The organism is Sinorhizobium terangae (assembly GCF_029714365.1).
Classification (GTDB): domain Bacteria; phylum Pseudomonadota; class Alphaproteobacteria; order Rhizobiales; family Rhizobiaceae; genus Sinorhizobium; species Sinorhizobium terangae.
In genome coordinates this window covers 458,804-574,146 of record NZ_CP121660.1, presented here as the reverse complement: position 1 = coordinate 574,146, position 115,343 = coordinate 458,804, and the positions used below count along the sequence as shown (strand labels likewise).

The 115,343-nt window shown below is 61.4% G+C and carries 94 protein-coding genes and 11 pseudogenes (2 of these 105 running past the window's edge); 49 read left to right on the top strand and 56 right to left on the bottom strand.

The features are described from left to right. The 5 genes from QA637_RS21365 to QA637_RS21345 form a co-directional block, all read left to right on the top strand. Window positions 1-593 carry the 3' end of an arylsulfatase gene (locus QA637_RS21365; protein ID WP_283066750.1) on the top strand. The gene continues 1,024 nt to the left of window position 1, outside the view, so only the last 593 of its 1,617 coding nucleotides appear in the window; its start codon lies beyond the left edge, outside the window; the stop codon is at window positions 591-593. Between the two features lie 82 nt (window positions 594-675). Beyond that, window positions 676-1,680 (top strand): HAD family hydrolase, encoded by a 1,005-nt coding sequence (locus tag QA637_RS21360; RefSeq protein ID WP_283067293.1) that lies wholly within the window; start codon window positions 676-678, stop codon window positions 1,678-1,680. Between the two features lie 101 nt (window positions 1,681-1,781). Beyond that, the gene (locus tag QA637_RS21355; protein ID WP_283066748.1) at window positions 1,782-4,064 is read left to right on the top strand and encodes a tetratricopeptide repeat protein; all 2,283 of its coding nucleotides are present in this window, start codon (window positions 1,782-1,784) and stop codon (window positions 4,062-4,064) included. Between the two features lie 247 nt (window positions 4,065-4,311). Beyond that, entirely contained in the window at window positions 4,312-5,103 is a 792-nt protein-coding gene (locus QA637_RS21350) for a hypothetical protein (protein WP_283066747.1), read from the top strand. A 499-nt stretch (window positions 5,104-5,602) separates the two neighbouring features. Further along, a complete protein-coding gene (locus QA637_RS21345; protein ID WP_283066745.1) occupies window positions 5,603-6,199 on the top strand; it encodes a tyrosine-type recombinase/integrase in 597 nt (198 codons plus the stop codon). A 121-nt stretch (window positions 6,200-6,320) separates the two neighbouring features. Here QA637_RS21345 and QA637_RS21340 read toward each other — a convergent pair whose 3' ends face one another. From QA637_RS21340 to QA637_RS21330, 3 genes are all read right to left on the bottom strand, one after another. Continuing rightward, on the bottom strand, window positions 6,321-6,938 hold the full coding sequence (locus QA637_RS21340; RefSeq protein ID WP_283066744.1) for a hypothetical protein: 618 nt from the start codon (window positions 6,936-6,938) through the stop codon (window positions 6,321-6,323). 205 nt (window positions 6,939-7,143) lie between these two features. Further along, entirely contained in the window at window positions 7,144-7,530 is a 387-nt protein-coding gene (locus QA637_RS21335; RefSeq protein WP_283066743.1) for a response regulator, read from the bottom strand. Continuing rightward, window positions 7,514-11,005, bottom strand: a complete 3,492-nt coding sequence (locus tag QA637_RS21330; RefSeq protein WP_283066741.1) for a chemotaxis protein CheB — start codon at window positions 11,003-11,005, stop codon at window positions 7,514-7,516. Before QA637_RS21330 ends, QA637_RS21335 begins: the two co-directional genes overlap by 17 nt. 247 nt (window positions 11,006-11,252) lie before the next feature. Between QA637_RS21330 and QA637_RS21325 the strand changes: the two genes are divergently transcribed. From QA637_RS21325 to QA637_RS21315, 3 genes are all read left to right on the top strand, one after another. Further along, on the top strand, window positions 11,253-12,266 hold the full coding sequence (locus tag QA637_RS21325) for a chemotaxis protein CheB (protein ID WP_283066739.1): 1,014 nt from the start codon (window positions 11,253-11,255) through the stop codon (window positions 12,264-12,266). Window positions 12,267-13,364: 1,098 nt separating this feature from the next. Beyond that, a complete protein-coding gene (locus QA637_RS21320; RefSeq protein ID WP_136509942.1) occupies window positions 13,365-13,994 on the top strand; it encodes a LysE family translocator in 630 nt (209 codons plus the stop codon). Between the two features lie 328 nt (window positions 13,995-14,322). Further along, window positions 14,323-14,475 carry a hypothetical protein gene (locus QA637_RS21315; protein ID WP_283066306.1) on the top strand — a complete coding sequence of 51 codons (153 nt, stop codon included), beginning with the start codon at window positions 14,323-14,325 and terminating at the stop codon, window positions 14,473-14,475. A gap of 244 nt (window positions 14,476-14,719) precedes the next feature. Here QA637_RS21315 and QA637_RS21310 read toward each other — a convergent pair whose 3' ends face one another. Then, the gene (locus QA637_RS21310) at window positions 14,720-15,838 is read right to left on the bottom strand and encodes an IS110 family RNA-guided transposase (protein ID WP_283066304.1); all 1,119 of its coding nucleotides are present in this window, start codon (window positions 15,836-15,838) and stop codon (window positions 14,720-14,722) included. A gap of 107 nt (window positions 15,839-15,945) precedes the next feature. Here QA637_RS21310 and QA637_RS21305 point away from each other — a divergent pair. Further along, window positions 15,946-17,021, top strand: a pseudogene (locus tag QA637_RS21305) (IS110 family RNA-guided transposase); the annotation flags it as partial. 583 nt (window positions 17,022-17,604) lie between these two features. Here QA637_RS21305 and QA637_RS21300 read toward each other — a convergent pair. The 3 genes and pseudogenes from QA637_RS21300 to QA637_RS21290 form a co-directional block, all read right to left on the bottom strand. Beyond that, window positions 17,605-19,866: pseudogene (locus QA637_RS21300) on the bottom strand (error-prone DNA polymerase); the annotation flags it as partial. After that, window positions 19,866-21,380: a Y-family DNA polymerase gene (locus QA637_RS21295; protein ID WP_283066738.1), complete on the bottom strand. Its 1,515-nt coding sequence runs from the start codon at window positions 21,378-21,380 to the stop codon at window positions 19,866-19,868. The pseudogene QA637_RS21300 and the gene QA637_RS21295, both read right to left, overlap by 1 nt. Then, window positions 21,301-22,060: pseudogene (locus QA637_RS21290) on the bottom strand (ImuA family protein). Before QA637_RS21290 ends, QA637_RS21295 begins: the two are co-directional and overlap by 80 nt. A gap of 161 nt (window positions 22,061-22,221) precedes the next feature. On the opposite strand from QA637_RS21290, the gene QA637_RS21285 reads away from it, so the two are divergent. Together QA637_RS21285 and dinB are read left to right on the top strand one after the other, a co-directional pair. Beyond that, window positions 22,222-22,488, top strand: coding sequence for a hypothetical protein (locus tag QA637_RS21285; protein ID WP_283066737.1), 267 nt, complete (start codon window positions 22,222-22,224; stop codon window positions 22,486-22,488). A 4-nt stretch (window positions 22,489-22,492) separates the two neighbouring features. After that, the gene (dinB, locus tag QA637_RS21280; RefSeq protein WP_283066735.1) at window positions 22,493-23,584 is read left to right on the top strand and encodes a DNA polymerase IV; all 1,092 of its coding nucleotides are present in this window, start codon (window positions 22,493-22,495) and stop codon (window positions 23,582-23,584) included. Here dinB and QA637_RS21275 read toward each other — a convergent pair. Next, window positions 23,581-24,078 carry an SOS response-associated peptidase family protein gene (locus QA637_RS21275; protein WP_283066733.1) on the bottom strand — a complete coding sequence of 166 codons (498 nt, stop codon included), beginning with the start codon at window positions 24,076-24,078 and terminating at the stop codon, window positions 23,581-23,583. The genes dinB and QA637_RS21275 overlap by 4 nt on opposite strands. A gap of 57 nt (window positions 24,079-24,135) precedes the next feature. On the opposite strand from QA637_RS21275, the gene QA637_RS21270 reads away from it, so the two are divergent. Next, on the top strand, window positions 24,136-24,726 hold the full coding sequence (locus tag QA637_RS21270; RefSeq protein WP_283066731.1) for an SOS response-associated peptidase: 591 nt from the start codon (window positions 24,136-24,138) through the stop codon (window positions 24,724-24,726). Between the two features lie 63 nt (window positions 24,727-24,789). Here the strand turns inward: QA637_RS21270 and QA637_RS21265 are convergent, their stop codons facing one another. Further along, window positions 24,790-25,098, bottom strand: a complete 309-nt coding sequence (locus QA637_RS21265) for a VOC family protein (protein ID WP_283066729.1) — start codon at window positions 25,096-25,098, stop codon at window positions 24,790-24,792. 725 nt (window positions 25,099-25,823) lie between these two features. Between QA637_RS21265 and QA637_RS21260 the strand changes: the two genes are divergently transcribed. Continuing rightward, the gene (locus QA637_RS21260) at window positions 25,824-27,719 is read left to right on the top strand and encodes a potassium transporter Kup (protein WP_283066728.1); all 1,896 of its coding nucleotides are present in this window, start codon (window positions 25,824-25,826) and stop codon (window positions 27,717-27,719) included. 129 nt (window positions 27,720-27,848) lie between these two features. On the opposite strand, the gene QA637_RS21255 is transcribed toward QA637_RS21260, so the two are convergent. The 15 genes and pseudogenes from QA637_RS21255 to QA637_RS21185 form a co-directional block, all read right to left on the bottom strand. Then, window positions 27,849-28,598, bottom strand: coding sequence for a DUF4118 domain-containing protein (locus tag QA637_RS21255; protein ID WP_283066726.1), 750 nt, complete (start codon window positions 28,596-28,598; stop codon window positions 27,849-27,851). Between the two features lie 354 nt (window positions 28,599-28,952). Beyond that, complete coding sequence (locus tag QA637_RS21250) at window positions 28,953-29,405, bottom strand: PTS sugar transporter subunit IIA (protein WP_283066724.1); 453 nt, start codon at window positions 29,403-29,405, stop codon at window positions 28,953-28,955. A gap of 38 nt (window positions 29,406-29,443) precedes the next feature. Further along, window positions 29,444-30,142, bottom strand: a complete 699-nt coding sequence (locus QA637_RS21245; protein WP_153439788.1) for a response regulator transcription factor — start codon at window positions 30,140-30,142, stop codon at window positions 29,444-29,446. After that, a complete protein-coding gene (locus QA637_RS21240; RefSeq protein WP_283066722.1) occupies window positions 30,139-32,844 on the bottom strand; it encodes a sensor histidine kinase in 2,706 nt (901 codons plus the stop codon). The genes QA637_RS21245 and QA637_RS21240 overlap by 4 nt, the downstream gene beginning before the upstream one ends. Window positions 32,845-32,895: 51 nt before the next feature. Further along, complete coding sequence (gene kdpC / locus QA637_RS21235) at window positions 32,896-33,465, bottom strand: potassium-transporting ATPase subunit KdpC (RefSeq protein WP_283066720.1); 570 nt, start codon at window positions 33,463-33,465, stop codon at window positions 32,896-32,898. Between the two features lie 11 nt (window positions 33,466-33,476). After that, window positions 33,477-35,564 carry a potassium-transporting ATPase subunit KdpB gene (gene kdpB, locus QA637_RS21230; protein ID WP_283066718.1) on the bottom strand — a complete coding sequence of 696 codons (2,088 nt, stop codon included), beginning with the start codon at window positions 35,562-35,564 and terminating at the stop codon, window positions 33,477-33,479. A 40-nt stretch (window positions 35,565-35,604) separates the two neighbouring features. Then, on the bottom strand, window positions 35,605-35,772 hold the full coding sequence (locus QA637_RS21225) for a hypothetical protein (protein ID WP_153439792.1): 168 nt from the start codon (window positions 35,770-35,772) through the stop codon (window positions 35,605-35,607). A gap of 9 nt (window positions 35,773-35,781) precedes the next feature. Then, on the bottom strand, window positions 35,782-37,485 hold the full coding sequence (gene kdpA / locus QA637_RS21220) for a potassium-transporting ATPase subunit KdpA (RefSeq protein WP_283066716.1): 1,704 nt from the start codon (window positions 37,483-37,485) through the stop codon (window positions 35,782-35,784). A 32-nt stretch (window positions 37,486-37,517) separates the two neighbouring features. Next, window positions 37,518-37,607 (bottom strand): potassium-transporting ATPase subunit F, encoded by a 90-nt coding sequence (locus QA637_RS21215; protein WP_283066715.1) that lies wholly within the window; start codon window positions 37,605-37,607, stop codon window positions 37,518-37,520. 15 nt (window positions 37,608-37,622) lie between these two features. Continuing rightward, on the bottom strand, window positions 37,623-37,793 hold the full coding sequence (locus tag QA637_RS21210) for a hypothetical protein (protein ID WP_283066714.1): 171 nt from the start codon (window positions 37,791-37,793) through the stop codon (window positions 37,623-37,625). Window positions 37,794-38,034: 241 nt separating this feature from the next. Continuing rightward, a complete protein-coding gene (locus tag QA637_RS21205) occupies window positions 38,035-38,199 on the bottom strand; it encodes a hypothetical protein (protein WP_283066712.1) in 165 nt (54 codons plus the stop codon). A 1,338-nt stretch (window positions 38,200-39,537) separates the two neighbouring features. After that, a pseudogene (locus QA637_RS21200) lies at window positions 39,538-39,666 on the bottom strand (DedA family protein); the annotation flags it as partial. A 19-nt stretch (window positions 39,667-39,685) separates the two neighbouring features. Beyond that, window positions 39,686-40,102 carry an MDR/zinc-dependent alcohol dehydrogenase-like family protein gene (locus QA637_RS21195; RefSeq protein ID WP_153439796.1) on the bottom strand — a complete coding sequence of 139 codons (417 nt, stop codon included), beginning with the start codon at window positions 40,100-40,102 and terminating at the stop codon, window positions 39,686-39,688. A 249-nt stretch (window positions 40,103-40,351) separates the two neighbouring features. Continuing rightward, window positions 40,352-41,133, bottom strand: a pseudogene (locus QA637_RS21190) (SDR family oxidoreductase). Next, window positions 41,133-41,456: a nuclear transport factor 2 family protein gene (locus QA637_RS21185; RefSeq protein WP_153439798.1), complete on the bottom strand. Its 324-nt coding sequence runs from the start codon at window positions 41,454-41,456 to the stop codon at window positions 41,133-41,135. Before QA637_RS21185 ends, QA637_RS21190 begins: the two are co-directional and overlap by 1 nt. Before the next feature lie 97 nt (window positions 41,457-41,553). Between QA637_RS21185 and QA637_RS21180 the strand changes: the two genes are divergently transcribed. After that, window positions 41,554-41,967, top strand: coding sequence for a winged helix-turn-helix transcriptional regulator (locus QA637_RS21180; RefSeq protein ID WP_234886897.1), 414 nt, complete (start codon window positions 41,554-41,556; stop codon window positions 41,965-41,967). 46 nt (window positions 41,968-42,013) lie between these two features. Here the strand turns inward: QA637_RS21180 and QA637_RS21175 are convergent. Beyond that, window positions 42,014-42,924 (bottom strand): annotated as a pseudogene (locus QA637_RS21175) (transposase); the annotation flags it as partial. Window positions 42,925-43,147: 223 nt separating this feature from the next. On the opposite strand from QA637_RS21175, the pseudogene QA637_RS31030 reads away from it, so the two are divergent. Continuing rightward, window positions 43,148-43,307: pseudogene (locus QA637_RS31030) on the top strand (IS66 family transposase); the annotation flags it as partial. Here the strand turns inward: QA637_RS31030 and QA637_RS21170 are convergent. The 8 genes and pseudogenes from QA637_RS21170 to QA637_RS21135 all read right to left on the bottom strand — a co-directional run. After that, window positions 43,283-44,401: an ABC transporter ATP-binding protein gene (locus tag QA637_RS21170; protein ID WP_153439799.1), complete on the bottom strand. Its 1,119-nt coding sequence runs from the start codon at window positions 44,399-44,401 to the stop codon at window positions 43,283-43,285. The pseudogene QA637_RS31030 and the gene QA637_RS21170 overlap by 25 nt on opposite strands. A 1-nt stretch (window position 44,402) precedes the next feature. After that, window positions 44,403-45,449, bottom strand: a complete 1,047-nt coding sequence (locus QA637_RS21165; RefSeq protein ID WP_153439800.1) for an NAD(P)-dependent alcohol dehydrogenase — start codon at window positions 45,447-45,449, stop codon at window positions 44,403-44,405. Window positions 45,450-45,463: 14 nt separating this feature from the next. After that, a complete protein-coding gene (locus QA637_RS21160) occupies window positions 45,464-46,285 on the bottom strand; it encodes a carbohydrate ABC transporter permease (RefSeq protein WP_153439801.1) in 822 nt (273 codons plus the stop codon). After that, a complete protein-coding gene (locus QA637_RS21155; protein WP_283066708.1) occupies window positions 46,282-47,145 on the bottom strand; it encodes a carbohydrate ABC transporter permease in 864 nt (287 codons plus the stop codon). The genes QA637_RS21160 and QA637_RS21155 overlap by 4 nt, the downstream gene beginning before the upstream one ends. 97 nt (window positions 47,146-47,242) lie before the next feature. After that, window positions 47,243-48,520, bottom strand: a complete 1,278-nt coding sequence (locus tag QA637_RS21150; protein ID WP_283066706.1) for an ABC transporter substrate-binding protein — start codon at window positions 48,518-48,520, stop codon at window positions 47,243-47,245. A gap of 149 nt (window positions 48,521-48,669) precedes the next feature. Beyond that, window positions 48,670-49,641, bottom strand: coding sequence for an AraC family transcriptional regulator (locus QA637_RS21145; RefSeq protein WP_283066704.1), 972 nt, complete (start codon window positions 49,639-49,641; stop codon window positions 48,670-48,672). A gap of 298 nt (window positions 49,642-49,939) precedes the next feature. After that, window positions 49,940-51,199, bottom strand: coding sequence for a DUF763 domain-containing protein (locus QA637_RS21140; protein WP_283066703.1), 1,260 nt, complete (start codon window positions 51,197-51,199; stop codon window positions 49,940-49,942). A gap of 147 nt (window positions 51,200-51,346) precedes the next feature. After that, window positions 51,347-51,535 (bottom strand): annotated as a pseudogene (locus tag QA637_RS21135) (hypothetical protein); the annotation flags it as partial. Window positions 51,536-51,919: 384 nt separating this feature from the next. On the opposite strand from QA637_RS21135, the gene QA637_RS21130 reads away from it, so the two are divergent. From QA637_RS21130 to QA637_RS21095, 8 genes and pseudogenes are all read left to right on the top strand, one after another. Next, window positions 51,920-53,872 (top strand): AI-2E family transporter, encoded by a 1,953-nt coding sequence (locus tag QA637_RS21130; protein WP_283066702.1) that lies wholly within the window; start codon window positions 51,920-51,922, stop codon window positions 53,870-53,872. A 304-nt stretch (window positions 53,873-54,176) separates the two neighbouring features. Beyond that, window positions 54,177-55,599 (top strand): annotated as a pseudogene (locus QA637_RS21125) (basic amino acid/polyamine antiporter). A 293-nt stretch (window positions 55,600-55,892) separates the two neighbouring features. Beyond that, window positions 55,893-57,326, top strand: coding sequence for a basic amino acid/polyamine antiporter (locus tag QA637_RS21120; RefSeq protein WP_283066701.1), 1,434 nt, complete (start codon window positions 55,893-55,895; stop codon window positions 57,324-57,326). Between the two features lie 15 nt (window positions 57,327-57,341). Beyond that, complete coding sequence (gene arcA / locus QA637_RS21115) at window positions 57,342-58,601, top strand: arginine deiminase (protein ID WP_283066699.1); 1,260 nt, start codon at window positions 57,342-57,344, stop codon at window positions 58,599-58,601. 70 nt (window positions 58,602-58,671) lie between these two features. Then, window positions 58,672-59,244: an HdeD family acid-resistance protein gene (locus tag QA637_RS21110; protein ID WP_234886899.1), complete on the top strand. Its 573-nt coding sequence runs from the start codon at window positions 58,672-58,674 to the stop codon at window positions 59,242-59,244. Window positions 59,245-59,395: 151 nt separating this feature from the next. Then, complete coding sequence (locus tag QA637_RS21105; RefSeq protein ID WP_283066696.1) at window positions 59,396-60,442, top strand: efflux RND transporter periplasmic adaptor subunit; 1,047 nt, start codon at window positions 59,396-59,398, stop codon at window positions 60,440-60,442. Further along, window positions 60,439-63,582 carry an efflux RND transporter permease subunit gene (locus QA637_RS21100; RefSeq protein WP_283066695.1) on the top strand — a complete coding sequence of 1,048 codons (3,144 nt, stop codon included), beginning with the start codon at window positions 60,439-60,441 and terminating at the stop codon, window positions 63,580-63,582. Before QA637_RS21105 ends, QA637_RS21100 begins: the two co-directional genes overlap by 4 nt. A 68-nt stretch (window positions 63,583-63,650) precedes the next feature. Continuing rightward, window positions 63,651-64,205, top strand: coding sequence for an HdeD family acid-resistance protein (locus tag QA637_RS21095; RefSeq protein ID WP_283066694.1), 555 nt, complete (start codon window positions 63,651-63,653; stop codon window positions 64,203-64,205). 34 nt (window positions 64,206-64,239) lie between these two features. On the opposite strand, the gene gltS is transcribed toward QA637_RS21095, so the two are convergent. After that, complete coding sequence (gltS, locus tag QA637_RS21090; protein WP_153439811.1) at window positions 64,240-65,445, bottom strand: sodium/glutamate symporter; 1,206 nt, start codon at window positions 65,443-65,445, stop codon at window positions 64,240-64,242. 455 nt (window positions 65,446-65,900) lie between these two features. Here gltS and QA637_RS21085 point away from each other — a divergent pair, with 455 nt between their 5' ends. Then, the gene (locus QA637_RS21085) at window positions 65,901-66,191 is read left to right on the top strand and encodes a YMGG-like glycine zipper-containing protein (protein WP_153439812.1); all 291 of its coding nucleotides are present in this window, start codon (window positions 65,901-65,903) and stop codon (window positions 66,189-66,191) included. A 274-nt stretch (window positions 66,192-66,465) separates the two neighbouring features. Then, the gene (locus tag QA637_RS21080) at window positions 66,466-67,104 is read left to right on the top strand and encodes an HdeD family acid-resistance protein (RefSeq protein ID WP_283066693.1); all 639 of its coding nucleotides are present in this window, start codon (window positions 66,466-66,468) and stop codon (window positions 67,102-67,104) included. Window positions 67,105-67,155: 51 nt separating this feature from the next. Here QA637_RS21080 and QA637_RS31025 read toward each other — a convergent pair whose 3' ends face one another. Further along, entirely contained in the window at window positions 67,156-67,659 is a 504-nt protein-coding gene (locus QA637_RS31025; protein ID WP_428843158.1) for a GSU2403 family nucleotidyltransferase fold protein, read from the bottom strand. Between QA637_RS31025 and QA637_RS31020 the strand changes: the two genes are divergently transcribed. The 4 genes and pseudogenes from QA637_RS31020 (at window position 67,558) to QA637_RS21060 (ending at window position 70,031) form a co-directional block, all read left to right on the top strand. Further along, window positions 67,558-67,812: a hypothetical protein gene (locus QA637_RS31020; protein ID WP_428843184.1), complete on the top strand. Its 255-nt coding sequence runs from the start codon at window positions 67,558-67,560 to the stop codon at window positions 67,810-67,812. The genes QA637_RS31025 and QA637_RS31020 overlap by 102 nt on opposite strands. A 96-nt stretch (window positions 67,813-67,908) precedes the next feature. Then, on the top strand, window positions 67,909-68,157 hold the full coding sequence (locus QA637_RS21070) for a FitA-like ribbon-helix-helix domain-containing protein (RefSeq protein ID WP_081161415.1): 249 nt from the start codon (window positions 67,909-67,911) through the stop codon (window positions 68,155-68,157). Beyond that, a complete protein-coding gene (locus QA637_RS21065; RefSeq protein ID WP_283066690.1) occupies window positions 68,154-68,582 on the top strand; it encodes a type II toxin-antitoxin system VapC family toxin in 429 nt (142 codons plus the stop codon). Before QA637_RS21070 ends, QA637_RS21065 begins: the two co-directional genes overlap by 4 nt. Window positions 68,583-68,862: 280 nt before the next feature. Then, window positions 68,863-70,031: pseudogene (locus tag QA637_RS21060) on the top strand (tyrosine-type recombinase/integrase). A gap of 480 nt (window positions 70,032-70,511) precedes the next feature. Here QA637_RS21060 and QA637_RS21055 read toward each other — a convergent pair. From QA637_RS21055 to QA637_RS21040, 4 genes and pseudogenes are all read right to left on the bottom strand, one after another. Continuing rightward, window positions 70,512-71,030 (bottom strand): RES family NAD+ phosphorylase, encoded by a 519-nt coding sequence (locus QA637_RS21055; RefSeq protein WP_283066688.1) that lies wholly within the window; start codon window positions 71,028-71,030, stop codon window positions 70,512-70,514. Beyond that, window positions 71,027-71,416, bottom strand: coding sequence for an antitoxin Xre/MbcA/ParS toxin-binding domain-containing protein (locus QA637_RS21050; protein WP_283066686.1), 390 nt, complete (start codon window positions 71,414-71,416; stop codon window positions 71,027-71,029). The genes QA637_RS21055 and QA637_RS21050 overlap by 4 nt, the downstream gene beginning before the upstream one ends. A 168-nt stretch (window positions 71,417-71,584) precedes the next feature. Continuing rightward, window positions 71,585-72,221 (bottom strand): annotated as a pseudogene (locus QA637_RS21045) (hypothetical protein); the annotation flags it as partial. 341 nt (window positions 72,222-72,562) lie between these two features. Then, on the bottom strand, window positions 72,563-73,456 hold the full coding sequence (locus QA637_RS21040) for a GNAT family N-acetyltransferase (protein ID WP_283066684.1): 894 nt from the start codon (window positions 73,454-73,456) through the stop codon (window positions 72,563-72,565). A gap of 329 nt (window positions 73,457-73,785) precedes the next feature. On the opposite strand from QA637_RS21040, the gene argE reads away from it, so the two are divergent. The 5 genes from argE to QA637_RS21010 all read left to right on the top strand — a co-directional run bounded on the left by argE (window position 73,786) and on the right by QA637_RS21010 (window position 78,201). Beyond that, window positions 73,786-74,910, top strand: coding sequence for an acetylornithine deacetylase (argE, locus tag QA637_RS21035; protein ID WP_283066683.1), 1,125 nt, complete (start codon window positions 73,786-73,788; stop codon window positions 74,908-74,910). 22 nt (window positions 74,911-74,932) lie between these two features. After that, on the top strand, window positions 74,933-75,856 hold the full coding sequence (locus tag QA637_RS21030) for a 2-hydroxyacid dehydrogenase (RefSeq protein ID WP_283066681.1): 924 nt from the start codon (window positions 74,933-74,935) through the stop codon (window positions 75,854-75,856). 122 nt (window positions 75,857-75,978) lie between these two features. Beyond that, window positions 75,979-76,332: a cupin domain-containing protein gene (locus QA637_RS21025; RefSeq protein ID WP_283066679.1), complete on the top strand. Its 354-nt coding sequence runs from the start codon at window positions 75,979-75,981 to the stop codon at window positions 76,330-76,332. A gap of 199 nt (window positions 76,333-76,531) precedes the next feature. Continuing rightward, a complete protein-coding gene (locus QA637_RS21015) occupies window positions 76,532-77,908 on the top strand; it encodes a complex I NDUFA9 subunit family protein (protein ID WP_283067292.1) in 1,377 nt (458 codons plus the stop codon). Window positions 77,909-77,964: 56 nt separating this feature from the next. After that, the gene (locus QA637_RS21010; protein ID WP_153439819.1) at window positions 77,965-78,201 is read left to right on the top strand and encodes a hypothetical protein; all 237 of its coding nucleotides are present in this window, start codon (window positions 77,965-77,967) and stop codon (window positions 78,199-78,201) included. Between the two features lie 11 nt (window positions 78,202-78,212). On the opposite strand, the gene QA637_RS21005 is transcribed toward QA637_RS21010, so the two are convergent. Further along, a complete protein-coding gene (locus QA637_RS21005; RefSeq protein WP_283066676.1) occupies window positions 78,213-79,232 on the bottom strand; it encodes a Gfo/Idh/MocA family protein in 1,020 nt (339 codons plus the stop codon). 417 nt (window positions 79,233-79,649) lie between these two features. On the opposite strand from QA637_RS21005, the gene QA637_RS21000 reads away from it, so the two are divergent. The 10 genes from QA637_RS21000 (at window position 79,650) to cueR (ending at window position 88,947) form a co-directional block, all read left to right on the top strand. Continuing rightward, entirely contained in the window at window positions 79,650-80,627 is a 978-nt protein-coding gene (locus tag QA637_RS21000) for a TRAP transporter substrate-binding protein (RefSeq protein WP_153439821.1), read from the top strand. A 105-nt stretch (window positions 80,628-80,732) separates the two neighbouring features. Beyond that, entirely contained in the window at window positions 80,733-81,293 is a 561-nt protein-coding gene (locus tag QA637_RS20995; RefSeq protein ID WP_283066674.1) for a TRAP transporter small permease, read from the top strand. A 4-nt stretch (window positions 81,294-81,297) separates the two neighbouring features. Continuing rightward, window positions 81,298-82,581, top strand: a complete 1,284-nt coding sequence (locus QA637_RS20990; protein WP_283066673.1) for a TRAP transporter large permease — start codon at window positions 81,298-81,300, stop codon at window positions 82,579-82,581. A gap of 7 nt (window positions 82,582-82,588) precedes the next feature. Beyond that, window positions 82,589-83,350: a FadR/GntR family transcriptional regulator gene (locus QA637_RS20985; RefSeq protein WP_167528249.1), complete on the top strand. Its 762-nt coding sequence runs from the start codon at window positions 82,589-82,591 to the stop codon at window positions 83,348-83,350. Between the two features lie 32 nt (window positions 83,351-83,382). Continuing rightward, window positions 83,383-84,231 carry a 5-dehydro-4-deoxy-D-glucuronate isomerase gene (gene kduI / locus QA637_RS20980; RefSeq protein ID WP_283066671.1) on the top strand — a complete coding sequence of 283 codons (849 nt, stop codon included), beginning with the start codon at window positions 83,383-83,385 and terminating at the stop codon, window positions 84,229-84,231. Then, the gene (kduD, locus tag QA637_RS20975) at window positions 84,228-84,992 is read left to right on the top strand and encodes a 2-dehydro-3-deoxy-D-gluconate 5-dehydrogenase KduD (RefSeq protein ID WP_283066669.1); all 765 of its coding nucleotides are present in this window, start codon (window positions 84,228-84,230) and stop codon (window positions 84,990-84,992) included. Before kduI ends, kduD begins: the two co-directional genes overlap by 4 nt. A gap of 10 nt (window positions 84,993-85,002) precedes the next feature. Further along, window positions 85,003-85,338 (top strand): cupin domain-containing protein, encoded by a 336-nt coding sequence (locus QA637_RS20970; protein WP_283066667.1) that lies wholly within the window; start codon window positions 85,003-85,005, stop codon window positions 85,336-85,338. Window positions 85,339-85,569: 231 nt separating this feature from the next. Beyond that, window positions 85,570-85,767 (top strand): heavy-metal-associated domain-containing protein, encoded by a 198-nt coding sequence (locus QA637_RS20965; protein WP_153439827.1) that lies wholly within the window; start codon window positions 85,570-85,572, stop codon window positions 85,765-85,767. A 196-nt stretch (window positions 85,768-85,963) separates the two neighbouring features. After that, on the top strand, window positions 85,964-88,402 hold the full coding sequence (locus tag QA637_RS20960) for a heavy metal translocating P-type ATPase (protein WP_428843164.1): 2,439 nt from the start codon (window positions 85,964-85,966) through the stop codon (window positions 88,400-88,402). A 77-nt stretch (window positions 88,403-88,479) separates the two neighbouring features. Continuing rightward, entirely contained in the window at window positions 88,480-88,947 is a 468-nt protein-coding gene (cueR, locus tag QA637_RS20955) for a Cu(I)-responsive transcriptional regulator (RefSeq protein ID WP_283066663.1), read from the top strand. A gap of 17 nt (window positions 88,948-88,964) precedes the next feature. Here the strand turns inward: cueR and QA637_RS20950 are convergent, their stop codons facing one another. The 3 genes from QA637_RS20950 to QA637_RS20940 form a co-directional block, all read right to left on the bottom strand. Beyond that, on the bottom strand, window positions 88,965-89,714 hold the full coding sequence (locus QA637_RS20950; RefSeq protein WP_283066661.1) for an FkbM family methyltransferase: 750 nt from the start codon (window positions 89,712-89,714) through the stop codon (window positions 88,965-88,967). Window positions 89,715-89,831: 117 nt separating this feature from the next. After that, complete coding sequence (locus tag QA637_RS20945) at window positions 89,832-90,296, bottom strand: cyclic nucleotide-binding domain-containing protein (RefSeq protein ID WP_283066659.1); 465 nt, start codon at window positions 90,294-90,296, stop codon at window positions 89,832-89,834. Window positions 90,297-90,388: 92 nt separating this feature from the next. Next, window positions 90,389-93,100 carry an ABC transporter transmembrane domain-containing protein gene (locus tag QA637_RS20940; protein ID WP_283066657.1) on the bottom strand — a complete coding sequence of 904 codons (2,712 nt, stop codon included), beginning with the start codon at window positions 93,098-93,100 and terminating at the stop codon, window positions 90,389-90,391. A 312-nt stretch (window positions 93,101-93,412) separates the two neighbouring features. Here QA637_RS20940 and QA637_RS20935 point away from each other — a divergent pair, with 312 nt between their 5' ends. Continuing rightward, window positions 93,413-94,081: a class I SAM-dependent methyltransferase gene (locus QA637_RS20935; RefSeq protein WP_283066656.1), complete on the top strand. Its 669-nt coding sequence runs from the start codon at window positions 93,413-93,415 to the stop codon at window positions 94,079-94,081. Here the strand turns inward: QA637_RS20935 and QA637_RS20930 are convergent. From QA637_RS20930 to QA637_RS20890, 9 genes are all read right to left on the bottom strand, one after another. Next, window positions 94,059-95,222 carry a glycosyltransferase family protein gene (locus QA637_RS20930; protein WP_283066654.1) on the bottom strand — a complete coding sequence of 388 codons (1,164 nt, stop codon included), beginning with the start codon at window positions 95,220-95,222 and terminating at the stop codon, window positions 94,059-94,061. The genes QA637_RS20935 and QA637_RS20930 overlap by 23 nt on opposite strands. Next, complete coding sequence (locus tag QA637_RS20925) at window positions 95,219-96,466, bottom strand: glycosyltransferase family 4 protein (RefSeq protein WP_283066652.1); 1,248 nt, start codon at window positions 96,464-96,466, stop codon at window positions 95,219-95,221. The genes QA637_RS20930 and QA637_RS20925 overlap by 4 nt, the downstream gene beginning before the upstream one ends. 4 nt (window positions 96,467-96,470) lie before the next feature. Then, on the bottom strand, window positions 96,471-97,685 hold the full coding sequence (locus tag QA637_RS20920) for a glycosyltransferase family protein (protein WP_153439835.1): 1,215 nt from the start codon (window positions 97,683-97,685) through the stop codon (window positions 96,471-96,473). A 78-nt stretch (window positions 97,686-97,763) separates the two neighbouring features. Beyond that, window positions 97,764-98,939 carry an ABC transporter permease gene (locus QA637_RS20915; protein ID WP_283066650.1) on the bottom strand — a complete coding sequence of 392 codons (1,176 nt, stop codon included), beginning with the start codon at window positions 98,937-98,939 and terminating at the stop codon, window positions 97,764-97,766. Beyond that, window positions 98,936-99,934: an ABC transporter permease gene (locus QA637_RS20910; RefSeq protein WP_153439836.1), complete on the bottom strand. Its 999-nt coding sequence runs from the start codon at window positions 99,932-99,934 to the stop codon at window positions 98,936-98,938. The genes QA637_RS20915 and QA637_RS20910 overlap by 4 nt, the downstream gene beginning before the upstream one ends. Window position 99,935: 1 nt before the next feature. Further along, window positions 99,936-101,837, bottom strand: a complete 1,902-nt coding sequence (locus tag QA637_RS20905; protein ID WP_283066648.1) for an ABC transporter substrate-binding protein — start codon at window positions 101,835-101,837, stop codon at window positions 99,936-99,938. After that, window positions 101,834-103,726: an ABC transporter ATP-binding protein gene (locus QA637_RS20900; protein WP_153439838.1), complete on the bottom strand. Its 1,893-nt coding sequence runs from the start codon at window positions 103,724-103,726 to the stop codon at window positions 101,834-101,836. Before QA637_RS20900 ends, QA637_RS20905 begins: the two co-directional genes overlap by 4 nt. A gap of 224 nt (window positions 103,727-103,950) precedes the next feature. Continuing rightward, window positions 103,951-104,919, bottom strand: a complete 969-nt coding sequence (locus QA637_RS20895; RefSeq protein WP_283066645.1) for a polysaccharide lyase family 20 protein — start codon at window positions 104,917-104,919, stop codon at window positions 103,951-103,953. A 27-nt stretch (window positions 104,920-104,946) separates the two neighbouring features. Then, the gene (locus tag QA637_RS20890) at window positions 104,947-106,299 is read right to left on the bottom strand and encodes an adenylate/guanylate cyclase domain-containing protein (protein ID WP_153439840.1); all 1,353 of its coding nucleotides are present in this window, start codon (window positions 106,297-106,299) and stop codon (window positions 104,947-104,949) included. Between QA637_RS20890 and QA637_RS20885 the strand changes: the two genes are divergently transcribed. Beyond that, window positions 106,298-106,507 (top strand): hypothetical protein, encoded by a 210-nt coding sequence (locus QA637_RS20885; protein ID WP_283066643.1) that lies wholly within the window; start codon window positions 106,298-106,300, stop codon window positions 106,505-106,507. The genes QA637_RS20890 and QA637_RS20885 overlap by 2 nt on opposite strands. A gap of 182 nt (window positions 106,508-106,689) precedes the next feature. After that, entirely contained in the window at window positions 106,690-108,027 is a 1,338-nt protein-coding gene (locus QA637_RS20880) for a nucleotide sugar dehydrogenase (RefSeq protein ID WP_283066642.1), read from the top strand. 70 nt (window positions 108,028-108,097) lie between these two features. Here the strand turns inward: QA637_RS20880 and QA637_RS20875 are convergent, their stop codons facing one another. After that, on the bottom strand, window positions 108,098-109,261 hold the full coding sequence (locus QA637_RS20875; RefSeq protein WP_153439843.1) for a DUF3095 domain-containing protein: 1,164 nt from the start codon (window positions 109,259-109,261) through the stop codon (window positions 108,098-108,100). Window positions 109,262-109,516: 255 nt separating this feature from the next. Here QA637_RS20875 and QA637_RS20870 point away from each other — a divergent pair, with 255 nt between their 5' ends. Next, the gene (locus QA637_RS20870; RefSeq protein WP_153439844.1) at window positions 109,517-110,347 is read left to right on the top strand and encodes an MBL fold metallo-hydrolase; all 831 of its coding nucleotides are present in this window, start codon (window positions 109,517-109,519) and stop codon (window positions 110,345-110,347) included. On the opposite strand, the gene QA637_RS20865 is transcribed toward QA637_RS20870, so the two are convergent. The 3 genes from QA637_RS20865 to QA637_RS20855 all read right to left on the bottom strand — a co-directional run bounded on the left by QA637_RS20865 (window position 110,334) and on the right by QA637_RS20855 (window position 114,491). After that, window positions 110,334-111,146 carry a polysaccharide deacetylase family protein gene (locus tag QA637_RS20865; protein WP_153439845.1) on the bottom strand — a complete coding sequence of 271 codons (813 nt, stop codon included), beginning with the start codon at window positions 111,144-111,146 and terminating at the stop codon, window positions 110,334-110,336. The two genes, QA637_RS20870 and QA637_RS20865, sit on opposite strands and share 14 nt — an antisense overlap. After that, complete coding sequence (locus QA637_RS20860) at window positions 111,143-112,240, bottom strand: glycosyltransferase family 4 protein (RefSeq protein WP_153439846.1); 1,098 nt, start codon at window positions 112,238-112,240, stop codon at window positions 111,143-111,145. Before QA637_RS20860 ends, QA637_RS20865 begins: the two co-directional genes overlap by 4 nt. Window positions 112,241-112,373: 133 nt before the next feature. Further along, a complete protein-coding gene (locus QA637_RS20855) occupies window positions 112,374-114,491 on the bottom strand; it encodes a mechanosensitive ion channel family protein (RefSeq protein ID WP_153439847.1) in 2,118 nt (705 codons plus the stop codon). A gap of 397 nt (window positions 114,492-114,888) precedes the next feature. On the opposite strand from QA637_RS20855, the gene QA637_RS20850 reads away from it, so the two are divergent. After that, a protein-coding gene (locus QA637_RS20850) for a hypothetical protein (RefSeq protein ID WP_153439848.1) crosses the window boundary here: on the top strand, window positions 114,889-115,343 show its 5' portion. The gene runs 238 nt beyond the window's last position; only the first 455 of its 693 coding nucleotides appear in the window; the start codon lies at window positions 114,889-114,891; its stop codon lies beyond the right edge, outside the window.

Genomic DNA, 115,343 nt, shown 5'->3' with positions numbered 1-115,343 from the left:
CCGCCATGATTCGCTGGCCCGGCAAAGTTCCCGCCGGCAAGGTGGAGAACGGCATCGTCTCCGGGCTCGACTGGCTCCCGACCTTCATCGCCGCCGCGGGCAATCCGAACATCAAGGCCGAACTGCTGAAGGGAAAGCAAGTCAACGACCGCACCTACAAGAACTATCTCGACGGCTACAACCAGATGGATCTGATAACCGGCAAAGGACCTTCGGCGCGCCGCGAGATATTCTATTTCGGTGAAAGCACTCTTGGCGCGGTGCGCCTTGACGACTTCAAGTATCGCTTCATCGAGCAGCTCGACGGCTGGATCGGCGGTAAGGCGCATGTCGATGCGCCGACCCTGATCAACCTGCGCCTCGACCCCTTCGAGCGCATGACCTGGCCGGAAAACGGGACGCTTGATGGGGCGCAGGAATACTTCGACTGGTTCCAGTACGAGTTCTGGCGTTTCGTGTTCGTCCAGCAGGAAGTGGCAAAACTCGCTAGTACTGCGATCGAGTACCCGCCGATGCAGAAGGGCGCAAGCTTCAACCTCGAAGCAGTCAAGGCGCAGATTGAAGAGGCCGTCAAGCGGCGCGCGGGGCAGTAACCCGACTCTCGATCGGCGGGTGGTGCGCAGGCGCCACCCGCGGATCGGCCAAGTCTATCGACAGGGGGTCAATGTGTTTACCATCCATGATCTTCGCAGATTGGCCTGTGGCGCGGCGTTTGGCGTGGTGGCCGTCCTGCTGGCCGCTACCGCGGCGTCGGGCCAAACGCCCGATCCGCTCCCGTCGTGGAACGATACCGCCCCGAAAGCGGCCATCGTCGCCTTCGTCGAGAAGGTGACGAAGGAAGGCTCGGCCGACTTCGTGGCGGAATCGGAACGCATCGCGGTCTTCGACAATGACGGCACATTGTGGGTCGAGCATCCGATGTACACCCAGCTCGCCTTCGCGCTCGACCGCGTGAAGACGATGGCGCCATCTCATCCCGAGTGGACGGACACGCAGCCATTCAAGGCCGCGCTCGACGGCGACATGAAGGCCCTTGCCGCTGCCGGCGAACAGGGGCTCCTTGAACTGATCATGACGACGCACGCCGGCATGACCAATGAGGAGTTCCAGAAGATCGTCTCCGATTGGCTCGCCGCTGCGCGGGACCCACGCTTCAAGCGGTCTTACACGGAACTCGTCTATCAGCCGATGCTGGAGCTGCTCTCCTTTCTCCGCGCCAACGGGTTCAAGACCTTCATCGTTTCGGGCGGCGGCATCGAGTTCGTGCGGCCCTGGAGCGAGAAGATCTACGGCATCCCGCCCGAACAGGTCGTCGGCTCGTCGATCAAGACCGAGTTCCAGATGCGCGACGGCGTGCCGACCTTGTTCCGCACACCTGAGGTCAATTTCATCGACGACAAGGTCGGCAAGCCGGTCGGCATCAATGAACATATCGGCCGCCGTCCGATTGCGGCCTTCGGCAATTCCGACGGCGACCTGGAAATGCTGCAATGGACGACCATGGCTCCGGGTATCCGCTTCGGCATGATCGTCCGCCACACGGACGCAGAGCGGGAATACGCCTACGACAAGGACACGCCATTCGGCCGCCTGGACAAGGCGCTGGAGGCGGCGGCCGTCAATCAGTGGACCGTGGTCGACATGAAGGCCGACTGGAAGCAGATTTTCCCGGAGAAGTAGGGATCGAGAAACAACCGGGCCGAAAGACCCGAGACCGGGCCTGACGGCGTGGGCATCCGGGTCGCGGTTACCTTGCTGTTCCCGAAGAAATAGGAGTCGCGGTGAAGGTTGTGCGCAAAGTCGATCATCGAAGCATCAGGCTGATCGGCTTCTTCCTGCTTGGGCTTTTCGCGCTGCTGGCTCCGCCCGGCATTGCCGCCGACGCACCGAAGTTCGTCGGATCGCAAGCCTGCGCGACATGCCACGCAGCGCAAACCGAGGCTTGGGCCGGCTCGCATCACTCTTGGGCGCTGCGGGAGCCGACGGCTGGAAGCGTGCTCGGTGATTTCGACAATGCCGCCTTCGAGCACAAGGGCATCACCTCACGCTTCTTCAGGAAGAACGACCGTTACTTCGTGGAAACGGACGGCGCGGCCGGCAAGCCGACGACCCTTGAGATCCGCTATGTCGTCGGGGTCGAGCCTCTGCAGCAATATCTCGTCGAGCTCGAGGGCGGCCGGCTGCAAGCTCTTGACATTGCCTGGGATACCGCTGCCAAGCGTTGGTATCATCTCTATCCGGACCAGGATGCCTCCGCAGGGAACGGCCTGCATTGGACGGGTTTCTACAAGAACTGGCAGGCGCGCTGCGCCGTCTGTCACCAGACGGATTTCCGCAAGAATTACGATGCGAGGACGCATAGCTATCAAAGCAGTTGGAGCGAACTGGCGGTCGGATGCGAGGCTTGCCACGGTCCCGGCGAGGCGCATGTCGCCTGGGCCAGCAAGCCTGCCGGCTATGATGCCGGCCGCGGCGACGGGCTCGCACCGCACGGGCTGCTTAGCCCCAAGGGCGATCGGCAGACGGCCGAGAAGAACATGTGTGGCCCCTGTCATGCGAGGCGCGAGGCGCTTGACCCTGACAGCACCTTGCCCACTACCCAGTTTGCCGAACACTATGCGCTCTCCACGCTCGACCACGGGCTCTACTTCGCCGACGGCCAGCAGGACGCGGAGGTCTATATTCTCGGCTCCTTCCTGCAGTCGAAAATGCACGAGAAGGGCGTGAGATGCAGCAACTGCCACGACGCGCATTCGGGCAAGCTTGTCGCCGAGGGCAATGCTGTCTGCACCCAGTGTCACAATGCGACTGGGCGCAGCGATTTTCCTTCACTGGTGCTGAAGGATTTCGACTCGCCGGATCACCACCATCACGCCGAAGGCAGCGCCGGCGCGCAATGCGTCAACTGTCACATGCCGGAGCGCGACTATATGATCGTCGATGGGCGGCGCGATCATTTCTTCCGTGTGCCCGATCCGCTGCTCTCGGAAAAGGCCGGTTCGCCCGATGCCTGCCTTTCGTGCCATACGGGGGAGGCGGCGTCGTGGGCGGCCGCCGCCATCGATAAATGGGGATCGCAGCGCCCGGTAGCCGGCCCCGCCTACGCGGAGCTCTTTTCGGCGACCCGAAGGGAGGGGCTTGATCAGCCAAGACTGGCGGACCTCGCCAAACTGGCCCGAGACGCCTCCCAACCCGCTGTGGTCCGCGCCAGCGCCTTGCGTGAGATCGGAGACCAGGCCGATCCGGCGACCGTGCAATCGCTTGCCGGTCTCCTTGCCGACAAGAGCGACATGATCCGTGCGACGGCGATCAGGCTCTGGCGATCGGCATCGGCGGCAGACCGCATTGCACAGCTTTCGCCGCTTCTTTCCGATCCGGTGCGGTCGGTGCGCATCGCCGCAGCGCTCGAGCTTGCCAGCATTCCACCCGAGCACGTTGCCACGGATCGCCGCGCCGCGCTTCAGGCGGCGCTTGACGAACTGAAGCTATCTCTGGCCGCGAAAGCCGATTTCCCGGAGGGGCAGATGGCGATCGGCGGACTGGCGATGGCGGTGCGGAACTGGGAGGCCGCACAGGCGGCGTTCGCCGAGGCGGTCTTCATGGATCCGCAATTGGTCCAGGCCTGGATTGCGCGCGCCCGGATCGCCGAGGCGCTCGGTGATCCGGTCGAAGCGGCCGCGATCCTCTCGGCTGGTCGCGGCAAGAATCCCGACGACCTGGAGATCGCCTCCCGGCTCGCCCCGTTGTTGGTGCAGCAAGGGCGGCAGGCCGAAGCCGTTCCCGTGCTTCGAGATGTCGTGAAGGCCGATACCGGCAACCAGGACATGCGGATACTGCTGACTTTGGCACTGCTTCAGTCCGGCGACCTGACAGCGACCGCAGCGGAATTGGGTGTCCTCCGTGCGGCCACACCCGAGCGGGCTGAAGTGCTGGTGCTGCAAGCATTGTGGGAGCTTGCCTCGGGCGATGCCGTCGGCGCGCGTGAAACTGTAGGAGAGATCCGACGACGCCATCCAGAGCTTGGCCTGCCACCTCCGTTGGAAGCTTTATCGCTTGTGCCGTAGTTGCGGGAATGGGGCAAAAGGCAAACAATGCCTACAATGTCGAGCACTGGTCGGGCCTGCGGGTCAGGCAACGGGGATCACAACCGACGCCGCCTGCAACGGCAGAAATGAGGCCAAGGCCGCAGGTTGCAGTCGGTAATTGCTTCTAACGGTGCGTGTCAAAAAGTGTCTGGTCAAACGACGGCTCTCGGTCATGATGAATTCAAGGTGATTCACTGACATTGCAGCAGATCTATCGGGGGAAAAGATGACGTCTCGCCTTATTCGAGCCCTGACATTCGTCGGAAGCCTTCTTGCCGCCGGCGGTGCGATGGCCGCGGATATCCGTTCACCGCTGACGCCGGAGGTTCAAGAGGCGACGACCGAGAGCGGCTGGACGTTTTCGTTCGCGCCTTATTTCTGGGCGGCGGGATTGTCCGGGGACGTTGCGCAGTTCGGGCTGCCGGAAGCCCATGTCAACGCCAGCTTCGGCGACATCTTCGACCATCTCGATTTCGGGGCAATGGCGACCGGCGAAGCCCGCTATGGTCCCTACAGCATCTTCGGCGATGTGATGTATACCAAGATTTCCGGTCAGGCCGGCACGCCGAGGGGCATTCTTGCAACCGATGTCGAACTCACCTCCGAGACCTTCGCCGGCCTGCTCGGCGTCGGTTATGCGGTCTTCGAGGACAGTTCCGCGCGGCTCGATATCGTCGGCGGACTGCGCGTCTGGTCCGTCGAAAGCGAACTCTCCTTCAGCGGCGGCATTCTCGATGGAGTTTCCAGAACCGATGACGCGACCTGGGTCGACGGCTTGACCGGCTTTAAGGGAACCTACTTGATCACGCCGGAAATCTACCTGACGGGCTGGGGCCTTGTCGGTGCCGGTGGTGCCGACCTCGACTGGGATGTCGCCGCGGCGATCGGCTATCGGTTCAGCGATGCGGTCTCGGCTATTGCCGGCTACCGCGCCCTCGGGGTGGACTACAGCGACGACGGTTTTGTCTTCGACGTCGTGCAGCAGGGGCCGATCCTGGGACTCGTGGTGCGGTTCTAGCCTGGCAAAAGGGCCGATGGTTTTGCCACCCAAGAAGCGCAAAGGTTCACAAAGCACTTGGATACCGACAACTTGATGGATTGGGCAGTAACGTCCGGGAGGTGAGGCACTCGCGTCATTAGCCCAGGCGTGGGGAATGACGCATTCCGACCCACCTGTGCCACTGACGGCGACACCTGGAAGGACCGGATTGGGCTCAATTGAGCCATTCACGGCGTCCGGTTTCGAGGACCGCTTCGGGCCGATCTCAAACCTTTGCACCGACGCGTCGGATGTCTGCTCTTCGCAATGACCGCCTTAGCAGCGGAAGGTCCGCTTCCGCCCCCAAACACGTCATTCGGCAATCGGCTTGGCGATGACCACTTAGTCCGCATCTCGGCCATTCGGGCTAACCACAGCAGACGACTGGTCACCACCCGAAAAATCCTTCTCGAAGTACGATCCGCCCGCTTGAAGGTTGAGCGCTGCGGTGTGGGGGGTGGCTTTTGGGAGGAAGGCTATGTCTAGCTGGAACTCGGGCCGTATCATCGGTCAGAAGCCCCCATTGAAGCCGAAGGAGGTCTGGGCCATCCGAACCCGCCTCCAGATGTTGGGTGCAGTGCGCGACCTGGCGCTGTTCAATCTCGCGATCGACAGCAAATTGCGCGCTTGTGATCTGGTCGCGATCTCAGTTGCTGATGTCGCGATTTGCGGACGGGTTCGCGACCGGGCAATCATCATCCAGAAGAAGACCGGCCGACCCGTGCAATTCGAACTCACCGATCAAACGCGCGAGGCTGTCGCTGCGTGGATCGAAAGTCGCAGGCGCGTGGAAAGGGATTACCTGTTTCCGAGCCGCGTGCACGCAAAGCCGCATCTGTCGACGCGGCAATACAGCAGGATCGTCGAAAGATGGGTGTCGAGCATCGGGCTTGATCCCAAGCGCTACGGCACGCATTCGATGAGGCGGACGAAGGCGGCGCACATTTACAAGAAGACCGGCAACCTGCGCGCCGTCCAGCTCTTGCTCGGCCACAAAAAGCTGGAGAGCACCGTGCGGTACCTCGGGATCGAGGTCGACGACGCCCTGGCCATCTCTGAGCAGGTTGAGCTGTAGTACTCAATAGCGGCGCTTCGAACAGAAGCGCCGCTAGCTCGCCGCGCGGAAGGCCAAATTCGACCCGTGGCGGACTTCGCCAGCATTTAATCAGAACGGCCGGATCCCGAGTCGGAAGCGGCTATTGGCGCGACCAGCGCATTTGCCGAATTCGCTTATTAGCCTTGGCGGCTGCATTGATTTTTTCTCCAATGAGCCGATCGCGGTCGACGATATGCCACGCCAGCGCTTCCTCAAACGTTGAGAGCAACTGACGCGCCGTCGCAGTGTCACTGCCATTCCCCTCCAATTTGGCGACGATCTCGCGCTGAAGCGTTACATGGCGCTCGCCGTCTTCGACGTGCCTTTCCGCCGCTGCCAGGTGTTCCTCAATGAGGGCAAGGTGATCCATCCCCCAATATAGCACAAGCGCTCGCACTTCACGTTCCAGAACGCCCGAAGCAGACTGAACCTCGCGCGGAAAATCGCAACGTTGCACTGATTGGTGTGTATAAATCGGGAGATACCGAATGTCGGCCAGTGCACGCGATCCTGTTTCGGATAGCACCTTGTCCTCGGACCCGCGATCGGTGCGGCAGGGGTTGAACGTCAGTCGCTGCAAAGCCGGAGCAGCCTCGATACCGTCGGCTCTCGCCACCGGGACGATCGCAAGCCTAGTGACGACGACAGTGGCAGTAGTGCTGCTGGCTGGGGGACGGAGCATTTTCCAGCAACCAATGCCGTGAGCCATATGCTTCATGGCCAGAATCCTGGGCACGTCAGGGTGCGGAGATGAAGCACACGTTGCTCGGCTACTGCACTCATCATCTGTCGGCGATCTTCTGGGCTCTACCATTCGAAGCATGGCTGGCGGGCCGACCGCTCCAAGAAACTGACCGAGATCGGTCGGAAAGACCTACGCCGCGCTGGCGCTTGGTCTGGCGGTGGGGGGAAACTTGACGTTCTTAAGCGGCCAGCACTTTGGCGGCAGCACCTACCAGATGCTGCTGGGTGGCCGGTTTTTCGACAAGGACTGCGTCGTTACACTTCCGTTGCATCTCCACGGGCAACCTTTGTCCGCTGTAGAAGAAAAAAGGGATGCCTCGTTCGGCGAGGAGGTCGCTGACCTCCTCGGTCGTGGCCTCACCAAGGCGAATATCGAGCACGGCGAGCGAGAGTGCTTCTTCCCTGACCGCGTCTAACGCTGACGCGAGTGTCGCACACGGGCCGACGACATCGGCGCCGGCATCTCGAAATGCCGCCTCCATGTCGAGTGCGATCAGGATCTCGTCCTCAGCGATCAGAATTCTTGCGCCGCAAAGCGGTTGGTTCTCGTCAGCCGTCCGCACCATTTTGCGCGATCTCCGGAAGCTCGATGTCGATCGTGCAGACCACCCCGTCCGGGTGGAAATCACGATGAACCGTAGCTCCGGGCAAACTCTTTTCGATCAACACGCCGCCGAAACCTTGCTCTCCTGGCGGCTCGACCGGCGGGCCACCGCGTTCCTTCCAGGTAACGATCAGTTGGCGGTCATTGTTCCCGCGCTTCCAACTGAGCTGGACCCGTCCGTTTGCCGTGGCGAAAGCTCCGTATTTCGCGGCATTGGTGGCAAGCTCGTGGAGAACGAGGCCGAAGGGCGTCGCAGTATCCGCCGGAAGGGTCACAGGCTCGCCCTCAAGCTGCAGTCTGTGCCGATCACCGCTCGCATAGGCCTCAAGCTGGCTGCGCGCCAGTGCGCCAAGCTCCGCGCCGCTCCATTCCGATTCGACGAGCAGCTTGTGCGCGCTTGAGAGTGCTGTGAGGCGCCCTTCGAAACGCTCGACGAAGTCCTCCTGCGAATCCGAGGTGCGCATCGTCTGGCGCGCCAGCGATTGGACGACGGCCAGCGTGTTCTTGACGCGATGGCTCAGCTCGTTCACAAGGAGCTGCCGGCGCCGTTCCCATCGCCTGTGGTCGGTCACGTCGCGGGTGCTTTCGAGAACGAGGCGCCGCTCTCCCATCGACAGGAGCTCGATGTGGCTCTCCACCGTCAAGACCTGCCCGTCCTTTGTCGTGTGGCGCAGTTCGCCGCTCCAGCGGCCGTTTTCCAGAAGGGCCTGCCGCAGTTTCTCGAAGGAGGAGCCGGGCACCTCGGTCTTGAGCAGCTTTTGCTTTGGCTTTCCGATGGCCTCTTCCCGCGAGTAGCCGTAGAGCTCCTCGCTGCCTCGGTTCCACTGCTTGATGCCGTCGTCGAAGTCCCAGACGAATATCGGTGACCGCGACAGCTCCACGAGTCGCGCTTCCTGCTCGAGACGCTGCTTGCTCGCGCGGGCGGTCTCTTCGGCCTGACGCCGATGAGTGATGTCGACGAAGGTCGCCACGACGCCGTCGATCTTGTCGTCTATCGTGCGGTAGGGGCGCATCCGCACCAGATACCAGCGACCGTTGCGGCCCTTGACCTCGTGTTCTGTGGGCGCGAGGTGCTCCAACACCGCGCGCGCGTCATCGGCCAGGGCGTCATATTCGAGCTGATGGGTGAAGTCGGTGATCGGTCGCCCTTCATCACTGGCGGTGACGTTGAAGATCTCCATCAGACGTGGGGTGAAACGGTTGATGCGCAGCGATGGATTGAGAAAGAGCGTCGCGACGTCGGTCGCCGCCATAAGATTCTGCAAGTCGCTATGGGCGCGCGAGACACTTTCCAGTTTCAGTTTCAGCTCGTTGTTGACCGTCTGCAGTTCTTCGTTGATCGACTGGAGTTCCTCCTTGCTCGTCTCGAGTTCCTCCCCGGTCGAACGGTATTCCTCGTTCATCGACTGGAGTTCTTCGTTTGCGGCGCGCAGCTCTTCGTTGGCCGCTTCGGATTCCTCCCGCACCACCCGCAGCCGGTTCTGCGCAAGCTGGAGTTCCTCCTGCAACTGCCGGATCGTCTGGCTGGTAGCCGGGTGCCCGTCAATTGTCTCGGAAACGGCGCCGTCGCTCTTGTCGATCGCCTCGCCTTCTATGAAAAGCACCAGGGCATGCCGCGTCCGGTCGCTTCCCTGAATAACCGGCTTCACCTGAAGGTAGATGCGATGCGCCTGTCCGTTAACCTGGGCCAGGATCGGCATGCTCAAGGTAGCTTCGTTTCGCTCGAAGGCGCGATGCAGCGCCGCCCTGAGGTCGAAGCGAAACTCGTCGCGCACCAGATCGGTAGCATCCGTGCTGACTGGCCCGCCCGACGGCTGCAGGAAGCGGCCGGCGTTTTCGGAAAGATGGACCGCGCGATGGCTCTCGTCCACCAGCATGCTCGGTGGAGCGATCTTCTCGAGCATCTGGCGGTGCAAGACAGCATCGCTTAAGCTGGCGGAGGGCGACGGCGGGCGGGCGACGACTGGAGCTCTTTCCGCCGTCTGGTACGGGCCGAGCAGCGCCGGCAGCGTCGGGCGCCGCTCTCCGGTGCCCGCCACCGACCGGTAAATCCGCGCCTCGCGGTCGACCGTGCGAAAGAGCCCGGCCGGATAGTCCGCGCTTTCCGACGATCCGAGGAAAAGGAACCCGCCCGGATTGAGCGCGTAATGAAATGTGCTGCACACCTGTTGCTGCAGCTGCCGGTCGAGATAGATCAGCAGGTTGCGGCACGAAATCATGTCCAGGTGGGAGAAGGGCGGATCTCGAAGCAGGCTGTGGCTGGCGAAGAGAACGATATCGCGCAGTTCCCGGCGCACGCGATAATGATCGCCCTCGCGCTGGAAGAACCGGCGCAATCTCTCCTCCGAGAGATCCCCTTCGATCGTCGCCGGAAACCGTCCCTCGCGCCCAATCGCGAGCGCTCCGCCGTCGAGGTCGGAGCCGAAGACCTGTATTTCCGGCGTGAGATCGCGACGCGCGGCTTCCTCGAGGAGAAGGATGCCGATCGTGTAGGTCTCTTCCCCGGTGGCGCAGCCGGGAACCCAGACCCTGATGCTGTCACCGGTTTCCTTTCCGTCGAACAGTTGCGGAACGATATTGTCGGCGAGCGACTTGAAGGCGGCCGGATCGCGAAAGAACGTGGTGACGGAAATCAGGAAGTCGCTGAAAAGAGCCTGCGCCTCCTCCACGTTCGCGCGCAGATAGGCATAATAGTCCGCGAGAGACTCCTTCCTGGTCACCTGCGCCCGCCGACCGATCCGGCGCAGAATGGTCGCCCGCTTGTACTGCGAAAAATCGTGCCCGGTTCTGACGCGCACATGTGCGAGGATCCGCGCGAGCACGTCTTCGTCGCTCGGCCGCCCCTCAGCAGTGGGGAGCGATGTCCGGTTGGCCAGAAACTCGGCCAGCCGTTCCGGAAGCTCCTGGACCGGCAGCACGAAGTCCGCCGCCTCCGTGGCAATCGCATTGCGGGGCATCGAGGCATATTCCGCCTCGTTCGGGTCCTGGACGAGCACGATGCCGCCCGCCTCCTTTATGGCCTTGACGCCGATGGCACCATCCGCCCCCGCGCCGGTGAGAATGACCGCGAAACCGGGGCCATGCTCCTCGGCAAGCGATCGAAAGAACAGATCGATCGGTGCGCGGTGCGCCCGGGCCTCCTCAAACGGGAGTGCCGAGATCGTGCCGTCACCGATCTTCAGCCTCCGGTTCGGCGGGATGACATACACGTGGTTGCGTTCGAGCCGGGCCTGGTCCTCCACCTGCGTCACCGGCATCCGAGTGCGTGACGCCAGGATGCTGGCGAGCTCGCTCCTGGCATCAGGATCGAGATGAACAATGACCACGAAGGCCGCGTCGGTATCGGTCGGCATATGATCGAAGAAGGTCTGAAGTGCCTGGACACCTCCTGCCGAAGCCCCGATGCCCACGATCGGCGGATCCGATTCCTTTCCCATGCTTCACCTCCCCCGGCAATCCGCTCAATAGGCCGCGATGCGTGCTCGGGCGTGGCCTCCTTTGCGGCACTTTCGGTAACCTTCAGAGCCGGATAAGCGACCATTCTACACCGAACGGCGCGTTCCGACGTGATCTTCTTATAACCGCGAACAGGCGGCCACCAATAGAAAGCATTGGGAAAATCTTCCGTACAGCGGCATCGAACCTATGCGCGCGTGAAGCGTTGTAGTTGAAATGGAGCATGCCATGGTCCGCCGCGACGTGATCGCCATAGGCGGCTCGCTGGGAGCAATCGGCGCTTTGAAACATCTGCTTCGCGAGCTTCCCTCCGACCTCGCCGCCACCCTATTCGTCGTCATTCATGTGGGCGCGCACGGGAAAGATCTGCTCGCGGATATTTTCAACGCGCATACGGAGATTGCCGCCAAGACGGCGGTCGATGGCGAGCATGTCGAGCGCGGATGCGTTTACGTTGCGCCGGCCGACCATCATCTCCTCGTCCTCGACAACAGGATTCAGCTCGGCCGCGGGCCACGCGAGAACCTCTCTCGACCAGCCGTCGATCCGCTCTTTCGTTCCGTCGGCCTGAGCTACGGGCCAAGGGCGGTGGGTGTCGTGCTGACCGGCATGTTAAATGACGGAGCGGCTGGCCTCGCCGATCTCAAGCGATGCGGCGGCGTGACAGTTGTGCAAAATCCGTTGGATGCGGTTGAACCGGGCATGCCCATGGGGGCGCTCAAAGCCAGCGACGTCGACTATCGGGCTCCGCTCGCGGATCTCGCCGCGCTGCTCCTCAAGCTCACCGGCGAAGAGCCAGGTCCGGCTGTTCCGATACCGCCTGACATCAGGCTGGAGGTCGACATGGCGCTGGGCCGCCCAGTCACGCCGGCGGCGATCGACGCGATCGCAGACACCGTACCCCTCTCATGTCCGGCCTGCGGCGGTGTTCTTTCCGAGATCAGGAACCGGCCGCCACTCCGATTCCGTTGCCAGGTTGGCCACGCCTACACATCCGACACTCTTGCCACGGAGACGGAGGGCGCGGCGGACGAGGCAATGCGAGTGGCGCTCAGGATCATTGAGGAAAGGGTCACGCTCTGCGAAAAAATGGCGGACGACGCCTGGCGCAGCGGCCTGGACGCGGCCGCCAGGGCAAACAAGCGGCGGGCGGAAGAGATCCGACGACACGCCGAAACCTTGCGTGGCGCCATTCTAGCCAAAGCCGATGTGCCCGCCCACCAAGTCAACGATAAGGAGTAGATGCCGGCTCGAGGGTAGTGAGAGTTCCGCTCTCCCGCGGTCACGGGTACTTTTGCTATCCGATCAGGTAGTCACGTCATCGGCGACCTTGAAACTCTTTGCTCAACGTGGCTGCAGGAACGGTCACCGAGTTCAGCCGCCGGTATCTTGTCGTGGAGATAACACTGAAGAATGCCGGTAGTGGTGTGTTGCGCAATGGGACAAGAAATGGCGATCTGACCGTGAAATTCTTCGACGGAGGTGAAGCGGCAGCGACAGGTGTTCGATAAGGCTCTCCCGGCAATGCTGCCTATCCGACACAGGCCGGAGAATTTGCCAGCAGCGATTTAGGCCTTGTTGAGGCAGACCTCGGCTGCGCGCTGTTTCCGCAGTCGGCCCTCTTTCCTTCTTGCCCAGAGCCGGTGGAATGTCTACTTACCGAGACTAAGTCAGTTAAGCGCGCGAAAAGGAAACTCGCCCTTGCGGCAGATGCGAGACAAACCGCTTGGTTAACCGGGGGTAGTCGCTTCGTTCACTTTTCCCCTTACACGCGGTCAGCCCCGGCCGGATATGATGTGCACGCGGAAAATTGAAGACCGGACTGACGCAGAAAAGCGTCACCCGAACCAAAAGCACCGCATCGCAAGCCTGCCGCAACAAGGCCAAGGCCGCTATCTCGCTAAGCTTCGGTGGTGCGGCCTCTGTTAACCGGTTTATCTGTCAGCTTCCTGTGCCCCATTGCTGTCACTCAGCGATTTGCTCTCCAACTTCCGCTGTCCACCCACTCGCGACCTTCCCGCGGTCTCCACTGCACTTCACTTCTGGATTTCACACGGTTCAGGCTCACACTCAGGGCAGATGCAGAACCCGGGGCGTGTTTCGCTCACATCGGGGACGATGCGCGATTTGCTTGGCAGTTTCTCGCTGACCTTAGAAACGCCCCTGCTCTCCTGTAACGACCTACGGCCGACTGCGCGCCAAACAACCTTCGGCCGAGTTTTTCCCCGCCTTAGCGCCGGAGTGTCAATGCTCGGCGACAAGAATGAGGGAAGGTGTGATCCCTTGTTTTCGCCACCACTATGTGGCTTCTATCAGAGAAGCGAAGCAAAGGGGGGCATCATGCCGGATCTGACCTTGTGGGGACTGTTTGTCGTGGCGTCGCTGGTGCTGCTGTTGACGCCCGGCCCGGCCGTGCTCTTCATCGTGGCACGATCGATCCAACAGGGTCGAACTGCGGGGTTAGTCTCGGTGATGGGCATCCATCTCGGAACCATCGTGCACATTGTTGCGGCGGCAATCGGTCTCTCGGCCCTCATTGTCTCGTCGGCGCTGGCCTTCGCCATCGTGAAGTATCTCGGCGCTGCCTACCTGGTGTGGATGGGCATCCGCACCTTCATGGCCAAGGAACTCGACCCCGAACTACCGGTGGTCGCCGCAGAGCCGCTGCGCCGAGCCTTCCGCGATGGCTTTGTGGTCAACCTCTTTAATCCGAAAACGGCAATCTTCTTCCTGGCGTTCCTGCCGCAATTCGTCGATCCCACACGGGGCGCGCTGCATTGGCAGATCCTCATCCTCGGCCTCACCTTTATGGGGCTAGGCATCATGAGCGATGCAGTATTCGCGCTAGTAGCTGGTACCGTCGGCGATTTCCTTCGCCGCAGCCGGCGCTTTCAGCAATTTCTGCGCTGGTTCTCCGGTACCTCGTTCATCGGCCTTGGGGCAACCGCAGCATTGGCGACGAATAAGTAATCGACCTGGTTTCTAGGCTGAGGTCCAACCGGTTTGCGCTGTGTCTTCGTTCACGATCAAAGGCAGATCAGCGAGCGACTCGTGTGAGACCTTTAAAGACGCTCCATGCTCGCGACCATTGCCCATTCGCGCGCTTGGGGGCAACTTGTCCGGCGGAAACACACCGAATGGCTGTTCCCCACCCATTCCAGGATCAAGGCGGACGGTTGGACCGACCGCTCTTCGAAATGCCGGCTCTGAATGTCTCGCCTTGAGATCCCATCAGGGGTGGATAGCGGCCTGCACGGTGGCAGCGTGAGGTCGCTAGAAATCTCTCTGGAGGCCGATCATGCCGATGAAAGCCGATCAACCGCAGGCACATGCCGCTACCCCCGTCGATCTTGGCGCAATTTTCGTATCGTTGGAACTCTTATGTTCATTTGCAAGTGGCGTGGCCACGATTGTTCATCCAGCCAATAATGGCTGGTCCTGCATGGTGTAGCTAATGCGCAATGTTGGAGACAGGGCCTCAAGACGACGGTTTGCAAACTCTTATACGCGGATTGGATACCGCATTTCCGTGTGTACGCCTGGGGCTACTTCTATCTAAGCACGGGCGTCGACGTAGTCGGCCACTCAATTCCATCGAAGACTCCCCGACCGGGGCCCTGTCTCCAACATTGGGCATCAGCAGATGATCGATCTTGTCTCCTCCTTCCAACTACTCGCGAGATGCGGACGCTAGGTTAAGCTGGATGAACTGGCTGCACTTCCTGGCCGATAGCCCATAAGAAGGCTCCCATTTCTCTAGCGATCGCGGTAATCGCTATGGCCTTGTGCTTCCCCGCGAGGATCATTTTTCGATAGCGAGAGCAGAGGCGGAGCTGACCTTTCCACGCTATTTCGCGAACGGTTCTCGGTAGGCCTTCCAACTGCGCTTGCTTGGTTCGACTAACACGCGCGGGGAAGCGGTAAGCCCATGCGCCTTCGACCAGCATGCGACGGGCCCGAGAGTTCCCGGCTTTGGTGATCCCACCACGTTTGACATGTTCACCTGTCGAACTCTCTGACGGAACGAGGCCGAGAAAGGCCATCAGCTGGCGGGGGTTTTCGAAGCGGCGGATGTCGCCAATTTCGGCAACGAAGACGACGGCGGCAATCAACGACACGCCTCGCAACGCCTGATAGGCTTCGACAACAGGAGCCATCGTCCAGGATTTGACAGTCTCCGAGATCAGATCGGTCAGACGCTTCAAGCGCACTTCGGCATCCTCGATCGCCTGACAGTATTCCTTCAGCACAACGAAGTGGGCTGGATGCTCGAACTTCAGGGTCGATATCCACCGCATATGCGCCAGCGACCAGGACGAGCGGCCCGAATAGATGCGGCCATGTCGAAGCAGGAACGACTGAAGCTGCTGACGTGCCCGCTTCTGAGCCTCTTGTGCTGCTTCTCGAGCCCGCACGAGATCGCGCATAGCCTCATGCCCGCGGTCAGGCACCCAGATTGCTGTCAGTTCACCAGCACGATGTAGGCGTGCCAGACTGACCGCGTCGCGCCGGTTCGTCTTCACCCGATCCCCAGGGCGCTTTGGTATCAGGGACGGCGCGACTATCACGCAGTCGTGACCCATGCTGGTAAGCTGACGGTAAAGCTCGTACCCTGTCGGTCCGGCCTCATAGCAGAAGTGGAGGACAGCTCCTCGCTTCGCCAATTTTTCCACGATGTTCGCCACCGAGGTCGGATCCGAGGCTACGTCCCCATAAAACCTAACTTCCCCGCCCCGCTCACCGTCAGCGACGGCCACAGAAATCTTCAATTTCGAAACGTCCAAACCGACAAAAAGCCTGTTATGCTGGTTCATGGTTCACCCTCGCCAAAGCTATGGGGCTCGGCTTCGGCGACTCCGAAGCAACCCCCGATTTCAGCTTATCGCGGGGGTGAGCCACCTTCACTCCGAGAACATACGGTCTGAGCAAATCGACATGGCTCGTGACCGCGCTCTCGCCGGGAAGCGAAAAGATGTCTCGCCATACTGTACCTGGTGGTGACATCGCCGGCTTGCTCTCGTGTTTTGCCACCCTTCGCCAGAAAGCGCAGCGGCGTGTGGATAAGCTTTATCCACTGGTGGTGATCCAGGAGGCCGGGCTGGATGGCTTCTGGTTGGGGCGAGTGCTTAGCAAGGAAGCCATATTGTGGAGGCCGCGTCCATTGCCATGCCGCGCCGTCATCGCCGCGCAAAGACGGATCGCATCGACGGCGAAACATTAATACGCGCTTTGATGGCCTGGAAACGCGGTGAACCGCGTGCTTGCTCGATGGTCAAACTCCTCACGCCCGAAGAGGAAGACAACCGCCGGCTAGGGCGAGAGCGGAAAACCCTGATTGCGGAACGTGTTTTTCACGTCAATCGCATAAAGGGGCTGCTCTTCTCCCAAGGAATACGAGATTACGAGCCTTTGCGGCGCGATCGCCGTCAGCGTCTGGATGAGCTTCGAACCGGAGATGGCCGGATGCTAGCGAAGCACCTGAGAGCCGTGATCTGCCGAGAACTCGATCGCCTCGAATTGCTGCTGACACAGATCAAAGCCGTGGAAGCAGACCGAGATGCGTTGATGTCCCGCGAGTCCACCAGCGCACCGACAAGAGCCGCCGCGCTTCTAAGGATCAGGGGAATTGGTCCCGAGTTCGCGACGATCCTTCACACGGAAGGCTTGTTCAGACACTTCGACAACCGGCGGCAAGTCGCTGCCTACGCAGGACTCGCTCCTTCGCCCTGGCAAAGCGGCAACGTCAATCGTGAGCAGGGTGTCTCGAAGGCGGGAAATCCGCGCTTGCGAGCGACGATGGTCGAGCTCGCCTGGTTATGGCTGCGCCATCAACCGAACTCGGCGCTGACGTTCTGGTTCAAGGAGCGCATCGCACGCAACAGCGGTCGTCTCAAACAACCGATGATTGTCGCTTTGGCTCGCAAGTTGCTGGTTGCACTCTGGAAGTACGTGACCTCTGGCGTCGTCATCGAGGGTGCGGCCATGAAAACCACCTGAAGCACAGAAGCAGCCATCGAACGCAGAGTACTCATCCTCAGGGCCTGATCAGTCCTGACGGATCCAGGTGAACGGACCGGGAATCCTTTTGGCCTTAACCGCCGATCTTGAGTTTGGCCCCGTTCTCCTGAGCCCGTGCCCGTCGAAAGCGGGATAATGGTGCAGCCGCTGAAAGCGGCGACCGGATGTGAGGTTGTATAGGCCCGAGGACGGGCCGGTAATTGCTATGGGCTCAGACCGTGGATCCGGCTACGAAGGAGAACTCGATGCCACCTGAATGCCTGAATGAACCATTGACAAAAATCCTGATGTGAAAGGATTCGAACCGAAGACCCAGTCATCAGCCTTGAGCATTACTGAAAATTCCGGCTCTTGATCTTCAGCGTATCGATATGAAGATCCGGCGTGAACATATCCCTCGCCCGAACTCCCGGGACCGCTCGCTCGCGGGAATCGAGGCTTCCGGGAGAGCCATGGGCGAATTCGTCGCCACGGCCGGTCGCCGGCCGGAATTCGCCATCGCGCTCGGCAAGGCTCGACAGATCGGCCGAGAGATCGAAGAGCTGCTGGGCGACCAGATGAACCAAAAGCCCATCGGCTGCGAGTTCAGAAGTGCCGCGCAGAAGACGTCCGGAAAATGGCACTTCACGTAGTTGGAGGCATAGGCGATCAGCGCAAAGGAGGCCGCATGGCTTTCCGGGAACCCATAGGAACCGAAGCCTTCGAGCTGCGAGAATGTCTTCTCGGCGAACTCCGGCGAGTAGCCGTTCCTGATCATGCCGGAGACGAGCTTGTCCTTAAACTTCGAGACGCCACCTGTGAACTTGAAGGTCGCCATGGATTTCCGCAGCTGGTCGGCTTCGCCGCCGGTGAATCCCGCGCAGACCATCGCCACCTTCATCGCCGACTCCTGAAACAGCGGCACGCCGAGTGTCTTGTGGAGGACCGCCTCCAGTTCGGGTGTCGGGTATTCGACCTTCTCCTTGCCTTCGCGTCGGCGCAGGTAGGGATGCACCATGTCGCCCTGGATCGGCCCGGGGCGGACGATCGCCACCTGAATGACCAAGTCATAAAAAGTCCTCGGTTTCATCCTCGGCAGCATCGACATCTGCGCGCGGGATTCGATCTGGAAGGTGCCGAGCGTGTCGGCCTTGCGGATCATCGCATAGGTCGCCGGATCCTCCTGCGGGATCGTCGCAAGGTCTAGATTCTCATGCTTGTGCTCCCGGATCAGCGCGAAGGCCTTGGCCATGCAGGTCAGCATGCCGAGCGCCAGCACATCGACCTTCATGAATTTCAGCGCCTCGACGTCGTCCTTGTCCCATTCGATCACCTGCCGGTCGGCCATCGTCGCCGGCTCGATCGGCACAAGATCATCGAGCCTGTCATGGGTGAGAACGAAGCCGCCGGGATGCTGACCGAGATGCCGCGGCGCACCCATCAGCTGCTGGGCAAGCGTTAGGGTCAAAGCGAGACGCCGGTCGTCCGGATTGAGGCCGAGTTCACGCACCTGCCGCTCGCCGACGGTCTCCGACCAGGACCAGATGCCGGAGGAGAGCGCCTTGATCAGATCCTCCGGCAACCCCAGCGCCTTGCCGACGTCGCGAATGGCGCCCTTGGCCCAATAGCGGGTGACCGTCGAGCAGAGGGCCGCCTTGTCATGGCCATAGGTCTTGTAGATCCACTGGATCACCTCTTCGCGCCGCTCATGTTCGAAATCGACATCGATATCGGGCGGTTCGTCGCGCTCCTGGGAGACAAAGCGCTCGAACAGCAGATCGTTGGTGTCGGGATCGATCGAAGTGATGCCGAGCACATAGCACACGGCGGAATTGGCCGCTGATCCCCTGCCCTGACAGAGAATGCCTTGTGACCGGGCATAACGGACGATGGAGAACACCGTCAGGAAGTAGGGCGCGTATTTCATCGTCTCGATCAACGCCAGTTCGTGGCGAATGGTCTTTTCGACATGCGCCGGCAGCCCCTCGGGGTAACGCATCTTGACGCCTTCCCAGGTGTAGTGCTCCAGCGACTGTTGCGCGGTCAGGCCCGGGATCAGCGCTTCCTCGGGATATTGATAAACGAGCTCCTCGAGAGAGAACCTGCACCGCTCGACGATCTCCGTCGTGCGTGCGAGGGCTTCCGGGTAGCGAGCGAAAAGACGGGCCATCTCCTCCGGCGGCTTCAGATAGCCGTCGGCGTGCCGCTCGCGCTCGAAACCGACATCGTCGATTGTGGTGCCGGTGCGGATGCAGGTGACGACATCCTGCAGCTGCCGCCGGCCGGGCTCATGAAACAGCACGTCATTGGTGACGACGGTCTTCACCCGGTGCTTTATGGCCAGGTTCGACAGCTCATGCAGGCGAAGTTGATCGTTCGGACGACGGCGCAGGCAGAGCGAGACATAGGCGCGGTCGCCAAATACATCGGCCATCTTCCTGAGCTGTACGGCACAGGTCTCATCGGCCAAGTCCGGCAGCAGGACGCCGATCAGCCCCTCAGAATAGAGCCTGACGTCATCGAGGTGCAGGATACAGCTGGCCTTCCCGCCCCGGCCCTTGCCGAGCGTCAGTAGCCGCGTCAGGCGCGAATAGGCGGCGCGATCGGTGGGATAGGCGAGGATCGACATGCCGTCCTGCAGATCGAGCCGGCAGCCGACGACGAGCCGCAAGCCGGTGGCGCGCGAAGCTTCCAGCGCCCGCACGATGCCGGCAAGACTATTGCGGTCGACGACGCCGAGCGCTTCGATCCCCATCAGCTTTGCCGTCGCAAACAGTTCCTCAGCCGAGCTTGCGCCCCTCAAGAACGAGAAATGGGTGGTGACCTGGAGTTCGGCATAGCGCATCACGCAAACACCCCGTGCAGGAACCATTTGTTCGATCCGGTTTCCGCATCGACGCCGTCGCCGGACCGGAAGATCCAGAAGCGCTCGCCGCTGTCATCCTCGACGACGAAGTAGTCGCGGACGGCGATCCACTCGGCGCTGCGTTTCCACCACTCCCCGAAAATCCGTTCCGGTCCGTCGGCGCGCTTCACCCGGCGGCGCTTGCCGCGCCAGGTAAACGAGACCGGCGGATGATCGGGCAAGAGTGCAATCACCTCGATCAGTTCTGGACGCGTTAGAAGCCGTGGCGGCCTCGGCCAGTGCATCGGCCAGGTGGCGCCGTCCTCATCGGCCGTCGGCGCGATCCGCTGGACACTGCGCTCCGGGACGTCGCTTGCAACCGGCGCTACGCGGAAAATCCGCTGGCCGCCGCGATTGCCGAGCACATCGATGAGCGGCGTCACATCGGTAACCTGCTCTTCGATCAGGGATGAGGCCGATTGCGTTTCGACGAGTGGCTCGGCCAGAGTGGCCGCCAGACTGAGTTTTTCGATGCCGAAGCCAGGCTCGATCTTCTCTATGCGGTCCCTGAACAGTTTTGTCAGCCAGGCCACGTCTCGGACCGGCTTCGCCGTCCCTGCCCTCACAGCCTGGATGGTGTTGTCGACGCGCTGGACGATAAGATCGGCACGCCGCACGCCAAGCCCCCGCTTCTCGAGCTCCAGACAGAGCTGCCGCACGAGGCGGGTCACATATTTCTCGATCGTTTCCGGCGCGCCGATCGGTTCTGCGAAAGACTTGCATTCCTCGACCAGATCAGCCGGCCGGATCGGATCGATCGGCTCGCCGAGCCGGCCGAACATCTGGTCGAGACATCGCCCGACCTCCGGGCCGAAGCGCAACGTCAGCGGCGCGCGCGGCGTTGCCGCAAGATCGCCGACCGTAGCAAAGCCGAGAGTGTGGAGGCTTCCGACGATCTCGACCGGCAGCCGCAGGGATGAGAGCGGCAACCGGTTCACCGCCTTGGCGGTCTCGCCGCGCGGGACGATGATCGTTTCGCGATGCGTGGACCGGGCGAGCGCATGCGCCGCACCCCAGGTGTCGGCGATCGCCGCTCGCGCGGCCAGACCCCGGCCGCGGAAACGATTGACGAGACCGGACAGCATCAGTTCCTCGCCACCCTGAAGATGATCCGCACCTTCCGTGTCCATGACGATGCCATCAGGAGGATCCATGGCGACAACGGGAGAATATTGCGACAAGGCCCAGAGCGTCAGCCGTTCAAGCGTCGCGAGGTCGGCCGCCGGATCGGCATCGATCATCACCAGGCCCTGGACCAGCGCCTGCGCGTTGGCCGCCGGCATGCCGGCGCGAAGACCAAGTTTAAGAGCTGCCCGATCGGCCGCCGCAACCCATCGCTTCGAGCCGCTCCTGGCGATCATCACAACGGGCGTGTCAGGAGACAGCGAAGGCTCGGCCCGCCTGATCCGGTCGGTCGACAGTGTCGGAAGAAAGACAGATACGACCCTGACCATCACATGCTCCGATGATGAACTCGCCTCCCTCCCCTGCCCTCACCCGCATCAGTTCCGCCAGCCAGCGCGCCCGTCCGACGCCCGGCACCGGCAGCGGCTCGGACGGCAGCACCGAAATCCGCCAACGGCTTGCCGCCGCCGTCGGCATGCCGAAGTCGGAGGCTTCCGTCTGGCGCCGCCATCGACGGATGAGCAGCCCCAACGTCCCAGACTTCTCTGCCGCAAGCTGCAGACGGCGGGATGCCGTCATCGGCAGGCACCAGTTCGGCGATCACCGCGCCAAGGCCGCCATATCGCAGCGCCTCCTCGAAGCTTGCGAGCACGGTCTCTTCCTTGTCGCACTCGACGAAGGTGACGCGGTCGGGATGAAGCCCAACCTGGGCAAGAGCCGGAAAGAAGACATCAAAGCGCGTCAGGCACCAGACCACCTTGCCGGTGGTGCGCGCGGCAATGCCGCCGATGAAGAGTGCCGCAGCCGCGCCGTCGACCGCGCCGTTTCCGCCGCCTGCCACTTCGTGCAGCGCACCATAGGCGAGCCCACCTCCCGGTAGCTGCGCATCGATCTCCTGCACCCCGAACGGCAAGACGCTTCGTTGGCGTGAGCCCGCCCCTTCCAGGCTGGCGATTTTCCCGCGCAACTCAGCGAGGGCGGTGTTCGAAGTGACGACGGCTGCGGTCATGATCTCCGTTTTCGGCTTGAGATGGTGAAATACGTTCTGTATTTGTTCTCAAAGTGAAAATGAGTCAATGCGCACGTGGCGCGCGTGAGTTGAGCGACAGTGCCCATCGAAGAAATCCTTGAACGGATTCAATTCGATGGCATGAATGGGAATTTTTTCGCATGGCGCGACCGGAGCCTGTGAACGATCTGGATCCGAGACTGAGGGGTCACCGTGAGCCGATCATTGAATTCATCCGTCGGCCATGCGATCGCCATTGCGCGCTTGAGCGAGAACTGTTGGTGAAAGCGTTTGGCGCCAGCATGAGCTTCGCGGTGATCCGCCGGCGCATGGCAATGGGCTGCCAGCGCATGCAAACGCCGGAGGGTGACAAATGCCACGCGCACTTTCCATGCCTGGGCGATATAAATGGTCCTGATGGAAGCTAGTGCCATGACGAGCGACGAAGGCAGCAAACGAGCGCGCAAGATCGTGCATGTGGATATGGACGCCTTCTACGCATCGGTCGAACAGCGCGACAATCCCGAGCTGCGGGGCCTGCCCGTTGCCGTCGGCTATCCTGCAGCCCGCGGCGTCGTGGCTGCCGCCAGCTATGAGGCACGCAAGTTCGGCGTTCATTCGGCGATGCCTTCGGTGACCGCGAAGCGCAAATGCCCCGACCTCATCTTCGTCAAACCGCGCTTTGACGTCTACAAGGCCGTCTCGTTGCAGATCCGCGCGATCTTCGCCGAATACACGCCGATGATCGAGCCGCTCTCGCTTGACGAGGCCTATCTCGACGTCACCGAAAACCTGAAGGGCATGGAGATCGCCACCGAGATTGCCGCGGAGATCCGAGCAAAGATCAAGCAGGTCACCGGCCTCAATGCGTCGGCCGGGATTTCCTACAACAAATTCCTCGCCAAGATCGCATCCGACCTGAACAAGCCCAATGGTCAGGCTGTCATTACGCCGAAGAACGGACCGGCCTTCGTCGAGGCCCTCCCGGTCAAGAAATTCCATGGAGTAGGCCCCGCGACGGCCGAAAAAATGCATAGGCTCGGGATCGAGACGGGCGCAGACCTCAAGGACAAGACACTCGAGTTCCTGGTCGAACACTTCGGGAAGTCGGGACCATATTTCTTTGGAATTGCCCGCGGCATCGACAATCGCGAGGTCAAGCCGGACCGCGTGCGGAAATCCGTCGGCGCGGAAGACACGTTCTCTGAGGACATCCACTCCTTTGAGCCGGCACGCGAAGGCCTTCAGCCGCTGATCGAGAAGGTCTGGGGTTATTGCGAGGCCAATGAAATCGGCGCCAAGACCGTGACGCTCAAGGTCAAGTATGCGGACTTCAGCCAGATCACCCGCAGCAAGACGGTTACGGCACCTCTGCAAACGATCGGCGAGCTTGAGGAGGTGGTCGGCCTGCTTCTCGCGCCGATCTTTCCGCCGCGCAGGGGAATCCGCCTGCTCGGCGTCTCGCTGTCATCATTGGAACGGCAGACCTCCGGAGCGATGCCGCAGTTGCGGTTGGCGCTTTAGACCGCCAGCGTCGCCTGGACAGGATCGATCGAATGGCGCTTGACCCGGAAGGTCCCCGCTGGCAACGGACGGAGGATTTCGTCCTCAGACACAAGTCCGTCGAGCCAGGCCAGGCGTTGATCCCGGTTCAGCACCGCCATCTGCCGGTCGTGAAACGGCGCGAGATCGGCATTCGCCTCGATCGTCAGAATGGCGTAAGCGTCCGGCCAGTCCTGGGTCGCCGGCCGCCAAATCCCAGCGAAGTAAAACCAGTCGCCGCTGGCGAGCGAGAAGCTGAAGCTCCTGTGGCGAAACTCCGAGGCCGGCACCAGGCAGCGGTGGGTCGGAAAGGTCCTTCCTTCCGACCGGACGACGTTCACAGGGCGCGCATCGCCGTCGCGCGGCCGCAGTCCCCACGGCAGCTCCACCATCTCCACATCGCCGTGATGGCGCCTTATGATCACACGGCGCTCATCGAGCGGGGCGTCGGACTGGAAAACGGTCGCACTCATCATAGGCAGAACATACCAGGAACGCGATTGAGAGACAATCAGACCTGAGACGGAGGACGCATGTGCAATGATTATCGGCTGATGGTGGATGTCACCTCGATTGTCGAGGACTTTGCCGAGCTCAAGATCAAGATCCGTTTCGGCGAAGGTGCGCCGAACCTTGAAGCGCGTGAGGACATCAAGATCACCGATATCGGCCCGATCATCCGGACGATCGATGGGGCGCGCGATGAGGCCGAGCTCGTGCAGCGGCGCTGGAGCTGGCCGGGGCCGAACAAGCGGCCGGTGTATAATTTCCGGTCGGAAGGGCGGGAGTTCAATTCCAATCGCTGCCTGATCATTGCGGACGGTTTCTACGAATTCACCGACCCGAAGGATCCGAAAAAGAAGCGCAAGGACAAGTGGCTGTTCACCAAGAAAGACGAGCCGATCTTCTGCATCGCCGGCATCTGGCGCGAAACCCCCGAGGTTGGGCAAGCCTTTACCATGCTGACGATGGAGCCGGGGCCGGACATCGCCCCATACCACGACCGGCAGATCGTCATTCTGGAGCGAAACGCCTGGGCTGATTGGCTGGATCCGACCGTTTCGGCCAAGGCGCTCATCAAACCGCTACCGGCAGGCACTTTAACCGTCGACCACGTGGGTTAACCGGCAAACAACTGGCAGCGTCGCTCTTTGCGGAAGCCTCAGCTTCACGGGAGTCGGCTCAAGTCAGTCCCCCTCCGGCAAATTGGCCGGATTCCACACGACCTCCCACAAATGGCCATCGGGATCGGTGAAGTAGCCCGCATATCCCCCGTAGAATGTCTCTTGGGCGGGCTTCACGATGGCTGCGCCCGCTTCGCGTGCCTGTTCCATGACTTCATCCACCTCGCTTCGCTGCGAGACGTTGTGGCCGATCGAGAACGATGTGCTGCTGGCTGGCGCTTTCGTCAGGCCGCTATCGTGAGCCAAATCGTCCTGATCCCAGATAGCAAGTTTGACCCCCGTTCGAGAGATCAAAGAACGCGACGGCGCCATGCTCGAATTCGCGGCCCACGATCCCTGGGGTGTGCAGTCCCAGTCCGTCACGATAAAAAGCGAGCGACCGTTCAAGATCTGCGATACCAAGCGTCAGTACAGAAATCCGGGCCTTCATGAGCAATCCTCCCGTTAAATCATGGCTTGGCACTTGGCACCTTCAGTTTGGCGCCGTCTTTTGCGTCCAAAGAGCATTGCCGCAGAAGCGCAGACCGTGAGCGGGCCTGTTATCATTGGGCCTTGCCGCTCCTCCGCCGCGTGAGCATCGCCAAGGCGAATGTAAAGGAAGCGAAGAGCAAGCAGTCGGCTTCCGCTGCCTCGCCTGCGCAGTGAGGGAGCCCCCGACGATACATTATGCGATCTATTTGGCCCAGAACGTGAACATCTTCGCAACAAGCCGTGCAAAGGGCTCGAGAGGAACGGCTCCCTTCGACCCGTTGCGGTCACTCGCCGACAACGATGGGAATTTCCGGTGCTGAGCGAAAGTGGACTCCGGAGCGGTGCAGGGAATTTTGCCGGAGACCGATCACTTACAGCACCTGCGAGGAAGCCGCCGAATGCCGCTTCGGATGAAGACAATAGGTGGAAGTTACCGCAGCCGCAGCGACATTGACTGCGGATTTTTCCGCAATATCTTCCCGACCGGGAACCGGTATCCGTAGAGGCATGAATATCATCCATGCACGACGGGGTCGACATCCCTGGCAGTCCAATCCGAGGTCCTCATGACAGCAACACAAGCCGGCCATCCCGACAAAGCTCACGGCCGCTTCGCCGCACTCCTGGTGGGCTCGATCGGGGTTGTCTATGGCGATATCGGCACCAGCCCGCTTTACGCCTTTCGCGAGGCGTTGCGGCCGTTCGCGCACGATGGCGTGCACGAAAACGAAGTCATCGGGTTGATTTCGTTGATGATCTGGACGTTGACGGTCATCGTGACGCTGAAATACGTGCTCTTCCTTCTTCGCGCCGACAATGACGGCGAAGGCGGGACGCTCTCTTTGCTCGCTCTCCTGATGAAGAAAGCACAAGGCAGCATCGCGCTGCTGTTTCTGGCTGGTTTGACGGGCGCGGCCCTCTTCATTGGCGATGCGATGATCACGCCGGCACTTTCTGTGCTTTCGGCCGTGGAGGGATTGAAGCTGGTCACTCCCGCTCTTTCGGACTACGTCCTGCCGATCTCGGTGACGATCCTGGCGGCGCTCTTTCTCGTGCAATCAAGGGGTACGGAAGCTGTCTCCAAGTTCTTCGGCCCAATCACCCTCGTCTGGTTCGTCGCCATGGCGCTCGGCGGGATCGCCCACATCAGTGACGATTTCTCGATTCTCAATGCATTCAATCCACTCTACGCGCTCGATTTCATTACCCATGCGGGTTTCGTCGGCCTGGTCGTTCTCGGCGCGGTCTTTCTGACCGTCACCGGAGCGGAAGCTCTCTATGCCGACCTCGGCCACTTCGGGCGCACACCCATTCAGACGGCATGGTTTCTGGTGGTATTCCCGGCGCTGGCGCTCAACTATCTCGGACAGGGCGCACTCGTGCTCACGCACCCGACGGCGATCGAGGATCCCTTCTTTCTGATGTTTCCGGAATGGGCGCTGCTGCCGATCGTGATCCTGGCGACACTTGCGACCATTATCGCCAGCCAGGCGGTCATAACCGGCGCTTTCTCCTTGGCCCGCCAGGCGATCCATCTCGGTTTTCTGCCCCGCCTCGAGATACGCTTCACGTCCCAAACGACGACCGGCCAGATCTATGTGCCATCCGTAAACTCGCTGCTTTTCATGGGCGTACTGACGCTCGTCATCATCTTCGGAAGTTCGGAGGCGCTTGCCACCGCCTATGGAATCTCGGTCACAGGGGCGATGGTCGTGACCACGCTCTTGGCATTCCCGTTCCTGACATGGGTGTGGGGGTGGTCGATGATCTTTGCTCTAAGCGTACTCCTGCCCCTGTTCGTTCTCGAGTGCATCTTTCTCGCGGCCAACCTGCTGAAGGTCCACGACGGTGGCTACGTGCCCATCATGATCGCCGGCACGATTATGCTGATGATGTGGACATGGCAGAAGGGCACGCGCTTGGTAAAGGAGAAGATTGGCCGCAACGACATGTCGCTGGAAGCGTTCATACGATTGGTCGAGCGAAAATCTGAACACGCTCCCGCGGACGTCCCAGGGACGGCGGTCTTTTTGGCGAGCGTGCCGGACAAGGCTCCCGCGGTGCTGCTTCATAATCTCAAGCACAATCATGTGCTGCACGCGCAGAATATCGTCCTTCACGTTAGAACCCGTCGCGTTCCGTTCGTGCCTGAGACTGATCGGATCGAGCTAACGAGACTTTCGGATCGGTTCAGCAAGCTCACCGTCAACTTTGGCTTCATGGACGAGCAGAATGTCTCACAGGCCTTCGCAATGTGCAGGAAAGCGGGGCTGAAATTCGAGATTATGTCGACGTCCTTCTTTGTTGGACGGCGCAAGCTCGTGTCAGACCCCGATACTGGCCTGCCCGGATGGCAGGACCGGCTGTTCATAGCGATGTCGCATGCGGCGATCGACCCTTCTGATTACTTCAGCCTGCCGCCCAACCGCGTTGTCGAGATCGGCGAGCAGGTGCTTGTCTGACCGAGGGATCGATAGGCACGCTGCACGCCAGACACGCTCGGTTCGTTGGTGTTCGCCGCCGACGTCTCGGCCTAACAGTTCACGTGCGCAAGCCCTTAGCTTGCGATTTTTACCGTGACCATTCGCGGCTCAACATGCAGACCGAGCATCACGGCCATCCAGAGTATGCTGACGATCAAGTGCCAAGGCCAGAACACTCCGAACGATGTCGACGGAAGTTTCCGGTTCCGAAAGACGATCGCCGCGGTTGAACGCCAGTCCAATGGCAGCGCACTGACCCGTCGACGTTTTTACGGGCCAAAATTCAAATCGTGAGGCCGTAGCTGGGTAGGTTTCGGCACGAATGACAGTGCGCATCTCCAATGAGGAGCGCGCCGCTTCGAATTCGGCCTCCTGAAGCTCAATATCTCCCACTGCGTTGACGGAGACCACTTCACTCCCCGATACGGTCATCACGGCGACAGGAACTTGGAAAAGCGCTGCAAGGGTTTGGACGGTGGTTGAGACGATCGCCTCCATGCTGGCGGCCGCGACGACGGCACGGCCGTAGTCTTGCAACACCGCCGCTTGGGACCTCAACAGTGCCGCATCAGTCGCTCTGCGCCGAGAGGTATAGGCAACGCTACTGACGATAAGCCCAATGACAAAAAGCAGGCCTATTGCCCAGATGTTTGCCGGATCATCGACGAGCAGCGTGTAGCGCGGCTCGGTCAGAAAGAAGTTGTACGCGAGAGCGCCAAGCACGGCTGAGCAGAGCGATGGGCCCAAGCCGAAGCCTACGCCGGCGACGACCACCGGCACCACGAATATGAGAGAAATGTTCGGGATCGCCACGCCGCTGTCGATTCCAACGGCAATCAACGTGGCGATGGCGGTCATTGCTATGGATGCAAGTAACCGACCACCTCCGGAACCTCCAACGGTGCCGAGCTCAAACGCAGATCGGCTGCCACGCGTGGCGTGATGTCCTGTTGTAGCTTCGATTTACCACCGGCCATTGGTGCGATTCCTTCTAAAAAGCACTCGTTGTGCCGCGATATACGTACCAATTATACTCCCATTGCGTGTTCGCGGTCCGCCAGAGATGCGGCTTACAAGGCACTTTGCCTCGTATCGGTTCACACCGTTCGCTTCCGGCACTCACTGTGAAGACAGTGAGTGCATGTTGCCCAAGAGGGTGCAGCGGTCTGCGTCAACGATATGCACAAAACAAAGACCTAAAGCGTTGAAGCGTCAGAGACTCTCGTCCAACAGCGAAAGGTATACCTCCTCCGGTTCTGAGCCCTCTCGTATCGCGCTCAGGGTCTCCGATGAGCGAAGCTTTCGCGCGAGCAAGGCAAGGACGTTCAAATGGGTGGCACTGCCTTGCATAGGGGTGAGCAGAAGACAGACTATGTCCACGGGGACATCATCGATGGACTCGAAATCAATGGGTTGCTTGAGCCGTACGACGAGAGCAAACGGCGCCTGAAGGCCAGCAATGGGAGTATGCGGAATCGCAATCCCTTGGCCAATTCCCGTGGAACCAAGATTTTCGCGGTTGTTTATTGCGCGAAATATTTCATCCTCGTCGATGCCGACTGCCTGGCTCGCCTTCTCCGCAAGGAGATGGATGAGCATGACCTTTGAAGGAGCATGGACATTGATGACAACATGCTCCGGCTTGAGAATCTCAGATATATTCATGTCACAATCCGCTTCCCGAACAATCTCGAACGGGAGCCTCAATTCTGTTCTGCTTCGCGGAGGCGATAACCGACGCCTGTTTCCGTGGTGATATATTGCGGTTGATCCGGGCTGCACTCGATCTTCTGGCGAAGCTGGCGCACGTAGACCCTGAGATATTGAACGTCAGTCGGTCCGCCCCAGATCTGGTTCAGCAGGTGCTGGTGCGTGATGACACGGCCCGCGTACTGCACGAGAATGCGCAGGATGTCGTATTCCTTGGGAGACAGTTTGACCTCCTTGTCGGCCACCTTGACGATCCGCTTCACCAGGTCGACGGAAAGATCGCCCGTCTTGAATATCGGCTTCTCGCCCCGCTGCTGCAGTCTGTGCCGAAGAGCGACGCGAATGCGGGCGGCAAGCTCCTTCATGCCGAAGGGCTTCGTGACGTAGTCGTCGGCACCGCCCTCGAGGGCCCTGACGATGCCCACCTCATCGGTGCGGCTGGAGAGAACGACGATCGGCTGCTCCAGGAAATCGCCGCGCCATTTCGCGAGCAGATCGTGGCCAGCTATGTCTGGCAGACCGAGGTCGAGAAGGATCAGGTCCGGCTGTTCTCTGGCAACAAGGCTCATCGCCTCCTTGGCGTTCATGGCTTCAATTACGGTATAACCCTCACTTGTCAGCCCGACTCGCAGCAGCTTTCGAATCGCAGGCTCGTCGTCGACGACGAGTATTTTCACCGTTAAGACTGTCATGTCAGACCTTCCACATTTCTCGCTTCGGTCGGGATCGGCATGGAAATCGTAAAGATCGCTCCCGACCGATCGGTTCTGTTTCCGGCACAGATTGTTCCGCCCATGGCTTCGACAAAGCCCTTGCAAATTGAAAGTCCGAGTCCGGTGCCCGCGCGCACGTGATCGGTCTTTTGAACACGATAAAAGCTGTCGAATATGCGCTCGAGATCACCGCCTGGGATGCCCGGGCCCTCATCGATGACCTGGAGAGTAACCGCTCCTCCGTCGATCCATGCTCGGATCATCACCGTTGAGCCTTGTGGAGCGTATTTGGCTGCATTGTCGATGAGATTGAACAGCACTTGCTCGAACAGGACGGGGTCGAGCTTCAACATTGGCAAATCGGGCGGTATGTCGATCGCCGTCTTATGTCGTGCCAGGATCTTGCCCGCTCGGCGCAAGGCCGTGCCGACGATATCATCGATATAATGGAAGGATGCAGTCGGTGCGGTCGCGCCGGATTCGATGCGTGTCATGTCGAGCAGATTGGCGATGAAACGGTTGAGCCTCTCGGACTCATCCACGACTGTGGAGAGCAGGTCGGTACGGTCGCCTTCAGGCATAGAGCCGGAATAGTCGCGCAACGTGCCGGCGGCTCCCATGATTGCGGCGAGCGGCGTCTTGAGATCATGGGAGATCGACGTCAACAGCGCGGAGCGCAGCCTGTCGGCCTCCGCTGCCAATCTCGCCCGATCGACGTCGGCCACGAGTTGGATCCGCTCGATGGCGAGCGCTGCCTGATCGGCCAGCGCATCGAAGAGCCGCTGCTGCTCGGGCGTCAGCAGCGGTCCCTGCTTGTCATTGTCGAGCCCAACCACGCCGATCGCCGTGCGGCCAGTCTTCAAGGGGAGATAGAGGCGCTTTGCACCCGGCAGCGTGTCGGCCCCGCGCCCGGCGGGCCGGTCATGTTCCCATGCCCAGCGGGCGGCGGCGATATCGGCATCGACCAGTGTGTCGTCCGGCGGATAACCTGCCTTGACCTCGATCGAATTTTCCTCCGGAAGGAGAATGACGACCCGCACCTTCAGCATGGAGGCGATCTGGTAGGCCGTGGCCCACAGCACGTCATCGAGCGTGCCGGTGCTGGCGAGCTTCTTGGAGAAGAGATAGAGGTCTTCAGTCGTTCTGGCGCGCTGGCGAGCCGCGACGGCCTGACGTTGGACGCGCGCGGTCAGATTGCTTGCCGTCACGGCAACCACGAGAAAGAAGACCAGTGCCAGAACACTTTCCGGATCCTCGATCGTCAGCGTGTAACGCGGATCGAGAAAGAAGAAGTTGAAGGCCAATGCGCTGACGACGCAGGCATAGAGCGCTGGCCACAGTCCCGCGGTCAGCGCCGAAGTCAGCACCGCCATCAGGAAGACGAGCGCTATGTTCTGGACATCCAGAACCTGGTCCAGCAGCGCGCCGAGCGCGAGTGCGGCGGAGATGTAGAGCGTACTCAACAAATAGGGTCGGAGCTTGACCTGCGCCGGAGGCGGCGCCGTCTTGATGCCGCGCTGCTCGGCTGCCGCTGCCGCCGCTCCCGAAATCACATGCACACTGATGTCGCCCGCCTGCCGGATCAGGTCATGGGAGACCGATCCTTCGACGAGCTCGCGCCAGCGGGACTTGCTGGGCTTGCCGATGATCACTTGGGTGACATTGTTCGCCGCCGCGTGGCGAAGGATTTCGCTTGCCACGTTCTGCCCGGGAATCGTCGTTGCCTCTCCGCCCAGTTGCTCAGCGAGGCGCAGATGCGCGGCAAGCCGGTCCTTATCGGCATCCGAGAGGTTGACCGAGCGCGACGTCTCGACGTGAAGCGCCGCCCAGGGAGCGCGCAAGCGGTCCGCCTGGCGCTTGGCGTAGCGCACGAGCGACGCGCCGCGCGGATGCTCGTCGACGCAGACGAGCACCCGGTCTCCCGCCGCCCAGGGGCCGGGAATGGCGTGCGCCTGCATATGGCTTACAAGCTGCTCGTCCACGCGCTGCGCCGTGCGGCGCAAAGCAAGTTCGCGCAGGGCCGTCAGGTTGCCGGGCGAAAAGTAGTTCTGGATCGCCCGCTTTGCCGTCTTCGGCAAATAGACCTTGCCCTCGTGCAAGCGCTTGATCAGGTCGTCCGGGGTGAGATCAATGATCTCGATGTCATCGGCGCGATCGATGATCGAGTCCGGCACGGTCTCGCGGACCCGGATGCGCGTGATCTGCGCGACGACGTCATTGAGGCTTTCGATGTGCTGGACGTTGAGGGTCGTATAGACGTCGATGCCTCGGGCCAGGATCTCCTCGACGTCGAGGTAGCGTTTCGCATGGCGGCTGCCGTCGACATTGGTGTGGGCAAGCTCGTCGACGAGAACCAGTTCCGGGTGGCGCGCGAGGATGGCGTCGAGGTCCATGTCGTCGAGGAGGTGTCCCTTGTAGTTGACACTCTTGCGCGGGACCACTTCGAAGCCATCGACAAGCGCCTGGGTTTCCTTGCGACCATGGGTCTCAACGACACCGATGACGACATCGCCGCCTTCGGCCTTGCGCGCCCTTCCCGAAACCAGCATCTCGTAGGTCTTGCCGACGCCGGGCGCGGCACCGAGGAAGATCTTCAGGCGGCCGCGGGCCTCGCGTTGAGCGGCCTCGAGGAGCGCTTCCGGCGAGGGCCTGGTATCGATGTCGCGTCTTTCGTCAGGCATTGTGGCGCATTCCCTCGCGATCAAGGTCGGGGATGACCCCGGCCGCATTCGTCATTGGGCCCCAACACGATCAAGTGCAAGGTTCAAGGCGAGAACATTCACCGCCAGTTCGCCCATGAACCCAAGTTCGCGCTGTTCGACATGGTCATCGACCAGCGTCTTGACTGCTGCTTCGTCGAGCCTGCGGGCTTTGGCGACGCGCGGAACCTGGAAGTAGGCGGCTTCCGGCGAAATATGCGGGTCGAGGCCACTGCCCGACGTCGTCGCGAGGTCCATCGGTACCGGCGCCAAGGGGTTTTCCGCCTTCAATGCCTCCGCTTCATTCTTCATTCGATCGATCAGCTTGGCATTGGTGGGACCAAGGTTTGAACCGCTGGAACTCGCGGCATTATACCCGTCGCCAGCAGCAGAGGGACGGCCATGGAAATAGCCCTCACCGATGAAGGACTGACCGATCAGCTCCGAGCCGATCACCTTGCCGTCCTTTTCGATCAGGCTACCATTGGCCTGATACGGGAAGAGCGCCTGGGCGATCCCGGTCATGCCGAGCGGGTAGGCCAGTCCGGTTATGGCGGTCAATGCGATGATCATGACGATCGCGGGTCTGAGTTGTTTCAACATGGTCATGATCCTTAAACGAGGCCAAACGCGGTTATGACGACGTCGATTGCCTTGATGCCGACGAAGGGCACAATGATGCCGCCGAGGCCATAAATCAGGAGATTTCGCGACAGCAGCGCACCGGCGCCGATCGGCCGGTATTTCACGCCCTTCAGCGAGAGCGGGATCAACGCGACGATGATCAGCGCGTTGAAGATGATCGCTGACAGGATGGCGCTTTGCGGTGTCGCGAGCCCCATGATGTTGAGTGCACCGAGCTGCGGATAGAACGCCAGGAACATCGCCGGTATAATCGCGAAGTATTTCGCGACGTCATTGGCGATGGAGAAGGTCGTCAAGGCGCCGCGCGTCATCAGCAACTGCTTGCCGATCTCGACGATCTCGATGAGCTTGGTCGGGTCGGAATCGAGATCGACCATGTTGCCGGCTTCGCGCGCCGCCACCGTGCCGGTGTTCATCGCGACGCCGACGTCGGCCTGGGCGAGAGCCGGAGCGTCGTTGGTGCCGTCGCCGCACATCGCCACCAGCTTGCCCTGGGCCTGCTCCTCGCGGATGAGGCTGAGCTTGTTTTCGGGCGTGGCTTGCGCAAGGAAATCGTCGACGCCGGCCTCCGCCGCGATCGCGGCGGCCGTCATCGGGTTGTCGCCGGTGATCATGACGGTGCGAATGCCCATGCGGCGCAGTTCGGCAAAGCGCTCCTTGATGCCGCCCTTGACGATGTCTTTCAGGTGTACGACGCCGAGCAACCGGCCGTCCTTGACGACGGCGAGCGGCGTGCCGCCGGACTTGGCGATCTCGTCGGCGATCGCCTGGAGCTCTCGCGCCGCCTGCGGATCACGCACGACGACGCTTGCCGTGCCGTTGATGTTCGCCACAGTCGTACGATCGGCGTGCTGGAGAACGGCATCGACCGCCCCCTTTCGGATGCTAGAGCCGTCGAAATCGACACCACTCATCCGGCTCTGGGCAGTGAACGGAACGAAGTGCGCATGCAGACTTCCCATGTCGCGGGCACGGATGCCGTATTTTTCCTTGGCAAGCACCACGATGGAGCGGCCCTCCGGCGTCTCGTCGGCCAGCGATGCAAGCTGCGCCGCATCTGCGAGTTCCTGATCGGAGACGCCGCGCACGGGCCTGAATTCGGTGGCCTGGCGGTTGCCAAGCGTGATCGTGCCGGTCTTGTCGAGCAGCAGCGTGTCGACGTCGCCGGCCGCCTCGACCGCACGGCCGGACATGGCAAGGACGTTGAAACGCACCAGGCGATCCATGCCCGCGATGCCGATCGCCGAGAGCAAGGCACCGATCGTCGTCGGGATCAGGGTGACGAAGAGTGCGACGAGAATGAGAACCGGGATATAGCCGCCAGCATAGGTGGCGAAGCTCGGAATCGTCGCCGTCGCTAGAACGAAGATCAGCGTCATGCCGGCAAGCAGGATGTTAAGCGCGATCTCGTTGGGGGTCTTCTGGCGTTCGGCGCCTTCGACGAGCGCGATCATGCGGTCGATGAACGTCGAACCAGCCGCGGCGGTGGTCCGCACCCGGATCCAGTCCGACAGGACCTGGGTACCGCCGGTGACGGCGGACCGGTCGCCGCCGGACTCGCGGATGACAGGTGCGGATTCGCCGGTGATCGCTGCCTCGTTGACTGAGGCCACACCTTCGATCACCTCCCCGTCGGAGGGGATGATGTCGCCGGCTTCGACGAGGACGTTGTCGCCGACCTTCAGGCTTGTGCCGGGAACGAGCTTGAAGTTGTTGATATCGTCGCCCTTGAGCAGCTTCGCTTGCGTTTCCGTGCGTGTGCGCCGCAGCGACTCCGCCTGCGCCTTGCCGCGACCCTCAGCCACCGCTTCGGCAAAATTGGCAAACAGAACGGTGAACCAGAGCCAGATCACGATCTGGAAGGAAAAGCCGATGTTATCTCCGCCCGTGATCAGATCACGGACAAGCAAGACAGTGGTCAATGCGGAGACGACGGCGACGACGAACATCACCGGATTCCTGGAAAGTGTCTTCGGATTGAGCTTTCGAAAAGCATCGCCGATGGCGGGTATGAGAATGCGAGCGTCCATGATGCTCGCGGATTTGGACTGGCTCATAGGAGACTCCAGCTTGAAGGTCTAAGATCACCGCGATCCGTCAGACCGCCGTGAACAATGGAATGAGCGCCTCGACAAGGCGCGCGATCAGCACCACGACGCCCGTCATCAGGAGAAGGATGCTCGATACGCGCGGCGGCTCGACCGGTCCCCGCGCCGTGGCGCGGGGATCAAAGTGTTTGCGTGACTGCTGGAATCGCTGTTCCATGGCATCACCTCAGAAGGTCTGTCCGAGAAGCGTGGCGAGATGCTCGACGATCGGCCCGACGGCGAGCGCCGGGAAGAAGGTCAACCCGCCGACGACCAGGATGACGCCACCCAGGAGGCCAACGAACAGCGCGCCATCGGTCGGGAAGGTGCCGGCCGAGGCAGGCACGGTCTTCTTGGTCACGAGCGAGCCAGCGATCGCGAGCGCCGGGATGATCACCAGGAAACGTCCGATCAGCATCGAGAGACCGATGGTGATGTTATACCAGGGCGTATTCCCGGTCAGGCCGCCGAAGGCAGAGCCATTGTTGGCCGTACCCGACGTGTAGGCATAGAGGATCTCCGAAAAGCCGTGCGGGCCTGGATTGGCGATTGACGCTACCGCATTCGGTAAAACCGCTGCGATCGCCGTGAACCCGAGGACCGAAAGCGGGACGCAAAGGATGGCAAGAACCGCCATCTTGACCTCTTTCGCCTCGATTTTCTTGCCAAGGTATTCCGGCGTGCGGCCGACCATCAGCCCGGCGACGAAGATTGCCAGCACGACGAACAGAAGGATGCCGTAGAAGCCCGCGCCAACGCCGCCGATGATGATTTCGCCAAGCTGCATGTTGATCAACGGGATCAGGCCACCGAGCGCGGTGAAGCTGTCATGCATGGCGTTGACAGCCCCGCACGACGCCGCTGTGGTGATGGCGGCGAAGAGTGCCGACAAGGGAATGCCGAAACGCACTTCCTTGCCTTCCATGTTGCCACCCTCCAGGCCAAGCGCATGCACGAGCGGATTGCCTGCAGCCTCCGCCCAATAGCAAACGGCAACGCCCGCGAGGAAGAGAACGCCCATGGTGGCAAGAATGGCCCAGCCCTGCCGCTGGTTGCCGACCATGCGGCCGAAGACATTGGTGAGAGCCGCGCCGATCGCGAAGATCGAGACCATCTGGATCAAGTTCGAGATCGCGTCCGGGTTCTCGAACGGATGCGCCGCATTGGCGTTGAAGAAGCCGCCGCCATTGGTGCCCAGCATCTTGATGGCGATCTGCGAGGCGACAGGGCCGACCGCGATCGTCTGTTGCGCGCCTTCAAGCGTCGTCGCGTTGACGTAGGCGCCGAGGGTCTGAGGCACGCCGAGGTAGACATAGACGAGCGTCAGCAAGACACAGATCGGCAGCAGCACGTAGAGTGTGCTTCGGGTCATATCGACCCAGAAATTGCCGATCGACTTTACCGAAGCCTTGGCAAAGCCGCGGATCAGGGCCACCGCGATGGCAATGCCGGTTGCCGCCGAGACGAAGTTCTGCACCGTCAGTCCGGCCATCTGCACGAGATAGGACATCGTGCTTTCGCCGCCGTAGTTCTGCCAATTGGTGTTCGTCATGAAGCTCGCCGCCGTGTTGAAGGCAAGCTCTGGCGGGACGGCGCTCATGCCGGCCGGATTGAACGGCAAGGCGCCCTGTAGGCGTTGGAGGAAATAAAGAAGCAGGAAGCCGGCGAGATTGAAGAACAACAGCGCCGCAGCGTAGGCGGTCCAATGCTGTTCCTCGCGTTCGCTCGTTCCGGCAATCCGGTAAAGACCGCGCTCGATTGGACCGAAGAGGATCGAAAGAACCGTGCGCTCGCCGTCGAAGACGCGCGTCATGTAACCGCCAAGCGGCTTCACGAGCAAAATGATGATCCCGCAGAAGACGAGGATCTGTATCCATCCGTTGAGAGTCATAGGTATGGCTTTCCGAGCATTAGGCCTGGCGATCAGAGCCGCTCCGGGCGAACGACGGCGTGGGTCAGGTAGACGAGAAGAAATACCGTCACCACACCACCGAGAGTGTAATCAATGAGCATCTTTGCGCTCCGCTATTAGAGGTTGCTGCACGCCCTGACGTAGACAAGCGATAGGGCGAAGAACACGATGCCCATGGCGAGAACGACAACGTCCATGTCGATAATTCCTGTGCGCTGTTTCGACTTACTGCGCTCCCCTGGAGGCGGTGAGAACCGATCGGCGGGCAGACGCAATGGCGTGGACATCCCACTCACCGCACGATCGAGGGGTGCGGCGCGCGATGTCAAATTTTGGCGAGAATATGGCTCCGAACCGCATAAAGATTCGAGAGAGGCGGGAAAGGAAAGAAATAGGAAACGTATAGGAATTTGGTGATCGGCTGCCTTGGCTCCCGTATCGCCGAAGAGCTGCATACGCGGTGCGAAGGTAACCCTGCTTGCCCGGCGCCGGCGCGTGCCGGCGACAAGCTGCCTTTCCTGGTCCGACCTATCTCGCCAAGTCCATGACGACGCCAAGGATGACGATAACGGCGAACATCGCGATCGTGACCGGAATGATGCCTTGCATTTCCGTCGTCAATATCTCGACCGTTGTGGTCGATGGCCTTCGGGTCCGCGCATGCGAGGCCTGTCGGGGGTCTTTGTTCTCCATTTCGCCCGCCCCGCCCGATCAATGCGCGGCCCAGCTTAGAAGCGCTATCGCTATCGAGACAGTACCAATGACGATCCCGAGCCGCAGGAAAATTCACAAATCCTCCGGATAAGGGAGCGCCTCCGCACGCCTCTCATCGGTGACGGCTGGGCGCCGGGTCTGCCGCATATGCGGGGTGAAGTGATCCGTGCCGAGACGGGAATACATTTATCGTGCTCCATCTGTTTTGCCGGATGCCACCCGATACAATCGAAACCTGATCGACCTCGGGCCATCCATGCCGACACGTTATTGGCGCCCCCATAACTTTTCGATTGCGGGCTCATGGAAAAGAAGTAGGAACTTCATTTGGATAGCCGGCGACCGCATGGGCGTTTCATATCGTCCACTCGCCAGATGGGTTGCTACGGGAAAGCCCGTGCAGCACGCGGCGGAGAACTTCGATTCCGGCGACCAATCTGGCGGATAGTCGACAGGCGGAAGATGCGTCGCTGCCGGTCGCGCAGCCCGGCTCAAGAACGCATGCGGGTGCCGTCTGCGCGCCAAGAATGAGTAAGTGGGATTCAACACCGTTAATCAGCAGCAGGTCTTGGATGCACCGCCGCCGGTGTTCAGAAGTTCCAGCGCGAAACGACCATCAGCTAGCTGGAGATATATCTTATAGGATCGGTGTCCCGCGCAGAGTTCCCGAGCGAAAACAACGGCCTCTCGTCGCGACGGATGTGCCACGTCGGAGCGCTCTCCTTCCTTCCGGACGCGCCAGTGTCGGTCGTAGTCCTGAAACACCCACAACACGACCCCAGACTCGGAGCCGTCGTTCGGTTGGCCAATCAGATCCCGAAATTTGAAATTCATCGGCGAAACTCCGGATGGAGAGGAATGATGAACCCGACTGCCATATGAAATCGAGAGGAGACGCCAAGCAACAGCATAAAGATTTCATATGTACGACCTGCTGCCCTCCTAGTGTTGTATCGCTCAGGCCCGGTTGATTGCCTGCACGGACACAACTGGACTACTGCCGGCTCTCAGGAAAGCCGCGATTTTCCCATACGTTCCATCGAAGCACCGGCGCCGACGAAGGCGCAGGTCGCTCGGCCAATTTCGCTTCCTTGAGATCAAAGAAGATTTCGGCTTCTTCACCAACCCCATCCGCCGAATGGAAGCTCACGTCCACCTGCGCCCGTTCAAATAGAGACATCCCGCGCGCAAGGAGATCGAGCAGATGAACGCGATCAAGGCGAGACTGGATGGCTCCTGCTGAATGAAGGCTGGTGCGCTACGACCCTCAAATCTTCTTCGCTCCGTGGTTGCGGACCGGCTGGTGCGAAAAATTCATCAAATGCCGAATGCCGATAGAGTTCCGAACGTCGCGACGGCGAGAACAAGATAGCGTCCCGTCTTCGCGATTGTTACCAGCAGCAGAAAGGACCACCACGGCTCCCGCATGACACCCGCAAACACAGTGGCACCACGTCACCGACACCTATCGAAACAGACGGCCGCCGCAGCGAGTTGGATCAGTGCCGTGGCCATGCCTCCCCGTGCGTCCTGTACCAGCCGGCGTTAGCCCGGCATGCTGCCCGCCCGCACGAAAAGGGCTCGATACGCCATAAGCCAGGCTGTGCAAAGAATGGAAGCGACCTCCATTGACATGCGCATTGCGTCGTGGAATGGCGATGTAATCGGCAAAGGTTCCTGGCAGAAATTCGCTGAAGATGTGCCAGTGGGGGTCCAGCGTCTCGTTGTCTCGCCAATCGTCCCTGCCGACCGTCGGATAGATGGCAACCGGTGTCCCGTCATTCAGCGTGCCGGCGCCGTCATTGCCCAGAATGATCGGGAACCAAAGAGGATCTGGGTGGTGCGTGATCCCCTGGAGGGTAAAGAGATCGTGCCGGTTCAAGCTCGCATGCGAGACTTTGACCTCGTAGCAAGTCATCCGGACCTATGGGGCAGGGCTGCTCGCCAATACAAAGCGCCCTCAGCGGATATTCCCTGCTGGGGTTCTCAACCTAGACGGCAAACATTCGACATGGCCTCTCATTGGAAGCTTGATCGGCTCGACAATAGCTTTGGGCAAGGCGCGTCCAAGTGTCGACGAACACCTACGCGGAATCCCCTGCCGCACTCCTTATTATCTGAACGAGTGGTTTTAAGCGGTAGGTACCATGCCACCGTCGATGACATATTCGGTGCCGGTGATCGCCCCCGCACGCGATGATGCAAGGAACGTTACAAGATCAGCAACCTCTTTCGGTTTCGTCGGCCGCCCGAGCGGTATACCGCCAAGCGCACCCATGATGATCTTTTTGCCACCCTCGTAGTCGGTACCCGCTTCCTTCGCGAGCCGTTCGGCAAGCGCCACGGCCGCATCGGTTTCGATCCAGCCCGGCGACACACGGACCACCCTGATCCCCTTTGGGGTCACTTCCTTTGAGAGGCTTTTGCTGTAGGTCGAGAGTGCGGCCTTGGCCGCGGCGTAGGCGGTCGTCGATTCCGGCAGCGGCAACTCGTGCTGTATCGACGTCACGTGAATGATAACACCAGATCCCCGCGCTATCATTGCCGGCAGAAGTGCCCGGTCGAGCCGAACCGCGGGCATCAGATTGTGGTTCAGTTCCTTCAGCCATTCCTCGTCGCTCAGCGCAGCAAAGCCACCGGCCGGCGCGCTGGACCCGCCAAGCACGTTGACGACGATGTCGATGCCGCCAAAATGGGCCAGCACCTCATCGGCGACCTTCGCACAGCCCTCGGCAGCCATGAGATCGGCAGCTATATAATGGGGACCCTCCGCCTTGGGTTCGGGCACGGTCCTGGCAGTTGTCGCGACCCGCGCGCCCGCGGCCAGCAAAGCCTGAACACCGCCGCACCCGTACCCTTTGTGCCGCCCGTCACCAATGCACGCTGGCCCTCAAGACCTAGATCGAAGTTCATCAGGCGATCTCCAGGTGCGCGATCGCATCGCCCGCAAGTACGAAGGCGTAACGAAGGTCGACCGGGCTGCCGGGGAAGTTACCAGTCAGGTGCGCGGTGACGATGATCTTTCCCCCCTCCTCCTCGGCGGCAATCGGCTCGCAAGAGTACTCGTACTTGGTGGACGACTCCGCCTTCCATCGAGCAATGGCCTTGCGGCCTGTGTACGTCTGTCTTTCGTCGATCACCACAGCATCAGGGGTGAAGCGGTTGGCAACTGCCGAGCCGTCCTTTGCGTCGGCAGCGAAATAGTCGGCAACAGGTTTGGGAAGTTTAAGAGGCATAATCACTCTCCGGTGTTTACTTGCGTACGTATGGAAATTGCCTTAACTTCCACAAAGTTCAAGAACGCACGAATAAGTCAGGTACTTACGAAAACGTATGCCCCATCAATACACGCGGGAAACAGCGGCCGAAGGAGTTGAGGCCGCTCTGAAGCTGCTCGAAGGCCGCTGGAAGCTGGTGATCCTGTTTCACTTATTCGGTGGACGGGTGTTGCGCTTCTCGGACCTGGAACGTGCCATACCGGCAGTTTCCCAGAAGATGTTGATCCAACAGCTCCGGCAGTTGGAGAATGACGGGATTGTCCGCCGCATTGTTCATCATCAGGTGCCGCCGAAGGTTGAGTATTGCCTGACCGATTGGGGACAAGCGCTTTGCCCGGCTCTCGATGCCCTGCTTACATGGGCCGGCCAGCGTGGGGAGAGTCCGAATCCCGATAATTGTCCGCCAAGCGGGATGCAAATTGGACACCCTGATGACCGTAGCGACGCTGGGCCCCCCGCTGGCAGCTAGGCAATCGTCGTCCCAACAGCTACTCGACATTCTTAGTGTCGCTTCCTCAATTTGTGTGGCGCAGTCGCAGCATTCGTGCCCGCAGTAGTTCGGGACCTGCCCTGCCGTACATTGCGGGCTTGAGGGTTTTGAGGCGATTGATCTGGCCTTCGGCCTGTCCGTTGCTCCAGGGTAGCTCGATGGCGTTGTCGACGGCATCGATGTCTCTGCGCAAAACACATGCGAAAACGCATGATCGGAATGCGTTCTGAGTCGATCGCATCGTCGATCCACACGTCCAGTGCTTCCGATCTTTTGCTGCGAAGGATTCCGGTGAAGCGCGTCGCCAGGCCGCATCTCGGCGAATGCGGTAGACCCCTGCTTCAGGGCATCGACCTTTCTTGCCTGTCGAGGCGTCAAAAGGCCTCGTGGCTGGATGCACAGCGCCGCGGCAACAACTGGCGACATCGCGTGGCCGGTATCCGGATCTCGAACCGATCCCAAGCTGAGCGCGATGGAAGGACACCATCGACGGGCTCTTTTTCGGCACGCCGCCAAGCTCCCAGCAGGCGCTCCAGATTGGAGAAGCTGCCGGTGTAGCCGCGCTGCTTGACGTCATGATACTGATACCGCCCGCAACGGTTCCCTTCCTTCCAGATCGGGCAAGGAACGTTTCAAAGTACCATGGTGATGTCGGGTTCAATGCTGCTCGCCGCCTATCTGGCGGAGCCTTGAACTTGAGCCACTTCGCTACGCTGCGACGCTCATAGCCGGTCCGTCGCGCAATTTCGCTGTAAGACAGACCTGCTGGCGTAAGGCGTGGAGCATCTCGAATATCTCCTCGCGAGCCTGCCTGTGCGCGAGACGGGCTCGCCGGCGATGTGCCGCAGCCTCGACAATGGCGTCCTCGGACAGGATGGCTCTTCCTGAGGCACGGTCGCAAAGGTTCATCTGTTCCTCGATTGCCGTACGGAGATTCTAAATCCGGGACAGCATTTCCGCTAATCCCCGGACAGTCTTTCGGCGACAAAGAGATCGACTTTCGCACGCGCCGTTTGCCATTCTGGACATCGATTTGAACGAGGGGCTGATGAATGGCGAGAGGGAAGCAGGCGAGACTTACTGACGTGAAGGTCATTGTCTGCGACTACCCCGATGGTCGGCTCGAGATCACCCATGAGGCGACCTCCCTGCCCTACAACACAGCCGGTGCAAGTTCCTGGACTGCATGTCGCGGAAAGCTCGACGGTTGCAACGGCAACAGTCGAGCGGATGGCGAGGCTCTGGCAAGTCGAGGAGAGCGTCCGCGGCCAAGGCCTGATGGTCCCGCGACGCGTCAGGAGGCCTCTGCGACGATCGTTACCGGGGTAGGCCGACGCATAGACAAGCCCGTGCTGTCAAAAAGGTGCAGGCTCTCGCTTTTTACAGAGAAAGTTACCTGCATACCCGGAGTTGGCGCTGTTGCTGCAGGGACCAAGGCGCCGATTTCTGTTCCTGCGGCCTGAAAGGAGACCAGTGCATCGTCCCCGTGGAACTCAACGAGATCGATGGAGCCGGATAACAAGTTCTCGGCCCCGGCAACGTGGGGGCAGGAAACAAGTGCCGATGGACGTACACCTAGCGTCAGCTCTTGCCCCTCCCTCAGCTCAAAAACTTGGCGAGACGCGCGGAAACGGAAACCGTCGCCTTCAAGCCTCCACGACTCTCTATCGGAGTGCGCGGTGACATCGAGAAAGTTCATGTTCGGCGTACCTATAAACCCCGCTACGAAAAGCGTACGTGGACGTTCGTAGATTTCGGCGGGCGTGCCGATCTGTTCGATCGCGCCGCCCTTCATGAGGACGATGCGGTCGGCGAGCGTCATCGCCTCAAGTTGGTCATGCGTCACGTAGATCGTCGTCGTCTGCAGTTTCTGGTGCAGGCGGGCGATCTCGATGCGCATGTGGTTGCGCAGCTTGGCGTCGAGGTTCGACAGCGGTTCGTCGAACAGGAACACCTTGGGCGTCTTGATCATGGCGCGGGCGATTGCCACACGCTGCTGCTGGCCGCCGGATAGTTCTGTCGGCTTGCGTTCCAGGTACGGATCTAGGCCGAGCGTCGCCGAAACAGCGCGGATGCGCTGGTCGATCTCGGCCTTCGGCACCTTCATGCGCTTCAAGCCGAAGGCGATATTGTCGTAGATCGTCATGTGCGGGTAGAGCGCGTAATTCTGGAAAACCATGGCAACGCCGCGATCACGCGGTTCCAGCTCGTTGACGCGCGTTCCGCCGATCATGACGTCGCCGCCCGAGATCTCCTCGAGGCCGGCAATCATGCGCAGAAGCGTGGACTTGCCGCAGCCGGACGGTCCGAGGAAGACGATGAACTCGCGGTCGGCGACTTCGAGGTTAAAATCCTTGATGACGTTTATGGCGCCATAGTTCTTGTCGACGTGCGCGCAGACGATGTTCGACATCTCATTTACCTCCGCTTTCCATGAGGATCTGCAGCTTCACATCGGTGGGGATGGCAGAGGCGGCGCGCTCAAAGGCCTGGATGCTGTCTTTGAAGTCATAGGTGTCCGTGATCAGAGGCTTCAGGTCTACCTTGCCGGAGGCTATAAGCTGCAGGGCGCGCTCGAAGATGTTGGCGTAGCGGAACACGGTTTCGAGCCGCACTTCCTTGGCGATGGCGCCGGATACGTCGAAATTCACCTGCTCGACCGGCAGGCCGACCATCACCAAGGTGCCGCCCGGGCGCACGAGGTCGAAGATCCCGCTATAAGCCTTGGCGCTGCCGCTGGCCTCGAACACGAGGTCGGCGCCCCACATGTCGGTTTCTCGGGCGACGACGTCCTTCAGCGATTGCTCGCCGATATTGATTGGCGTGATGCCGGCATAGCCACCAGCGATCGCCAGCTTCTCGGCGCTGAAATCAGAGATGAACACGCGGCTGCAGCCACCGGCGAGCGCGGCCAGCGCCACCATGATGCCGATCGGTCCACAGCCGATGACGACCGCGACATCGCCCGGGGCGATACGCGCGCGCGCGGCCGCCTGCATGCCGATGGCGAAGGGTTCGACCATGGCGCCTTCGGCGAAGCTGACATTGTCGGGTAGCTTGTAGGTGAAGGCGGCGGGGTGAACCGCGTAGGGGGTCAGCACACCATGGATCGGCGGTGTTGCCCAGAAGCGTACGCTCGGATCGACGTTGTAGATGCCGAGCCTGGAGGCCCGCGAAGTGAGGTCGGGAATGCCAGGCTCCATGCAGACGCGGTCGCCCACGGCGAGACCCCGCACATTGCCGCCGACCTCGACGATCGTGCCTGCGGCCTCATGACCGAGCACCATGGGTTCGCGCAGGACGAAGGGACCGATGGCGCCATGCGTGTAATAATGCACGTCGCTGCCGCAAACACCGACGGTGTTGATCCTGATCTTCACGTCATCGGGGCCGAGTTCGACCGGCAAGTCGATGTCGCGCATCGAGAGGACGCCCTTTTGCTCAAGAACCAGAGCTTGCATCGAGAAATTCCTTTTTATGAAGACTTGCGCTTGAAGGCGCTGTTGAGCATTCCGCTGAGCACCCCGATGAAGAGCAGCGGAGGAATGGAGAGCAGCACGACCGAGGCGTTGAGGATGCCCCAGGGCACGTCCCGGCCGAGCTGGGTGAGTTCGGAGGCGACGATCGGCAGCGTTTTGGCGTCGGAGGTCGTCAGCATCAATGCGATCAGGAATTCGTTCCAGACGAGCACGAAGGCAAAGGCGACGGCGCCGATCAGCGAGCGCGAGGCGATCGGCAGTGCGATCAGGAAAAAGATCGCATAGGGGCCGTAGCCATCGACGCGGGCGGCTTCCTCTACCTCCTTCGGCACGCGGGCAAAGGCCGGGACCGAAAGCCAGACAACGGTTGCAAGCGTCAGCAGCGTATAGGTGATGATGAGCGACAGCCTCGTGTCGTAGAGCTCCAGCTGCAGCCAGATTACCATCAGCGGAATGGCGACGGCGACCGGCGGCAGGAAGCGCAGCGACAGCACGAAGAACTGAATGTCCTTCGACCAGCGGTTCGGATGGCGCGCGGTGGCATAGGCCGCAGGCAGACCAAGCACCGCGCCGATTAGCACGGCGGCGCCCGAGGTCACCAACGAATTGAACAGGCCGTCGAAGACGCTGTCGCGACCGAGCACGTAGGCGAAATTGTCGAGCGTCGGGGTGAAGATGAAAAGCGGCGTGGGCGTGACGATGTCCACGCGGTTCTTGAAGGCGTTGAGTGCAGTCCAGAACGCCGGGAACACGGCGGAGAACGCTGCGAGGAGGAGGATGGCGCGGCCAGCGAGGCGGCCGATCGAACGGCCGCTCATATCTTCGCCCTCTTCCAGATGACGGTGAAGGCAAGCGAGGTCGCGATCATCATCAGAACCGCCATGCCGGATGCATAGGAAATGCGGCCTGACTCGATGAATCCTTGCGAGAAGGCGTACATGTCGAGCGTCTCGGTGGAGATGCCGGGGCCGCCCCGGGTCATCACGTAGATCAGGTCGAAGGCGCGCAGCGATTCGATCATCTTGACGAAGGCGAGCGAGATGAGCGGCGCCTTCAGCATCGGCAGCGCCACATAGCCATAGACTTCCCACGTACGCGCATGGTCGAGCCGAGCCGCCTCGAACGGCTGCGGCGGCAGGGTCTCCAAAAGCTTCAGCACGATGACGGAGAAGAACAGGCCCCATTGCCAGACGTCGACGAGGGCGACCGTTCCGAGCGCGGTCAGCGGATTGGACAAGAGATCGAGCGGCTGGCCGGTGATCGCCTTGTAAGGATAGGTGGCGATGCCATAGAGCGGATGGAATGCGAACTTCCAAACGAAGGCGGCCGAGACGCGCGGCAGGATAACCGGCACGATGAACAGCAGCGCCAGAATATTGCGGGTGCGCCGCGAGACGCATTCGAACAGCAGGATGCCGAGGCCGACCGCGATCAGCATGGTGAAGCCAACTGTGATGACCTCCCAGCTCAGCGAAACCGTAATGGCGTTGACGAAGCGCCGGTCCGAAAACAGCGCGAGATAGTTGTCAAAGCCGACGAAATTTCCGTCAGGTCTGCTGAGTTCGCGATCCTCGAAGGATATGACGATCGCGCAGACGGTCGGCACCAGCGCCAAGACGGCGAGCACGACCATGGCAGGCGCAAGGAACACCCAGGGCAATGTATTCTTGTTCTTCATGAGTCCCTCCGACGACGCCGTGCGCGTCGCCTTGGATGGAAAGCCCCGACGCCGCCGAAGCCAGCGCCGGGACGGGAGGATATCTGTTCAGTCTGGATTACTGGCTGCGGCCGACGAGGTCGGTGGCAAAGCCGTTGAGCTCATCCAGGCCTTCCTTGATATCCGTGCGGGTGCCGGTGATCAGTTCTTCCAGGATGATGCCCCACCGGTCGCCCAGGTCCGGCCACGATGCGTTCTGCCAGAAGTTGACCGCCGTGACCTTGCCGGTGTCGGCGAGCGCTTGGCCGAGGTCGGGACCATAGAGTTCGGCGAACTTCGGACTGGTCATGACGCTGGTACGGTTGAGTTCGCTAAATTGGCCTTCTTCGAGACGGCGCTGTTCGTTTTCCTTCGACGTTGCCCAGGCGATGAACAGACCGGCGCACTGCTTGGCCTCTTCCGTCTTGTTCGCCTTGGTGCCGATGGCGAGGCCGTGGCCGTAGCCACCGCCGGTCAGCGGGGTCGGCGGCGGGAGGTAGCCGATCTTGTCGGCGACCTGCGACGACTTCGGATCGAGCGCCATCCCGACCAGCGGCGTGGATTCGATGAGGAGGGCGACCTGGCCGGAGGTGAAGGCGCCGACCGCCTCGTCCCAGCCGCCGGTCTGGCTGCCCGGTGCGGAATACTTGAAGATCTCGAGGTAGGTCTCGGTCGCCTTCAAGGCCGCGTCGCCATCGAAGACCGGCTTGTCCCCCTCGAACCAGTTACCGCCAAAGCCCTTGAAGTAAGGCATCCAGCGCCAGACGTTGGCGCCCGAGCCGCGCTGGCCGCGCAGGGCGGTGCCGTAGATGCCCTTGTCGGGCTGATGCAGGGCCTTCACGGCAGCGATGTATTCGTCGAGCGTGGTCGGCGGCTTGATGCCAGCGGCTTCAAGCAGATCCTTGCGGTAGACCATCAGGTCGCCGCCGCCGGTCAAAGGCGCAAACCAAACCTTGCCGTCATAGGTGGCGACCTTCTGGCGCCCTGGATCGAAATCGGCATAATCGTAATCAGCAGGATAGTAGTCGGTCAGCGGAGCGACCCAGCCGGACTTTGCGAAAAGTGCGACGTTGGCTTCGTCAATATAATACACATTGTACTTACCGATCGTCGACGCATCGGCCTTGGTCTTGGCGCGGCGATCGTTCTCGTTCAGATAGTCGATCTGGAAATCCGCACCGCCCGAGAGCTTGGCGAATTCATCCTTGTAGTTTTCAAGCAGCGTCAGGCCGTCGCGCGGCTGCGCGATAACCCGGATGGTCCCGGTGCATTGTGCAGCCTCAGCAATTGAAGACGCCGAGCTTGCGAGAGCGCAAGCGATAGCGATGCTCGAAACGAGCGCTTTCAGGTCTTTCATGTTTTGAACCTCCCCTAAAGGTCTGCCGAGCAGGCTTCAGAATCTCCCGATTCCGCTCGCCTGCTCCTCCCGTGCGAGCTTGCTCGCTGATGTGATCCTATGAAATACGGCGCGATGAACTAGCGCCCCTCATGCACGTAATCTATACTTTAATGCGCGTTGAACTGCTGCGCATCGATTGTCCGGACCGGTCGCCTCTGTCCTATCAACCGCCGATAGGCGGAGGGTGTCATCTTGTGATGACGCAGAAATGTGCGGTTGAAATTGGAAATGTTGAGATAGCCTACCTCGAAGCAGATGTCGGTGATCGGCATGTCGCTTTCGGCGAGCAGCTTGCAGGCCTGCCAGATGCGCAGCTTGTTGACGTGATCGGTGAAGCTGTTGCCGGTGTTCTTCTTGAAGAAGCGGGAAAACGCGCTCTCGCTCATGCCGGCTAGTGCCGCCACGTCCGCGAGGTGAATATCGGTCGCGACATGCTCGAAAATATAGATGAGCACGCGCTGCAGCACATCGAGGGTCTCTGCGTCGAGCTTCGGTGCAAATTCCGGCGACGACAGGATTTCATACTCGTGGCTGCCAGACAGGAGATCCAGGAGCTCGGCGAACGCGGCGAAGCGGGAGAAACCGGAGCGGGCGCCCATGCTCTCCATGAGCTCCGCGCCGCGGTGGCGCGTTTCGCCGTGAAAGACGAGGCCTTGTTCGGCGAGCCGGAAGAAGGCGTCGAGCTGGGCAAATTCCGGTGCCAATTTGCTGAGTTCGCCGATCCGCTCCTGGTCGAACTGGATGACGATATCGCGGCCTTCGATGATCTCGCCCGGCTCAGTGGCCGTTACCCAATCATGCGGCAGGTTTCGGCCCACGACGGTGAGATAGCCGGGGCCGAATTCGCCGATGTAGTCGCCTACGAAGGCCATGCCTGCGGCATTGCGGATCAGGTGAATTTCAGTCTCGGGATGGAAGTTCCAGACATTGCGCTCCCAGGGATAGTTGTCCTTGCGCCACAGAAAGGTCTCATTCACGCCGGTGACGATGTGCTCGAAGGTCGGCGGGTTGTTGGCCATCGCCGCCGTCTTGACACCAAGAGCCCTCCCGGCCTCCGTCCCTCTCGCATTCCTCAGCATTGTTCCTCGCAGCCTCCTTGCCGAGCGCGGATGTACCGCCATTTCGCAATGTCGATGTTGCGGCCAAAGTACTACGCCGTGCCATTTGACGTGATGAACGCAAGAGTCATAGACATGCAGATCATGGAATTCATGTTTAAAGCTGATTTATTTTGACAATTGGACTTTGCCATTCAGCCGCATCTTCACGCCTGCGTACTCATGTGGGCGAGCAAATCTCACGCACCGCAGCACCCGCCGCCTTCGTGAGAAAAGGCGCGAACGATGTCCTTTGTCTGCCCAACTCCGCCCGCGCTCGCTAGGAGCGTGCTTTCTCGTCGCACTGCTCAGGGTGAGCCTCCCAGCCAAAGATGCTGCGACCGCCCCATTCGGGGGACCGGCGGAACTCCCCGGCGACAATTTCTTTTAGATCCGGGCCGGTAACGTATTTCTCCAGCTGCCTCGCCTGATCGTCCAAACGTCTCAGCGCCTGTAGCTCCTCATCACGACCGAGCCGCGCTTTGGTCACAGCCGATTTCATTACGCGGATCGTCTGATCGTAGACTTGGAGTGGCACGGGAAACGGATGGCGATCCTTGCCTCCGTGCGCAAGCGAGAACCGCGCGGGATCGGCAAAACGGCAGGGCGCGCCATGCACCACTTCTGCCACCATCGCCAGCGCGTTGACCGTCCGCGCACCGACGCCTGGAACGAGCAGGAGTTGTTCGAAATCTTCAGGCCCGCGATCGACGGCCGCAGCAAGCGTTGCGTGCAACCGCCTCATGTTGATGTTTTCTTCTCGCACCTCGTGATGTGCCGGCATTACAAGGTGCGGCAGCAGGGGTTGCACGAGTTCTTTCGTTTGGACCTTCGAATCAATCCGGACTATCTCGCGCACAATTCGGTCCGGCCCGAGAGAGGTTAGAAGGTCAAGCTGACCCTTTCGCGATGCTGCGGCACGCCTATCGGCGAGATTGACGATTTCGCCCTGGCGCTTTCCTTCTATCGCTGCATGGGGGGAATCGACGAAACTGGAAACGCCTTCTGATAGCCAGTGGTAGCGCCTAGCCTGTCGCTTGTCACCATTCATGCCCTGCTGCACGACCACCCATTTGCCGTCGTCGGCCACGATGAAGCCGTGCAGGTAAAGGTCGAATCCATCTTGAACCGCTGCGCTGTCAACCTTTGCGACGAGCCGGCTGGTGGCTGCGAGACGACCGCCGTCGATGCCGACACGATTCCCGACGTCGATCAATTCGGCTGGCGTCTGCCTCGAATTTCGCCCACGTCCTCCGCAGACATGAACACCTAGTTCCCGCGAAAGGGGTGCGAGGCCGCGCTTCAAAGCGCCAATGACACTTGTTGTGATTCCGGAGGAGTGCCAATCCATACCCATGACGCAGCCAAAGGACTGGAACCAGAAGGGGTGCGCCAAACGCCGGAGAAACTCGTCGCGGCCATATTCAATCACGATTGCTTCGGTGATGACCGCGCCAAGCTTCGTCATGCGTTCGCCCAGCCACCGGGGAACCTTGCCACCATGAAGCGGGAGATCTGCACTGCCTGCTCTTTGAACCATCCGATCCTTATAAACCGGCCGTCGAAGTTATGACAGGGAGAAGTTCCTAAAATGTTCTGTTTTGCGCGTATCCTTTGGGCGCTCGACATCCAAGTACACACCTTGGGCAGAATCAAACGGTGCACCCGATGCTCTGTCGGGGTGTAGTCACAGGCAACCACGCTCAAAAGCGGGTTGGGCTGCCGGCAGGTCCGGCTGCGGCCATTGCTGCAGCGCTCTCCGACCAACGTCGGTCAAGCCACAGACGCCACTCTGGAGGCGCTCAAACCAGCCATAGAGGTGCAAAATGTTCCCGGCATCCGGTATCCTGGATCTGATTTCACGCACGCACATCGGTGGTGCAAGGACAAGTGGGGGATTTCCTGGCAGATCACGCCGCGTGTGCTGACTGATGCGCTGGCCGCCGGCGGCGCTGAGGCAAAGCGCGCGTTCGATGCCATGATGGACATGGGGAGAATCGACGTCGCCGCGATCGAGACGGCGCGGCGGACGCTTCGTCGCGGCTTACAGCCAAGTTGCTGTCGGAGGGTGCTGCGCGCACTTTCGTGCGCCACACACCCTCCGCCCCGACTCCAGTTCGACACGCGTGATCCACCCGCTCACGCGGGTTGCGTGGCCCCTCGGCTTCCCCTGGGCTTATCGACAAATCGCTCTACCTGCTTAATGAAACAACGCGGACGCCATTTTCATCCAGCTTGCACGGGAGGTCAGCGGAAGGACATGAGCGAGGAAAGCAGCAGGGACTACGGCTCGGGATCGATAGCCACAGCACAGCCGTCCAAGTTTCCAACGCTCGCTGCGATGGCTGCCGCGGTCGCTGTCCTCTATTTCGCCCGAGCCGTATTCCTGCCCCTGGCCGTTGCCATCCTGCTTACGTTTGCGCTGGCACCGGTCGTCGCGAACCTCAGAAAAGTCGGCTTGCCGCGCATGCCTGCCGTCATCGTAAGCGTGGCTGCCGCCTTTCTCTCGCTCTCGATCTTCAGCGCCGTCGTGGCGATGCAGGTCAGCGAGGTTGCGCGGAACCTCCCGACATACCAGTCCAACATCGTCGAAAAGATCAGGGCCCTGAAAGAGGCGGAGTCGGAAAACAGCGTGATCGATCGGCTTGGCCGTCTCGTGGAGAGGATCGGGACCGAACTCAGCCGGTCGGAACCTCAAGCCCAACCATCTTCCGGGGCGCAGCCGCCCAAGCCGCTTCTGGTGGAGATCTTCTCGCCTCAGCGCCCGATCGAAATGATGAGGAGCATTGTCAATCCTCTCGTTGGTCCATTGGCGACGACCGGACTCATCATCATCGTCGTCATCTTCATGCTTCTGGAGCGGGAGGATCTGAGGGACCGTTTCATCCGCCTCGTGGGCTACGGAGACCTCCACCGCACAACGCAAGCCCTCCAGGATGCTGGCTCGCGTGTCGGCCGATACCTGCTCATGCAGCTGGTGGTGAACATCACCTATGGCATACCGCTGGCAGCCGGTCTCTGGGTGCTGGGCATACCCAATGCGGTCCTCTGGGGCATGCTGGCAATCGTCCTCAGGTTCGTGCCCTATATCGGCCCCATCATCGCCGCGCTCGTTCCCTTGTTCCTGGCTTTTTCGGTGGCGCCGGGCTGGAGCGTGCTGCTCTGGACAGCAGCTCTGTTCGTTCTCCTCGAAGTGCTCAGCAACAATGTCGTGGAGCCCTGGCTCTACGGTTCGCGCACCGGCCTGTCACCGCTTGCGATCATCGTTGCGGCAATCTTCTGGGCCTGGCTCTGGGGACCCGTCGGGCTGGTGCTGTCGACGCCGCTGACGGTCTGTCTCGTCGTTCTCGGCCGCCATGTTCCCCAGTTCGAGTTCTTCGAAATCCTTTTCGGCAACGAGCCGGTCCTCGATCCCAAGGAACGCCTGTACCAGCGCCTGCTCGCGGGCGATCCCGACGAGGCGACCGACAACGCCGAGGAGATGCTCGAGGAGAAGTATCTCGTCGAGTTCTACGACTCCGTCGCCATTCCGGCCCTGCTGCTTGCAGAACGGGATCGCGCTCGAAAGGCGATGACGGATGCGCAACTGGAGCAGGTTGCCGAGAGCGGGCACGTGCTCGTCGCCAATCTTCAAGAAATCGCGAGCGAAGAAGAGGAGGAAGAGGAGGACGATAACGCCGACGGTCCAGACGAAGACGATGAAGCCGACGGCTTTGAGTTGCCGGACGGGGACGGGAAATCCGTACTATGCATCGGGGGAAGGGGCGATCTGGACGACGTGGCTGCCTCGATGTTGTCGCAGGTCGTCACGATCCAGGGCGCCGAGGCTGCATTGGCCAGCTACCGGGACCTGAAAGTCGGCAATATAAGGGCTCTGGCGCTGGAGGGCCGTACCACGGTCATCATCGGCTTTCTCAACCAGGATTCCGGGAAACATGCGAAATTCATCGTGCGCAGGCTGAAGCGTTTGACGCCGACGGCGCGCATCGGCATCGTATTCTGGCGGGAGGACCGAGAAGGAGCGTCCCACGCAAAGGCGCAGCTCATCGAAGAGTTGCAGGCGGATTTCGTCGCCTTTTCGATCGTCGATGCGGCCCGCGAAAGCCTTTCCGAAGGAGAAGCGCGACCTTTGAAAGCGGCGCGCATGAGGATTGTTCATCGTTCCACCACCCGCAGGGCGGGCACGCAAAGAAAGGAAAAGGCGCCCGCTTAGAGCATTCCGTTTTGGTTCAGAAACTCCGCCGCACCACGGCTCAAGGCCTTCACCGTCAGCAGGCGTCATCGAAATTGACATTTCTCGCGTAGGACTGTTGCGTACGGTCCCTGCAATGCGGATCACCGCGCATCCAGAGCACTCTCCCTCCGTCTTGATCCGCGCCATCAGCTTGCGGCATGGCACGGTTATGAAAGGATCTCTTCGGCGGTTCGGCGCTCGTCTTTCGTTGGGGCCGTACCGGTACTCGCGGCCATCTGTTTGAGGATGACCGTCAGGCAACCGTGACGCAATCGGAGGCCGCATGACCAGCACTGCTCAGAAACTTTCGCTTGCATACCTGTCCGCGCTCGTCGTCGGCTCCATGGTCGGCGCCGGAATTTTTTCCCTGCCGCGCACCTTCGGCAATGCGACCGGACCGTTCGGCGCGATCGTGGCCTGGTGCATCGCAGGGGCGGGAATGTACACTCTGGCCCACGTGTTCCGGGTGCTTGCGGAACGCAAGCCGGATCTCGACGCGGGCGTCTACGCATATGCGCGGGCCGGTTTTGGCGACTATGCCGGCTTCCTTTCGGCCCTCGGCTGGGCTCGTCGGTTGTATTGCGGATGTGTCGTACTGGGTGTTGATCAAGGCGATCCTCGGCGCCTTCTTTCCGGTCTTCGGAGACGGCAACACGGTCGCCGCCGTGCTCGTCTCCTCCGTGGCGCTGTGGGGCTTTCACTTCATGATCCTGCGGGGGATCAAAGAGGCAGCAGCCATCAACAGTGTCGTCACCGTGGCAAAGATCGTCCCCATTGTGATCTTCGTCGTCATTCTGCTCGGCGCGTTCGAGGCCGACCTCTTTCGAACCAAGTTCTGGGGCGGCGCGGGCATGCCCGAGGCGAGCCTGTTCGAGCAGGTGCGTGGGACCATGCTGGTCACGGTTTTTGTGTTCATAGGCGTAAAGGGCGCGAGCGTCTATTCGCGCTACGCCCGCAAACGTTCCGATGTGGGCGTGGCCACTTCACTGGGCTTCGCAGGCGTGCTGGGACTGATGGTGTTGGTAACGCTTCTCCCCTACGCCGCGCTGGAACGACCGGAAATCGCAGGCATGCGGCAACCCTCGATGGCTTCCGTGCTGGAATCCGTCGTTGGGCCTTGGGGCTCCGTTTTTGTCAGTGTCGGTTTGATCGTTTCCGTGCTCGGAGCGTACCTGGCATGGTCGCTGATCTGCGTCGAAGTAATCTTCTACGCCGCCAGGAACGGAGACATGCCGCGCGTTCTCGCCAGAGAGAACAGTAACCACGTTCCTGCTGCGGCTCTGTGGCTGACAAACGGAGTGATCCAGCTCTTCCTCGTCAGCACGCTGTTCTCGGAGGACGCGTTCCGGTTGATGGTAAACCTGACGAGCGCGATGGTTCTGGTTCCATACCTGCTGGTCGCGGCCTACGGGTTCCTCGTCGCCCGGCGCGGTGTGACCTATGACAGGCCGGGAGAGCGGCGCCGGGATCTGACCTTCACAGGTGCCGCCATGGTCTACACAGCATTCATGATCTATGCCGGAGGTCTGAAGTTCCTGTTGCTTTCCATCATCCTCTACGCACTTGGAACGGTCCTGTTCTTCTACACAAGGCGCGAACAGAAGAAGCCGCTGTTCAACTCTCGGGAATGGCTCGTCTTCTTGGCTGCAATGGCCGGATGCTTCTTCCGCATCTACGGTCTCGCGACGGGCTACATCACCCTCTAGATTTCACAGTGCTTTGCGCGTGAACAGGCGCGCGGTGCCGTAGTGCGCACGCGTCTCTTGTGGCGGCATGTCAGCGGACAATCGATTCCCTCTAGGAATTTTGAGGATTACACGCTAACATTGCGCTCGGACAATCCAGGCATGTTATAGAAGTGGTGCCAGGAGCGGGATAACCGCTTCGAGTCATAGGCAAGTTCCACTAGTTCATCCGGCATCACCAGCGGTACCAGATCTGATCGGCGTCCGCACCGGCGCGGACGGCCTCCTACATCGGTCAATCCGGGAGTGGCGCGATGGCGACCAAAGCTGAGCAGAAGCTATCCCTGTTCGCCCTGACCGCGATGGTTGTCGGCTCCATGGTGGGCGCAGGCATCTTCTCGCTTCCGCGGACATTCGGCATCGCGACAGGGCCATTCGGCGCGATCATCGCCTGGTGCATTGCGGGCGGCGGCATGTACATGCTGGCGCGCGTCTTCCAGTCGCTGGCCGAGCGCAAGCCTGATCTTGACGCCGGCGTTTTCGCCTATGCCAAGGAAGGCTTCGGCGATTATCCAGGCTTCCTCTCCGCCTTCGGCTACTGGATCGGTAGCTGCATCGGCAACGTATCATACTGGGTGCTGATCAAGTCCACGCTCGGCAATTTCATTCCCGCCTTCGGCGATGGCAATACTGTGATCGCCATCCTCGTCGCCTCGATCGGAATCTGGCTCTTCCACTTCATGATCCTCAGAGGCATCCAGCAGGCGGCGTTTATCAACATGGTCGTGACCGTCGCAAAGGTCGTTCCGATCATCGCCTTCATCATCATCCTCTTCTTCTTCGTCAAGTTCGACCTCTTCCGGCTCAACTTCTGGGGCGGCGAAGGAATGCCGGAGGCAAACCTCCTCCAGCAGATCCAGGCGACCATGCTGGCGACGGTCTTCGTCTTCATCGGTATCGAAGGCGCGAGCAACTATTCGCGCTATGCTGAGACGCGTTCCGATATCGGTGTGGCCACGATCATGGGCTTCGTCGGGGTCAGCGCCTTGATGGTGCTGGTCACGCTCATGCCCTATGCAGTCCTGCCGCGCGCCGAGATCGCCGCGATGAGCCAGCCTTCGATGGCCGGCGTGCTTGCAGCCGCCGTCGGCCCCTGGGGCGCGGTTTTCATCAGCGCCGGCGTGATCGTCTCGGTGCTTGGAGCCTATCTCGCCTGGTCTCTGGTGTGCGCGGAAGTGCTCTACGTCGCCGCGCGCACGGACGACATGCCCCGGCTTTTCGGCACCGAGAACCAGAACAAGGTCCCGGCAGCGGCGCTCTGGCTCACCAACGTCGTCGTCCAGCTTTTCGTCATTAGCACCTACTGGTCGCAAGACGCGTTCGCGCTGATGCTGAATCTGACAAGCGCAATGTCGCTGATCCCCTACATGTTCGTGGCCGCTTTCGGGTTCCTGCTGGCGCGACGCGCCGAGACCTACGAAGTCAGGCCGCATGAACGCAACCGCGACCTGGTCATCGCCAGCGTCGCCGCCGTCTACACGTTTTTCATGATTGTCGCGGGCGGCATGAAGTTCGTGCTGCTGTCGGCGCTTCTCTATGCCCCTGGCACGGCCCTTTATTTCTGGGCCAGGCGCGAGCAGGGCAAGCAGATCTTCACCACATCCATTGACTGGCTGATTTTCGCGGCTGCGGTCATCGGCTGCATTGCTGCGGTCATCGGATTGTCCACCGGCTACCTGACGATCTGAAGAAGGAGATGTGCCATGTCTTCTCAAAGCTCGAACCAGCACGCTTTCGGCGTCCACTCCGAGGTTGGCCAGCTGCGCAAGGTGATGGTTTGCGCGCCGGGCCGTGCCCATCAACGGCTGACGCCCAGCAATTGCGACGCCCTCCTGTTCGACGACGTCCTGTGGGTCGACAACGCCAAGCGCGACCATTTCGACTTCATGACCAAGATGCGCGACCGTGGCATCGACGTTGTCGAGATGCACAACCTGCTGACCCAGACCGTGGCGGTCCCCGAAGCCAGAAAGTGGATTCTCGACAACCAGGTCGTTCCGAACCAGGTCGGGCCTGAGCTCGTGGATGAAATCCGCAGCTACCTCGAAGGACTGCCCGACCGCGAGCTCGCGGAGACCCTGATAGGCGGGTTGTCGACCTATGAATTTCCCGAGACGCTTGGCGGCGAGATGCTCGAGCTGATCCGGGACGCTGCTGGCGTCGCGGAGTATCTCCTGCCGCCATTGCCCAACACGCTCTACACGCGCGATACTACCTGCTGGATTTACGGCGGGGTAACGCTCAACCCGCTCTATTGGCCGGCACGCCATGAAGAGACCATCCTCGCCACAGCCATCTACAAGTTCCACCCGGACTTCGCCGGCAAGGTCAATGTCTGGTGGGGCGACCCGACCGGAGACTGGGGTCTCGCCACCCTCGAGGGCGGCGACGTCATGCCGATCGGCAAGGGCAACGTGTTGATCGGCATGAGCGAGCGTACGTCGCGGCAGGCAATCAGCCAGCTCGCGGCGACTCTGTTCGAAAAGGGCGCTGCGCAGCGCGTGATCGTTGCCGCAATGCCCAAGCTGCGTGCGGCCATGCACCTCGACACGGTGTTCACCTTCGCCGACCGCGACTGTGTGCTGATCTATCCGGACATCGTCAACAGCATCGAGGCGTTCTCCTACAGGCCGGGCGACAAGCCGGGCGCCGTCGAGCTGCACAAGGACAGGGGCTCGTTCGTCGAAACGGTGCGGAATGCCCTGGGGCTCAACGAGATGCGCGTGGTCGAGACCGGCGGCAATGCGTATGTGCGTGAACGCACGCAATGGGACAGCGGCGCCAATCTCGTCTGCCTCTCGCCCGGCGTGGTGCTCGCCTACGACCGCAATACCTACACAAATACGCTGCTGCGCAAGGCGGGTATCGAAGTCATCACCATCACCGGGGCCGAGCTCGGCCGTGGACGCGGTGGCGGCCACTGCATGACCTGCCCGATCATCCGCGATGCGGTTGACTACTAAGGCCCGAGTGCACCGCGACGACCTGTGAAAGGCGCCAGCCATGGCGGGAACTCCAATTGGACAAGCGCCGATGAGCGACTCCTCCGGAGAAGGAGTCGATTACGAGCGCCGGGCAAAGTCGCTGCATTCGAGATGGGGGTGGTTTCTCGCCCTGGGTATTGCTCTGGCGTTAGGCGGCGCAGTGGCTGTCGCGCTTCCTGCCGTCTCCGAATTCGCGGCAAGCGTCGTTCTCGGAGCGGTGCTTGTGCTCGCGGGCGTGGCCAAAATGGTCCAGTCCTTGCAGGTCAAGGACTGGAACGGCTTCATCTGGCAGGAATTGACGGGTGCGGTCGAGGTGGTCGGCGGCGTTCTCATCTATTTCAACCCGCTGAAGGGTGCCCTCGCGATCACTCTCCTGATCGCCCTGGTGCTTCTCGTACAGGGTATTCTGCAAATCGCGCTCGCGGCAATCGTGCGGAAGCAGGATGGCTGGCACTGGTTCGCGATTTCGGGCCTGGTTGCGCTGGCAGCCGGCGCGGCACTTGCCTTGAAGCTTCCGCATACCAGCATCTTCCCGTCAGGCACCATTGCCGGCATTTCCCTGCTTGTCGCCGGCGGTGCGTACATTGCCATTGCTCTCACGATACGCAGAGCGCGGCCATGAGGACGTCGCATGACAGCCCTCAGCAATATCGCGCAATCGGAACGGCACGATGATCGGACCTGTTTCTTGCATTCGCCTGATGTTTGCCTGCCTGGCAGGGACCGCGGCCCTCTGCGTCAGTTCGACTTCATTCGCCCAGCAGCAGGGAGCAATGCCGCCCCCGGCCGTCGTCGTCGAGAAGATCGAGGTTCAGCAGGTAAGTAACCCCGCGCGGTTTACGGGCCGTGTCGAGTCGATCGATGCGGTGGATATCCGGGCGCGCGTCACCGGCTTCTTGCGTGCCGTGGCATTCACGGATGGGCAGGCCGTCAAGACCGGAGACACTCTGTTCGAGATCGAGCCGAATCAACTCGACGCCTCGGTCGCTTCGGCGCGGGCGCAGCTAGCGCGCGCGGAAGCGACGCGGAAATCCGCTGAGACGACCCTCGCGCGCAATCGCGACCTCTTCGCGCGCAACACCGTATCGCGGGCCGTCCTGGATGATGCCCAGGCCGCATTTGATGTCGCCGCCGCGGACGCGATGGTGGCCGAGGCGGCTTTGAACACTGCTGAACTCAACCTTTCCTATGCCCGCATCACGGCGCCGATCCCCGGCAGTATCGGCCGCGCTATGTTCACGGTCGGCAACCTGGTCGGGCCGGACTCCGGTTCGCTGGCGCGCATCGTCAGCCTCGATCCGATCCGCGTGGCCTTCGCCATGACCGAGGGCCTGCTTGTGACTGCGCGGCAAAAAGAGGCAAGCGGAGGCGGGTGGGATCCGCATGCATTCAAACTCTCGCTCAGTCTCGCGAATGGCACCGAATACGACGCGGCCGGCCGAATCGAGTTCGTCGAGAACGAGGTCGACCCGCAGACCGGAACAGTCACCGCTCGCGCGGTCTTTCCCAATCCTCATCACGTGCTGATCCCGGGGCAGTTCGTCACGCTCTCCATAGAGGAGAAGGAGGTATCCAAGCTGCCGGTGGTGCCGCAGGCGGCGGTGCTGCAGGATCGCGAGGGGCGCTTCGTCTATCTGCTCGGCCAGAACAACACCGTCTCGCAGCGGCGTATCGATACGGGCGCGCGTATCAGCAACGGCTGGGCGGTTACCGCAGGCCTCAACGGCGGCGAGCAGGTCGTCGTGCAGGGAATCCAGCGCCTCGCCGATGGCATGACGGTACAGCCGAGCGAAGGCCAGCCCTTGGGCGGTGGCCCATGATCTCCGATCTGTTCATCACCCGCACCCGGCTGGCGATCGTCATCTCCATCATCATTTCGATCGCCGGTGCGATCAGCATCTTTGCGTTGCCGGTGCAGCAGTATCCCCAGGTCACGCCGCCGACCGTGACCGTCTCGACCACCTATCCAGGCGCCAGCGCCGACGTGATCGCCGACGTGGTCGGCGGCCCGTTGGAAACGGCCATAAACGGCGTGGCCGACATGATGTACATGTCGTCGACGAGCTCGAATGCCGGGCAGTATTCGCTTTCCGTGACCTTCGAAGTGGGCGCCGACCCCGACATCGCGCAGGTGAACGTGCAGAATCGGGCGCAACTGGCGATTTCCCAGCTCCCGTCCGCCGTAACCCAGCAAGGCGTATCCGTGCGGTCACGCTCGCCCGATTTCGTGCTCGGCATCGCCTTTTATTCGCCGGGCGACAGGCTCGACGCGCTCGAGATCACCAATTTCGCCGCAACAACGCTCATCGATGCACTCTCGCGCGTCTCAGGCGTTGGCGAGGCCGCCGTCGTCGGCGCGTCGGAATACTCGATGCGCGTGTGGCTCGACCCGACACACATGGATGCGCTCGGCATCACCGCCGGCGACGTGGCAACTGCGATCCAGGGCCAGAATATCCAGGCTTCCCTCGGACAGGCCGGCGCGCCCCCGGCGCAAAAGGGCACGGAGCTGCAATATACTCTGGTCGCTGAGGGGCGTCTTATCAGCGCCGAGCAGTTCGGCGAGATAGTCGTGCGCACGGGTGAGGCGGGCGCGGCGCTGCGGCTCAGAGACATTGCGCGCATCGAACTCGGCGCACGAAGCTATTCATCGAGGGCATATTTCGGCGGGCACGAAGCGGCGATGCTGCAAATCAGCCAGGCACCCGGCGCCAATGCGATCCAGACGGCCAATGCAGTGCTCGCCGAGCTCGAACGCCTTTCGCCGAGATTCCCGGCAGGCCTCGAATACGAAGTCGTCTATGACGCCACCCGGTTCGTCAGGGCAAGCCTGTCGCTTATCGTCGAGATCCTCATCGAGGCTTTTCTGATCGTGCTCTTCGTCACATTCCTGTTCCTGCAGGACTGGCGCGCCACCCTGGTTTCGGCGCTGGCCATCCCTGTTTCGATGCTCGGCGCCATGGCCGTTCTGCTGGTCTTCGGGTACTCGATAAATACGATCTCGCTGCTCGCCCTGGTATTGGCGATCGGACTGGTCGTCGACGACGCGATCCTCGTCGTCGAGAACGTCAAACACGTCATGGACGACGATCCCGATATCGATGCGGCGAGCGCGACCCGCAAGGCGATGCGGCAGATCACAGGCCCGATCATGTCGACGACGCTGGTGCTGCTTGCCGTCGTAACGCCGACCGGATTCCTATCGGGCATAAACGGCCAGCTCTATCGCCAGTTTGCGGTCACATTGTCGGCCGCGCTGGTTCTCTCCTCCATAGTGGCCTTGACGCTCAGTCCGGCACTCAGCGCAATCCTGCTGAGACGCGGACAGGGCGGTTACCGGCGCGGACCGCTCGGCTGGTTTACACGCGGCGTGAACGCTGCGCGCGACGGGTACGGCCGTGCGGTCGCTTTCCTTGTGCGCCTTTGGATCATCCCCCTCGCCGCGCTTGCCGCCTGCTTCCTCGGCGCCTTCCTGCTGTTCACCGCCCTGCCCTCCACCTTTATCCCCGACGAGGATCAGGGCGCACTGTTCATGGACATCCAGCTTCCGGACGCCGCCTCGCTTGATCGAACGCGGGCGATCGTCAATGAGGTCGAGCATGCACTGTCGACCACGGCCGGGGTTCAAAACGTCATCTCCGTCGCCGGCTTCAGCATCTTGCAAGGCACCGCCTCCCCCAGTGGAGCGATGGTGATCGCGGCACTCGGTCCGTGGGATGAGCGCGAGACGCCGGAACTGCAGCTCTCCGCCATCCTTCAAAAGTTGCGGGCGCAATTCTCGATCGTGCCGGGAGCCAACATCGCGGTCTTTGCGCCACCGGCGATCTCCGGGATCGGCGCCGTCGGCGGTCTCGACCTGCGCCTGAAGGCGCTGCAGGGGCAGAGGCCCGAGGAGATCGCCCAGGTGGTGCGCGCATTCGTTTCCGAGATAAACCAGCAGCCGGAAGTCGGCGGTGCGGCGACGACCTTCAGCGCCGACGTGCCGCAGATATATGTTGACGTCGACCGGACCCGCGCCGAGGCCCTGGGGGTGAGTGTCGCCGACATCTATTCGACGATCGGCGCGAGCTTCGGTTCTCGCTACGTGAACGATTTCACACTCGAGGGGCGCGTCTTCCAGGTCAATCTCCAGGCCGACGCGAAGCATCGCGCGGATGCGGAGGACATCCTCAATCTCCATGTGCGCAGCCGCACGGGCGCGATGGTGCCGCTCAGAACGGTGGTGTCGACAACGACTGTTCTCGCGCCCTTCGTCATCTCCCGTTACAACCTGTCGGTGGCAGCCCAGATAAACGGGCAGGCCGCGCCCCGCGGCAGCTCGGGAGCAGCCATGGACGCGATCGAACGTGTAGCGGCACAGGAGTTACCGGCGGGCTACGGGTTCGAGTGGTCCGGCCTGTCGTTTCAGGAACGACGCAGTAGTGGACAGGAGCCGATCATCTTCGGGTTGGCGTTTCTGTTTGCTTACCTGCTGCTGGTCGCGCAATACGAAAGCTGGACGCTGCCGATTGCCGTCATCCTGTCGCTCGGCGCCGCCCTGGTCGGCGCGACCGGTGCGCTCATGCTTTTCGGGCAGCAGAACAGCCTCTATGCGCAGATTGCCATCGTGCTTTTGATCGGTCTCGCATCGAAGAACGCGATCCTGATCGTCGAATTCGCTAAGGAACGCCACGAGGAAGGACAATCTGTCGCCGAAGCCGCACGGCTCGGCGCCGAGCAGCGCTTCCGCGCGGTGATGATGACCGCGGTCTCCTTCATCTTCGGCATCGTGCCGCTCGCGGTCGCGACGGGCGCGGGAGCCGGCGCCGGTCAGTCAGTGGGCGTCACGATCCTGGGCGGCATGGTGGGGGCAACGACGATCGGTCTCTTCATCATCCCGACTTTGTTTGCCGTGATCGAGCGTGTTGCGGAACGGGTTTCCACGCGAACCGTGCGAACGTCGGAACCGCCCGCGACATAGCCGCGCCCTGGAACTGGCGCGGGACCCGCGCCGATGGAAAGAATTGAACCGAACCCGAGGAGGAAGACATGACCACCTACGATTCTGGAACGTCCACGACTCTGTCCGCACCGCCTACCTGGGTTCGTGTCCTGCTCGGGATCGTCCTGGTCCTCGGAGGCATATTCGTGTTGGGCGACGTGGCATTGGCGACGCTGGTCAGTACGCTGCTCATCGGCTTTACGGCGATCGCCGTTGGCGCATTCGAGATTATTCACGCCTTCTGGACGAAGGGTTGGGGCGGGTTCTTATGGCAGATCCTGCTCGGCGTTCTCTACATCATCTTCGGCTGGATGGTGGTGAGCCAACCCATCTCGGGGGCGTTGGTCCTTACCTTGGTCCTCGGGCTAGTGTTCCTGGCTTCGGGCATCGTGCGGGTCATTGTCGCTGTCAGGCATTGGAGCGGTGGTGGCTGGCTGATGCTCGTCTCAGGAATATTCGGCATCCTGGCAGGGCTAGCCATCATAGCGGGCTGGCCGGCGAGCAGTATTTGGGTGCTCGGGCTGCTGCTGGGGATCGACCTTGTTTTCCACGGGCTCGCATGGTTGACCCGCGCGTCGTCACCTTCGACGCAATCCGCATAAAAGAGAGGGCAGCGACCGTCGCCTACAGCGCGGCTTATCTCACCATAAACGTGATGATGCCGGCGTTGGCGATGTCGATGAAGAATGCCGATACCAGCGGCAGAATGATGAAGGCGATTGGCGCAGCGCCGTGGGTCTTCGTCACCGCGGCCATGTTGGCAATCGCGGTTGGGGTCGCACCGAGCGAGATACCGGTGAAGCCCGCCGAAATCACCGCGGCGTTGTAGCTGCGCCCCATGGCCGGGAAAACCACGAACAGAATGTAGGCGACCGCCGTGACCGTCTGCAGTGCCAGCACCACCAGAATCGACAATCCGAGGCCTCTGAGCGTCCAGAGCTGCAGGCTCATGAGCGACATCGCTAGAAAAATGTTCAGCGACAGATCGGATATCAGCGAAAGCGGCCGCGTCCTCGTTGGCCAGGGCAGCCGCGGCGCGACTAGCGGGACCGTGTTGGTCAACAGGATTGCAAAAAACATGCAGATGACAAAAAGCGGGAGCTTTATACCAAGCTCGACGACAAGTTCGTGCAGCAGGAAGCCGCCGATAACCGCGATGTTCATCACAAGCAGCGTTTGCAGCACCGACTGGTAGCTCACCTCGTCAGCGTGCCGATCGGCCTGTTCGTTGGAAACCCCGACGATCAACTCCTCATCCATTTTCCCGTGAAGCGCATTACGGGAGATGAGGTGACGCGCAATCGGCCCGCCCAGAATGCTCGCGATCACGAGCCCGAGTGTCGCACTGGCAATGCCGACTTCCATTGCATTGGCGAGCCCGAAGCGGCTGGAGATCGTGGGTGCCCAGGCAATGGTGGTGCCGTGCCCGCCGACAAGCGAAACCGAGCCGAGCAGGATCGAGAAGCCGGCAGGCAGGCCGAGCAACGCCGTGCCGCCGACAGCGACCACGCTCTGGATGACAAGGAATACGAGCGTCAACGCCAGAAGGACGAGAAACGGCCGCCCGCCGGCAATCAGGTCGGAGACCCGCGCGTTCAAGCCGACGCCGGTGAAAAAGTACAACAGCAGCAGATCACGCGCGCCGAGTGCAAAGCGTATTTCCGTGCCAAAGAATGCGTATGCCATCAACGTCACAAACGCGGAAATCAGCCCTCCGGTCACGGCCTCCGGAATGTTCCAATGGGAAAGGGCCGGAACCGACCTGTTCAGCCGGCTGCCGATGAAGAAAACCAGGATCGATAGGGTGAACGTCAGGAATGCGGGTACCTGCACTACCGGCATATTCTTCCCCCCATGTGGTCGCACTTCAAGGTTGCCTGCGGCGGTCAGATAATCGATTCCCACTAGGAATTTAGAGGAATACACGTTAACATTGCGGCCAGACAGCCTAGGCATGTTACAGAAGTGGTGTCAGAAGCGGATAATCGCTTCAAGTCATAGGCAAGTTCCACAAGTCCATCCGGCATCACGAGCGATACCAGATCTGATCGGTGTCCGAAAACCGGCACGGACGCCCCCTGCATCGGTCAACCCGGGAGTAGCGTGATGGCGACCAAAGCTGAGCAGAAGCTGTTCCTGTTCGCTCTGCCCGCGCCCAAGCTCCGTTCCATGGAGAGTGCAGGCGCCCCCACGCTCCCGCGGACCTTCAGCATCGCGACAGCGCCGTTTGGTGTCATCATCCCCCGACGCATTGCCGGATCTTGCAGAGATTGGCCACCCTCACAAAGGAGCATGCCATGACTCGAAGGATAGTACTCCCGCTCGCACTTGCAACTGTGGCCGCCTTTGCCGCAGGCTGCGCCACCGAACAGAACCAGCGCGGCTTGGGTGGAGCTCTGATCGGCGCTGGAACCGGCGCGGTCGCGGGCCAAGTGATTGGTGGAAACACAACGAGCACGGTCGCCGGTGCGGCCGGCGGAGCTCTTGTGGGGGCTGCGGTCGGGACTGCGACGACCCCGTCCTACAATCGTGGCAACTGCAGATACAGGCAACCGGACGGCACGATCATCATCGCGCGGTGCCGGTAAGACCGTCCTGCCTCGCGCTCGCTGCAATCTCATATCCGGGATGACGGGCGGATTGCCGTTCAGTGCCTCCAGGGACCGACGAGGCGCCCTCTGCATCACCGCGCGTCCAATCGGACGCGCCAAGATCGCTGTAGCACTTTGAATTGCTGCTTGGCTTTGTCCCTAAATCGCTTCCGATTTAAGCAATAATGCAGTGGCGTATTCGAACACTCTTGCCGTCTCCGCTGATCGGAGCATCACAGTGGGAACGAGCAGCGGGAGCCACGAGGAAGCGATGGCATCTTACGAGACCATGCCGAGCAATGCAGGCGGCGCCCCGGGAAGCCCCCCGACTTCGGTTCGCGTGGTGCTGGGCGGCGTCATGCTGCTGGCGGGATTGGTCGTCCTGGCGGATGTGGCATTTGCGCCGATCGTTACCCCGGCGTTCATCGGAACCGCTGCCATCCTGGTCGGTATATTCGAAATCGTCCACGCCTTCGTGACGAGACAATGGGGTGCCCTGTCGTGGCAGACACTGCTCGGATTTCTTTATATCGCTCTTGGCTTGGCACTTGCCGACGTCGCCGGATCGAGCGTGATACAGGTTCTGGCATCCTTCGTAACCCGGTCTGCACGCACACACGAGCTGTTTCAAACCTACGCGATCGGCCTGCTGTTCATCTTCTCCGGCATCGTCAGAATGCTGCTCAGTATAAGCCACTGGCGTGAGGCAGGATGGACCATGATGCTGTCGGGAGTCTTCGGCGCCGGCGCGGGGTTGGTCATCCTGGCCGGGTTTCCAAAGATGGCTCTTTGGGTCCTTGCGCTCTTGCTCGGGACCGATTTCCTGGCGCATGGCGTGGCGTGGCTGAGATTTGCATATTTCCCTCGGCCGGACAGAGGTGAAGACAACGCGGCACCACCGCCGGCATAACCTGATTGCCGCGATGGTCACTCAGTTGGGTTCTCATAAATGGTGCCTTCGTCAGCTCACAAATCTTCGAACCAGGCGAGCCCCGCCCCTGTTTGCGCAGCTGAGGCACTGACTTTCCGCCGGAGTTCCGTATCCAACCCTCGCCCGAGGGTTATTGCTACTGCGATGGATTCTCAGAACGGCGGGACTGCCTCCTCTCCTATTCCCCGGCTCCCGGCCTCGATACCTTCCGCTCGTCGGATAGACATGCGGCTCCGATCTTGATCGGCTTCCTCGGATGCCCCGCGCTTCGATAAATCGCCAGATCGGGAGATCGTTTCGTCTGCAGCAGGCCTTCGACAAGGATTTCCGGCCTGCATAATGTCCTTGTCGCGCTTGAGCCACCCTATGCGTACGTAGGGGACGCACGATCAGCTTGTGAACAGCGTAGCGCACTGGACGGGGACCAGCACCGTGACAACCGGCTCCATACAGAAATACCGTTCTGACGGACTCACGGATCAGGAAATCCATGAACCGCAGCGGCTGTGCGCTTGCCCCACCAAGGGCGGGCATGTCTGCTGGCTTATCCAGGGACTCGTCCCTGCCGCGATTCGTGGTCAGGAATTCGACGCGGCGCCTTCACCGTTGGGGCTAATGATCCTGAATAAGGTGAGCGCCATCGATAGTGATGGCTTTCGAGTCGCTGAAGGCGGGAAACTGGCGTGAGGACATGGGCATCTGCAACGGCGCTCGTCCGGAGGCACGCATTGCAACAGCTGCAATCAATGATTAAAATGCAATCAATGATTAACGGAGGCTCCCATGGCCAGCATGACGATCCGCAATCTCGACGATAGCCTCAAGCAGCGGCTCAGGCTGCGCGCCGCCGCGCACGGTCGCTCAATGGAGGACGAGGCCCGCGACATCCTGCGCGTTGCGCTGTCGACGAGTGAACGGCAACCGGGTAATCTCGCCGCCGCCATTCGCGCCCGCATCGCGCCGACCGGCGGCATCACGCTCGAAACACCCCCACGCGAGGCGATCCGTGAAGCGCCGGACTTCTCCGCGTGATCATCCTCGACACCAACGTGCTGTCGGAATTGCTGACGCCGTCGCCGTCCGCTGCTGTCGAGGCGTGGCTCGCCGACCAGCCGCCGACGTCGGTGTTCACCACGACCGTCACCGAAGCCGAGATCCTTTGCGGACTGCGGCTTCTATCGGATGGACGCCGCCGGCGCAACCTCGAGGGGGCGATCGTTCCGATCTTTCGCGAGGATCTTGCCGGGCGCATTTTGCCATTCGACAGCGAGGCTGCAGACGCCTATGCCACGCTGGCCGTGGAGCGGCGCACGGCCGGCCGCCCTATCAGCCAGTTCGACGCACAGATTGCCGCGATCGCCCGTTCTCGCGGCGCGGCGTTGGCAACGCGCAATGTCGCGGATTTCGAAGGCACCGGCATTGCCATCATCAATCCCTGGAACCACCAGCTCCCGTGATTTCGGGACGCCGATCGAAGGGAGCACGTTGCCGGTAGGCTCACAGTCGGGAGAAGCCGGACTCAACAGTTCGACGTTGAAATGATCGAGGACCGGCTCCATGTCGGATTTCTCGATCGCAGCGATTTCATCGTCGCTCAATGTCACGGTTGCTTCTACGCAACGGTCACGCTTAGCCTGCCAGCGACGGTCGTTCCACGTCATTGCAATACTCCCTTTCGCGGAATACACGGGATATCCGTAGTTTTCTCAAATCCGCCGGAAAACGTCGGAGTCAATCGTGGGCAATCGTAAGTCACCGGGTGCCAACAGCCAAGCCGTCCTCCGCCGCGCCGACGAACTCGACGCGCTTGACGAGATCCTTCCATTCGACCGGCGCGACCAGCTGGCCGGCCGTCTCACAGATGACGATGTCGAAACCTTGAAACATCTCGCCGCCGAAGGCATGGGAGAAACCACGCTCCGAGCGCTCGCCTCGGATCTCGGATATCTCGAGGCTTGGCGCCGGCTGGCGACGAGAGCCTCCCTCCCCTGGCCGGCGCCGGAATCGCTGCTGCTGAAATTTGTCGCCCATCACCTCTGGGATCCAGTGAAACGCCGCGAGGATCCGGCCCACGGTATGCCGGCGGAGGTCGAGGCCGGATTGGGGGCCGAACGCCTGCTCCGGGTCGACGGCCCGCACGCGCTCGGCACGGTGCGGCGGCGACTGACCACCTGGTCGATCCTCACCCGCTGGCGGGGCTTGCCGGCGCATTCGCCGCGCCATCGCTGAAAAGCGCGCTGAGGCTGGCTGTCAAGGCGAGCAATCGTCCGCGCCAGAGGAAGAGCAGACAAGCGGTGACCAGTGATGTTCTCGTCCAATTGCTCGCCACATGTGCCAGCGAACGGCTGGTCGATCGGCGTGACCGCGCGCTTCTCCTGACCGCCTTCGCCTCCGGCGGCCGTCGCCGCTCCGAAGAGGCGGGATTGCGCGTCGGGGATCTCGTCGACGAGGAACCGGTGCGGGCCGATCCGGCCGACAAGAACTCCCCTTCCCTGCCCTGCCTGTCGATTCGCCTCGGCGCACGAAAACGACGACCAGCGACGACGACGAACATGTGCTTTTGATCGGCCGGCCGGTGACCGTATTGAAGCGCTGGCTGGCCGAAGCTGGGATTAAGGAGGGGCCGGTGTTCCGACGCATCGACCAGTGGGGCAACCTCGATCGTCGGGCGCTGACGCCGCAGTCGGTCAACCTGATCCTAAAAGCCCGCTGCAAACAGGTCGGGCTCGACCCGGCGCTGTTTTCGGCGCATGGGTTGAGATCCGGCTATTTTGACCGAGGCGGCAAACCGCGACATTCCGCTGCCGGAGGCGATGCAGCAAGCACTGCACAAGTCGGTGGCGCAGGCGGCGCGCCACTACAACAATGCTGAACGCAAAGGCCGGGCGGCGCGGCTGATCATTTAACCAGCCTATTGGCCCTCAGGCCGTTTGCGCTTGTTGCCGCCCGGCGTTTCGGAAGCGGCCGTCTTTTTCACCGGCTCGTGCTGTCCGATTGTGCTCTTGCCACCAGTTTCGGCGTCATTTTCGCCTTGGGCTTAACGGCTTCAACAGAAACGGCCGGTGCTGTGCCCTCATCCATCTTTGTGGACTGAAAATCTTGCGTAGCCTCAAGCCAATGCTTCAGGCCGTCTCGCTCCGGTCATCCTGCGCTCTCCCCACAGCTCATAGGCGCTTTTTCTGATCAGCTCTTCGTTGTCCGTTTTCATGGCAACCGCTCCTTATCAGCTATGGTGGAAATGATGGTGGGCGGCGGTGAAGCCTGCCTTCGCCTCGAACAAAAACTCCAGGTCCGAGGCTGCATACACGCAACCGACCTCGCTCCTTGCGCGACCGTGAGGACGCACAAACGCTTCAGCCGAATGAGAACCGGTTGCGCCGCGCCAGTTACCTCCAGGACAGCTGATCTTTGGGCAGCCGGCCGCTAGGGTCGTTCACGATTATCCGATGCGGGAGGTCCGGTCCCCACATCCATAGGACAAGGTTTCGATCGTCCTCCTTAGCGCCCGGCGCAAAGCTAGGCGCCAGAATGCCGACGGTGCCACGCGAGCTCAGCCGATCATAAATCGCCCAGGAGGCGGGCCGCCTCCCTTCCGCAAGAGCTGTGGCCCAGCTGCAAGCCATCTCCTCCATCGAGACGGAAAATGCACTCCTTCCCTCCTCCGTGGTCAGGTCGGCCACATCCTCGCAATCGATATCGTAGGAGCAGAGCACGCAGGGATCGATGCGATGCGCAAAGCCCTGATTGGCTTCCTTGACCGCCGTCATGATGCTGAGCGCGAGGTAGAGCGCCGGCACACCTTTCGGATTGAAGCGTGCGCCCCTGATGGCGGCGCCATCTCCCGAGGTCGGTTTGAATGCCCAGCGTGGATCATGTGCTCGGTAGCAGGTCTCAACGAACCTCAAGCAAAGCCCCCAAGGGCCATATGATCGAGGTAATCTCTGACAGCTGCCGCCTTGCCATCCTTCACCAGCGCCTCTGCCGTGCGGCCGCCAAAAGCCGGGAGTGGCTGGGCGCGATACCATGCCATGGCCTGCTCCTTGCCCCCGGCCCAATCAGTGACCCGGCTGATGATTTCGAGCATCTCGCGAAGACGGTTCTGCGTCCTTGTTCCGCGGCTGCGCTCCAGGCGGTAAAGCGTTTCGCGGGCGAGACCGGCCGTTTCGGCCAGCTGCGTTTTCGACATGCCAAAGCCGTCTGCGACCTGCTGAACAGCAATCTTTCCGCCCTTGTCCATGTAGGACAGGATCAGCGGTCCGCCATCGTTGTGGATCTTTTGAGCCTGAACCATGTTCCGCCATATCCATAAACACATTTATTGTACAAAATATATGGCGAAGCTGCTACCTCGGCAAGCCCTCCGCCATTCGATTACTTCCCGGCAAACTCGCGATTAAACGGTCGAATGAGTTCAGGTCATAGCGATGGGCTATTGGCCTGGCCTAGCGGACGCTACGTCCGACCAGTCGAGCACGCCCGGCACCTTCCAGATCGTGTCGCCGGTTCCGATGCCGGCGATGCTCATCACGGCCGCTCCCCGATCCCTTCAAACCGGCCGATTCAGTGCCGCAACGCATTCGTCGTGGAAGGGCATGAGGGCGCAACCGGATCTTTATCCCAGATGTGCCCGTATTCGGGTCCGGTCACTGCCCGCAACTCGACGCGGCCGTCATCCATCTCCAGTGTTTTGACCAGTTCGGCATTGTGGTTCAGGAGCCCGTGCTGAAGATTGATCGCGGCCAGCGGTGCCTGCAGTTACCGCATATAGCTCGCGGGCGCACCGACGAGGCTGCAAAGCTGGCCATAGCTCCAATGCGTCGGTGCCATCGGCTCACGCCCGCAAGGAACGAGCAAGGTAAGGCGCTCGGCATTGTCACGGGTGGCTTCCACTCGGATCTCGGCACTTTCAACGGTTCGAACACGGGCGCGATTGGTTCTGGCGCTGACCGCGCGATGAAGATCGGTGAGCGACAGGTAGCGCTCATCGTCGGGGCGCGAGAACCATTCGGACGAGATGTGGCCGATGCGTTCACCGCGGAAATATCGACCTTGAAGCCGGACGACACCGGCCGCGGGCTGGAAATCATGGTGTTGATGCTCAAATCTCCTGAGAAGCCCGGCTGATCGCTTGCGCGACAACCGGGCTGGTGGGGTGGAAGATGGCTCGCCGCCGCAGCCTCTGTCCGACGCGGCAAGCACGCGGGACTCTCAGGCGCGCCACTCGAGAGTGGCGCGTATTGGCTTCTCAATCGATCGCCTGGAACATCTCGGCAGCTTCCGGACGGTCCACCGCTGCCCCGGCGCTGTAGCGAACCTGTACCGCGTGCTCGAGCCCGCGCGGGCGCTCGACTGACATAACGGGGATATCCGATAGAGGACCAAAGTTGCGGTGAGGCTCCCGCGGGTATGAACTTGCCGTAGTAGAAGCCGTAAAGGCTCAGCCAAGGGCGTGGCTTGCCAGGCCGTAGAGGTTTGACCCTGGCACCACGTCCGCGCGGCCTTTGCCCCGACGGGACATTGCGAGCACCGTGTCGAAGACGGTCAGGCCGGATTGTGAGAGGAACGTGGCGAAAGTGCCGGTCTCGACCGGTGTGTCGAGCCTCAGAAACTGATTTTCGTGGGCGGCGACATGCTGCCGGATAACTGCGATGGCGTCCGCATCAGTTTCTGCCACGACCGGGCCAATGACATGACCCCTTCCAAAAGGACGGCAAAGCGCGAAAGCGTACAGCCGACCGCCCCGAAACAACCCGTAACCTATGGATTGTGCGAAGAGCTTGCCGATCAGCGCCGCCCTCGAAACGCCGAATGCCCCTGCATCCAGCTCGACGACGGCGACAAGGTCCTCCCCTTCCAGTCGCCGAACCACCGGCTGCTCCGATGGCGTGATCACGTCGATCGGGTGGCGGGCGATGCCCTGGCATTGGTATATGGTCCGCACGGGTTGGAAACCGAGCGAATGATAAAGACGGCGGGCGGCCCTCGTCGCATTGAGCCTGAGATCGCGTCCCTGGCAATCCGAAAGCACGTGGTCCATCAGCCATCGCCCGGCGCCGTTTGTCTGCAGCCGCGGTGAAGTAATAACCATGCCTATGGTCGCGAAATCGTCACCGTGCGGGAACCACATGGCCGAACCTGTGAGCCTGCCAATTTCATCACGCGCGACATAGCCGTGGCCGCACTCGCGCAGGAACTGCAAATCCTCGGAACGGAGGGGCCACCCCACGGAAACGGACAAGGCGTGCAACTGTTCGAGATCGGCGCTCTCGATTCCGGCCACGTGCATTTTGAAACTGTCGATCACTTTAGATTCGGCTGCCGGTGCGTTCACTCCGTGCCTCCCGCCATTGTTTTCGTTTTCGTTTCGTCTTGGCCGATGCAGTTCCAGCCAGGCCGCGGCGAAAGCTTTTCTTGTTCACATTAGGACCTGACGCTCGATACGATTCGCTTGAGAGCGCATCGCGCGCGCAACAATCCTCCGAATTCGACGCGCTTTCAGCATGTAAATCGTTCACAGGCTTCTAAGGTACCTATCGAAAGCGTGCCGCCGTTCGCTTGCCTGTGACCTCATGCGGTGACGCATCGAAATCAAACCTTTCGTTGTGAATGCATGGTCGATGGCATCGATCTCGGAAAGCCGGGCATGTTGTGAGGGCACCGATGCAAGCAACGGAAATCCTGGAGAAACTCGTCGGCTTTCGCTCCGTCGTGGGGCTACCCAACGACGACATCGTGGCCTGGATCCGCGGCTATTTGGAAAACCACGGCATCGCAGTGGATGTCCTTCCCGGTCCGGAGGGCGATCGGTCCAACATCTTCGCCACTATCGGGCCAAAAGAGGCGCGTGGCTATATTCTCTCCGGCCATATGGACGTCGTTCCGGCGGCCGAAGCCGGCTGGACGAGCGATCCCTTCTGCCTGCGCGCCGATGCGGGCCGGCTCCATGGGCGCGGCGCCACCGACATGAAGGGCTTCCTCGCCGCCGTTCTCGCCGCCGTTCCCAGGCTCGCGGCCAGGCCGCTTCGCCGGCCGCTGCACCTCGCCTTCTCCTACGACGAGGAGGCGGGCTGCCGCGGCGTGCCGCATATGATCGCGCGCTTGCCGGAACTCTGCGCGAGGCCGCTCGGTGCGATCGTCGGCGAGCCGAGCGGCTTGCGCGCGATCCGCGCCCACAAGGGCAAGGCTGCCGCCAGACTGACCGTCAAAGGTCGTTCCGGCCATTCTTCGCGTCCCGACCAGGGGCTGAATGCCGTTCATGCTATCACAGGTGTCCTTGCCTGCGCGGTCGCAGAAGCCGACCGCTTGGCTCGCGGTCCCTTCGACCACGTGTTCGAGCCGCCCTACTCTTCCCTGCAGATCGGCACGGTGAAGGGCGGCCAGGCGGTCAACATCATTCCGGAGACTTCCGAGGCCGAGTTCGAGGCACGGGCGATTTCCGGCATCGATCCGGCGGAACTGCTCGCGCCGGTGCGAGAGGCCGCCGAGGCGCTGTCGAAACGAGGCTTCGAAGTGGAATGGCAGGAGCTAAGCTCCTATCCGGCGCTTTCGCTCGGTCCCGATGCACCGCTCGCGTGGCTGCTTGAAGCATTGACGGGCCTCGAGTCTCTCCCGGCCGTCAGCTACGGCACCGAAGCCGGACTTTTCCAAAGGGCCGGCATCGACGCGATCATCTGCGGCCCCGGCGAGATCGGCCGCGCCCACAAGCCCGACGAATTCATTCACGTCGATGAGCTCCTGACCTGTCAGGCGATGATCGAGCGGATCGGCGAAAATTGCCGCGCCTGAGGCTTCGAGAAGGAGACGCGCGATGACCTTCCTCTTCAATTCCGACGCTAAACGTGGCGCAATCTTCGCCAAGGCGTTTTCGCGTGAACTGCCGGACATTCCTTTCGCCACGGATCCGGCGGCGGTCGATCCGGAAGCGGTACGCTACCTGATCACGTGGACAGTTCCCGAAGATCTCTCGCGCTACAGCAGTCTTGAAATCCTCTTCTCGATCGGCGCCGGCGTCGACCAGTTCCGCATCGATGCAGTGCCGCCGCATGTGCAGGTGGTGCGCATGGTCGAGGATGGCATCATCCGGATGATGCAGGAATATGTGGCGCTCGCCGTGCTCGCGCTACACCGCAACCTGCCAGCCTATCTCGAGCGGCAGCGAGGCGAGAATTGGCAGGCCATTGCGCCGGTCCAGGCGGCCGAACGCCGCGTCGGCGTGCTCGGCCTCGGCATGCTCGGAACTGCGGTACTCGATCGGCTGATGCCTTTCGGCTTTCCGCTCTCCGGCTGGAGCCGCAGCCCACACGAAATCGAAGGCGTGAGATGCCTGAACGGCCGGAACGGTCTTGATGCGCTTCTGGGCTCGACCGACATTCTCATCTGCCTGCTGCCACTCACCGACGAGACGCGTGGCCTGCTAAATGCCCAACTTTTCGCCAAGCTCCCGGCCGGTGCGGCACTCGTCCATGTCGGGCGCGGACCGCAACTCGACGATCAGGCACTCCTCCAGGCGCTCGACAGCGGCCACCTCTCCGGGGCCGTGATCGATGTCACCGACCCCGAACCGCTGCCGGCGGGTCATCCCTTCTGGGGCCACCCGAAGATCCTGCTGACGCCACACATCGCGAGCGTCACCCAGCCGGAAAGTGCCGCGAAGGCCGTGATTGAGAACATCAAACGGCATCGGTCGGGTCTCGAGCCGTTCGGGCTGGTCAACCGCGGTCGCGGCTACTGAAGCGGACCAATCGGAGCCACGCGTTACGCTCCACGTCTTTTTTCATGCATGTCGTTATCCCGAGACCGCAACACACCTTCGGGCGACAAGGCATCAAGTTCTAAACCCAGGAAAGGAAAACCATGTCGCTCTTGAAAACCATCGACACCAACCCCTCCCTCGCGCCGCGCGAGTCCAGCCCGCTCCCCGAACGTCTGATCTCCGGCAATCCTGGCTTCAAGACCTGGGCCCAGGACGTCGCCCGTGGCGAGATGATCCATACAGGCGTCTGGGAAGCGACGCCGGGCGAGACGCGCTCGATCAAGGGCGAGACCTTCGAGTTCTGCCATATCCTTTCCGGCGTCGTCGAACTCACGCCGGAAAACGGGGAGCCGGTCGTCTACAAGAGCGGCGACAGCTTCGTCATGAAGCCGGGCTTCGTCGGCATCTGGAAGACCATCGAGACCGTGCGCAAGATCTACGTGACCGTGATGTGACCAGAAGATACCGTCGTGATCGAAGGCGCCCGTATTGAGATTAGCGTAAGCGGTGTCCTGCGGCAGCGCCCAGACCGTGGTCTTCTCGGCCTTGGGGTCGAAGCGCACGACGGCATTGAGGCCGCTGTCGGTGATCCACGCAGCGCCATCCGGGGCCCTGGATGACACCATGTGGGCTGGAGCCTTCGCCGAGCGGCACTTGTCGGACCTTACCCGTCTCAGTATCAAGGATGCCAAGCGCCCCCTGCTGCTGAGCTGTGTACCAGACGCTTCCATCCGGCGCGGGTGCGACATCATGGGGGTGCGCGCCCTGCGGCAGGTCGTAGACCTGGCGCTCCTGCGCGAAAGCCGAGATGGCGGCAAGGCCGGCGGCAATAAAGGCGATACGAATGAGGCTGCGCATAACCAACCTCCCTGCAGCTGCGGTCGCAATATTACGTTACCACCGAGTACTTCCGGCAAGGCCGGGAATGGGAGCCGATCATTCACGATCGCGCGACTGCTGTGGAGACCGTTCGAAGAGCAGCGTCCCGCGGAACATCGCCTCCTGACCGGTGTTGAGTTGGGAAAAGCATGTCCCCAACGCGCAAAACGCGACCGGCGACGTGTTGCCAAGCCTTGGACAGCGAAGATGATCAACCAACCAGGTCCAAACGATCCAGTCGATGAGAGCCTTGTCACGGTGTTCGGCGGAACGGGCTTCCTTGGACGGCGGATCGTGAGCAGGCTTCTGGAAACGGCTGTCGTTGTACGCGCCGCCTCGCGTCATCCGCGCAAGAACAAAGTGGATGACGCATCCGGCGAGAGACAATCTCTGCAGGTCGAGGCGGACATATTGGATCCATCCTCGATGGCCTCTGCCGTGGCTGGATCTCGCGCGGTCGTGAATGCGGTCAGCCTTTATGTCGAGCGCGGTGAGCAGACCTTCGAGCGTGTCCATGTAGAAGCCGCGGCCGATTTGGCGGCCGCTTCACGGGATGCAGGCGTCGAGAGGTTCATCCAGATTTCGGGCATTGGAGCGAACGCGACATCCCGTTCGCCCTACATTCGCGCCCGGGGACGCGGCGAGGAGGCGGTAAAGGCGGCGTTTCCAGGCGCGGTGATCGTCCGTCCCGCTGTGATGACCGGACCCGATGACGCGTTCATCACAACGATCGCAAGGTTGGTACGCCTCCTGCCGATCTATCCGTTGTTCGGCGAAGGCAGCACTCGCGTGCAACCGGTTCATGTTGAGGACGTCGCGGAAGCCGTGAGCCGCTTGGCCCTGGGGCGGAATCCCGCGGAGGCTTCGATTTTCGAGTGCGCCGGCCCGCGCATTTATTCGTATCGGGAACTCGTCCGGGAGATCGCGGCGCAACTCAACCTGCGAGTGAGGACGGTGCCTGTGCCGTTCGCCGTCTGGAGCATATTGGCGACGGCCTCGGAATTTCTGCCCGCCGCGCCCGTGACGCGCAATCAGGTCGATCTCATGCGTTTTGACAACGTCGCGACAAGGGACCTGCCGGGCCTCAAAGAACTCGAGATCCAGCCCCGCGGCATCGAGGACGTCATCCGAATGATCGAGCATGCCGCTTGAGCCGGAACCTTACGCTGCCTGCGAGGTTGGTCCGACTGAACAGGAGGACTCCAACCATGGCCAGATGCGACCAGTGCGGCAATGAATATGACAAGACCTTCCAGGTGAAGATGGGGGATGGAACCTACACCTTCGACAGTTTCGAGTGCGCTGTCCAGAAACTTGCTCCGACATGTCCGCATTGCGGCGTGCGGGTCATCGGGCATGGCGTCGAGCAGGGCGACACTATCTACTGCTGTGCGCATTGCGCCGAACAGGAGGGAGCCGACGCCCTCACCGACCGCGCGCCTTGAGGGAAGCCGTTTCAGGGCCGTTGCGGCTGCCCGCCTTCGGCGGCGGCGAGAATTGCGTTGATAAGGCGGTGGACCTTTAGCGCCTCGCGCCCGTTCACCCGGGGCTCTCGTCCAGCCTCGACGGCACCGAGAAAATCGGCGAGCACCGCGCGATGATGGTGGTGCGGGAAGGCCATGGGATCGGCGCCGGCACCACCAGCCATTTCGTCTTCGATCAATAATTCAGTGCCATCGTGGAACAAGGCGGTAAGGCTTCGCCCGCCGAGACGTGCCATGCCGCGCGTGCCGATGATGTCGATCTCGTCCGGATAACCGGGATAGGCGCAGGTGGTGGCACTCACCGCCCCGATCGCCCCATTCGCGAAGCGGATGGCCGCCATTGCCAGATCCTCGGTCTCCATGCGGTGCACCTTGCTGGTTGCCGCATAGGCTGTGACCTCCTCCGGAAGGCCGGCAAGCGAGACCAAAAGATCGAGTGTGTGGATCGCCTGGGTGAGAAGTACGCCGCCGCCGTCGCGAGCCCGCGTGCCGCGTCCCGGCTGGTCGTAATAGTTTTGTGGCCGCCAATTGTGAAGGCGGGCCGAAGCGCTGACGATCTCGCCGAGGCGCCCCTCATTGATCAGCTTTGCCAGCGCCTCGCTGACAGGGCGGAAGCGGTGCTGGAGCACGATGCCGAGCTTTATGCCGGCGCGCTCCGCCGCCTCGACGAGCGCTCCCGCGTTCTCCCACGTGGTCTCAAGTGGTTTTTCGAGAAGCACATGCTTGCCCGCCTTAGCTGCCTCCCGCACCAGCTCGAGATGGGTGTTGGGCGGCGTCAGGATCATGACGGCGGCTATCGACGGGTCACCGAATATCGTTTCGGCCTTGTCACAAACTGCAAAACCGTAGGCATCCGAAAATGCTTTCCGCCTTGCCGCAGTGGGGCTGAAAGCGGCAGCGACCTCGACCCTGTCGTTGAGGTCGAGCAGGCTTTGAGCATGCGGCGCCGACGCCATGCCGAGACCGATCACGCCAATACGCAGCTTTGCCATCTTGCTCTCCCCCTTAGCCGAAGATCCGGAGCATACACACGAATTCCTCCCCGAGCAGTCATCTTCGGCCCCTGGCTACGCTGGGAGACCGCCGGGCGCAAGAAATTCATCATACAACCTGCTCAATTTTGTATGTTGACAATATAATTTACAAGATCTAGCCATAACAAGCCTGATGGAGGAGCGGGCCGGAATGGAAGCGGCGATCGACCCAAGTCTTCTGTTTCCGGGGAGAAGAATGCTGCTTTGCGCAGGCGGGTGACCGGCGCGTCACCACGTTGTGCGCAGTCCGCGCACTTCTCGCGCGCCGCGTTGCGGAACACGGCTTGGGGGAGGACCAGGCTTGCGAATTCGCCTCGCGATGATGGCGTACCGGTTCTGAGACATCAATTGTTCATGCGAAAACGGGAGGAGAGCATGAGAAACCTAGTCAAGCTGGCGGCGGGTCTGTTGACTGCCGCTGCATTCATTACCAGTGCGGCCAGTGCCCAGACGGTGCTGCGGTCGTCCGACACGCATCCGGACGGCTATCCAACGGTCGAGGCGGTCAAGTATTTCGGTGAACTGGTCAAGGAGCGCACCGGCGGCCGCTATGCCGTCGAGGTTTACCATTCCGCGCAGTTGGGGGAGGAAAAGGACACCATCGAGCAGGTCCGCTCCGGCGTGATCGAGCTGAACCGCGTTTCGATGGCGCCCTTTAACGGCACGGTGAAGGAATCGATTGTTCCGGCGCTGCCCTACCTTTTCCGTTCGGAAGAGCACATGCACAAGGTCATGGACGGGGCGATCGGGGACCAGATCAAGACGGCCTTCGAAGGCGCCGGGCTGGTCGTGCTTGCCTATTACGACGCCGGCTCGCGCTCCTTCTACAACAAGCAGAAGCCGATCAATTCGGTCGCCGATATGAAGGGGCTCAAGTTCCGCGTCATCCAGTCCGACATCTTCGTGGACATGGTTGCGGCGCTCGGGGCGAACGCCACACCGATGCCCTACGGCGAAGTTTATTCCGCGATCGAAACCGGCGTCATCGACGGCGCGGAGAACAACTTCCCGAGTTATGACACCGCCAAGCATTTCGAGGTAGCCAAGAACTTCTCGCTCGACGAGCACACCATCCTTCCGGAAGTGTTCGTGATGAACAAGGCCGTCTTCGACAAGCTTACTCCGGAAGACCAGGAACTCTTCAAACAGTCTGCCAAGGAGAGCGTCGCCAAGCAGCGCGAGCTCTGGGCGGCCAAGGTGAACGAATCGCGCGCGAAAATCGAGGCGGCCGGCGCGCAGATCACCACCCCCGACAAGCAGGGTTTCATCGACGCCATGAAGCCGGTCTACGAAAAACACGTCACCGACCCTGTCCTGAAGAAGATGGTCGAGGACGTTCAGGCGGTTCAGTAGCGAGACCGACGGGCAGGCATACAGCGCCGCGCGTCTTACCAGACGCGCAGACATCGCTTTAGCACTTCGAAATGCCTGCCTGTCCCCTCGAAGGGAATGACGACCGTGTCTACCACATTGGTGAAAACAGGCCGCGCGCTGTCCTGGCTGAGCACGCTTTCGCTATGGCTCGCGGGCACCGGCCTCGTCGTGATGACGGCCATCGTCGCGTGGCAGGTGTTCTGCCGCTACGTGCTGAATGACTCGCCGAGCTGGACCGAGCCCGGCGCCGTCATGCTGATGAGCTGGTTCATCTTCCTGGGCGCCGCCGTCGGCGTGCGGGAAAACTATCACCTCGGTTTCGACGTGCTTCTCTACGTCGTGCCGAAAAGCGGCAAGAAATGGCTGCGCATGATCTCGGATCTCGTCGCCCTCGCTTTCGGCGTCGGGATGATCTGGTACGGGATCGAGCTCGTCGGCCTCACTTGGGGCACCATTCTGCCCTCGCTCCATATTTCCGGCGGATGGAACTACGTGCCGCTGGTTGCCGGCGGCGTTCTCATCAGCCTGTTTGCCCTGGAACGCATCGTTCTGCGCCTTGCCGGCGAACCCATCGACGACCTGCTCGACGAAATGCCGCCGGCGGAGGTCGCCGCCGAACTCGACACCGCGAACGTAAAGGCGTGATGCGATGGATATGATAATCCTCTTCGGCGTATTCACGCTCCTGATGCTGATCGGCACGCCGATCGCCTTCTGCCTCGGCGTTGCGTCTTTCGCGACCGTGCTCTATCTGGGGCTGCCGCCGCTGGTGATCTTCCAGCGGCTGAATTCCGGCATGAGCGTGTTTTCGCTGCTCGCCATTCCCTTCTTCATCTACGCCGGCGACCTGATGGTGCGCGGCGGCATCGCCCAGAAGATCGTCGCCTTCGCCGCCTCGCTGGTCGGGCATGTCCGCGGCGGGCTGGGACAGGTCAACATCGTCACGGCGACGCTGTTCGGCGGCATTTCCGGCTCCGCGGTTGCAGAGGCCGCGGCCGTGGGCGGATTGATGATCCCGCAGATGAAGGAGCGCGGTTACGGCGCCGACTACGCGGTCAACGTCACCTCCATGGCGGCGTTGATTGCTCTGATGTTGCCCCCATCGCACAACATGATCATCTATTCGATCTCGGCGGGCGGAAAGATCTCGATCGCGGACCTCTTCACCGCCGGTATTCTTCCCGGACTGCTCTATGCGGCTGCGCTGATGGTGACCGCCTATTTCGTGGCGCGCCGGCGCGGCTATCCGACTGAGGCTTTTCCCGGCTTCGCCCGAGTTGGCCGCTACCTCATGGTGTCGATTCCGGGCCTCATGCTCATCGCCATCATCTTCGGGGGTGTCCGTTCAGGCGTCTTCACGGCAACCGAGAGTTCCTGCATCGCCGTCCTCTACGCGCTCGCGGTAACCGTCCTCGTCTACCGGCAAATGACCTGGCAGGATTTCGTCCACTCCACTTTCGGGGCCGTGCGCACGACGGCCATGGTCTTGCTCATCATCGGCATGGCCGCCGCCTTCTCCTGGCTGATGGCGTTCCTGAGAGTGCCTGCCTCGCTGATCGGCTGGATGAACACGATCTCAGACAATCCGATCATCGTGCTCCTGCTGATCAACGTGCTGATGCTGTTCCTCGGCACCTTCATGGACATGGGCCCGACCATCATCATCTGCACCCCCATCTTCCTGCCGGTGGCGATGGCCTATGGCGTCGATCCGGTCCATTTCGGGGTGATCATGATCCTGAACTTCGGCATCGGGCTCAACACGCCACCCGTCGGCGCTGTGCAGTTCGTGGCGTGTGCGGTCGGAAAAATCTCCGTCTGGGAGGCGATGCGCAGCATCTGGCCCTTCTACCTGGCGGGGTTGATTGTGCTTGGGCTCGTCACCTATGTTCCGGCCCTTTCACTCTGGCTTCCGAGCGTGTTCAAAGGGTAATCGCATCATGGGCTCTCTGGCCGAATTCAAGATGGAGCGCAAACCGAAGCTTTCGGAGCGCGTCGCGAGCGCGATCCGGCAGCAGGTGCTGAAAGGCGAAATCCCGCCGGGTGAAAAGCTGCCGACGGAGAGCCGAATGCGGGAGGTCTTCGGCGTCAGCCGCACCGTGATCCGCGAGGCCATCGCAACGCTTGCCGCCGACGGCCTCGTCGAGGCGCGGCAGGGTGCCGGCGTCTTCGTCAAGGAACACCCGACCCTTGCCTTCGGCTCGATCGGCCTTGATGCCGGCAACAAGATCTCCCACGCGCTAAACGTGCTCGAAGTACGGATGGGGCTCGAGATCGAAAGCGCTGGCCTTGCTGCGCTCCGGCGGAATGCTGCCCAGGAGGCGCAGATCCAGGAGGCCTTCTTCGACTTCGACCGAATGCTCGAGCGCGGCGAGCCGACCGGCAAGAGTGATTTCGCCTTCCACCGGGCAATTGCGGTCGCTACCAACAACCCCTACTACGTGGAGGTTCTCGATGCCCTTGGCATGCGAGCGATCCCATGCGACGTCGCCTCGCCCTGGGGTACCGACAGGGTGCTGACGCGTGAATATCAGGAAAGCCTGCAGCGCGAGCATCTGGCGATCCTGAAGGCCATTTCCGCCAGCGACCCCGAAGCTGCCCGCGCCGCCATGCGCGCCCATCTGACCGCCAGCCAGCAGCGATATCGCGCCCGGCTGAGCGGCCAACAGGCAGAATGGGGCACGACCAAGCGCAAGGTTTGATCTCCTTTTCATCAATACAAGGGCAGTGAGCGATGACCGCGAACCATGTCGAATACACCATCCGTCACGCAGTTGACCCGGCAGCCGCCGCGCGCATGGATACCGAAGCGCTGCGCGCGAACTTTCACATTTCGGGGCTGTTCCGGCCGGGCCGCATCGTCCTCACCTACAGCCACTACGACCGCATGATCGTCGGCGGCGCGATGCCGGTGGATGGGCCTTTGGCGCTCGAGACCATCCGTCCGACCGGCACACCGCGCTTTCTCGACCGGCGCGAGCTCATTGCCGTCAATATCGGCGGCCCGGGCCGCGTCGAAGTGAGCGGCGAAAGCTTCCGATTGGAGCCGCGCGACATGGCCTACTCGGGTTTGGGCGAAGAGGTGACTTTCTCGTCCGAAGACCCTGGCGCCCCTGCCAAGTTTTACCTGCTGAGCGCGCCCGCTCACCAGGCGCTGCCAAGCCGCCACATCCGTATCGGCGATGCCAAACGGCTCGATCTCGGCAGTGCTGCCACCTCGAACGAACGCTCGATCTTCCAGTTCATCCACCCGGAAGGGGTAAAAACCTGCCAGCTCGTCGCCGGCATGACGCAGCTTGCCGCCGGCTCGGTCTGGAACACCATGCCCTGCCACGTGCATGACCGGCGCATGGAAGCCTATCTCTATTTCGACCTGCCCGAGAGCGCGCGCGTCCTGCATCTGATGGGTGAGCCCAGTGAGACACGCCATATCTTGATGGCAAAGGAGGAGGCGGTGCTTTCGCCGCCCTGGTCGATCCATTCCGGCTGCGGAACGTCGAGCTACGCCTTCATCTGGGCGATGGCGGGCGACAATGTCGACTACACCGATGTGGATATGGTGCCGATGGAGGCGCTCAGATGAGCGCGCCGTCTGCCTTCAGCCTTGCCGGACGCCGCATCGTCGTCACCGGTGCCAATACGGGAATCGGGCAGGGAATCGCGGTCGCGATCGCCCGCGCCGGCGGCACCGTGATCGGCGTGGGCCGCTCAGCCATGGACGAAACCGCGGGAAAGGTCGCTGACGCCGGCGGAAGCTTCGTTCCCGCCAATGCCGACCTTTCGGACCGGGAGGCGACCCGCTCGCTGATCGATGGACTGTGGAGCGAACATGGTCCGGTGGATGGTCTGGTCAACAATGCCGGGATCATCCGCCGCGCAGACGCGGTTGAATTTACCGAAGCCGACTGGGACGATGTGGTTGATATCAATCTCAGATCGTTGTTCTTCCTGAGCCAATCCTATGGCCGCCGCCTTCTCGCCGAGCAAAGACGAGGCAAGATCGTCAATATTGTTTCACTGCTTTCCTTCCAGGGCGGAATACGGGTCGCTTCCTATACCGCGTCCAAGCATGGCGCGCTTGGCATCACGAGGGTTCTCGCCTGCGAATGGGCTGCCAAGGGCATCAACGTGAATGCGGTGGCGCCCGGCTACATCATCACCAACAACACCGAGGCGCTCCGTGCCGACGCCAAGCGCAGCGCCGCCATTCTGGAGCGCATTCCGGCCGGGCGCTGGGGCACCCCGGATGACATCGGCGATGCGACGGTGTTCCTGCTCGCCCCGGCATCGGACTATATGCATGGCGCCGTCATCCCGGTGGACGGCGGCTGGCTTGCGCGATGAGGAGACAGATATGGATACGAGACTTTTCGCCCGCGGCAATGAAGGTGAATGGATCGATCTCGGACAGGGCAACCGTCGCCGGGTGATCCTCCACACGGACGAGCTGATGATGGTCGAATTCGCCTTCGAAAAGGGCGGCATCGGCGCGCCGCACTCGCACCCGCACGTTCAGGCGAGCTATGTGGCGGAAGGCAGGTTCGAAGTCATGGTCGGCGGACACAGCGCGGTCCTTTCCGCCGGCGACAGCTTCATCGCGCCTTCGGGTGTGGTCCATGGCGTCGTGGCGCTGGAGGCAGGCCGCCTCATTGACAGCTTTACGCCCCATCGCGCCGATTTCCTGAAATAGGACACTGAACGCTAGCGCCGGCTCGCGCTTCGTCGTTCCTACGGCGCCGCGCGTCCTATCATTGAACTGCTGCATGTTTTGTTTTCTTGAATCGCCTACGATTTAAGAAACATGCAGTAGCTTTGCCCCATCAAATTTTGGTTCCGTCACCCAGGACATACGATGGGCCCTTGACCTTCCAACGATGGGAAGCCCCATGTTCTTTCCATCACGAAGCCAAAGGAGACGAGCATGCAACGCTACAAGATCGACGAGATGAGCTGCGGCCACTGTGTCGGCACCATCGAAAAGGCGATCCGGGCCATCGATCCGGTGGCCAAGGTCGAAGCGAACCTCGGGACGAAGGAAGTGCGTGTCGAAACGACGGCGGACAGCGATGTCATCGTAGAGGCTTTGAAGACCGCCGGCTACGACAGTCTGCCGCTGTAGCGTTCGGCCGATTGGCCGGCCGCTTAGCGCGCAACCATGGCTGGGTGCTAGCCGACCTCCGATCCTAGGAGGCCTCACCTTCGTTCGCAGTCGCATTGCAAGGAGCGCGATCATGGGATCCGCGACGATCATCCAAACAAGAAATGCTGAACCGATTGCCGGGTCGGGACGAACGGCCAGCATCGCCGTGGAGGGCATGACCTGTGCCTCCTGCGTCGCGAGAGTGGAAAAAGCCATACGCGCGGTGCCGGGCGTCATGTCGGCTTCCGTCAATCTCGCCACTGAGCGGGCGGATGTGCGCTTCGACGCAACGGCGAGCCCCGCCGATATCGTCAAGGCGATCGAGAATACCGGCTATGGCGCCTCCGAAGAGCTGATAGAGCTCGCCATCGACGGCATGACTTGTGCATCCTGCGTCGCCCGCATCGAGAAGGCGCTGAGGACCGTTCCCGGAACCGTGGAGGCGAGTGTCAATCTTGCCAGCGAGAAGGCCACCGTTCGCGTCGTCAAAGGGCTTGCCTCCGTCGATATGCTGGTCGAAGCCGCGCGTAACGCCGGCTACGACGCCCGGCGCATCGCCGGCAAGCAGGATGCTGATCAGGAAACGGAGAAACGCGAACGGGAAAGCCGTCGCCTGAAGCTCTCTCTCACGATCGCCGCCATTCTGACGCTCCCTATTTTCGTGCTCGAGATGGGATCGCATTTCATCCCGGCGATCCACGATTTCGTCATGATCCGCATCGGCATGCAGGAAAGCTGGTATCTGCAGTTCGTGCTCGCGTCGCTTGCTCTCTTCGGTCCGGGCCTCCGTTTTTTCCAGAAGGGCGTCCCGGCGCTCCTTAGAGCGGCGCCGGATATGAACTCGCTGGTCGCGATCGGCGCGTTTGCCGCCTGGATTTACTCCGTGGTTGCAACCTTCGCGCCGGACCTGCTGCCGGCCGACACCGCCAATGTGTACTATGAAGCGGCGGCCGTGATCGTCACGCTGATCCTGCTTGGCCGGTTCCTCGAAGCGCGCGCCAAAGGCCGCACGTCAGAGGCAATCAGGCACCTCATGGGGCTCCAGCCGAAGACGGCCCGCGTCATCCGCAATGGCGAAACGGTGGAGATTGCGATTGCCGATGTGCATGCCGGCGACGTCGTTGTCGTGCGCCCCGGCGAAAGGATCGCCGTCGATGGCGTGGTCGTCGAAGGCAACTCCTATGTCGATGAATCGATGATCACCGGCGAGCCGGTCCCAGTCCAGAAAGCGGACGGAGCCGAAGTCGTCGGCGGTACGATCAACAAGACCGGTGCCTTCAGCTTCCGCGCCACCAAGGTCGGAGCGGATACGGTGCTGGCGCAGATCATCCGCATGGTCGAACAGGCGCAGGGCGCGAAGCTACCGATCCAGTCGCTCGTCGATCGCGTCACCGCCTGGTTCGTGCCCGCGGTCATGGCGATCGCCTTTGCGACGTTCCTCGTCTGGCTCGTCTTCGGCCCAGATCCTGCGCTGACCTTCGCGCTCGTCAACGGCGTTGCCGTCCTCATCATCGCCTGCCCTTGCGCGATGGGGCTCGCAACGCCCACCTCCATCATGGTCGGAACCGGCCGTGCCGCCGAAATGGGCGTGCTCTTCCGCAAGGGCGAAGCCTTGCAGACGTTGCGCAATGCCGAACTCATCGCGGTCGACAAGACCGGTACCTTGACCCGGGGCCGGCCCGAGCTGACCGACCTCGAAGCCGCTGCGGGCTTTGACAGCAATTCCGTCCTTGCGCTCATCGCCAGCGTCGAAGCGCGTTCCGAGCATCCGATCGCGGAAGCCATCGTTTCTGCGGCGAGGAATGCGGATTTGACGATCAGCGAAGCGAAGCATTTCGAGGCGATCCCTGGTTTCGGGACCCGCGCCAATGTTTCCGGACACACGGTCCTGGTCGGGGCCGACCGGCTGATGGCGCGCGAGGGCATCGACATCGCTGTCTTCGCCGATCACGCCCGCCGTCTTGGCGACGAAGGCAAGAGCCCGCTTTATGCGGCGGTCGATGGCAAGCTCGCGGCGATCATCGCCGTCGCCGATCCGATCAAGGAAACGACGCCGCAGGCGATCCGCATGCTGCATCAGCTTGGCCTCAGGATCGCGATGATCACCGGAGACAACCGCCGCACGGCGGAGGCGATCGCGCGCAAGCTCGGGATTGACGAGGTCGTTGCCGAGATCCTGCCGGACGGAAAGGTAGCCGCCCTGATGCGGCTAAAGGCGGAAGGGCGCAACGTCGCCTTCGTCGGCGACGGCATCAACGATGCACCGGCGCTCGCCGCAGCCGATGTCGGGCTGGCGATCGGCACCGGGACGGATGTCGCCATCGAGAGCGCCGACGTCGTGCTGATGTCCGGCGATCTCCTCGGCGTGCCGAATGCCATCGCGCTGTCGAAGGCAACGATCCGCAACATCAAAGAGAACCTGTTCTGGGCCTTCGCCTATAATGTGGTGCTGATACCGGTCGCCGCCGGCGTGCTTTATCCGGCCTACGGCATGTTGCTTTCGCCGATCTTTGCGGCCGGCGCCATGGCACTTTCCAGCGTCTTTGTGGTCGGCAATGCGCTGCGTCTCAAGCGGTTCAGGAGCCTTTCGCGTGAGGCAGCCGCCGTTCAATAATGCTGGGCGCCATTGGCGCCCCGCAAGCGAATTTCCTATATCAACAGCATAGAGTGCCGTCAGAAAAAGGTGATGTCATGAATATCGGCGATGTCGCGCGCGCCTCCGGCGTCTCGACGAAAATGATCCGCTACTACGAGACGATCGGCCTTATTCCTCCGGCCAGCCGCAGCGAATCCGGTTACCGCAACTATGGCGACAAGGACGTCCATACGCTGCGCTTCATCCGCCGTGCTCGCGATCTCGGCTTCACGGTCGAGCAAATGGCGGATCTTCTGGCGCTCTGGCGGGACCGCTCGCGCGCCAGCAGCGAGGTCAAGAAGATCGCGCTCGACCAGGTGGAAATCCTGGAACGCAAGGCTGAAGAACTGAAGGCCATGAGCCGGACGCTCAAGCATCTTGCCGCCCATTGCCACGGCGACGAGCGGCCGGATTGTCCGATCCTCGACGACCTTGCCGACGCGAAGGTGAACTCCGTGAAGGTCCAGGAACCCGCCCGCTTCGGCCGAAATGGCATCGACCCCATGCGGGTCAGGTCACGATGATTCTCGGCTGCTGAGGGTCATTTCGCCACGAAAAGCAGATCGAAGCCCCTGAACTCGCGCCGGGAGACCGATTTGCGGATCGCCGCCCAGATGGCGGACGGATTTTCGAGCTTGAACCCGCGAAAGCTCCGGATAAGGCGCACCGTGGCGGCGATCGTTCGAAGCGCGCGGAAAAAACGCGGACCGGAGAGCGAGGCGGCGAGGATCTGCGGATGCACCGCGATCAGCACACCCGCCGTTCTCTTGCGGTCGATCGCCCGAAACTGGTCGAGTGCCTTGTATTCGTAGCCTTCGATGTCGATCTTGAAGCAGAGCCGCTCCGTCCTCGCCATTTTCTGAAGGCCAGGAATGGTGACGGTTTGCGCCGTGACGGCCAGACCGGTGTCGTCGGCAATCAGCGCCGAGGTTTCGGAGCTGCCGAAGCCGCCGCCGACCGAGTGCAGCACCAGGCATTCATCCTGAGAGAGCGCCGCATTGATAAGCTTCACTTCGCCCGTATTCTCGCGCTGCATCTCGGAGAGTATCCCGAAGCACACCGGATCGGGCTCGACGGTAATGACATTGTCGGCGATCTGCGCCGCCCAATAGGGTGTCACGCCGATCCAGCCGCCGATATCGATGAAGGTCGTGGTACCGTCGACGAGTCGCTCGATATTGCGGAATGTACCGGGCTCCCATTGCCCGCCTTGCAGCCGGGCAAAGAAGCGCGCCTTCTCCGGCTTGTCGGGGAAATAAACTGTCTTCTGAAAATAGGTTATCGCGCGCATCGCGCCTCTTTAGTGCATTTCGGGGCGACGTGTGAAGCGGTCCCGCTGAGAACGCGGTAAACAAAGAGTCAGAGCGACACCGCCAAGGTGTGCCGTTCAAGAACGACCCAATGGCGCTTACGCCTCTGCCCGCTGGGCGCGGCTGCGCGCTTCAGTGAGTTCGGAGGTAGTCTGGCTGAGACGGTCGGCGAGCACGCGCATGATTTCCACCGCCATCTCCGGGAAGTCCGCCAGCAATTTCAAGAAATCGTCCTTGCGAATGCGCAGCGCCTCGAGGGCCGTGCTGGTCTTGACCGTCGCCGTGCGCGGCGTGTTGCAGAGAATGGCGATTTCGCCGACGATCGAATTCTGCTCCACCTCGGCGACCTTCAATTGCCCGGTTGGCGTTGCAACCAAGACATCGGCTCGCCCGGAAAGGATCACATAGGCGGCATCGCCGATATCGCCCTGATGAAAGAGACTTTCTCCCGCGCTGTACATTACCCTGTCGGAGGTGAACGCCAGAAGTTTGAGCTTGGCTGGCGGCAAGCCGGAAAACAGTGTGATCCGGCGCAGCATTTCCACTTCGTCTTTTAGGAGCATGACAGTCCGTTTCTCCGAGTGTGTCGCGAGCATAAGCACCTCCCTCCCCTTGAAACGGGGAAATATGCTTGCTCCCTCACATTAATATTACATCAAGATGCCAGTTCCTTGTAGTCGCTGTCTTTCGCAGATGTTTCCACAGCTTCATCGCTTATAAGATGGCCGTTTTCGAAGTGCGCCCGGCGATCGAACAACTCCGAAAGAGCCGGGTTGGCGAGTACCCAGACGATCGCCGGCTTGCGGTCTTCCTGCCTCAGGAAGGCAAAGACGTTGCGGGTGATCTGCTCCTGTGCTCGCTGGTCGAGCGCGAGCAGCGGCTGATTGAAGATGTAGAAGTCCGACATGCGGATCAATGCACGCGCAAGGTTGAGCTTCTGCCGCTGGCCCGCCGTCAACCGCTTGCCGCCGGCGCCGACGTCGAAGTCGAGTCCGAAGGCAAGCACGTCATTGTAAAGTCCGAGCGTTTCGAAGAGGTCGCGCACGATCGCGCGGATTCTCTCGGAGCCGTCGGTGTGCCTGTGGCCGATACGGCCGAAAAGCACATTATCGATGATGCTGGACGATGCCATATAACGGTTCGGCTGATAGTGCTCGATGATGCCGACGAGATCCTCGGGCAGACCTTCGCTGAACTCCTGGCGCGCCGCGACGATCTGAGACATCAGTTCTTCGGACAGCAGGCCGAAGCGGTGGCGTGGCTCGATGTAACCGAAGCATAGGCGGATGATCTTGATGGCATCATCCTCGGAGACTTCGTCGATCGCTCGTCCCCTTACTTTCTGGAGAAGCGCTTCATAGGTCGGGATCTCTTCCGCCGCCATGAAGGTTAGTTGCTGGAAGAACGGGTGATCCGGAGGCAGGTCGCGGAACAGTTCGACGACGTTGCCGGCGATTTCCAGTCCCATTTCGTAGAAGCTCTCGTGCAGACCGGCCCGCTTCAAGACCGTCTTGAAGAACGGGTGGCTTTCAAGTGCGATTTCCCACCGCGCCTGATCGGTCACCGTCCCGAAGAGCAGGTTTTCCCCGATGGTCGCCTCGACATTGTAGGAACCAGGCTCGAAGAACACGACCAGATCACTGAGCTTCTCGGCCTCGAGACGCCTGCGAAGGGCCCCGCGCATCGCCACGATCTCACCCGCAAAGGCTTCGTGCTGCGCGGGATCGATTGTCGAGCGGACGGCAAGCGCCATGATGTCGTTTGTGAGAAGCACCGTGTCGAGCACGGCTCTGACCTTCCCGAAGAGGTCATCCGGGCCGGTTGCACCTGCGGCTCCGTAATCGATCCAGTCGCTGTTGACGTCGAGCGAGGGATTGCCGGCAAGCTTCGCTTCCAGCAATTCCCACCGACGGTGGGCGGCCTTGTCGCCCTCGTAAACCACCTCTGTCAGCGGCGCGTGCTTGAGCCCGTAGAGCAGGTTATCGCCGAGGCTCCCCTGGAAGGTGAATACCTCCGATGAGGCATAGGAAATTCGCCGCCCGACGACCGATTCCGGCAGGTCGTGGATATCGTCGTCGCCGACGACGATCCTGCCGCCTTCGGGCCATATGAGACGTCCGAAGGCTTCGGCGAGTGCCTCTCCCCCGCCGGTAGAGCCGCCCGTAATCGCGATGGCCTCGCCGGGGCGCACCTGCAGCGACACGTGTTCTATGACCTTCGAGCCGCCGTCATCGGCAACGGAAAGATTGACGGCTGCAAGGGTCGCCGTGATAGGCGCCACGGAGGTTACCGAGATCGCTTGGACACTCGGATCGATCAGCGGCTCGACGCTGAACTGCTCGACGACCTGGGCGTATTTGACCTGCACGTCCTGGCGCGCCTGATCCCAATCGATGAGTTCTTTCAGCGGTCCCGGAAGGTCTTTGTAGGCACCGATCACCGCAACGAGCTGGCCGATATCGAGCTGGCCGTGCAGGGCGAAGTAGCCGCCGATCGAGTAGAACAGGAACGGGGTGACCTGAGCCAGGAAGTTGTTCAGGAACTTGACCAGGAACTTCCACTGATAGAGGTCGTAGCGGATCTTGAATATCCGGCCGAGTCGAGCGGCGATGTCGGCTCTTTCATAGTTGGACGTGTCGTGCCCGCGAATGGTCCCTATGCCGTCGACGATCTCGCCGACCCTTCCCGACAATTGGCGCGCCGTCAGCTGGCGCTCGCGTCCGAGCACGATCAGCCGCCGGCGCATGCGTGGAATGATCACTGCCTGTATCGCGACGATGAAGGCGGCAAGGAGACCCAGCCACAGGCTCTGGAGCAGAATGAAAATCAGCGCCGTCAAAGCCTGGCCGCCGAGGAGCGCCGGCTGCACGAAGGCATCGCCGGTGAACCCGCCGAGCGGCTCGACCTCGTCCTTGATCATGGTCGAGATTTCGGCAGGCTTCACGCGCTTGAAGTGACTGGGCGGAAAGCGCAGCACCCGGTCGACGAGCTCGAAGCGGATGCGCCGCAGGAGTCGCTCGCCGAGCCGGCCCTTGTAGGTGTTGATGTAGAACTTGAAGAGCCCGTTGATGATGACGAGCAGCAGGAAGACAAGGCTGAGGGCAAGCAGCATTCCCTCCCGCTCAAGTTGAAAGCCCGAAAACAGGTCGACCTCGCCGAAACCGGGCAGGTTGAAGGAAATCGGCAGGAAGGCCTGGGTCGACGCGGGTCCTTCGAAACCCTCGCCCTGAATCGGTCCGTTGACGATCTGCTTGGGAAGATCGAAGGACAGGAAGTAGGGTATCATCGACAGCGCGACGACCAGCAGGATCCAAAGCTGCTGCTTGCTGGTGTGAGTCCAGATGTAGCGGGAAAGACGTGTTTCCATGTGCTGGCAATACAACCTAACTTAAATACGGGATCGCCGGGCCGATCGGGCCGGCAGCCTTCCGTCGCAAATGGTTCCAGTCCATCAAATCTTCAATGGACTCGCGCTTCATCCACGGAATCGTGACTGCCCGGCATGAGAGCAGAGCCCTGCCCCATGTCAAGCGGACACGAACCACAAGTAACATCCGTCGAACAGATCGCCCCTTCAGCAAAGCCCCGACGGTTCCTTGCAGACGTGGCGGGCATCCGCGGATCGAGGTATACTCGCGCGTGGCTTGCACTCGCCTATTCGCAAGCTTACAACAGCCTTATGATGCATGCCACCCATACTCCACCCGAAGATTGGCACGAGAACGCCTATGATCTCGTGCGCGGGATCGCTGCCTATTCCGGTAGCGCCGTCGTGGAGGGGATAGGCAGGGTAATCGCCCAGCATCGGGATGCGGACATCGCCAACGCGTTCAACTACAAGCAGGTCGGCTGCAAGATCTGGGCACGTGACAAGCTGCTCGAAAGCGTCGGCTCGACCTTCGGCCGGATTGCGGTTTTGGGCGGCTGGTACGGCGTTCTGCCCGCGATTCTTTTCGAAGACACGCGCTTCACCATCCGCGCCATCGACAGTTACGACATCGATCCCGCGGTGGAAGAGGTCGCACGCACGCTCAATTCAGCACATGGTGACCGTTTCCGCGCGATCACCGCGGATATGTACGCTCTCGACTATCGAACAATCGGAGCCGACCTGATCGTCAACACGAGTTGCGAGCACATTGCCGATCTCAAGCTCTGGCTTGAGCTCCTTCCTCCGGGGGCTCGCGTCCTCTTACAGTCGAACGACTACTTCAGCGAACCGACGCATATAAGCTGCGTAGCCTCGCTCGAGGAGTTCAAAAAGCGGGCCGGTCTTGCGAAGCTCGATTTCGCAGGCGCGTTGCCGATGAAGAAATACAATCGCTTCATGCTGATCGGGACGGTCTGACCTCCCGCTGCCGCAGTTCTTCCCTCAGGATCGCTGCAGTCCTGGCAGCGCCGGTAAGATCGAGCGGCGGGATCTCCGGCTTCGGCCGAGCAAGCATCGCCTCTATGTCCCGTGCGAGCCGGTCGGACGTGATGCCTTCCTCCGGCAGGACGCCCGCGAGGCCGAGCCTTTCGAGCCGTGCTGCGCGGGTGCTCTGCTCGGTTTCGCCGCCCGCCGTGAAGGGAATGAGCAACGAGCCGCAGCCGGCGCGAAGAATGTCGCACACGGTGTTGTATCCTGCCTGCGAGACGGAGAGCCGCGCGCCCGCGAGCAGGCCCGCAAAATCCTGGCGAAAGCGGAAGAGGCTGACCCCGGCGGGAGCTGCCGCGGCGAGAACGTCGAAGTCGCCTTGCGGCAGGTTCGGGCCGGTGACGATGCACCAGCGAAGCGCCTTTGGCAGCATCGCTGCGGCGCCGAGTGCCGCACTGATCAGGTCCTTGCCGACCGCACCACCACCGGCCGAAACCACGATGTCGAAGTTCTCGTTCGCTTCGGCCGGCGGCGGCGGTGCGACGAGACCCGTGTAGGCGACCTTTTCCGCGATCTCGCCCGCAAGCGGAAAGGTTTCCTCAAGGCGCGCAAAGGCCGGATCGCCGTGGACGAGCACAAGATCGAAATGCGCCTTGACCAGATCCACGGTCTCCTCGGCACGGCCGGGTTTCACCCGTTCCTGCAGGATGTCGCGCAGCGAAGTCGCCACCAACGGCCGCGGCTCCATTGCCGCGATGGCATCGAGCAGCGGCAGCAATTCGAAGCGCATCTGTCTGCGACCGAACGGGAAAGCCTCGATGATGACGACATCGGGCTTTGCGGCATGCAGCGCCTGGATCAACAGGTTCTTGCGGTGCTGCTGGAAAGCATTCGTGACCGGATTGCCGTCGGCATCGCTAAGACCCGAAAAGCCCTTGTCGCCGGCTAATATCGGCGGCAGCGCGATCGTCGCCAGGCCCTCGCCCGGAAACCCGGGAACGGGTGCGCCGCCCGTCACCATCGTGACTTCGAAGCCGTCGGCAGCCAACGCTTTAGCGATACGGCTCGCGCGTGCCAGATGCCCGATGCCGAGCAGATGCTGCACGTAGAAGAAGACGCGACGATTGCTCAAGAGGCTTTGCTCCACTCGCTTTGAAAGAGCCCGATCAATTGGGTGACGCTCGAGTGATGGTCGAACTCGGCGCGAACGCGTTGTTCGGCAGCAGTGCCGAGCCCGCGCCTGAGATCCGGGTCACGAATCAGGCGTTCGATTGCCGCGGCAAGCGCCCGCGGGTCCTCGGGCGGCACGAGGAGACCGTTCTGATAGTCCGTCAGCAATTCCGGAACGCCCGAGACGGATGTCGAGACGCAAGGCAACCGCTGACTTGAGGCTTCCACCAGAACGTTCGGAAGACCGTCGCGATCGCCATTGGCCGCAACCCGGCACGCCAGCGCGAAGATGTCGCTGTCGCGGTAGTGCTGAAGCACGTCGGTCTGGTCGAGCGCACCTTTCCAACTGACCCGATCGCCGAGGCCGAGTTCGGTGGCAAGCTGCTTGAGGTCGCCCGCCAGTTCGCCTGCGCCGATATGGTCAAAGCGCCAGTTGAGATCGGCTGGCAGCAGCGACAGCGCCTTCAGCAGGATGTCGTAGCCCTTCTTGGCGACGGCGCGTCCGACGCTGACGATCCGCACCGGATCGGCCGGGTCGGAGCCATCGCGGCGGGAATGGTCGCCGCCAAACACCGGGAAGCGGTCGAGATCGAGGCCGTGATAGCTCAGATGCACCCGGGACTTCTCGGGCGTCAGGCTTTGCAGGTGCTCAAAGCCGCTCCGCGTGCAGGTAACGGTCCAGCGGGCGCGGTCGAGCTTTCCGGAAAGCTCCCAGTTAGCGGACGTCCAGATGTCCTTGGCATGGGCGGAGCAGGTCCAAGGAATGCCTGCGATTATGCTGGCATAGTCGGTCACCGAGGCCGGCGTGTGGATGAAATGCGCGTGAAGCCAGGTCGCCGCGCCCGGCCATTCGGCAACCAGCACCAGCGCCTGTCCAAACCGCCGGAAACGGTTGCGGGACGGGTCGCGCACGAGATCCACAAGGAATGGACCAAGCGCGCGCCAGAACCCGGCTTTCGGCATCAATCGGAACACGGCGCGAAGCACGCGCCACGGCTCCTCATGCAGATACTCCGGCAAATAGTGGACGTCCGCCCGGATTTCGTCGTGCACCGGATGGCGCTTGCCATCGGTCGGACGACGGAGCGCGACGAGAACGAGTTCGTGCCCAGCCCTTTCGAGGCCGAGCAGTTCCTGCGCAATAAAGGTTTCCGACAGGCGCGGGTAACCTTTCAGGATGACGGCAATCTTGCGATTTGGCGACACTGGCTCAGCTCGACTGCTTCACGATGCTCAAGTGCTCTTTCGATCTGTGATCGAGCCAGCTGCCGACAAGCTCGGAGATGTGGACAAGGCCTTCCAGCCTCAGGCCATTGGCAGCGCGCGACGGGGGCGCACGCCCAGGCAAAGCCTTCAACGCAGCCGCGAACCGCAGCGGATCCTCGGCTTCGTGCGGAAGCAGCATCTCGACGAGACCAAGTTCGGACGCCCGTCGAGCCCGGATCAACTGCTCCTCCCGCGGCTCTAGACGCGGCACGATCAAGGCCGGCTTGTCGAAGGAGAGGATCTCGCAATAGGTGTTGTAGCCGCCCATCGAGACGACCCCTCTCGCGCCGGCGATCAATTCCTCCATGCGATTGTCGAACTCGATTACCTTGATGAAGGGAATTCGGCCGCCCTTCTTGATCAGCTTGTTGCGCTGCTTGGCCGGCATATAGGGCCCAAGCACCACGAGCGCATTGTGCGTCAGTTCGGGGTCCTGCTGATAGGCGTGGATCACATCATGAATGAGTTCGGCGCCGTCGCCGCCGCCGCCGGTCGTGACGAGGATATAATCGCCCTCCGGCCTGTGATCGGGCAGCCCGTCATGCGGAACGCTTCGCTGTAGAAAACCGACGAAGTTCATGCGGTCGCGGACGGCCGCGGGCACGTCCAGGCCGACCAGCGGATCGTAAAAATCCGGCGGCCCATAGACCCAGATCGTGTCGTAGAACTGCTCGATTTTGCGCATGGTGTCGCGCCGCTTCCATTCGACTTCGAGCAGGTGCGGTGCGTCCATGATCTCGCGAAGCCCAAGCACCAACTTCGTTCCATGGGTTTTCAGATAGGTGAGGGTATCTTCGACCTCGCTGCGCAGGCCCATGGGCTCCTTGTCGACGATGAAGATGTCCGGCTTGAACGTCTCGGCCGTCGAGCGGATAATCGACTGGCGCATCTTCAGCGTCTCGTGCAGTTCGATGTGCCGGTCGAGCGAGGTGTACTCACCGTTTCTCAGTTTGATGACGCTCGGAATCTTCACGAAGTCGACGCGTGCACGATAATCGAAAGCGCCGGCGATCGTTGCGCCGGAGATGATCAGCACCTGCAGCCCGCTATAATCTTCCACCAGCGCATGCGCGATCGTCCGGCAACGCCGCAGGTGACCCAGGCCGAAAGTGTCGTGGCTGTACATGAGGATCCGGGCATCCTCGAAACGCCGTACCATGCGAAGAACCTTTCGCTCATTATCAGAAGGGCCACAAGAGGATGCAGCGCCCGCAGGCAGTCAAAGGCAGTGCCGGCCTTATTTGTAGGGATCGGCGGCGTCGCGCAACCCATCTCCCAGGAAGTTGAACGCCAAAATCACAAGAATGACTGGTATAGTCGGAAACAGCAGCCAGGGATAGAAAGCAATCACGCTGACGCTCTTTGCCTCCGTCAGCAGGATGCCCCAGCTCGTTATCGGCGGGCGCAGTCCCAGCCCGAGGAAGCTCAGCGCAGTCTCGCCGAGGATCATGCCGGGAATGGAGATCGTCGCCGTTGCTATAAGATGGGACATGAAGCCCGGGACGAGATGGCGCCCGATGATACGGCTGCTCCTTGCACCCATCAGTTGCGCCGCAAGGACATAGTCCTCCTCGCGCAGCGCAAGCAGCTTCGAGCGGACGGCCCGCGCAAGCCCGGTCCAGTCGAGAAGCCCGAGAATCACGGTGATGCCGAGATAGATGAGGATCGGGCTCCATGTGGCCGGCATGATGGCCGCAAGCGACAGCCACAACGGAATGCTCGGGATCGACTGCAGCACCTCGATCAATCTCTGCACCAGGAGATCGAAAACGCCGCCGTGATAGCCCGCAAGCCCACCGATGACGATGCCGAGCACGAAGCTGACCGTGATGCCGAGAAGACCGATCGTCAGTGAAATCCGCGCGCCGTAGATGATGCGCGACAGCACGTCGCGTCCGAGCCTGTCGGTTCCGAGCAGGAAGAGCTGGCCACCCTCCGCAGGACAGACGAGATGCAGGTTGCCCTCGAAAAGCCCCCAGAAACGATAGCTGTCGCCGCGGCAGAAGAAGCGGATCCGCTGGACGTCCGCGGGGTTGTCGGCGTAGTTCCGCTTCAGCGTTGCCATGTCCAGCGTCATCGTCCGGCCATAGACGAAGGGACCGACAAATGAGCCCTCATGCAAAAGACGGACTGTCTGCGGCGGCGCGTAGATGAAATCGACGTTGCGCGTATGCAGATTGTACGGCGCCAGAAACTCGCAAAAGAGGATCATAAAGTAGAGCGCTGCCAGGAAAATGCCGGAGGCGAGCGCCACTTTGTGCCGCTTGAACTTCCACCACATCAGGCGCAGTTGCGACGCCTGGTTCACGCGCACCTGCTCCTCCGTCATCACCTCGACGGAATAGGGATCGAACGGGGCGGTCGATACGTAATGCGGCAGGGGTTCGCCGGGCGCCGGTATAGGTGACGTCACTTCGTACTCCTGCCTTGCAGACGGATTCTGGGATCGAGAATGGCGAGCGCCAGATCGGATATCAGCACGCCGATGACGGTGAGAAACGCGAGAAACATCAGGAACGAGCCGGCGAGATACATGTCCTGGCTCTGCAGCGCCTTGATCAGCATCGGTCCCGTGGTTTCAAGCGAAAGAACGATCGCCGTGATTTCCGCGCCGGAGATGATCGCCGGCAGGATCGAACCGATGTCGGAGATGAAGAAGTTGAGTGCCATGCGCAACGGATATTTGACCAGCGTCCGTGTGGGCGAGAGCCCCTTTGCCCGGGCGGTGACGACATATTGCTTCTGAAGCTCGTCGAGCAGGTTGGCCCTGAGGCGCCGGATCATGCCCGCCGTTCCCGCCGCGCCGATGATGATCACAGGTATCCACATGTGCTCGAGCATGGACCTTGCCTTCGCCCAGCTCATCGGCTCCGAAAGAAACTTCTGATCCATGAGATGGCCGATCGAGGTGCCGAACCAGATATTGGCGAAATACATAAGAATCAGCGCCAGCATGAAGTTCGGTACGGCAATGCCGATGAGGCCAATCAGCGACAGCCCGTAATCGCCCCAGCTGTATTGGTGGGTCGCGGCATAGATGCCGATTGGAAAGGCAATGATCCAGGTCAGCATGATGGTGAAGAAGGAGACAAGGATCGTCAGCCAGAGCCGGTCGCCGACAACCTCGCTCACCGGCAGTTCATATTCGAACGAATAGCCGAAGTCCCCCTGCAGCATGCCGCCGACCCAGTAGATGTAACGCAGCAGCGGCGGTTGATCGAAGCCGTATTCCTTGCGCAGAGCTTCGATCTGCTCCATGTTGACGCCTTCGCCCTGCGCCCTGATTTCGGCGACATAGCTCTCGAAATAATCTCCCGGCGGCAGTTCGATGATGGTGAACACCAGGGCCGAGATGATCAGGAGGGTCGGCACCATCGCCGCAATACGCCAGAGAATGTATCGCAGCATCTCAGGTATCCTGTTCAAGCCAGAAGGTGTCGGGGTTGTACACGCCGAAATAGGCCGTCGGGTCGAAGCCGTAGAGCGCCTCTTCCGGCACGTTGCGAAGCTTCGAGGAGACGACGATTGGCTGCAGCGATGCATTGACGAGGCCGATCGAAAAGACCTGATCGGTGTAGATCGACAACATCGATTTCCAGATTTCCGTCCGTTCCGCGTCGGTGCTCGAATGCCGCCAGCGCTTGAGCAGGTCAAGGAGCTCGACCACAGGCGGCAGCTGTGGCGCCTCGCCCATTTCGCCGTGCGACAGATAATTCAATCCCCAGACGGGCCACTGCAACTGGTCGTCGGCCGTCGGTGCCAGTTGGCCCGGATTCATGTTCGCGGTCGGAACGCCGTTATCGATGCCAAACCACATCGACATGATGATCTCACCGCCGACAGCGCGACTGCGGAACGTGTCGCGCTGGGAGGTCCGGATAAAGAGCGAAATGCCGACCTCGCGCCAATAATCGGTTATAAGCTGCAGAATATCGGTCTCAAGCGTGCTTTCGCCCGCCGTCTCGACGACGATCTGCGCCGCCCGTCCATCGGGCAGGATACGGATCCCATCGCTGCCGCGTTTCGCCAGACCCGCCGCGTCAAGCAAGCTGTTGGCCTGATCCGGATCATATGCCACCCAGGCATTTGCGAATTCGGGCCGGAACAGCGGGCTATCCGGCAGCACCGTATCGGCACTCTCCTTGGTCAGGCCATAGAAGACCGCCATGTTGATTTCGCGCCGGTTAATCGCCAACGACAGAGCTCGCCTGAAACGGACGTCCTGCAGAAGCGGACGCCAGATCGGATCGGAAGCATTGAGATTGGGAAGCAGCGCCAGACGCGACCCTTGCGTCTTCTTCCACAGCTTGACCTTTAACGGATAGCGCTTCTCGGCATCCTTCAGGAAAGTGTAGTCGACAAAATCGATGCCCGCCGCCTGCAGGTCGCTTTCACCCGTGCCGGTTTTCGCCGGAATGAGCGAGGAGGAACTTACGTTCAGCACGAACTTGTCGATATAGGGCAGTTGCAGGCCGTTTTCGTCGACCCGGTGGAAATAGGGATTGCGCTCGAAAACGAACTGCTCGGCCGGAAGCGGTGTGGTGTTCCGCCAGGGGTCAAGCGTCGGCAGATCGGGATTTTCCGGGCGATAGGAGCGTGCCATGCGCATGTGCAGCTGGCTCCACTTCTTGACCCGCTCTTCCTTCATCGTTGCCTTGAGCTTGTCCTCGTCCTGATACTTCTTGTGGAACTGCTTGAGATAGGCGGACGGCATGACGATGATCAGGGGCTGCGGAGCGGCGAGCTTCTGCAGGAAGTCCGGGTTCGGCATCGTCCAGGAATAGCGCACGGTGCGCTCGTCGATGATCTCGAACTTGCCAGCCTCGCCATCCATGACGAGCGCCGTCGGGAGCCCCGCCGGAGAGAGGTCCTCGTTGAGCAGCACGTCCTCCCAGCAGTAGCGGAAGTCTTCCGTCGTGAGCGGCGTACCATCCGACCACTTGTGGCCTTCGCGCAGACGCAAGGTGAAGATGCGGTCCTCGACCGTTTCGTAGCTTTCGAGAACGTCGGCCTGGAGCTTGAGCTCTTCGTCGAAGCCGACCAGCCGGCAATAGCCGTAGACGGTCATCAGGCGGATGTCCTTGGCACTGCCGATGAGGCTTCGGATCTCGCCGCCATACTTGCCGGCCGTACGCCCTCTCGCCGCGACATTGATCACGCGCGGCGTTTTCGGCAACCGCTCATTCAGCGGACGAAGCTTGCCTTCCGCCACCAGCGGCGCGAGCGCCTCAGCCTCTGTTCCCGCCGCAAGCAACCGCGGCGGCAGAACGGTGGACGCCAGCATCGCCAGCGCGGTTCTCCGGGTGATCATGGGCGTAACTCCCTTGCATCCACCGACTTTCGGGCAAGGACGAAATGATCGCCGCCGAGATTCGCGGGAAAGAGGGCGTCTTCCTCACCATCGTCCGAGAACTGTGCACCCCAACGCCGCGTGTCCGAGCCTCCGCTTGCCTGGAGGGCGTCGAAATCGAGCTTCCGGTCCAGATCGGGGTAAGGGACGGCCGCCAGCAGCGATTTCGTATAGGGGTGTACGGGATTGCGCATCAGCACTTCACGCGGCGCGAGCTCGACGATCCGGCCCGCGCACATCACCGCGATCCGATCCGCCATGTAGTCCACGACCGCAAGGTTGTGCGAAATGAAGAGCGAGGTCAGGCCCAATTCCTTCTGCAAATCCTTGAGAAGGTTGAGAATCTGGGCCTGTACCGAGACATCGAGCGCTGAAACGGGCTCGTCGCAGATCAGGAGCTCCGGAACGAGCGCGAGCGCGCGGGCAATACCGATGCGTTGCCTCTGTCCGCCGGAGAAGCTGTGCGGATAGCGATTGATGAAACGCTGGTCGAGGCCAACCGCCTGAAGCAGCGAGCGTACGGTTTCGATCCGCGACTTCGGCGTTCCACGTCCATGGATCTCAAGCGGCTCGCTGAGAATGTTCTTGACCGTCATGCGTGGCGACAGCGACGAGACCGGGTCCTGGAAGACCATCTGGATTTTCGAGCGCAGCTCTTTCAGCGCCGAACCCTCGAGTTTCAGGACGTCGACCGGCTTGCCGCCGTCATCGTAGGTTATCGATCCGGCGTCCGGCGTCACCGCGCGCATCAGGATCTTGCTTACCGTCGTCTTGCCGCAGCCGCTTTCGCCGACGAGCCCGAGGCACTCGCCGCGGCGAATGTCGAAGCTGACATTGTCAACGGCGCGGTGCTGGGCGGCAGCTTTGCTGCCGAACCAGCCCGAGCTGCGGGTGGTGAAGGTCTTCGACAGGTTACGGACGGAGATGAGGACATCGGAGTTGGAAGTCTTGCGCGCCGGTCGATTTCCGAGGAGGTTTTCGGCCTTGACCGGCACCTCGCGCAGCGCCTTCAGCCGCTCTCCGGGCTTCATGTCGAAGTGCGGCACAGCGGCCATCAGGCCCTTCAGATAGGGGTGCTGGGGATTGCGGAAGATCGCATCGACCGGCCCCGCCTCGACGATCTCGCCGTGATAGATGACGACGACTTCGTCGGCCATATTGGCAACGACGCCGAGGTCGTGCGTGATCAACAGCATGGCCATGTTGAGCTTGGCTTGAAGCTCGCGCAGGAGTTGGAGAATTTGCGCCTGCACCGTCACATCGAGCGCGGTTGTCGGCTCATCGGCAATCAGGAGCGCCGGGCGACAGATCAGCGCCATCGCGATCATTGCGCGCTGGCGCATCCCGCCGGATAACTCGAACGGGTACATATCGTAAGCGCGCGACGGATTGGAGAATCCAACATAGCCCAGAAGCTGCTCGGTCCTGGCTCTCCGCTCTTCCTTGTCCGCATCGGTGTGTGTCGTCAGCACCTCGGAAATCTGGTTCCCGATCGTGTGGAGCGGCGACAATGAGGTCATCGGCTCCTGGAAGATCTTGCTGATGCGCGCCCCGCGAATGTCCTGGATCTCGCGCCCGTCCCGGTCGAGCGAGAGCAGATCGACAGGCTTGCCCGCGGCGGCCGGGTCATTGAACAAGACTCGTCCGCCAACACTCGCAACGCTCGGCAGAATGCCCATGATGGCCTGGCTGATCGCCGACTTGCCCGATCCCGACTCGCCGACCAGCGCGGTAACCTTCCCCGGCAGAATCCTGAAATTCGCCCCCCTGACGGCTTCGACTTCGCCGCCAAGCACGGAAAATGTGATCCGCAGACCCTCAACCCGTAGCAGGTCCGCCCCTGATGTCATTGCAGCACGCTTCCCTCACTACCCCAGAGCGTCGTACGTTGTCCCGAAACGCACATGGACGCTCTCCTTTTTTGGTTCTACGCATCGTTGCCATCCAAGGCGTTTCCACCCCGTTGGCGATGCCATAGCGTCCGACACCGAAAAAAGACTAGCCTAGCTTAAACGGGCTGTCCAGCACGCCCCCAGAGCCGCCGGGAGGGCTGCAGCTCGACGGCCAATACGGCCTATGAGAACGGGCAAATGCCATTCGTCAGGACGTCCGCACACCGCGAGGATCGGCGGAAATCGTCATAGTAAAGTGTCCAGTTCGTCGTGTCTGCAGCCCGATATGGCCCGAACTTGAAATACTGGTTCTGGCCGAGCCCCTTATCCGCATGGCCGATATGTCCCTTAACGGTAATGACCGGCTGACCATTGGCGAACAGCTCGATATGTCCGGACCCGTCGGGCCCTGGCTTGGTGAAGACGGCAAAGTCGATCCAGCCGGACTTCGGGTCCGGCAGCGGATTGCCATGATTGGTGACGGTGATCCCCGTTGTGCATGAATTGAAAAGGCGACCGTCTTCGGGCTTCCAGTTCGGATCGGCCGCGACCAGCATGCGCATCTGGTTGAGTTCCGGCCGAAGCCAGACGGGCACCTCCCCCGGCGCGCAGTGCGCCGGCGTGTTCTCCGGTCCGGTGGACACGGGCGGCAGATAATTGGTCTCGACGGTAACGAAGAGCTTACCCAAGCTCATGCGGAACGCCAGAAACGGGCTGAAGTCTCCGTCGGCGCCGTGATCGATTTCTCGTTTCCATTGCGCAATGAGATAGCGATGGTCTCCGCTCGGAACGGGGTCGGCGAACTTGACCGAAAAGCCGTACCAGACGCCCTGGTCGTAAGGCACGCGCAATGCGGTCTTCTCCCAGATTTCCGCCCGCTCGCTGCATCCGTCTTCCGGCTGTGGGCATTTCGGCACGATGGACAGTTGCAGTCCACCATTGCCGGTGCGCTTGACGTCGCTCTGGAAGACATAGGAGCCGGCGCTCTGTTCAAAGTTGTCGCGATAGTAGAGCCCGCCTTCGGGGGCAAAATCCGTACCCTCGAAGCCATCGACGAGCTTCTGATCCGGGTTCAGTTGCGGTTCCGTCGATTGGGCATGCGCAATGCTTGTCGCAGCAAGGGCTGCGGCCAGAAAAACCACGCGGAACATCGAACCTCCCTGAAAGCAAGCATCGATCTATTGCAGCATCTTGTCGATGAGGCCGCGTGGCCCCGGCGACTGCTTCGTATTGCGATAAAGCAACATGACATGCTCTGCCTCGGAAAGTCCATCCTGAGTTGCATCGTCAGGACGCTCCTCGGCAATCGCCGCAAGCGCTGCGTCCTTGGGATAGAGGATGGTGAATTTCTGGCGGACGCCGCGCAGTTTTTCCTGTCCGAGCGTCGCCCAGTCGCCGCCGCAATAGTTGACGAAGGCTTCGCTGGCGACGACGTTGTGGGCGTATTTTTTCGTGAGACTCTGCAGGCGCTGCACCTCGTTCACCGCCGATCCGAAGACGGAAAAGGTCAGCCGGTCACGAAGCCCGACATTGCCGAACATGACGTTGCCGACATGAAGGCCAATTCCATAGCCGATCGGATCGCGCCCCTGTCTCTTCCTTTCCGCGTTCAGCGCGGCCACACGCGCCGTCGCGGCACTCACCGCCGCAAACGCCTCGCGGCTGGCCATTTCCGATGGTTCCTTGTGGCGGCCGCATGGATAGACTGCAATGAACCCGTCTCCAACGAAGCTCAGGATCTGCCCGCCGTTTCGGTTGAACGGCGTCGCGATCGCATCGAAAAAGCCGTTCAGCGTCTCGATATAGGCCTGGCGACCTTCCTTCTCGGCGAGCATGGTCGATCCCCGCATGTCCGCCATCACCAGCACGGCGCGGACCGTCTCGCCGTCGCCGCGTCGCACCTGCCCGCTCATCACGCGACGCCCGGCGTTGGCGCCGAGATAGGTCGTCAGCATGTTGTCGGCGAGCTTGCCGAGAACCGCGACCTTGGCGGCAACCGCCAGATGATTCTGAAGCTTCAGCAACGCCGCGATCACGTCGTCGCTGAAGCCGCCGTGGCGATCCGTCGTCCAGGACCCCACCATGCCATGGTCGGAATCGGTCCCGAGCGGCTGCATGAAGGCCAGATAGTCGGTGGCCCCATGCTCTTTCAGCTCATCGAAAATCGGAAACTCCGACGGCTCCGTCGGATCGATGCGCCGCCTCACGTGATCGAGGTTGTTGTTGAGCAGATAATAGTAGGGGCTGCGCAGAAACCGGTCGGGATTGAGCGCCAGCTCCTCATGGCGCAAACCGCTCACCTCGACGCCCTTGCCGCGCCACCAGGTAAAACCGAGCGCGTCGTAAAGCGGATGCAGCATCGAGAAGGAGAGATGCACGCGCATGAGCGGCAGGCCCGCCGCCGCCAGCCGTTCGCAGAAGCCGCGCACGAGCGTTTCGAGCGTCTCGTCGCTCAACGATGCTCGCATGAGCCAGTCTGCGACCTTGTCCAGAAGAATTTCGGAAACAACGCTATTGTTGATCGGGCTCATGGCATTCCTCATCATCGGCATGACGGTCAACACCGACGGCTATCGCGCGGACCTTGCAATCAAGGCCGCGTCCACCTGTGATGCCCGTTGTAACGAACGGCGTCTGCCGCGCCTGGCGGCAGTAGTTGCGGCGATTCTATCGCAGCGTCTTCTTGCTCCGAGATATTTACGGGCGAGCCCGATTTCCAGAGACGTTCGAAATTTTTAATCACACGTCGAATGTACGCCAGGTCGGCCGTTGAATTGCACCCTGCAATTGTTGGGGCGGCATACGACGCGCGGGCCTGCGCTTGACTTGCGACGCCTTTCTCGCCAACAAAACGGCGACATTTTCCGGCAATCGGGATCGTAGCATTCGCCCGCCCTGCCCCTGACAGATGGAACCCTATCTTGACCGCCCTTCATCACGACAGGTTGCTTGAATCGATCTCCGCGCGCCAGGCACGGATTGGTATCATCGGCCTTGGCTATGTCGGTCTGCCGCTTGCCGTCGCGGTGGCACGCTCCGGTTTTCCGGTGACGGGGTTCGACATCGATCCCGCAAAGATCATCGCCCTCGACAGCGGCCGCTCCTATATCGAGGCGGTCACGGATGAGGCGCTTGGCCGTGAGATCCGCGCGGGCCGCTTCCGTTCGACGACCGATTTCACTGATCTTGGCCTGTGCGACGTGATCGTCATCTGCGTGCCGACGCCATTGACCAAGCACCGCGACCCCGACCTCTCTTTCGTTGAAGGAACGGCACGCTCGATCGCCGCAACACTGAGGCCGGGCCAGCTCGTGGTTCTCGAGTCGACCACTTATCCCGGCACCACCGACGGCATCGTCCGTTCGATCCTCGAAGAAGCGGGGCTGAAGTCCGGCGAGGACTTCTTCCTCGGTTTCTCGCCGGAGCGCGAAGACCCGGGCAACCGCGCCTTTGAAACCGCGAGCATCCCGAAGATCGTGGCCGGCGACGGTCCGCTGGCGGCGGCGCTGATGCAGCAGTTCTATGGCGCCGTGGTCAAGACCGTCGTACCGGTCTCCTCGAACGCCACGGCCGAAGCGGTGAAGCTTACCGAGAACATCTTCCGCGCTGTCAACATCGCCCTCGTCAACGAGCTCAAGGTCGTCTACGAGGCCATGGGGATCGACATCTGGGAAGTCATCGAAGCGGCCAAGACGAAGCCGTTCGGCTATATGCCTTTCTACCCGGGACCGGGACTCGGCGGACATTGCATCCCGATCGACCCGTTCTACCTCACCTGGAAGTCCCGCGAATACGAACTGCCGACCCGTTTCATCGAACTCGCCGGCGAGATCAATTCGGCGATGCCGCGCCATGTCGTCGGCCGGTTAGCCGAGGCGCTCGACAGGCGGCAGGGCAAGGCGCTCAGCCGCTCCAACGTTCTCGTCGTCGGTCTCGCCTACAAGAAGAACGTACCGGACATTCGCGAAAGCCCCTCGCTCAGGCTGATCGAGATCATCGAGGAGCGCGGCGGCAACGCCGCCTTCTACGATCCGCATGTCGACGAGATCCCTTCGACCCGCGAGCATCTCCCCTTGAAGGGCCGTCGATCGATCCCCTTCGACGAGGAGAGCGTGCGCCGGTTCGATGCCGTGCTTATCGCAACGGACCATGACGGCATCGACTACAAGGCGCTGGCCGATTGGGCACCGCTGATCGTCGATACGCGCAACGTCTTTGCACGTCTCGGCATTGTTGCGGACCACGTGGTCAAGGCCTGACGTTCCTTGCGAGCATTCGCGCCTTTAGATCGCAATGATTTCGGATCGATTCGACCGAAATCATTGCGATCTAGCCGACTGGAGCGAGCGCCGCCTTGAGGTTCTTCGCCGCCATGGCGTAGCCCCCGGCGGCCCCGTCGATGAAATGCACGTGATCGCGGCTCATGGCCGCCGGTACGATACAGGTCATCAGCGCGGAATCCTGTTGATGCAAGCCGTAGCTGGAGACGCCGGCCTCGGCCGCTCTCTTCAGCCTTTCCTCGATCTGGCTGAGCCGCTCGACGCCGATATCGATCGTCATCTTCAGCCCGTCGTCGAACTTTCGGAAGTCGGAGTTTCTGACGAGATCGCGCCTGTATTGCATGGTGTCGAACGTACCGATGTTCCACCCCAACTTGAAGCACACGAAGAGCATCAGGCTCTGCAAGGTGATCCACGACCAGGCTAGAAGACGTCGCCCTTTCCGCGCCACGGCGCGCGACTCGAAAGCGACCCCTTGCATGGAGAGCCGAGGCTCGGGACCGTTCTCCGGCACGGGATGCCCGCCGCGTTCCTCGCCTTCGGCCAATGCCACGATGTCGCCAACAAGTGCCTGGAACTCCGGACCATTGCCGCGCAGACCCGGAATGGCAATGATCGAGACGATTGCCCCATGGCGGGAAACAATCGGATTCCAGCGGCAGGATAGCCCGGTCAGATCCGGTCTGCTTCCGGTCGGCGCGGCCTCGATCTGGTAGCGCCCGGCTTTCATTTCGGCCTCTGCCCAGCTGGCGCCGCCGCCGGAAAACATGGCGTAGGAGACCTCCTCGCTCGCCTTGAAGCGCGCCACCCGCATGTCGCGCCCGCTGGCGCGGATATCGGCAACCGGAACAAGTGCCGCCCGCAGTTCGAGGCCAAGCTCTTCCGCGACCCAGGTCTTCGCAGCGGCCAATGCTGCACGCGCCTTGGGCGCCATTGACGCCGGTATTGCGGCAAGCGCCCCGTCACCTCCGAAGACGAAGGGCAGGTTTCTTTCGTCGAGCGCATTCATCAGCGCCGATATGACGCTTGCGCCCGCCATATTGACGCTCTTGTAACGCCCCTCCCCAATGGCGCCGGTCGAATCGACGATGTCAGCGACCGCCAACATCCATCCATCGGGCAAGGGCCGGTAGTTCGCCTCGTCGGCAACCCCCTCGAATGCCTCGAAAAGAGGAAGGCCTCCGTAGAACTGCATTTCACCTACTTGCGCCATGACTGCGTCCAACCTTTTTCGACTTTAGCCCTATGCGCTCGGGAATCGCTTTATTCTTTTTCGCTTCGCTCTAAATACGTTAGATCGGAAGACAAAGTTTCAAAACAGGCTTTAGAGGAGACGACTTAGAAATAAAGCAACCCCTACAATCTAATTGGACCTTATGCCGTTGCAGGACCCTTATGATCTGTGCTTGTCTAAGGAAGTGCACGCAGGCAAAAGTGCCGAGGCGAGCAGGACGAAGCAAAAACGGGAATGCAGGAAAACACCTTTCGAGTGCGGTTCTGGGGAGTGCGAGGCAGTTTGCCGGTATCCGGCGAACAATTTCTACGCTATGGAGGCAATACACCCTGCATCGAAGTTCGTTGCGGCAGCGAAGTCCTGCTCTTCGACGCCGGCTCGGGGTTGCGTGAAGCCGGGGTGGCGCTCACGTCGGAGGGCATATCGGCGTACGACCTGTTCTTCACGCACAGTCACTACGATCACATCATCGGCCTCCCCTATTTCAAGCCGATCTACAATTGCAGCACCGCCGTGCGTTTCTGGTCCGGCCATCTTTACGGCAGGATGAGCACCAAGCGAATGGTGGGCGAGTTCATGCGGCCGCCATGGTTCCCGGTCGATACCGACATTTGTCAGTCGAGCATGGATTGTGTCGATTTCCGCCCGGGAGACACGCTCGCGCCCCGCAAAGGGGTTACCATCCGCACGATGAGTCTCAATCACCCCGGGGGTTGCGTGGGCTACAGGATCGACTGGGGCGGCCGTGCCGTCGCCTTGATCTACGACACCGAACACGAGGCCGGGATTCTCGATCCGGCAATCCTCGAGTTCATCGCCGGCGCCGACCTCATGGTCTACGACTGCACCTATCTTGAATCGGAGATGTCGGCCTTTCGAGGCTACGGACACTCGACCGGCATGCACGGCGCCAAGCTGGCGCAAGCGGCCGGCGTGCGGCGCCTGGCCATGTTCCACCACGATCCATCACGGACGGATCTTGAGCTCGCGGTGATGGAAGAGGAAGTGCAGGCCTTTTTCGACGGCGCCTTCGCGGCCCGGGACCGCCAGATCATCGAGCTATGAGGTCGCTTACCCGGCGCCAGCGGCAGGCGGGGTGCACGGCGGTCAGCTCGAACAGTCGCGACAGGAATTCCCATACGCTCTCGTCATGGACGAGATGGTGCGTGAGAATACCCACCGCCTCCTCGTCGACGTTCATCTCGTCCAGGCGACGTATAATGTCCTGAATGATTTCCCGGTGATCCCGACAGCCGCGCGTTCCATGCCAATCCATCACATCCACGTGGGTGTTGATGAGGCTCAGGCCATCCCGGGGAAAAGCGGATGCGATCGAACCGCTCTTCATCGTCTTTGCACCATCCGGGTTGCTCCGGCCCTTCCTTTCGGGACCGAAGACCGAAAGGGCCATGAAGCCGATGCCCGGCAGCCCCTCGATAAGCCCTGGATCGATCCGGTTCCATGGCGGAACGAGAAGCGGGACGAAAGAGGACGGATGGAGTGCCTTGAGATGGGAGTACCCCCTGCCCAGCTCGTCGAGAACGATCTCTCGCGGACGGTGGCCGCCAAGCTCCTGCCGCTTTTCCAGCGGCGTCGCATGGTTTTGGTGCGTCCAGCCGTGAACGGCAATGCCGATATCATCATGCCGGGCAAGGTAATGCGAAAGCTCGCCGCCCGTGTGCCCCGGGATGACCGCCAAGGTGATCGGCACGGAAAAACGATCCGCCAAATCGATAAGCCGGTCGAGCGCCGGCGTCGGCTCGACGGCATCGTCGTCGCGCAACCAGAAATCGACGCGCCGTCCGGCCGCCTTCAAGCGATCGAACCTGTCGATCATCGGCTGCCAAATCGACGTCTCCATCATGGCGCCTTCTCCACGAAACCCTTGAAGATCTCGCCGAGGCGCGTTGCCGCGGCCTCCAACGAGCGTTGCTCGACAACGAAGCGGCGCGCGTTGGTCCCGAACTTGGCACGCAGGCTCCTGTCGCTGATCAGCCGCCGGATCGCCGCTGCGAACTGGTCGATATCACCCGCCTCCGTCAACAGTCCCGTCTCTCCGTCCATGACGACTTCCGGAACGCCGGCCGTTCTTTGCGCGACGACCGGCAGGCCGGTCGCCTCGGCCTCCAGATAGGAGAGGCCGTAGGCCTCCCCGCAGCCCGGCCAGACGTAGAGATCGCCGCGCGCAAGAATCCCGGCGATCGCCCCGGGTTCCTGCTCGCCGAGCCAATCCAGCCTCTCGGCCGGAAGCCCGGAGAAAGCCTCGTGCACGTCCGCCCGGGCGGGGCCATCACCAACGATAGACAGTCTCCAGGGCAGATCGATTACGAGTGCCAGAGCCTTTGCGAGCATCCGGTAGCTCTCCATCTTGTCGCCCGGCCGCATCATCGCCACTGCCAGCAGCCGGCAGATATCGACCTCGGATTGTCGTGATTTGCGGAATGGCGCTACGTCTATGAACGGCGCAAGCATGGCATATCGGACACCCGGTATGGCCTCTTCCAAGCCTTCGCGGTCGCGGTGCGTAAAACAGATATTGACGGCGGCTTGCCTGGCGCCAGCCGCAACCTCATCCTGGGCCGGCTTCCTGGCGCCCACGTTGCGGCGGTAGGAGTACGAGCTTTCGGCGGTAATGTAGGGAATGGAGAATTCCGCGGAGATGCGGGGACCGATGAGGTCCGGCGCCTTGTAGTAAGGGTGGTAGCAGAACCACGCGTCGGGTGGTCCTTTGGCATGCCAGAGGCGTCGAAGCCGGTGAAACTCCAGATCGGCTTGCGCCCGGAGCGATGAAAGTACTTCGTCAGATGCCTCGCGCGAAAAGCTGCGCAGTTGCGAGGCGATGCCGATGTCATGGCCGCCCAGCCGCAGCGCCTCGATCAGCAGGCGCGCCATCTGCCTGTCGCCGGAGGGGACGGGATGATCGGGCGATTTCAAAGGCGCGTAAAAAGCGATCTTCATTCGAAGCGAGCTATCCCGCCTTCACGATCGGATGTCAACATGGGCCGGAGCGAGGGCTGCCGGTAGCCGGCATTACCCACGCGCCGGCAGACCCTGACGCGCATGCAGCGGCTCTCGTTGCGCGTTCTCGAGTTCATTCCGCCGCTGCTTCACCGCCCTGCGCCAAGGCAGCGTTCTTCTTGGCGATTGCGTCGCGTGTCGCGGCGGCCGCGGCCGTCGTCGATTGCGCTTCGTCGCCCGCGACCTGCACCGTCGGCGAGGCAAACGAGATGCCGTTCGTCTTGAAGGCTTCCTTGATCAAGGCCTGCGCCCGTCGCCGCACCTGGGTCTGGTTTCCCGGCTTGGTTTTCATCGCAAAGCTGAGCGTCACGCCGTAATCGCCGAACTGCTCCACGCCCTTCATCTTCACCGTCTCAATGATCAGCGGCGCCAGCTCTGGATCCTCGAGCAGCGCGGCCCCGACACCCTTCACCACCTTTTTCACCTTGCCGACATCGGTGTCGTAGGAAACGTTGATCTTGAACTTGTCGATCACCCAGTCGCGGCTCATGTTCTGGACCGCGCCAAGCGAGCCGAACGGTACGGTGAACACCGGTCCGCGGTGGTGGCGCAGCTTGACCGAGCGGATGCTGAAGGATTCGACCGTCCCCATATAGCTGCCGCTCTGGATGTATTCCCCGATCCGGAACGCGTCGTCCATCATGTAGAACACGCCGCTGATGACGTCCTTGACCAGGCTCTGAGAGCCGAAGCCGAGTGCGACCCCGAAGACCCCGGCACCGGCAATCAGCGGCCCGATCGCAACGCCAAGTCCGGAAAGAACCATCAAAACGGCGACCACCGCGATGGAGACTGCGAGGAAATTGCGCAGGATCGGCAGCAACGTGCGCAGACGCGTGTTACGCGCAAGCCGTACCGGGTCCGCGACGTCGACACTTGCCTGGTTGATGCGCAGATTGATGAACTCCTTCGCCAGTTGCCAGATGAGATCTGCCGCGAGCAGGATGACTACCCCGGCAAGGACGCCGCGGAAGATGCGGTTGAAGACATCATCATGCATCATGGCGGCTCCGTTGAAACGGAAGACGACAGCGAGCCAGGCGGCCGCCAGCCCGATGATCACCAGCCGGGCGCCTCGTTCTATCAACACATTGCGCAGCACGCGCATGCCGTCGGTTGCCGAGGCGTCGAGCATCGCCCTCGTCGTCGCGCTGGTAAAGCGCAAGAGCGGCGGCAAGCCGAGAACATAGATACCGATCCAGAACAGGACCTTCATATCGGCGACCCAAAGGAGCCAGAGCAGGACCAGGAAGGCGATAAACATCGCATTGCGGAACATCCGGCGCGCCGCCGTCATGGGCTGAACAGGCCGGCGAAGTGTCGTGTCGATCGCCAAGCCGAGAATGGCAAGTCCGATTATTGCGGCAACAAGTTTGCGGACGTCTTCCGCAACCGAGAGGGCCTGCATCAGGTCGGTAACCGCCCACACAAAGGCAAGTGCGCAGATGAACAGCACCGATCGATTGAACCAGAACCTGGCGGCGCCCGGGGCAAGTGTCGCATCTTGCCCTTCCGCATCCGGCGTCGGGGCGGCCTCGGCCGCCGGCTTGAAAATGGCCGATGCGACGGCAATCAGCAGGCGCGCGCCGATCCAGGCGATGAGCAGCGGCGCGATCGCGGCCTCCAGTCGGGGCGGCCAACCGGAAAGCACGAAAGTAGCGATCGCGGCGATGGCAAAGGCGACGAGAGGTGCGATGCCTATGAAGGCACCAAGGCCACCTCCGTATTGGGCAGCATTGCGCTCAGCATTGCGACGCAGGAAATATCGCAGCAAATATTCGACGCCATAGCCGACGAGCAGCAGCAAGGCGAACCCCCGCAGAATGGGCATCGTTCCCTGGCTCTGCATGTCGCCGGCGATGCGATCCTTCGCGGCCCGCCATTCGGGAGCCATGCGTGGTACCGCGTCCCGCATGCCGCCCAGGTGCTTCCTGATTTCCGCAACCCATTGGGAGGCAAGCCCGGTGGTCGGGGCCAGGGCCGCTGGCTGAGCCATCTGCTTGGACGTCAGCCATTGGCGAACCTCCGGATCGTCGAGCAATTCGATCAGTTGCTGTACCTTGGCCGGCGGCGGCGCGGCCGCCGGTTCTTGCGCGGCCAGAGGGCCGGTGAGCGCAAAAATCAACTGGAAAGACAGGACGAAGAAGGCGAGAACCACGCCGTTCCTGCAATGACGTGAAGCTGCATGCATGAAGACCCGGCCTTTCCCATTGCGACGATAACCAGGAGGCGGTTAGCCTACACCCTATCCTGCATAGCAGATGCCTAATAAAATATCATAACCCGACGCCATTCTGCTCGATCCGGTTTATCATCAATCGAATTCGCGGGACACGCTCGTCTAGCGCATCGGCCCGAAAATCGGACCCGATTTTCGGAAAAGCACGATGCGTGGAATCAAAGAGTACAGCGTCCTTTGTGCGTCCTAAAGGACGCACGGCGCTGTAGGGCCGTTCTGCCCTTCGTTCCCGTGCCATACGGTATCAGTATTTCGTGCAGGCGGTGTGGCCGCTGAGGACTTGAAACCGGCCGTTGCGCGCATAGTTTTTTCGGTGGACGATTTGGTGATCAAGGAGGGGGAAGCCGCGATGCCGAAGAAGATTGCGAAGATAGCCGCCAGTGATGAAGGCCACGTCGTCTCGACGCGGCTGCTGACGGGCGCCCTGGCGACGGCCCTCCTCCTCTCCTCTGCCGGCAGCATGTCGGCCAAGGACAGCAGGCTTTCAGGCTTGCCTTCGATGATCCTTGGTGGCCAGACCGCAGAGGCGCCGACGTATAATTTCGAGCAGCCATTCGTCGAGGAGGTCAAGGCACCGACCATCACCATCGTCCTCGACAAGACGACGCTCGACGACATCAAAGCTGCATTCGGCGGTGAAGTGCGGATCCGCTCGGCCGGGGATGTTGCCGTCGGCTGGCTGTGCTACACGTTTGCCTCACAATCCGCTCAGCGCGATGTCTGGTTCATTGCCAATGACATGCAGGCCGGATCCGGGGCGGGACAAGTCGTCAATATGATTGCGGTCGAGGAGGTGGCCGAGGA

Excerpts from the sequence above, each read along its gene's own strand:
- QA637_RS21350 (WP_283066747.1), top strand. The coding sequence starts at position 4,312 with ATGACGTCTCGCCTTATTCGAGCCCTGACATTCGTCGGAAGCCTTCTT.
- QA637_RS21345 (WP_283066745.1), top strand. The coding sequence starts at position 5,603 with ATGTCTAGCTGGAACTCGGGCCGTATCATCGGTCAGAAGCCCCCATTG.
- QA637_RS21340 (WP_283066744.1), bottom strand. The coding sequence starts at position 6,938 with ATGAAGCATATGGCTCACGGCATTGGTTGCTGGAAAATGCTCCGTCCC.
- QA637_RS21335 (WP_283066743.1), bottom strand. The coding sequence starts at position 7,530 with ATGGTGCGGACGGCTGACGAGAACCAACCGCTTTGCGGCGCAAGAATT.
- QA637_RS21330 (WP_283066741.1), bottom strand. The coding sequence starts at position 11,005 with ATGGGAAAGGAATCGGATCCGCCGATCGTGGGCATCGGGGCTTCGGCA.
- QA637_RS21325 (WP_283066739.1), top strand. The coding sequence starts at position 11,253 with ATGGTCCGCCGCGACGTGATCGCCATAGGCGGCTCGCTGGGAGCAATC.
- QA637_RS21320 (WP_136509942.1), top strand. The coding sequence starts at position 13,365 with ATGCCGGATCTGACCTTGTGGGGACTGTTTGTCGTGGCGTCGCTGGTG.
- QA637_RS21315 (WP_283066306.1), top strand. The coding sequence starts at position 14,323 with ATGCCGATGAAAGCCGATCAACCGCAGGCACATGCCGCTACCCCCGTC.
- QA637_RS21310 (WP_283066304.1), bottom strand. The coding sequence starts at position 15,838 with ATGAACCAGCATAACAGGCTTTTTGTCGGTTTGGACGTTTCGAAATTG.
- QA637_RS21295 (WP_283066738.1), bottom strand. The coding sequence starts at position 21,380 with ATGGTCAGGGTCGTATCTGTCTTTCTTCCGACACTGTCGACCGACCGG.
- QA637_RS21285 (WP_283066737.1), top strand. The coding sequence starts at position 22,222 with ATGGCGCGACCGGAGCCTGTGAACGATCTGGATCCGAGACTGAGGGGT.
- dinB (WP_283066735.1), top strand. The coding sequence starts at position 22,493 with ATGACGAGCGACGAAGGCAGCAAACGAGCGCGCAAGATCGTGCATGTG.
- QA637_RS21275 (WP_283066733.1), bottom strand. The coding sequence starts at position 24,078 with ATGATGAGTGCGACCGTTTTCCAGTCCGACGCCCCGCTCGATGAGCGC.
- QA637_RS21270 (WP_283066731.1), top strand. The coding sequence starts at position 24,136 with ATGTGCAATGATTATCGGCTGATGGTGGATGTCACCTCGATTGTCGAG.
- QA637_RS21265 (WP_283066729.1), bottom strand. The coding sequence starts at position 25,098 with ATGGCGCCGTCGCGTTCTTTGATCTCTCGAACGGGGGTCAAACTTGCT.
- QA637_RS21260 (WP_283066728.1), top strand. The coding sequence starts at position 25,824 with ATGACAGCAACACAAGCCGGCCATCCCGACAAAGCTCACGGCCGCTTC.
- QA637_RS21255 (WP_283066726.1), bottom strand. The coding sequence starts at position 28,598 with ATGACCGCCATCGCCACGTTGATTGCCGTTGGAATCGACAGCGGCGTG.
- QA637_RS21250 (WP_283066724.1), bottom strand. The coding sequence starts at position 29,405 with ATGAATATATCTGAGATTCTCAAGCCGGAGCATGTTGTCATCAATGTC.
- QA637_RS21245 (WP_153439788.1), bottom strand. The coding sequence starts at position 30,142 with ATGACAGTCTTAACGGTGAAAATACTCGTCGTCGACGACGAGCCTGCG.
- QA637_RS21240 (WP_283066722.1), bottom strand. The coding sequence starts at position 32,844 with ATGCCTGACGAAAGACGCGACATCGATACCAGGCCCTCGCCGGAAGCG.
- kdpC (WP_283066720.1), bottom strand. The coding sequence starts at position 33,465 with ATGTTGAAACAACTCAGACCCGCGATCGTCATGATCATCGCATTGACC.
- kdpB (WP_283066718.1), bottom strand. The coding sequence starts at position 35,564 with ATGAGCCAGTCCAAATCCGCGAGCATCATGGACGCTCGCATTCTCATA.
- QA637_RS21225 (WP_153439792.1), bottom strand. The coding sequence starts at position 35,772 with ATGGAACAGCGATTCCAGCAGTCACGCAAACACTTTGATCCCCGCGCC.
- kdpA (WP_283066716.1), bottom strand. The coding sequence starts at position 37,485 with ATGACTCTCAACGGATGGATACAGATCCTCGTCTTCTGCGGGATCATC.
- QA637_RS21215 (WP_283066715.1), bottom strand. The coding sequence starts at position 37,607 with ATGCTCATTGATTACACTCTCGGTGGTGTGGTGACGGTATTTCTTCTC.
- QA637_RS21210 (WP_283066714.1), bottom strand. The coding sequence starts at position 37,793 with ATGTCCACGCCATTGCGTCTGCCCGCCGATCGGTTCTCACCGCCTCCA.
- QA637_RS21205 (WP_283066712.1), bottom strand. The coding sequence starts at position 38,199 with ATGGAGAACAAAGACCCCCGACAGGCCTCGCATGCGCGGACCCGAAGG.
- QA637_RS21185 (WP_153439798.1), bottom strand. The coding sequence starts at position 41,456 with ATGCCTCTTAAACTTCCCAAACCTGTTGCCGACTATTTCGCTGCCGAC.
- QA637_RS21180 (WP_234886897.1), top strand. The coding sequence starts at position 41,554 with ATGCCCCATCAATACACGCGGGAAACAGCGGCCGAAGGAGTTGAGGCC.
- QA637_RS21170 (WP_153439799.1), bottom strand. The coding sequence starts at position 44,401 with ATGTCGAACATCGTCTGCGCGCACGTCGACAAGAACTATGGCGCCATA.
- QA637_RS21165 (WP_153439800.1), bottom strand. The coding sequence starts at position 45,449 with ATGCAAGCTCTGGTTCTTGAGCAAAAGGGCGTCCTCTCGATGCGCGAC.
- QA637_RS21160 (WP_153439801.1), bottom strand. The coding sequence starts at position 46,285 with ATGAGCGGCCGTTCGATCGGCCGCCTCGCTGGCCGCGCCATCCTCCTC.
- QA637_RS21155 (WP_283066708.1), bottom strand. The coding sequence starts at position 47,145 with ATGAAGAACAAGAATACATTGCCCTGGGTGTTCCTTGCGCCTGCCATG.
- QA637_RS21150 (WP_283066706.1), bottom strand. The coding sequence starts at position 48,520 with ATGAAAGACCTGAAAGCGCTCGTTTCGAGCATCGCTATCGCTTGCGCT.
- QA637_RS21145 (WP_283066704.1), bottom strand. The coding sequence starts at position 49,641 with ATGCTGAGGAATGCGAGAGGGACGGAGGCCGGGAGGGCTCTTGGTGTC.
- QA637_RS21140 (WP_283066703.1), bottom strand. The coding sequence starts at position 51,199 with ATGGTTCAAAGAGCAGGCAGTGCAGATCTCCCGCTTCATGGTGGCAAG.
- QA637_RS21130 (WP_283066702.1), top strand. The coding sequence starts at position 51,920 with ATGAGCGAGGAAAGCAGCAGGGACTACGGCTCGGGATCGATAGCCACA.
- QA637_RS21120 (WP_283066701.1), top strand. The coding sequence starts at position 55,893 with ATGGCGACCAAAGCTGAGCAGAAGCTATCCCTGTTCGCCCTGACCGCG.
- arcA (WP_283066699.1), top strand. The coding sequence starts at position 57,342 with ATGTCTTCTCAAAGCTCGAACCAGCACGCTTTCGGCGTCCACTCCGAG.
- QA637_RS21110 (WP_234886899.1), top strand. The coding sequence starts at position 58,672 with ATGAGCGACTCCTCCGGAGAAGGAGTCGATTACGAGCGCCGGGCAAAG.
- QA637_RS21105 (WP_283066696.1), top strand. The coding sequence starts at position 59,396 with ATGCCGCCCCCGGCCGTCGTCGTCGAGAAGATCGAGGTTCAGCAGGTA.
- QA637_RS21100 (WP_283066695.1), top strand. The coding sequence starts at position 60,439 with ATGATCTCCGATCTGTTCATCACCCGCACCCGGCTGGCGATCGTCATC.
- QA637_RS21095 (WP_283066694.1), top strand. The coding sequence starts at position 63,651 with ATGACCACCTACGATTCTGGAACGTCCACGACTCTGTCCGCACCGCCT.
- gltS (WP_153439811.1), bottom strand. The coding sequence starts at position 65,445 with ATGCCGGTAGTGCAGGTACCCGCATTCCTGACGTTCACCCTATCGATC.
- QA637_RS21085 (WP_153439812.1), top strand. The coding sequence starts at position 65,901 with ATGACTCGAAGGATAGTACTCCCGCTCGCACTTGCAACTGTGGCCGCC.
- QA637_RS21080 (WP_283066693.1), top strand. The coding sequence starts at position 66,466 with ATGGCATCTTACGAGACCATGCCGAGCAATGCAGGCGGCGCCCCGGGA.
- QA637_RS31025 (WP_428843158.1), bottom strand. The coding sequence starts at position 67,659 with ATGCCCGCCCTTGGTGGGGCAAGCGCACAGCCGCTGCGGTTCATGGAT.
- QA637_RS21070 (WP_081161415.1), top strand. The coding sequence starts at position 67,909 with ATGGCCAGCATGACGATCCGCAATCTCGACGATAGCCTCAAGCAGCGG.
- QA637_RS21050 (WP_283066686.1), bottom strand. The coding sequence starts at position 71,416 with ATGGTTCAGGCTCAAAAGATCCACAACGATGGCGGACCGCTGATCCTG.
- argE (WP_283066683.1), top strand. The coding sequence starts at position 73,786 with ATGCAAGCAACGGAAATCCTGGAGAAACTCGTCGGCTTTCGCTCCGTC.
- QA637_RS21030 (WP_283066681.1), top strand. The coding sequence starts at position 74,933 with ATGACCTTCCTCTTCAATTCCGACGCTAAACGTGGCGCAATCTTCGCC.
- QA637_RS21025 (WP_283066679.1), top strand. The coding sequence starts at position 75,979 with ATGTCGCTCTTGAAAACCATCGACACCAACCCCTCCCTCGCGCCGCGC.
- QA637_RS21010 (WP_153439819.1), top strand. The coding sequence starts at position 77,965 with ATGGCCAGATGCGACCAGTGCGGCAATGAATATGACAAGACCTTCCAG.
- QA637_RS21005 (WP_283066676.1), bottom strand. The coding sequence starts at position 79,232 with ATGGCAAAGCTGCGTATTGGCGTGATCGGTCTCGGCATGGCGTCGGCG.
- QA637_RS21000 (WP_153439821.1), top strand. The coding sequence starts at position 79,650 with ATGAGAAACCTAGTCAAGCTGGCGGCGGGTCTGTTGACTGCCGCTGCA.
- QA637_RS20990 (WP_283066673.1), top strand. The coding sequence starts at position 81,298 with ATGGATATGATAATCCTCTTCGGCGTATTCACGCTCCTGATGCTGATC.
- QA637_RS20985 (WP_167528249.1), top strand. The coding sequence starts at position 82,589 with ATGGGCTCTCTGGCCGAATTCAAGATGGAGCGCAAACCGAAGCTTTCG.
- kduI (WP_283066671.1), top strand. The coding sequence starts at position 83,383 with ATGACCGCGAACCATGTCGAATACACCATCCGTCACGCAGTTGACCCG.
- kduD (WP_283066669.1), top strand. The coding sequence starts at position 84,228 with ATGAGCGCGCCGTCTGCCTTCAGCCTTGCCGGACGCCGCATCGTCGTC.
- QA637_RS20970 (WP_283066667.1), top strand. The coding sequence starts at position 85,003 with ATGGATACGAGACTTTTCGCCCGCGGCAATGAAGGTGAATGGATCGAT.
- QA637_RS20965 (WP_153439827.1), top strand. The coding sequence starts at position 85,570 with ATGCAACGCTACAAGATCGACGAGATGAGCTGCGGCCACTGTGTCGGC.
- QA637_RS20960 (WP_428843164.1), top strand. The coding sequence starts at position 85,964 with ATGACCTGTGCCTCCTGCGTCGCGAGAGTGGAAAAAGCCATACGCGCG.
- cueR (WP_283066663.1), top strand. The coding sequence starts at position 88,480 with ATGAATATCGGCGATGTCGCGCGCGCCTCCGGCGTCTCGACGAAAATG.
- QA637_RS20950 (WP_283066661.1), bottom strand. The coding sequence starts at position 89,714 with ATGCGCGCGATAACCTATTTTCAGAAGACAGTTTATTTCCCCGACAAG.
- QA637_RS20945 (WP_283066659.1), bottom strand. The coding sequence starts at position 90,296 with ATGCTCCTAAAAGACGAAGTGGAAATGCTGCGCCGGATCACACTGTTT.
- QA637_RS20940 (WP_283066657.1), bottom strand. The coding sequence starts at position 93,100 with ATGGAAACACGTCTTTCCCGCTACATCTGGACTCACACCAGCAAGCAG.
- QA637_RS20935 (WP_283066656.1), top strand. The coding sequence starts at position 93,413 with ATGATGCATGCCACCCATACTCCACCCGAAGATTGGCACGAGAACGCC.
- QA637_RS20920 (WP_153439835.1), bottom strand. The coding sequence starts at position 97,685 with ATGGTACGGCGTTTCGAGGATGCCCGGATCCTCATGTACAGCCACGAC.
- QA637_RS20910 (WP_153439836.1), bottom strand. The coding sequence starts at position 99,934 with ATGCTGCGATACATTCTCTGGCGTATTGCGGCGATGGTGCCGACCCTC.
- QA637_RS20905 (WP_283066648.1), bottom strand. The coding sequence starts at position 101,837 with ATGATCACCCGGAGAACCGCGCTGGCGATGCTGGCGTCCACCGTTCTG.
- QA637_RS20900 (WP_153439838.1), bottom strand. The coding sequence starts at position 103,726 with ATGACATCAGGGGCGGACCTGCTACGGGTTGAGGGTCTGCGGATCACA.
- QA637_RS20895 (WP_283066645.1), bottom strand. The coding sequence starts at position 104,919 with ATGTTCCGCGTGGTTTTTCTGGCCGCAGCCCTTGCTGCGACAAGCATT.
- QA637_RS20885 (WP_283066643.1), top strand. The coding sequence starts at position 106,298 with ATGGCATTCCTCATCATCGGCATGACGGTCAACACCGACGGCTATCGC.
- QA637_RS20890 (WP_153439840.1), bottom strand. The coding sequence starts at position 106,299 with ATGAGCCCGATCAACAATAGCGTTGTTTCCGAAATTCTTCTGGACAAG.
- QA637_RS20875 (WP_153439843.1), bottom strand. The coding sequence starts at position 109,261 with ATGGCGCAAGTAGGTGAAATGCAGTTCTACGGAGGCCTTCCTCTTTTC.
- QA637_RS20870 (WP_153439844.1), top strand. The coding sequence starts at position 109,517 with ATGCAGGAAAACACCTTTCGAGTGCGGTTCTGGGGAGTGCGAGGCAGT.
- QA637_RS20865 (WP_153439845.1), bottom strand. The coding sequence starts at position 111,146 with ATGATGGAGACGTCGATTTGGCAGCCGATGATCGACAGGTTCGATCGC.
- QA637_RS20860 (WP_153439846.1), bottom strand. The coding sequence starts at position 112,240 with ATGAAGATCGCTTTTTACGCGCCTTTGAAATCGCCCGATCATCCCGTC.
- QA637_RS20855 (WP_153439847.1), bottom strand. The coding sequence starts at position 114,491 with ATGCATGCAGCTTCACGTCATTGCAGGAACGGCGTGGTTCTCGCCTTC.